The organism is Gordonia sp. UCD-TK1 (genome assembly GCF_001691435.1).
Classification (GTDB): Bacteria; Actinomycetota; Actinomycetes; order Mycobacteriales; family Mycobacteriaceae; genus Gordonia; species Gordonia hongkongensis.
Map to the genome: position 1 here is coordinate 1 of NZ_LZMP01000090.1, position 115343 is coordinate 115343.

Sequence of the window (115343 nt, forward strand, 5' to 3'; positions counted from 1 at the left end):
ACAATTCGGTCGAAGGGCGCTGACCACGCAGCACCTCTTCGGCCCGCGCGGCCCGCCAGGGCTTGTGCGCGACACCGCCGAACGCGATCCGCGCCGCGCCGATCACGTCGCCGTCCATGCTCACCTCGGCCCCGACGGACACGAGCGCGAAGGCGTACGACGCACGGTCCCGCACCTTGCGGTAGGTCGACGACGAGTCGGGCAGGGGCGGTGGCACGTCGATGGCCACGATGACATCGTGCGGCTCGAGCACCGTGTCGCGTTCGGGATGTTCACCCGGGAGCCGGTAGAAGTCACCGATGTCCACCACGCGCTCGCCGTCGGGGCCCTGCACGACGATGCGCGCGTCGAGGGCCGTGAGGGCCACCGCCATGTCGGAGGGGTGGGTCGCGACGCAGGTGTCGGATGCACCCAGGATGGCGTGATACCGCGTGTATCCGCCGACGGCCGAGCAGCCCGAACCCGGTGTCCGCTTGTTGCACGGGGTCGTGACGTCCTGGAAGTAGACGCATCTGGTGCGCTGCAACAGGTTTCCCGCATTGGTCGCGAGGTTGCGCAACTGCGGCGAGGCGCCCGAGAGCAGGGCGCGGGCCAGGACGGGGTAGCGGCGCCGGACGAGGGGATGGGCGGCGGTGTCGGCGTTGCGGGCGGTGGCGCCGAGCCGGAGCGAGCCGTCGGGGCGTTCGGTGATGTCGTCGAGCGGCAGGCGGGAGATGTCGAGCAGCGCCGGCGGGTCGGCGACGCCCAGCTTCATGTGGTCGACCAGGTTGGTGCCGCCGGCGATCAGCTTCGCGCCGTCGTGATCCCGCAGGAAGTCCACGGCGGCGGGGACGTCGGTCGCACGCTCGTAGGTGAACGGGATCATCGATCGGCCGCCTGTCGGATCGCCGCGAGGATGTTCGGGTACGCCGCGCATCGGCAGAGGTTGCCGCTCATCCGTTCCCGGATCTCGTCGTCGGCCAACGGACTCGCGTCGCCGCTCGACGACGGGTCGAGGTCCTCGGTGACGTGGCTGGGATACCCCTGTTTCGCCTCGTCGAGCATCCCGATGGCCGAGCACAGCTGGCCGGGTGTGCAGTAGCCGCATTGGAAGGCGTCCTCGTCGATGAACGCCTGCTGCATCTCGTGCAGCTCGTCACCGTCGCCCAGGCCCTCGGCGGTGACGATGTCGCTGCCCTCGTAGGAGACGGCGAACGACAGGCAACTGACGATGCGCCTGCCGTCGGCCAGCACGGTGCACGAACCGCACTGACCGTGATCGCAGCCCTTCTTGGGCGAGAAGATGCCCAGCCGGTCACGCAGACCGTCGAGCAGTGTTGTTCGCGTGTCCACGACGACGTCGTGTTCGGCACCGTTCACGGTCAAGGTGACTTTGGCTTCCACGTCGCGAGGCATACCCGTCCATAGAGGCGGTAAACACCCGCCGAGAACCGCGAAATGTCTGGAACAATCGGTCGAATGGCCCCCTCGAGACCCAGAGTTGTTGTGATCGGTGCCGGATTCGCGGGTATGCACTGCGCCCGCAGGCTCAAGAACGAGCCGGTCGACGTCACCATCGTCGACCGCGGGACCAGCCATCTGTTCCAGCCGCTGCTGTACCAGTGCGCCACCGGTCTGCTGTCCGAGGGCGCGATCTCCAGCCCGGTTCGGCATCTGACCCGTCGGCACAAGAACCTCGACGTCGTCCTCGGCGAGGCGTCGGGCATCGACGTCGAGGGTCACGAGGTGACGGTCGACCGCATCGACGGGTCGTCGTTCCGTCTCGGCTACGACTACCTCGTGGTCGGCGCCGGCATGCGCACCGCCTACCGCGGCAACGAGGCGTTCGCGGAGTTCGCGCCCGGGATGAAGACGCTCGATGACGCGCTGTCGATCCGCCGCAAGATCATGGCCGCGTTCGAGATGGCCGAGACGATCACCGACCCGGAGGAGCAGCGGTCCTGGCTCACCTTCGCGGTGGCGGGCGGCGGCCCGACCGGCGTCGAGCTCGCCGGACAGATCCGGGAGGTCGCGACCCTGGCGCTCGAGCGCGAGTTCGACGCGATCGATCCGGCGCAGGCGCGGGTGCTGCTGCTCCACGGCGGCGACCGCGTGCTGCCGTCGTTCTCGACGCGGCTCTCGGCCAGCGCCCAGCGCACGCTCGACAACCTCGGCGTCGAGACCCACCTCGGCGTGCACGTCACCGGGGTCGGAGAGGACCACGTCGAGACGACCCGCAAGGCCGACGGGACCAAGAACGTCTATCCGGCGCGCACGACGCTGTGGACGACGGGCGTCGAGGCCGTCCCCTTCGCCACCACACTTGCCCGGTCGCTGGGTGTCGAACAGGACCGCGGCGGGCGGATACCGGTCGAGGACGATCTCTCGGTCCCGGGCCATCCCGACATCTTCGTCTGCGGCGACATGAGTTCCTACCGAGACCTGCCCGGGGTCGCCGAGGTGGCGATGCAGGGCGGCCGGCACGCCGGGGCGGTGATCGCGAAAACTGTTGCCGGTCAACGGGAAAGAACTCCGTTCAGATACCGCGATCTGGGCACCGCGGCCTACATCGCCCGCCGCCACGCGATCGTCCAGTCCGGCCCGCTCCAGCTGTCGGGGTTCCTCGGCTGGGTGGCCTGGGGCGTCATCCACATCGCCTTCCTGGCGGGTGTCCGCAACCGGATGGGAACCGTCATGACATGGGGCGCAACACTGCTCACCGACACCCGGCGGGAGCGAGCGATCACCTACGGCAGCCCGGAGACGGCGAGGCAGCCCTACGGGCAGTGAGCGGGTAGATTCGGCCCGCTCGCTTGTCCGTGACCGGCTCGCCTGGTATCCAGAGTAGAACACGTTCTAATTCTGGTCGTTCTTCCGACGGGCGAGGAGTCCTCCATGCACACCCCGATCTGCGACGAGCTCGGTATCGAGTTCCCGATCTTCGCGTTCACCCACTGCCGGGACGTGGTGGTCGCGGTGAGCAAGGCGGGCGGTTTCGGAGTGCTCGGCGCGGTCGGCTTCACCCCCGAAGAGCTCGAGATCGAGCTCAAGTGGATCGACGAGCACATCGGCGACCGTCCCTACGGCGTCGACATCGTCATCCCGAACAAGTACGAGGGCATGGACTCGAACATGTCGGGCGAGGAACTCACCAAGATGTTGCAGTCGATGGTGCCGGCGGAGACCCTCGACTTCGGGCGCAAGCTCCTGCGTGACCACGGCGTGCCGCTCAACGAGGACAGTGACAACTCCCTGCAGCTTCTCGGTTGGACCGAGGCCACTGCCACGCCGCAGGTCGAGATCGCGCTCCAGCACCCCAAGGTCACCCTGATCGCGAACGCCCTCGGGACGCCACCCGCCGACATGATCGAGAAGATCCAGTCCGCCGGCCGCAAGGTCGCCGCGCTGTGCGGATCGCCGAAGCAGGCCCGCAAGCACGCCGATGCGGGTGTCGACATCATCATCGCCCAGGGCGGCGAGGGCGGCGGTCACTGCGGCGAGGTCGGCTCCATCGTGCTCTGGCCGCAGGTCGTCAAAGAGGTTGCGCCGGTTCCGGTTCTGGCCGCCGGTGGCATCGGCAGCGGTGAGCAGATCGCGGCGGCGCTGGCCCTCGGGGCGCAGGGCGCGTGGACCGGATCGCAGTGGCTGATGGTCGAGGAGGCTGAGAACACCCCGGTCCAGCAGCAGACCTACATCGACGCCTCCAGCCGGGACACCGTACGGAGCCGATCGTTCACCGGCAAGCCGTGCCGCATGCTGCGCAACGACTGGACCGAGGCCTGGGAGGATCCGAAGAATCCCGATCCGCTGGGGATGCCGTTGCAGTACATGGTCTCCGGGATGGCGGTGGCCGCGACGCACAAGTACCCCGACGAGAGCATCGACGTCGCCTTCAACCCGGTCGGGCAGGTGGTCGGGCAGTTCCGCAAGGTCGAGAAGACCTCTGCGGTGATCGAGCGGTGGGTGACCGAGTACATCGACGCCACGAGCAGCCTGGACTCGTTCGCCAACGCGAACGCCTAGCCGGGGCTAATTCGCGCGGCCTCGTTTCCGTCCCGCTGATTGGATTCAATCAGCGGGACGGAAACGGCGACGCGGGAGCCGGGGAGTGGCCGGCGCCGTCCTCGGCGATCGTCGCGAGGGGGAGAGTCACCTGGACGGTGGTGCCCGACGGTTCGTTCGGCAGGTACCGGATCGTCCCGCCGTGGCGCTCGACGATGTGCTCGGAGATGATGAGCCCGATTCCGGAACCGTCCTGCTTGGACGAGAACGCGCCGGAGGCGAGGCGATCGGTGGGCACGCCCGTCATGCCGCGTCCCTGGTCACGGATCCACACCGAGGCCAGTCCGTCGGACTCGCCGGTCTGGATCGTCAGTTCCTTCACCTCGGTTGTCGGACGGACGATCTCGTCGAGTGCGTTGACGCACAGGTTGATGATGACCTGTCCGATGAGCACGTTCTCGCCCTGGATCGGCAGGTCGCGGTCGGGGATCTCGGCGTACACGCGTACGCCCTGCTCGGCCGCGCGTAGTCGCACGAAGTACAGGCTCTCCTCGACGGTCTCGTTGAGATCCATGAGCGTCGAGGTGCTCTCGATGCGTCGTACGTAGCGGCGGACGGAGGCCACGATGTCGGCGGCGCGGTGGAGTTGCTTCTCGATCTGGTCGATGCCGTAGGCGAGGCTGCGGGCGTCGACGGTCTCGGCGGAGACACGGGCCTTGAGTCCGCTCAGGTAGTTCGTCGACGCCGCGAGCGGCTGCCCGAGCTCGTGGGCCAGGATCATCGCCATGTCACCCATCGCGTGGTAACGGCTCAGATACTGGAGATTGGCCTCCTGGTAGGCGTTGCGGCGTTCCCATTCGACGCGGTCGGTCACGTCGCGCACGGTCAGGACCCGCGAGGAGATGCCGTCATGGGCGACGATCTCGAGTTCGCCGGCCAGCCACACGGTGCTGCCGTCGTCCTTGATGATCTCCTGCTGGATCTCGACCGAACCCGCACCGTCCGTCAGCCGCTCGACGACGGGGTCACTGGTCAGCCGGGGCTCACACCGGCCGAGGTCTTCCAGATGGACGCCCGACAGCTCCGCGGGGGTGCGGCCGAACAGCTTGGCGGCCAGTGGGGAGATGTCGTCGATGCAGTTGTCGTCGTCGAGCACGACGATCCCGGCCGACGTGTGGGTCATGATGCGCTGCAACGACTCCGACACCCAGGTCAGTTCTTCCTGCAACTCGACCTCGTCGGAGATGTTGCGGAACTCGACCATCACGACCGGCCCGTCCTCGCAGCGCACCAGGGTCGCGCGGGCATCGGTGAGGAACTCGGTGCCGTCCTTGGCGCGGTACTTCCACTGTTTGCGGCTCGACCCGTGCACCACCGCGGACTGGAGCCATGCCACGCCGACCTCGCGGCGGTACTGACGCTCCTGGGCGCTCATGTGGTGTGCCTTGAGGGGCTTGAGTTCCTCCAGGGTGAACCCGAAGATCCGGCACGCGGCCGGGTTGGCCCACAGGATGTTCTTCGAACTCGCCTCGTGGATGAGGATGCCGGTGCCGGTGTGCAGGATCATCTGCTCGAAGTCCCGACGGGCGGGGAACATCGCCATCACCTCACCTTCGCCGAGTTCTCGTCTTCGCCCCCGCCACGATGCCATGCGGGTGAGGACACGCAAGTAAGGAATTGCTTACCCGCGGCGCGGGAAATCCCGATACCGCGTCGGGTCCCGCGTCCATAGTGTCGGACTCGAGATCGAGAGTCGATTCCGAACGGAGACAGTGATGACCGCGGAGAGCCTGACCGAACGGGTGTGTGCGGAACCGGCGGGGGCGGCGCGCGACGCCGCGTTCGACCACGCGCTCGACGTGCTCCGGGATCGTCGGGACGAGTTCAACTCGCAGCGCTACGTGCCCGCCGACTTCATCGCGTTGCTGAAGCGTGCCGGAATGTACCGGGCCTCGACGCCGGCGGCGTTCGGTGGCGAGCCGATGGCACCGTCGGATTTCATGTCGCTGGTCGAACGCATCTCCGCCGTCGACCCTGCCACCGGGTGGGTGTCCAGTTTCGGATCGTCGCTGGTCTACTTCGCCGCGCTGCCGGCCGAGACCCAGCAGAAGATCTACGCGCACGGTCCCGATGTCGCCTACGCGGGCGGGCTGTTCCCCATGCAGGAGGCACAGCGGGTCGACGGCGGCTACCTGTGCTCGGGGGTCTGGCAGTTCGCCAGCGGATGTCGCGGCGCCGACCTCCTCGGGATCGGTCTGGCCGGCGGACCCGAGACCGGCGGCAAACCGCTGACCGCGCTGGTCGATCCGGCCGAGGTCGAGATCGTCGACAACTGGGATGTCGCCGGGATGAAGGCGACCGGCTCCCATGCCATCCGCGCCGACCGCGTGTTCGTGCCCGAGGAGATGACCTTCGTGCGCGGCGGCGCTCCGCAGATCGACGAACCCCTGACCCGGTACCCCGCGCTGGCCTACGCCGCGCAGGTGCTGGCGGTGGTGACCCTCGGCGCGGCCCGGGGCGCCCTCGACTACGCGATCGAGGTCGGCGCGGCGCGGACCTCGATCACCGGAGGTGCCAGCAAGGGCAACCGGCCGGCGTACAAGAGCGGCCTGGCGGTCGCCGAGGCCGAATTGCGTTCGGCGCGAGCGTTCTTCTACGACAGCACCGACCGGGTGTGGGCCAAGGCCGTCGCGGGACAGCACATCTCGACCGACGATCAGGCCCTGTTGCGGTTGAGTGCCACCCACGCCGCGCACGTCGGGCGCAGCGTCGTGCTGCAGGTGTTCGACCTCGCCGGCACCGGGGCCATCTACGAGACCCATCCGCTGCAGCGGTTCCTGCAGGACGCGTTGGTGCCCGCGCAGCACGCGATGCTGCAGACCAACACCTACGAGGCCGCCGGTGCACTGCTTCTCGGCCTCGAGGCCGGAATCCCCAGCTTTCCCTGACCCACCCGTCATCCAGCCCAGACGTCACGACCGCGAGGAGACCATCACCCATGTCCGACGAACCGTTGCGCACGCTGTTCTGTGTCGGGAACAACCAGAACTTCTTCGACCTGCCCAAGGCCGACATCGGTCCGGTGTGGGAGGCCACGATGGAGTTCCTCACGAGTCTGAAGAACCTCGACGGTGTCGAGATCATCGGGACCTTCGACGACGACGCCCACATGGTCGGCCCGTCCGACGGCTGGCCGTGGACGTTCTACGTCCTCGCCGACGTGCGCGACCAGCCGACCGTCCGGGCGGCCTGCAACCTGTTGCGCACCATCATGGTCGGTGAACATGCGCTCTGGAAGTACTTCAAGGTCGAGGCGCGGATGGGACGAGCCCTCACCATCCGCGACGACGTCCCCTCATGAGCACCGCCTCCTGATCTCTCGCGCACCGACAGCCCCTCTCCGCGCCCCGGCGCGGTCGACACACGAAGGAACATCGATGACCACCATCGAGCGGCCGACCCGCGGCTTCGCGGACCTCGCCGAGAAGGACCGCGTCGCCGGTCAGCTGTACACCGATCCCGAGATCTTCGCCGAGGAGATGCGCAAGATCTTCTACCGCACCTGGGTGTGGGTCGCGCACGAGAGCGAGGTCCCCGAGGCGGGCTCGTTCAAGACCACCCAGGTCGGGGATCAACCGGTCATCGTGACCCGGGATCGCAAGGGCAACTTCAACACCCTGCTCAACCGGTGCCGGCATCGCGGGGCGACGGTGTGCGACCAGCGCAGCGGCAAGGCCAACGGCTTCACCTGCCCGTACCACAACTGGTCGTACACCCTCGACGGTCGACTGCGCGGCATCCCGTACCCGGACGGTTACGAGGGCGTCGTCGAGAAGAACGACTTCCCCCTGCAGAAGCTGCGCACCGAGAGCTATCTCGGCATGATCTTCGCGACGTTCAACACCGAGATCGAACCGCTCGAAGACCACCTGGGTGATGCGAAGATCTGGATGGAGCGATTCCTGAAGCAGTCCAACGGATTCCCCACCAAGGTCCTCGGCAGTCACAAGTTCCGGTTCAAGGGCAACTGGAAGATCCAGCTCGAGAACACCACCGACGGTTACCACTTCCCGATGGTGCACAAGTCGTGGATGGCCTCTGTCGACGCCGAGACCGCGAACATGATGTCGTTCATGGACGATCCGGCCGCCGAGACGCACGCGCTCGGCAACGGTCACAGCGTCGCGATCATGGCGGCCGCGCACGCGGACCTCGACATCGACGACGGTTCCGAGGAGGTGCAGCCGCGGTTCCAGCATCTCGTCGACGAACTCGCCGAGGCGGGGGAGAGTCCCGAACGCATCCGTCGCTACATGCGCTCGATGCACGGCTGCGGGTTCAACCTCAACATGTTCCCGAACATCGCCATGTCGTCGTCGTTCTTCCGGGTTCTCATCCCGATCAGCGTGGACGTGACCGAGGTGTGGCACATGGCGATCGGCATGGACGGCGGGCCGGAGAGCATCAACCGCGAGCGCCTCCGGATCCACGAGCACTTCCAGGGCCCCTTCGGCTTCGGCAGCCCCGACGACGCCGAAGGATGGGATCGCGTCCAGATCGGCGCCGGTGGCAACCCGAACATGCCGATCCTGGTCAACCGCGGGGAGAACCGCGAGTACACGACCGAAGAGGGTTGGCCCACATCGCATGTCACCGACGAGACGGGGATGCGCGAGTCCTACGCCATGTGGAAGAAGATGATGAGCGATGACTGAACTGCACAGTTTCAACGACCCGCGCGTCCTGCGCGCGATCGCGCTCGTGTGGAAGGAAGCCGAACTCCTCGACGCCAAGGACTACCCGGCGTGGGAGGCTCTCTACACCGATGACGCGCACTACGTCATCCCGATCGATCCCGACACCGACGATTTCGACTCGTCGCTGAACATGGTGTACGACGACCAGCGGATGCGGCGCCTGCGCGTCGAACGGATGATGCAGGGTTACGCACCGTCGGCGGTCGCCGCTGCCCGCACGGTCCGGGTCATCTCGCGGTTCACCGTGTCGGACGTCAGCGACGACACCGTCATCCTGCGGTCCGCGCAGATCCTCAACGCGTTCAAGCGCGATGCCTTCTCGACGATCGGCGCCGAGCTCACCCACACCATCAGCCTCGGTTCCGACGGTAACGACCGGATCAGTCTGAAGGTGGCCCGTCTCATCGACAGCGAGGACGCGGTCAGCGCCTCCGGTTACCTGGTGTGAGGACGGACCTGGAGATGAGTTCGACGAACAAGGGGATCGCGGTCGTCACCGGTGCCGCCGGCGGCATGGGTTCGCACATCGCCCGCCGGCTGCACCGGGACGGTCATCGCGTCCTGCTCACCGACATCGCCCTCGATCCGGCCCAGCGCATCGCCGAAGAACTCTCGCCCGACGGGTCGACCGCACGGGCGGCCGTCCTCGACGTGGCGCACCGGCAGGGTTTCGTCGACGCGCTGGCGCATGTGCAATCCGTCTGGGGCACACCGACGATCGTCGTGAACAACGCTGCATTGACCCAGGCGGCCGATCTCATGACGCTCGACGAGCCGGACTTCACCCGCGTGCTGAACACGAACGTCAACAGCATCTTCTTCGGCTGCCAGGTCTTCGGGGCCGCGATGGTCGACGAGGGGTACGGCCGCATCGTCAACATGGCGTCGCTGGCCGGTCAGAACGGCGGCACCGCCACCGGCGCGCACTATGCCACGTCCAAGGGCGCGATCCTGACGGTCACCAAGATCTTCGCCAAAGAGCTTGCGGCCAAGGGTGTCACGGTCAACGCGATCGCGCCCGGGCCGCACGACCTGCCCGTCGTGAAGGCGACCGTGCCGCCGGAGAAACTCGGCGCCGTGATCGCCGGCATCCCCGTCGGGAAGCTGGGCAGCCCCGACTTCATCGGGGACATGGTCGGCCTGCTGACCGCCGAGAACGCCTTCTTCGTCACCGGCGCGTGCTGGGACGTCAACGGCGGGCTCTTCGTCCGCTGACCGCACCGCCGAACCCACTGTCACCACCAGGAGCACTCCCATGGCCCTCACCGACGTCGTCGTCTCCGCCATCGTCCAGGAGACCCCGAGCATCAAGACGTTCTACCTGTCGAAGCCGGACGGCTCGACGATGGGGGAGTACACGCCGGGTGCGCACATCGACGTCGTCGGTCCGACCGCCATCACCCGCCAGTACTCGCTCTGCAGCCGTCCCGACGGCCGGGAGTCGTTCGCCGTGGCCGTCAAGCGCGAGGATCAGTCCCGAGGTGGTTCGGCCGCACTGCACGAACTGCGCGTCGGCGACCGGCTGCAGATCAGCGAGCCACGGAACCTGCTCGGGATCGATTCCACGGCAACGCATCACGTCCTGGTCGCCGCCGGCATCGGCATCACCCCGATGTTGAGCATGGCCCGGTACATGGATGTGCACGACATCAGCTTCGAGCTGCACTACTTCGCCCGTACGGCGGAGGACGCCGCCTTCCTGCCGCTGCTGCAGGAGCGCTGCCCGGAGAAGCTCCACGCTCACGTCGGCGTCGGCCGGGACGCCCAGGGAGCGATCCTGACAGCCGCTCTGGAATCGGCGCCGCCGCAGTCGCACGTCTACGTCTGCGGCCCCGACGGTTTCATGACCAAGGTCCGTGACCTGGCCGAACGGTTCGTCCCGGCCGACGCGGTCCACTTCGAGAACTTCCACGCCACCGATCAGCCGGATGCGTCGGAGAACACGTCTTTCGACGTCGAACTCGACGGCGAGACCTACCATGTCCCGGCCGACCGGAGCATCGTCGAGGTCCTCGAGGAGAACGGCTGCGACGTCGACACCTCGTGTCAGGAGGGCATCTGCGGCACCTGCATCATGCAGGTCCTCTCCGGCGAGCCCGAGCATCGCGACAACGTGTTGACCAAGGCCGAGCGAGAGTCCGGAGAGGTCATGGCGGTCTGTGTCTCGCGGACGACCGGCGAGAAGATCGTGCTCGACTACTACTGACCCGATCAGGGGTTGGTCGGCACCTCGACGTCGAACCGCAGGATGTCCCGGACCAGCGTGCTGATGCTGTCGGCGTCGGTCTTGCTCTTGATCCGGGCACGGTGCACGTCCACCGTCTTGACGCTCATGTCGAGGCGGCGGGCGATGTTCTGGCTGGGTAGACCTTCGACGACCAGCGCGAGGATCTCGCGTTCCCGCGGGGTCAACAGCGCGACCTTCGATTCCACCCACCGCTTCTGCGCGTGGGTGCGGAAGCGTTCGACCGCCTTCTCCATCCCCGCCTGGACGGCGTCGAGCAGCCGCTGCGGGTCGTAGGGCTTCTCGAGGAAGTCCATCGCGCCGGCCTGCAGGGTGGACACCGACATCCGGATGTCACCGTGCGCGGAGACGAAGATGATGGCGACGTGCGGTGCGAACTCGTTGAGCTTCTCCTGGAGCCGCGGGCCGCTCATCGTCGGCATGCGGACGTCGAGCACGATGCACGCGGGGGTGTCCCCGGAGTACTGCGCGAGGAAGTCGTCGGCACTGTGGCAGATCCGCGGCGAGATCCCGATGCTGCCGAGCAGCCAGTCGACCGATTCGCAGAGTTCCGGGTCGTCGTCGACGACGTACACCGTCGCGGTCGCATCCGATGCGGTCACGTCCACGCCGCGTCGGCCGTCCAGTAGTTCATCCCGACGGCACTCACCTGGTGGCGCCACTCCGAGGTCCGGTTGAGCCAGGGTTCCTCGCGCCGGACCGACTCGTCGGCCGCCTCCGGGCCGTCGGCCTCGACGGTCCAGTGCACCCAGTTGACCTCCCGGCCGTACTCGTCGTGGACGAACAGGTCGACATGGTGCCAGCCGTAGTTGAAGGTGTCCTCGTAGCACGTGAGGAACATCCGGTGGTGCGTCTCGGGACGGGGTTTGACTGTCATGCAGATCTTCTCTCTCGCAACCGGATTCAGGCCGGGACGACCGGATGGGACCGGAGCTCGTTCTCGAGCACCGCGGCGACCTCGAACAGGGCCGACTCCCGCCCCGGCAAGCCGATCACCTGTAGTCCGAGGGGCATCCCGGAGTCCGTGGTCGCCCCCGGGACGACGACAACCGGGCAGCCGAGCAGCTGCCACGGTCGGCTCAGGACCGGCGACCCGGTCGCGGCGAGGCCGCTCGGTGCGGGGCCGGGTGCGGCGGGACCGACGATCACCGTGTGATCGCCGAGCGTCTCGGCCAGCAGATCCCGGGAGCGGTCGCGGCGGATGAGGGCGGCCGCGTGGTCCGCGGGCCGGACCGCGCGGCCGGCGTCGACGAGGTCGAGCAGCGCGGGGCTGAGCGCGGCCGCATGGTCCCGGACGACATCGTCCAGCGTCTCGGCCGCCTCATGGGACATGACGGTCACGTGGTCGTCGGCCAGGGTGCGGACATGATCGTCGTATTCGAGTGCGCGGGTCTCGACGTCGGCTCGCTCGAGCAGGTCCGGCAGCCGGCCGACCAGGTCCGCCATCGCCTGGTCGATCGGGTGCAGGTCGCTGCCGCCCCACACCACCACGGTCCGGACGGTGGAGCGACCGGGAACGATCGGCGAGCGGCCGGTGAAGGCGGTGTACACGTACTGCAGGTCGGCGATGTCGCGGGTGAGGATGCCCAGCGAGTCCAGCGACTCCGAGAGTCCGCTGACGCCGGACAGGTCCGTCGAGCCGTGCGCGAGGACCATGCCCGCGGCGCCGCAGTAGGCGGCCGGCCGGGTCAACGAGCCGGCGGTCTGCGTACCCAGCGCCACCGGGATGACGCCCGCGCCGACGGCGGCCGCCGAACCGCTCGACGACCCGCCCGGCGTGTGCCCGGGATGGTGCGGATTGCGCGTCGGCCCGGGCGAGAAGTAGCCGAACTCGGTCGTGACCGTCTTGCCCTGGATCACGGCGCCCAGATCGCGAAAACGACTGACACAGGGCGCATCCGATGCTGCCGGCGACGACAACGTGACGGGTGAACCGGCACGGGTCGGCAGACCCTCGACGTCGATGAGGTCCTTGACCCCGAGCGAGACGCCCCGCAGGGGCCGACGACCCGGTATCCCATCCTGCCGGCGTGCCTCGTCGACGACGGCCGGGGACAGCTCGACCCACGCGCGCAGATCGGTGTCGGTGCCGACGATCTCCTCACGGACCTGTTCCGCGAGAATCTCCGCCGACACCACCTTCTCGTGGACCGCGGTCGCCTGCTCACTGATGGGCTGTTTCCAGTAGGCCGAGCTCACCGTTCCTCCTTCATGTGCTGGGACCAGTCTGCCCTGTCGCGCATCGCGGCGACAGTAAAGATTTCCCTCGTATCCCCGTAGGGACGGGTGGCCATAACGTCGTTGCCAGCCCCCGACAGCCCGGCGTCTTCGCACCCTGCCAGTCCAAGGAAACCCAATGAGCCTCAGAGAACCCGCGGTGACGACGCCGTCGTCGCCGACCGCCCCCGATCGACGAATCGACTTCGGCCGCATGTCGAGACGGGCCTGGATCGTCACCGGCATGCTCGTGCTGTTCCAGATCATCGCCTTCGCCGACAAGGCGGTGCTCGGCCTGGTCTCGGCCGACGCGATGCCCGAACTCGGCTTGACCGCAACCGAATTCGGATTCATCGGCAGTGCCTTCTTCTTCCTGTACGCGATCGTCTCGGTCGTCACCGGGTTCCTGGCGTCGAAGATCTCGGTGAAGTGGATCCTGTTCGCGATGGGCGTCACCTGGGCGGTGCTGCAATTCCCGATGCTGCTCGGCGGCGGCGCCGCCATCCTGCTGGTGACGCGGACCATTCTCGGCGGCGCCGAGGGGCCCGCGACGGCCATGTCGCTCACCTCCGCGCACACCTGGTTCTCGCCCACCCGTCGTGCGCTGCCGTCGAACCTGATCGCAGCCGGCTCCACGCTGGGACCTGTCTTCGCGGCGCCGCTGCTGGCCTGGGTCATCGCCGTGTGGGGTTGGCGCTGGGCGTTCGGTGTTCTCGGCATCATCGGCCTGGTGTGGGTGATCGCCTGGTGGGCGATCGGCGCGGACGGTCCCTACCGTCCCAAGAAGGCCTCGTCGCCGGAAGAGCCGGCACTCGACACCGACGAGACGGTTGCCGATGCGAAGGAGGTCGCGACCTCCGCGGTCGACGAGCAGAAGCCGGTCAAGATCTGGCGTGCGCTGCTGAGCCTGGCGTTCATCTCCGCCGTGATCGGCGGGGCGTCGAACTTCTGGGTGCAGGGCTTCCTGACGACCTGGCTGCCCCAGTACCTGGGCACCGTGGTCGGGCTGTCGCTCGGTGAGGTCGGTGCGGTGACCACCGTGCCGTGGGTGGTCGGCGCGCTCGTCCTGCTCGGACTGGGTGCGCTCGGGCACCGGTTGCTGCACCGGGGGAGTTCGGCACATCGGGCGATCGCCGTCCCGTTCGGCTGCGCCGCGGTCCTGGCCGGGTTGTGCTTCATCGCCATCCAGGCGTCGTCGGGGATCACCGCGGTCGCGCTGCTGTGCCTCGCCGGTGGATGCAGCCTGGCGTTACCGATGACCGCCACCGCGATCGGTTATGCGGTCGGCGCTCGGCAGCGACCGATCCTCATGGCCACCCTCGGAGGCGTGGCGTCGTTCGGCGCGGTCATCTCGCCGATCCTGGTCGGCTGGCTCATGACCGACGCGGGGTATGTGTCGCCGCCGAAGGGTGAGAAGCCCAGCGCGGAGATGGCCGACAACATGGCGGCCGGCGTGCACCAGGCGTTCACGATCACCGGCATCGTCCTGCTGGTCGGCGGCGCACTGTGCATCGCCTTCCTCCGGCCGGAGCGACTCGGTGCCATTCTGCAGAAGCGTTACGTCAAGGAGCCGGTCGAGGCCCGGTCCGCCTGAGTGCCCGACCACCGCGACGATTCGATCCCAGGAGAAGACATGTCCGACAACGTGATCAGTGCTATCGACCCAGGCATCTTCCGAAATGTGATGGGGCACTATCCCACCGGCGTGGTCGTGGTGACGGGACGCGGTGACGACAGCTCCGTGCTGGCCATGGTCGTCGGGACTTTCAGTTCGGTGTCGATGGACCCGCCGTTGGTGTCCTTCATGCCGATGAAGACCTCGCGCACCTTCGAGAAGATGCGGGCCTGCGAGTCGCTGTGCATCAACATCCTCGGCGGTGAACAGGAGGACGTCGTCCTCACCATCGCGCAGCGCTGGGAGGACAAGCTCGCGGGTATCGACTGGTTTCCCTCGCCGTCGGGCGATCCGGTTCTCGCGGATTCGGTGGCCTGGATCGACACCCGCATCAGCAACGTCGTCGAAGCGGGTGATCACTGGATAACGCTCTGTGAGGTGCGGGATCTGGCCGTGACCAACCCGGTGTCGCCGCTGATCTTCTTCCAGGGTGGCTACGGCAGTTTCGTGTCGACGTCCCTGATGGCCCGAATGGACCACGAGATCCTGCCGACGATCCATGCCGCACACGCGGCGCGTCCGCAGGTGGAGGCATTGGCGACGTCCGTCGGCTGCGAGGTGTCGGTCCTCACCTCGGTCAGCCGCGACGAGATGGCCGTCGTGTTGTCGGCCACCGCGCCGGGCGTCGACCGTGAGGAAGGCCTCGCGTACCGCATCCCGATGGTGCCGCCCATCGGGGACACGTACGTGTTCGACCAGGACGACGAGACCCGGGAGCGGTGGCTGGCGAAGCTCCGGCATGCCGATGATGATGTGCGACAGGTACATCGCGACCGTCTCGACTTCGTGCGGCGGCACGGTTACCTGGTGTCCTTCCTGCCCGATGCCTCGTCGACGGCGTACGAGGAGATGCGGGAGGCGACGAAATCCTATGAGCGGGGCCGGTTGACGCCTTCGCAGGAGCGCGAGATCTGCGAGTCCATCGGGAAGTCGGCCGTGGACTATCGCCTTCGCGAGGTGCGACCCGATCAGACCTATGACGTCGGTTCCGTCGTCCTGCCGATCCGGGAGGCACGCGGCGGATACTCGATGACGCTCCGGTTGTCGCAGTTGCCGCTGGGCGTGAACGGCTCTGAGGTCGAGGCCTGGATCTCGGAGGCGCGTGCGGTGGTCGAGGTGCTTGGCCGATGAGCGACGACGATGCCAGGATCTCGGCGCTCGTCGCGCGGGTCGAGACCCTGGAGGCCGAAGCCGAGATCCGGCGAATCCAGGCTCGATACATGTTCCTCTGTGACACCCCGTGTCCCGAACCCGGTCTCGCCGACGACGCCGAGCGCATCGAGCGCATCCTGGACCTCTACACCGACGACGCGGTGTGGGAGGGCGTCGGCGAGTACTACGACGGACAGTTCGGGCGTGCGGAGGGCAAACAGGCCATCCGCGAACACTTCCAGCGCTTCTGGAGTGCGAAGCGACACCCGGCACTGGTGCTCAACGCGCACTACCTGACGTCGGAGCAGATCCACGTCGACGGCGATGACGCCGAGGGACAGTGGATTCACATGCAACCGTGGCTCTTCGGCGACGGGACAGCGCTGTTGCGGTCGAGTCGGCTGAACAACGCCTTTCGCAAGGACGACGGCCGGTGGCGGATCACCCGTACCCGCACCGAGAACGTCTTCATCGCGCCGCTTCCCGACGGATTCGCCGAAAGCTACCCGTCGGGGTCGGTGTTGATGGGCTGAGGCGTTCGACGCCGGTGACGGGTCACGCGCCTGTGGTCAGTCGGATCATGTAGACCGTAGCCGCCACGCCGAGGAGCAGGAAGGCGCCCGGGAACGCGATGTTGTAGCAGACGCGGGCCCGCACATGGGCGATGACCGCGCCGACGAAGAACAGAGTGAGCCCGGTTCCGGCGGCGACGCCGATCCAGGGTTCGATCGTCAACCCGAGGACAAGCCCTGCTGCTCCGGCGGCCTTGAGTGTCGCGAGGTGGGGCAGGAACCGAGGTGGGACGTGGACCTCGGCCGAATTTGCCAGCACGAACTCGGCTCGGGCGAAGTCGGCGATGGCGATACCGGCATTGGCCACGATGCAGATGATCGTGGCGACGAACAGGGCGGTGGTCATCGCCGGGGGCCCTTCGCCGGTCGGGTTCCGCCGCGCGGTGGCCGGGTCGGTACGGTCGACATGTGTCCTCCTCTGAGGTGGGTTGTCGGATGGTCGGATGTGAGTGTGGTGCTCTCACCCGTTCCGACGTCCCGCTCCACGAGAAGGTGACATCCGGTGGTACCGACATCAGAATTCGAAGATCTACGACCGCAGCTGACGGCCATGGCGTTCCGGATGCTCGGCTCTATTCACGACGCCGAGGACGCCGTGCAGAGCACGTGGCTCAACTCGGTGCGTGTCGACGGCACCGAGATCCGCAACCCTGCCGCATGGTTGACGACAACACTCACCCGGGTGTGTCTCGATCAGTTGCGCGCCCGCGGCAGACGTCGGGAAGATCCGCTGTTCGCCGACGCTCTCCCGGCGGAGGCTGTCGCGGCCGACGAGCTCTACCTGCAGCGCGAGAACGTGTCGCGCGCGCTGATGGTGGTCCTCGATCGGTTGACGCCGTCGCAACGCGTGGCCTATGTGCTGCATGACCTCTTTGCGGTGCCGTTCGGCGAGGTCGCAACGGTTCTCGGCACCAGCGTGGACGGTGCGAAGAAGCATGCGAGCCGGGCACGCGGCCGGATCGCGTCTTCGCGGTTGAACTCCGAGCTGGACCCTGAACTGCCGTCGGGTGATGCGTCCCTGGTCGTCGACGCCTTTCTGGCCGCGGCGCGCGGCGGCAGTCTTGATGCGATGGTCGCGCTGTTGGCCGAGAATTGCATCCGTGTCGCCGACCGGTCACTGGTACCGCCGGACACACCGACCGTGGTCCGGGGCGCCCGGGCGGTCGCGGAGGAGACCCGGTTGTTCGTCGATCGCATCCGGGCGAGTACACCGATGTGGCTGGGAGGTCGGATGGTTCATGTGATCGCACCGGGCGGTCACCCGCTCGCCGTCATCGACATCGCCGTGAAGGGTGGGCGAGTCGTGCGGATCGACATTCGTCGCATGACGTCACCCGCCGTGTCCAGGTAGTCCTGACCGGCGATGTGGCCTCTGCGGTGTTCAGAAGGGCGGCGGGTTGGCGTCGTTCCAGCGCTTCTCGGCGCGTTGGTGGCGTCGGAAGTCGTTGTCGCGCTGCTTGGTGAGTCGGTCGCGGGCGGGGTGATCGGGTGACCGTCTGGGGAAGAGCTTGTTGAACAGGTCGCGTCCGCTGAAGGCGTTGCCGACGAACATGTGCCCGGTGGGGGTGGTGAACCAGGCGGTGCGGGACTCGTCTTGGTGGTCCTGCCAGCTGGTGAAGGTCTTGATGCGGTGATGGAACCGGCACAGCGGTTTGAGGTTGCGCGCATCGGTCGGGCCACCGCGACGCGGGTCGGTGTGATCGAAGGGTTCGGTGTGGTCGAGATCGATCTGCCAGACCGGGGCGTTGCAGCCGGGGAAGGTGCAGCACAGTTCGCCGGCGCGCACCAGCGCCTGGAGCTTCTTCGAGGGGGTGTATCGCGTTGTCGAACTGTCCGCGTCGGGAGCCGGTGAACCGTCGGGTGCGTCGGGTGCGGGATGGATGTAGGTGCGGCGGGCTTCGGCGAGGAGTGTTCGGGCGGTGTCGGCGTCGATGATGCCGTGGCGGTCGAGGAAAGCGGGGTCGTTGTCGAGACCGAACAGGGTCGACAGGTTCACCACGATGTGAAAGGTCGCGCGCGGCGCCAGCGATGACGACGGCGACGCGTCCGGACCCGGAGGGTCGGCGACAACCGTGTCGCTGTCCGGGGTGTCGGTGTCATCGTTCCCGGAGTGGCGCGCGGGTGCCTCAGTCGTGTGGTCGGCGGTGTCCACTGTCGCTGCGTCGACGTCCCCGGTGGTGTCGGCTTCAATGTCCATTGCGGCAGGTCGGCAGTCGTCGCATTCGCACGCGATAGAAGCTTCGCCCCGCGCGAGCGCTTTCAGAGCATCGACCCGGCGGTTGGCCAACTTTCGAGGGTCGCCGGCGTGGACCGCGGTGGCCATCGCCGTCAGGCGGGCGTCGAACTCGGCGGCATCAGCATGGGGCAGCGTGCCGGAGATCCGGGACTGCCCGGGTGTGAAGCGGTCGGGGGTGACGGTCACCTTGCGGTCGGATTTCACTCGCTCCTTGCGTCGGCGGATCGCGTCGGGTGCCCACTTGGCGACGATGGAATCGACCATGGCGGTGAACCGGGCCGTGGACATCGGTGCGCGGGCGAAGATCGCCTCGGCGAGATGGGCGTCGACGGTCTGCATCTCTTCGTCGTCGGTGATGAGATCGGTGCGCTTGAGAGCGATGAGGAAGCGCCGCTGGTCGATTCGACCACACGCGAGTGCGTGTCCGGTGAAGGAGAGTCGGTAGCGCAGTGCGTCGCCGGCTTCGATGAGGTTTTTCGCCTCGGCCGGTGTCACGGTGAGGGTGGCACCGACTTCGGCGATGGCCTGTTCGAGACCGTTGGGCCCGAACTGCTCGTAGGGGTTCTCGCCCGCGGCCACTCGCGCGGACAGGTGCTCGAAGGCTTCGATGGAGTCGAGTTCGCCGCTGTGCGTCTCGGCGCGCCGCTGGGCGTAGTCCATCTCGCGTTCATCGTGAATGAGGCTGGCAACGACCATCATTCGATGCGCGGACGCCGCCGCCAGGCCGGCGCAGTGATTCAAGACCTCGATGAGTTCAGAAGCGGAGAGTTCATGGTCGGGACGAAAGCGTGGCTCGACCGACTCCTGTGATGGGTCCACCGATGTGGTGGATCCGGCCCCCGCCCCCGATGACATACCAACATCGTACTCGAACAGGAGTTCGAGTCAAGTGTTGATTTTTAACTCTCTCAGACTCTCGTCGAATGAAATCACGACGCACCGACAGGTCAGAGGGTCCTCACAATGCGTAACGTTGGTGTGCAGACTCCACGGAGCTGCTCACGGTGCCATCATGGTGTGGCTACAATCGACAACTCGTAGTCCAGGGTCAGGCGGGAGGTAGAACGCAGCGTGACCACCATCGGCGATCCTCGCTTTGATGCAGGCATTCTCACTATGAGCGACGCGGCTCGCTATCTGGCCATCAGCCAGCAGACGTTTCACCGGTGGGCGAAAGGCTACGACCGTGGGGAACCGCTTCTACATGTGGTGGACGCGCCACAGCGAAAAGCGAACGTGTCCTTCATCGCCCTGACCGAGGCATACGTACTCGACGCCCTTCGCAGCGCAGGCGTTCACGTTCGCAAGATCCGTCCCGCGCTCGAGCAGCTGCAACGGGACTTCGGCCGTGACTACGTGCTGACAGCGCCGAACCTGGCCACAGACGGTGTTGATGTCCTGTGGGACTTCGCCAAGACCCGAGCCGGTGCCGGGCTCATCGAAGCGCGATCCGGGCAGAATGTCATCCGCGAGATCGTCCAGGACTACATCTCATATGTCAGTTGGGACGGTGAGCATCCGAACCGCCTACAACTACGCGAATGGGAGCCGGAGAAGGTCATCGTCGACCCAGACGTTGCGTTCGGGCAGCCGCGGTTCGGAGCATCAGGACCTCGCCTAGCGGACGTCGCTGCAATGCTGAAAGCCGGAGAGGACGGCGAGGTCGTTGCCGAGGAGTTCGACATCTCGAGATCCCAGGTTCGAACCGCCGCCCGCGTCCTCCTGGGCCGCACCGCCTGAGTTCTATCTGAACGAGAACATCGCCGGCAGGACCTTGCGGCGATCGATCGAAGAGCTCGGCTATATCGTCCATACTCCGGCTGCGGTGTACGGAACTCGCGCGGCAGCCGAGGGGACGCCGGATGAACGCTGGCTCCGTGATGTCGGCCGGAACGGGTGGGCGGCAATAGGTCGGGACACCACAATTCTCGTCACGCCTTCGGAATTGCAGGCCTACAAGCGCGCTCGCATCCACCTGTTCCTGTTTCACGGTCAGGCAACCAGGCAGTAGCTGATTGATGCCCTCCACGCGAACCTGCGCGACATGTGTACGCACTGCATGAGCGGCACCCCGTCCGTGTGGCGCGTCTTCGGAGGCCCGCGCCCGCGTCTCGAGCAGCTGATGTAGCGAGTTGTGCCTGGGTCGTGCGAACTCGCTGTCAGCGGTGTCCGTGTGGAAGGCCGATGCGGATCAGTCGTGGGTCTTGCGTGATCTCGCGTACCTCGAACGACGGGTCGATCTCCTCGGTGAAACGGTCGACGACCAGAGAACCGTTGCTGTCGAAACCGATTCGGTGGTGGGTCAGCCTGGTTGTGAACTTCCAGACGGCCATCTCCTCGATGTCGGTGGTGACCGAGTCTTCACACCGGACGCATTCGAGTGCTGTGTCGCTGTCCGGGTCGTCGGTGTGTTCGTCGCACGGCTCTCGGTCTGWGGTGACGAGATATCCGGGGGTCCACAGTGAGCCATCGGTCGGAGGCCATTCGACCGAGTACCACTCGCCAGGGGCGATGCCGTACGTGCTGGCGGCTTCGTCGAGGGCGATCTTGCGGTCGGCTTCGGTCCATACGACCCGGGGCGGAATCGCCACGTCTTCGATGGGATCGATTCCGGCGTAGTCGGCGGGATCGCCGAGCAGTTCGGTATCGGTGGCATCCTGCTGACTTGCCGGACCACCTGAGCGGTGCGAGTCGAGCGTCGCTGCTTCGGCTGTCGCCGCGTCGATCTCGGCTGCGAGATACGCAGCGGAGTTCATCCGCTCATGAACCGATTTCGCTGGGATCCGCGAGACGAGCTCGTCGATCACTGCCTGGTCGGCGGCGTACAGCACTTCGGAAACCTGGCGCAGAGCGGTTTTTCCATCCTGCACCGGGATTTCGGACGCCTTGGAGTCCCACGTTTTGATGGCGATCTGATCGCGCCGATCAAGCATGTCCGACACGAGCGAACTGATGTCGTCTGCGGACGTCGTGTCAGGGAGGAGCGACAGCTCCCTCAGATCGGAGATGACACGCGTGAATCGATCGCGTGCATCAGAGGACCAATCGATCCAGTGCTCAGTCATCGTCGTCTCCCGGGGCGTTCTCTGCTGCGAACCTAGGTGCCATCATCTCCATCTGCTCGAACACCGTGGTGATGGCGGCCGGCTGCTTGTCCGGCGGGTATTTGTACTTGACCAGCAAGCGTTTGATGGAGGACCGCAGTTTCGCGCGCACGTCGTCGCGGACGGTCCAGTCGAATTTGGTGTCGCGCTGCATGATCCGGACCAACTCGCGCGCAATCTGGGCGAGGACTTCGTCGCCCTGGAACTCGACCGCCGACTCGTTCTTCGCAACGGCGTCGTAGAAGGCGAGTTCGTCCTCGCTCAGAGCGGGTGAGAAGCGTTCACCGCGGCTTCCCTCCGCCGCCACTTCTTTGGCCATCGCGATGAGCTCGGCGATGACTTCGGCGGAGGTGATCTGTTGGTTGGTGTAGCGCTTCATCAGATCGGTGATCCGCTCGGAGAAGTCACGCTGCCGAACGACGTTGTTCCGCGTTGCACGCGCAGATTCCTCGGTCAGGGTCGCGCGAAGCGCTTCGATCGCCAGATGCGGGTTGGTGGCGGCCTTGGCCTTGGTCTCGAAGTCGGGCCCGAGGTCGGACAACGGCGGCTTGGGAAGTCCTGCCGCGTCGTAGATGTCGACGATCTCACCGCTCGCGGTGGAGCGCGCCACCAACGACGACAGCAGGCGTTTGATCTCCTCCGGAACCGGGCGACCTTCGGCCTGCCGGTCGGCGGCGTCGAACTTGCCCATCCAGACGCGGACTTCTTCGTAGAACTGGACCGTCGGCCGCAACTCGCCGAGCGACTTCTCTCCACCGGCTAGTGCCCAGGCTCTTGCGAGATGGGCGGAGAGGGAGCGGTAGCGTCCGCCGAGAGTCTCCTCGTCTTCGGACCCTGCGTTGCCCGGGGTTTCGGGCGAGCGCAGGTACTCGGTCAAGCCGATGGCCGCTTTCATCCACCCGCGGTCGGGGTCCTTGGCCTTGCTTCGCCAGTCGTATCCGGAGCACACGTCATCGAGTTGTGCGAGCAGCTGCTGGGTGAGTGCGACCGCCTCGTCGATGTTCCGGCCGACCGGTTGCTGTGCCTGGTCGGTCTCGGTGTACTCGGCGAGTGCCTTGTGCAGGTTGTCGGCCAGGGGAGCGTACGCGACGAGCAGGCCGGACGGCTTTCCTCGAAAGGTCCGGTTCACTCGTGCCAAGGTCTGCATGAGCAGGGCGCCCTTGAGTGGGCGGTCGAGATACAGCGTGTGCAATGGCGGGGCGTCGAACCCGGTGAGCATCATGTCCTTGACGATGACGATCTGCAGTTCGTCGTCGGGGTCCTTCAGGCGCTTCTGGATGATCTTGTTCTGTGCATCTCGCCGAACGTGTTTAGCGACTAGGCCCTGGTCCTTGGCGCTGCCGGAGTAGACGACCTTGATGACTCCTCGGTCGACGGCGTCGTCGTGCCACTCCGGGCGGAGTGTGACGATCTCCTCGTAGAGCCGGGCGGCGATGTCGCGGGTTGCGGTGACGATGAACGCCTTACCGGGCGTCGAGATGAAGGTCTCCATGGACGCCGACCGACCGCCCCAGTGGTCGACGATGTTGGCAGCGAGCGCCTTCACACGTTCAGGGGCGCCGTACACCGCGTTGATGACGGCCACGGACTTCTCGATCTGGGCGCGTTCGGCGTCGTCGAGGCCGCGGGTCGCCTCGTCGGCGGCGCGGTCGAGATCGTCCTCGGTCACGTCCTCGGTGAGGCCGACCCGGATCAGTCGCGGCTCGAAGTAGACCGGCACGGTGGCGCCGTCGTCGACCGCCCGGGTGAGGTCGTAGATGTCGATGTAGGGGCCGAAGACTTCTCGAGTGTTGCGTTCGGCGAACGAGATCGGTGTACCGGTGAACGCGATCAGGGTCGCGTGCGGCACCGCATCGGCGAGATGTCGGGCATAACCGTCGAGGTCGTCGTAGTGACTGCGGTGCGCCTCGTCGACGACGACGATCACGTTGCGACGATCGGTCAACAGCGGGTGGTCGGCGCCGGCCTCGCGCTCGGCCTGTGTGCGACTGAACTTCTGCAGGGTGGTGAAGTAGATGCCGCCGGTTGTCCGGTTGGTCAGCTCGTCGCGGAGTTGCTCTCGCGACGTGACTTTCACTGGCGATTCGTCGAGGAGTTCGGACCGGTTGAAGGTCTCGAACAACTGGCCGTCGAGTTCGCGTCGGTCGGTGACCACGATGATCGTCGGGTTCTTGAGCTTCGGCTGACGTGCCACGAGGTGGGCGTAGAGCTCCATCTCCATGGACTTGCCCGATCCCTGGGTGTGCCACACGACGCCGGCCTTGCCGTTGCTCTCCGCAGCAGCGACGGTATTACCAACAGCCTTGGTGACCGCGAAGTATTGATGCGGCTTCGCGATTCGCTTCAGGTAGCCGTCGGCGCCGGCGTCGAAGGCCGTGAAGTTCCGCTGGATCTGCAGGAATCGTTCGGGATTGAAGACACCGTCGATCAGGTACTCGAGTTCGAGTCCCATCTTCTCGGGGTCGGTCGGGTGGCCCGACGCGATGGGCTTGCCGTCATCGTCGACGTTCCACGGTGCGAAGTGTTCGAGAGGTGTGAACGGCGTGCCGTATCGGGCGGTGATCACATCGCTGATCACCGACACGACCGCGAACCGGAACACCATCGGGAACTCGCGCAAGTAGGTCTGGAGCTGAGCGTGGGCGGACGCCAGGTCCGCCTGCGCCGAACCGGCTTGTTTGAGTTCGAAGAACGCGACCGGCAGGCCGTTGAGGTACAGCACCACATCGAAACGACGCTGATGCTCTGAGTTGCGCACGGTCACCTGCTGGACCGCGAGCATCTCGTTGTCTTCGGGGCGGGCGCCGATCAGGCGGATAGTAGGTGTCTGCTCGAGGCCTTCGTGATCGACGTAGGAGATACCGCGGAATCCCTTGACGAAAATCTCGTGTAGGCGATGGTTCTCGGCGAGCGGGTCTCCTGACTCAGAAGCCAGAATGGCCGCCCTCGCCTGAACGAGATACTCGTAGGGCACATCGGGATTCAGCTCGCGCATCTTGGTGAGAAGCCGTCCGGGTAGGACGATGTCGTCCCACGACGTCCGGCCGTCCTCGGTGCCGGGCGCGATCTCGGAACCGTGCGTGGGCTGCCATTCCTGATCGGCCAGCCACTCGAGTGCCAACGTCTCCCACTCGGATTCGAGAAATACGCTCACTTGGTGATCCTTTGACTGTGTTCTTGGGTGGGTGACACTGGCCTGTATGCGGTCTTGGTGTCAGACTATGTCTTCGATGTTGCCCTCGATGTCCATGACGGTCACCTTGCCGGACATCAGGAGGGGGATCAATTGGTCGCGGGTGTGTGCTAGTCGTCGGGATTGGTCACGTAGAGACCTCGCAAGCTCGAACTGACGCTCAAGTTGTTCCGCGAGCGGTTCGCTCGCCGAGCCAGACGGAACCCTCACCTGCTGGTCATATGCTTCATCGCGATTGAGACCCGGTACCGCCGAGTCGGAGTTGAGCTCATTTAGCCTGGCCTTTCGAAGCGCGTAGTACAAGATATATGGCGACACGCCAGCCTTTGGGACTACGTAGTAGGTGGTATCGATCGGGAAGTGCGACCCATCGGCCCAATGAAGCGCACCGACTGTGCCCTTTCTTCCGATTACTATCCCGGGGCCATCGACCAGGGCAGTGTTGTGGGTTCCCACTACGCCTCCACTGCCGTAGACCAGAACGTTGCCACTCGATCTCTTTGTTGCCGGGAGCGCTTTACCGTACGCAATGCTTGCTACTGAACGGATTCTGTCTGGCGATATAGTCGACGCTCTCTGCTCGACGGCAACCTCGCCGAGGCTGTCAAGGACTTGTAGTGTTCGCGTATTTGCCGCAATCTTCCCATCGAGCGCGCGTAGAACATCGGCGATGGACTTTTGCGTTGGCACGCTTGGTATGTCGATCTCGAATTCGTGAATTCTCTGAGGGCTGGTGTGCCGGACTGTTGTTCCTGTCGCAGTCGACAGGATGAACTGGCGAAAATCCTGCAAACGCAACCGGTAACCGAGATAATCCGTGTTGATGTCAGTGTTCGGCAACTTAACAACCCGGCCGATCCGCTGGTTGTGTAGATAGATCCGGCCGCCAGGTACGAACGCTGGCGCCCCGAGAGTGTCACCTGCCTTGCTGAGGTCGGTCATAGAGAGAATGAGGTCCCCAGGGTCAAGTTCAAATTCTCCGGAGTATATCCCTGCGAAAGTCTTGGCCCTGTTTGCTTCCTTAAAGCCACCGCCGATCTCGAAGTTTCCTGGCGTGACCACCACAGGCAGTTCCGGGTCCTCCGAAAACTCCTTGCCGGAAAACGCGTAGCCGTGCTTGACGCGGATGAGATCACCGAGGTGCGCATGCCTAGCCATCGAGCCGCCCAATCTGCTGACGCACAATCTTGTCCAAGCGCGCCGACTCGGCGAGCGCCGCACACAGTTCGCTCTTGAGTCGCTCAAGTTTGTCGTCGATGGCCTCACCGTCGTCCTCGACTTCAGCGGCTCCCACGTACCGCCCCGGCGCCAGGGCGTAGCCTGCAGTCTTGATCTCCTCGAGCGACGCAGACTTGCAGAACCCCGGGACGTCCTCGTACTCGATGCCCTTCCTCGCGGCCGACGCCGACCCACGCCATGCATGGAACGTGTCGCCGATTTTGACGATCTCTTTATCGGTCAAGGCGCGTTCGGCGCGCTCGACCATGAATCCCTTCTCCCTCGAAGCGTCGATGAACAGTATCTGGCCGCTTCGATCGATGGATCCTTGTTTGCCTTTCGCCTTGTCTTTCGCGAAGAACCACAAACACACCGGGATTGCGGTGCTGCGGAAGAGCTGCGTGGGTAATGCGATCATGCATGACACCAAGTCTGCGTCAACGATCTGGGCGCGAATCTCGCCCTCCCCGTTGCTATTCGACGTCATCGAGCCGTTGGCGAGCACCACGCCCGCCTTACCGCCCGGGGCAAGCTTCGACAAAATATGCTGCAGCCACGCGTAGTTGGCGTTCTTTGCCGGTGGAACGCCATATCTCCAACGAGGGTCCTCCTCATTGCGCGACCAGACTTTGACGTTGAATGGTGGGTTGGCCATTACATAATCCATCTGGAGATCGGCATGCTGATCCCGGGCGAACGTGTCGCCCCACCGGGCCCCGAGACCATTGTTGTCGATCCCGTGGATCGCGAGGTTCATCTTCGCCATCCGCCAGGTCTCCTCGATGGCCTCCTGGCCATAGACCGAGACCTGCTTCGGGTCGCCGTCGTGCTCGTAGATGAACTGTTCGGTCTGCACGAACATGCCACCCGACCCGCAACACGGGTCGTACACGCGTCCCTTCGACGGCTCGAGGACCTCGACGATCACCCGGACGACGCTGCGCGGGGTGAAGAACTCTCCGCCCCTCTTGCCTTCCGCGCGAGCGAAGTTGCCTAGGAAGTACTCGTAGACCTCACCCATCAGGTCGCGGGCCTTGTGCTCGCCCTGGCGGCTGAACCGGGCGCTGTTGAACAGGTCAACGAGCTCGCCCAGGCGACGCTGATCGATGTTGTCGCGGTTGTAGATTCGCGGAAGCGTGCCGGCAAGCGACTTGTTGGCGGCGATGACCGCGTCCATCGCCTCGTCAATCAATTGGCCGATGTTCTTGTCTGGCGAACCGTCGTCGGAGGCGAGACCCTTGGCGTTGTCCGCCAGAAATGACCAGCGTGCGATCGGCGGGACCACGAAGACCCCGGCACCCTGGTACTCGCCGGCGTCGTCGATGACATCGGCTATCTGCGACTCGTCGAAACCGTCATCGGCCAGTTCGCGTCGGATGTCTTCTCGGCGTTCGTCGTACGCATCCGAGACGTACTTGAGGAAGACCAGCCCCAGGATCACGTCCTTGTACTGACTCGCCGACAGCGACCCGCGGAGCTTGTCCGCCGCTTTCCACAGTGTGTCCTTGAGCTCTTTCATCGTCGACGGAGCCGACGGCTCTGCCTTGCGCCTCGCGGCCATTGGTGGTTCCTCTCTATCGAAGCTGCGGTTGGGACAGGGGAGCGGTCATCGACCACTCATCCCCGCCCCGCCGTTGTCCTCACGGCTGTTATGCCCGGTGTGGTTTCGGTGGTGTCAAGGGAGATGTCGCCGGCGGCGACGCCATCGATGAGCGCGACGGTCAGTTCTCTGGCGGCCGCCACCTTTCGCTCGACGGCGCGCTGGTAGTCCGCGACGTCGGCGAGAGCTCGTTCGAGTTGGTCGGACTCGGTAGAGGTGAGCCCGGGTACACGCCAGGTCTGCCACTCGGAGCCGGGTTCGCATCGCGAGTTGATGATCGCCGCGAGCGTGTGGGGACCGAGCGGCGCCCGCGGGTCGATTCGCAGGAGCTTCGCTGGAGCCTTCACCAGCGACCCGCCCACGTTGTCGATGACCGCGTGCGGGACCGGCTTCTCGACGAACACGATGTCGCCCGGATCGGTTCGTCGGGCGCGTGGATAGCGTTGCGCCGCATCGAACGGATCGAAGCGTAGCGTTCCTTCCGGCAAGACAATCACCGTTCCATGTGGGTCGGCATCCGACTCGTCGAAGCGGTTTCCCGAGCGCACCGTGATGAGTTTGCTCTCCTGTAACTCGGCTAGCGACTGATCGTGCGTCCGGAACCGTCCGGACGCTGCCTTGATGAGCACGTCCACCGTGCGTGCGGGAGTCGACGTCTGCAGCGTGGCGTGGTGGACACGGTCAGCGTGGTCGGCGAGCGCGCGGGATCGGAGGCGCGGCGCACTGGTCCCGCGGGGAACGACCGTGCCGCTTCCCCGGATCGCGATCAATTCGCGCGACCGAAAATACCGGTGGGCGCGCCGGGCATCCCGGTCGAGGATCGCGGTGACGTCGCTGGCGAGGTCGCCCAGGTCGTCGACGGAGAACCTGTCCAGGTCGGCAGTGCCGATGAGGTCCGAATCCGTCCCGCCCCGACAGATCCACAAAGCCTGGCTTTGCCGATGTGCCTCGCGCCAGAGACCGCGCGGAAGGCGTAGTGCCGCAACGACACTGCCGATCTTGAGCGTCTCGGATCGGCGGATCTGCAAGTCGCCGGCGAGGTGATCGGTGAGCGCGGCCGCAGGTGCCATGACCACCGCGACGTCGCCGTCCCGCAGATCGAGAAGGAGTGCATCCACAGCTTCCAGCACATCGCACACCTCGGACCCGATGAGCGAGGCGACACCTGCGCCGCGTGCCTGTACGGCGGTGCTCACGTCGACTCTCGCGATCGCCGCTCGCCGCCGGAGATCCCGGGCCTCGCTGTCGGTGCCCCGGACGACCAGCTCCGACGCCAGGTCGGCGCACGCGAGCGCCAGGGTCGGGTCGCCGGCCGGGACGATAGACACATCTGCGTCGAGGTGCACCACTGCGGCGCCGACAACTCCGCGGACGAGACCCAGAGCGTCGGGGGTCAGGTCGCGTACGCCGCGTGCTCTGCCCAACCGTCCTCGCTCCAGACGCGTCAGCGCATCAGGTGTGCCCAGGGAGGCGTCGACGAGCTGCTCGGTGAACCGCACCGAATCCGATGTTGCCGTGAACGCGTCGATTTCGCGTCGGATCAGTTGATCGTCAGGGTCGACTCGCGCGGCCGCAGTGGTCAGTTCGCCGTGTGATGCATCCGCGAAGTCGACTCCTGACAACGCGTACAGAGCCAGTAGGCAAACGACATCGTCGAACCGGACGTGCTCCGGCACTGCCAGAGCGTCGACGTCCAGATGTTGTTCGGCGCGGTTCTTGCCACGACCCGTTCGGTCGAGCCACTCCACGATCTCGGTGCGGTCGAAATGTTCGATGCCACCGATCGTCGAGACCGCAGTAGGGAAGGGGAACGACTCGCCGCGCACGATCGGGCGTTTGCGCCACTGGCTGACTGCCGGCCGCGTTACTCTCGCCAGGTCGGCGATGTCCTGCATCGTCAGTGTGGTCATTGCGGTCACCTCCTCGCCCTTGTCGACTGCTCATCGTTTCTCGGAGAACACTACCCAGCCGGCACTTGTACAAGGTTCGTCTCACTGTTAAGGCGGCTTAACAGTGACATGTTATCGGCAGACTTCGGCCCTGGCGCAGTCTGTGTTCGGCAGCCGATCCCCTTGGTCGGCCAGACCGGGAGGAGCTGAAATGACCGAACCGAAAGCACCCGCACACTTTGATGAACTGGCCGCAGCCGTCGTCATCGAAGGGGTGACACTCCGAGACAAAGACGTTGTCCGCGAAGCGCAGCGATGGACCACCGGCGAACGAGGGCCGATCGTCGAAGACCAGGCGACCCTCGTCGAGGCGGACCTCGAAGATTTCGTTGCCAAGGCGATCACCATTGGTTCTCACGCCCTGTCGGCGACCGGCGACGCCCAGGAATCGCGTGCGCTCGAGCGCATGATCACCGAACTCGGTGAGAGGGCTGCGTCGTCGACGGCAGAGGCCGCTTCGATGACCGACCGCAGCGTGAAAGCCGCGTCGGAGGCCGTCAGCAAGGCTGCCGCGGAAGCGCAGAAGAACCTTCGCGAAGCCGACGAGGCAACTCGCAAGTCACTCTCGGACGCCATTGCACTGATGCGCCGCGAGACCGAAGCCGAACTCAAACGGCTGTTCGGAGGTACCGACCCGGAGGTCGTCGACCGCTTCGCGCCACTGCTCGAACGTTTTGCCGCGAACCTCGACAAACGAGCCGCCGAGAACACCAGCGAACTGCTCGCCAAGGCGGCCAAACAGTTCGATCCTGCCGACCCGACATCTCCCATGGCCAAGCACACCGCAGACCTCGCCAAGCGTCAGGACGCTCTGACTGCCCAACTCGCAGAACAGCACTCGGCGGTGGCCCGTCGGCTCGACGAGGTGGTCACGGCGTTGAAGGTAGCCGAGGCGAAAGCGTCGGTGAGCAAGGTGTCCCCGATCAAGGGGAGCACCTACGAGGCCGAGATCCATCAGGTTCTCCACCAGGTCGCCGCCGGCCTCGGGGATGAGTACCTCGAAACCGGTGCCGTCGTCGGCTCGGTCGTTCGCTGCAAGAAGGGCGACGGCGTGCTGGTCGTCGACGGCGGAGGCGCGCGCGTCGTCGTCGAGGTGACCGACTCGAAGCGGGATCATTGGGGGGCGTACTTCGACGAAGCTGAACGAAACCGGAACGCCACTGCCGCGATCGGCCTGGTCCGGTCCGTGGAACAGAACTGCGGTGAGACGATCCGCGTGCTCGGTCGGCGTCGAATCGTGCTCGCTTTCGACCCGACTGCCGATGACCCCGACCTCATGCGTGCGGTCGTCATGCTCCTGCGGACCGCATCCCTGGCTGCGGCCACCAGGTCGGGCGCGCAGGAGATCAACACCGCGGAGGAGAAGATCACCGCCGCAGTCAAACAACTCGAAAAGATCGACGAGATCAAGAAGTCTGCCGGTGCGATCGCGAACAACGTGCGCAAGATCGAGAGCACCTGCGGGGCTGTCTACTCGGCCATCGACCGACTGCTGGCCGACGCCCTGAACGCGCTGGCGGGCGTGGATTCTGACGACTCGGCAATCGCCACCGAACGCGGCGTCGCGTGATGCCGGAGCCTGTCCGACTTCCCGACGCGATGGCGCCTCCGGCCGTTGACTGTTCCGTCAACACAGGGTGGTATCCGCTTCTGGTCCGTCTCCATCGTCAACTCACCGCCGTCACCGACGATTTCACCTACGTGCAGATCAAGGAGAAGTTCGGGGTCCTGCGCTGCTACGTGAACTACGGAGACTCGGTCGACGAATTCACCCGCGGTGTCTGCGAGCTCCTGATCGACGCCAGCGTGGAGGAGTCCAGCACGATCTGCGAACTGTGTGGCCGGCGCGGACGAATCCGAACGGGCATCGCCCGCGTCCGTACCGCATGCGAGTCGTGCTTCCGAGGAGTCGACATGCAGTAGGCATCCATCGGCTGTCGGGCGACCAGACGATTTCCTGGTCGGCCCTGTCAATCACCCGGGTGAATTCCGTCCGACACGCACACGTGCGCTGTGTCCGCGGCGTCACCTGGAACATCGCTACACAAGGAGAATTGAAATGCGCAAGATCATCCGCACGGCTCTCATCGGCGCCGGAGCCATCATCCCCGCGCTCGCACTCGCGGTCCCTGCCGAGGCCGTGATCACCGACCAGTACGACCGCGTGAAGACCGTATTCTGTTCGTCCGAGCGGTACGGCAACGACGTCGAATACGACAACGGCAACCGCCACTACGATCAGCGGGTCCAGCTCTCGGAGCGGAACAACAGACTCTGGTGCGGATCGTCGAGCTTCACCGAGTACAAGGAGTACGGCCAGTACATCTCGGCAGACATCCAGAACGACAACGCGAGCTACGTGTACTGCGCGATCTGGATCAACGGGCAGATCGCTGAACGCGACGAGGACCGCTCCGAGTACGGCGCTTGGGCCATGTGCTGATCGAAGCCTGCTCGACCGGGGCGCCCTTGTCTGGACGTGTAGTCCGTCCGTACCAATTTGAGCCGCGGGCCATCCGTTGAGCGCGCTGTCCGTATCGAGCCGTGGGACGATGCCGTGTCTGTCGGTACTGAGAAAGGGTCGCACATGCGTCGGATCGTGCTGGGAATCATCGGGATCGCCGCTCTGGGTGTGATCACAGGGTGTGCGGAGGAGCAGGCGCCTGCGCCGGAGACGGTGACCGCAACCGTCACCGCCACTCAGGCCACCAGCTCCACGACCGCGGTCTCCACCGGTGCCGCCGCATACTCGTCGGGGACCAGTGCTGAAGCGAGTGCCGACGTCGATGCGATCCGGTCTGTGAAGCTGGAGTTCTACAGCGGGGACAAAGTGGGAGACAAGATGATCCAGCTCAATCGACGCGGCGGTACGAGCTTCCCGGGAGTGAGCTGGACGTCGCGGTCGGAGGACGGCGACCTCGAGTCGGATGACTGTGCGGTGGTGATCGATGTGACCGGTCCAGGCGATGTCGATGAACGGTACCGGAGCGATGAATGCAGCGGCGGGCGGACGTTCAGCCAGATGCCATCGATCACCGTACCGGGCGACTACCGGATCACGGTGTCGGTGACCCCGCCCATTGGTGGACAGCCGATCGTGGCCACAGAGACGATCAAGGTGATCGGAGTCGGACAGTGAGGTGGGACAATTCACCGGTCCGGAGGACAGACCTGCTTGATCTTGCACCGTAGATTTCGTCCAATGCGTGGAGTCTTCGATCCGCGCACTTCGCGCATCGGAAGGGATGACCAATGAGAAAACGATTGACCGCCACGATGGTTGCGAGCGCTGCGGCACTGACACTCGCGGTGGGCGGAGCAAGTGAAGCATCCGCAGCGCCGACCCAGTGCACCAAGGGTGGGGGCTTCACCTACTCAGATGCGTTGTGCAAGGGCGGAAACGGTTCGTACCAGGCATATGCGGTCTGCTTCAACACAGTCAACCCCAAGCTGTTCGGGAAGAAGTTCGTGCAGAGTTCGTGGCAGAAGGCGAGAAGCGGTAAGACGGCCCGAGTGTGGTGCCCCGCGCCGTATGCCGTCGAGAGCCGTGGCATCGGGTTGCGTAACTGAGTGCACCGCGATCTATAGCCGCTCGGCGCGCACCGGAACCCGATCCCAACGGATCGCGATCCGATCGGGATCGGCCCGGTCCACGACGACCGGGATCGACTGACCAGACCGCGGGCATCGTTTCGCCTGCACGGTGCAGTCGAAGGTGACCAACCTCCCCGTCAGCTGTGGGGCGGTCACGGTGCCGATGATCCGCGCCGAATAGTAGGCGGACTCCACTGCGGTCTCTGGTTGGGCGCACACCTTGACGCGAAGCATCCCCGGCACGGGGTCGGTCATGCGCCGAATGCGCCACCACGTCGCCAGGCCCATGATGCCGCTCTCAGCGAACAACGCGCGAGAGCGGTTGCTCGACAACCAGACCGAGCGCATTCTCGGCAAACCTCGAGACCGGCCCGACGGCGGTGTCGAGCGCCTCGTCGTAGCCGTCGCGGGCCTGGCCCCACAGGCGGCCCGACGAGCCGTTCGGCGTGACCCCGATCAGGGCGATGAGCTCACCGGTGGTGGGGATGCAGATCGCCCAGACGAATCGTGTCTCCGACTCCCAGTCACGCTGCGCCGCAGCGACGAACGCGGCGGGGTCGTCGACCTCGAGATGAGACAACGCCGGGACGTCGGTGATCCGCTCGTCCGCACGAAGCGCACGCAGATACCACGTCCCGGCGTTGATCTCGACTGGTTGCATTGCCTTGTTGTACGCCCGCCCTTCGAGGCTCGTCGCTTGCGCTCCTCGCACCTCAGGGAGCAGGGGCGCTCGCACCTCAGGCAGCGAGGGAGCGGTGTGTCTTACTTCAGCTCGAGCAGCACCGTGCCCTGGGTGACGGCAGCGCCGGCCTCGATGGTGAGGCCGGTGACGACGCCGTCCTTGTGGGCGGTGACCGGGTTCTCCATCTTCATGGCCTCGAGGACGACGACCAGATCGCCGGCGGCGACCTCCTGGCCCTCCTCGACGGCGACCTTGACGACGGTGCCCTGCATCGGAGCGGCCACGGCGTCGCCGGAAACGGCTGCGCCGCCACCCTTTTTGCGCGAACGTGCCTTCGGCTTCTTGCGGACGACGCCGTTGGCCGAGCCACCACCGCCACCGAGGGCGAGATCGCCGGGCAGCGACACCTCGACGCGACGGCCGCCGACCTCGACGACGACGTTCTGCCGCGGGGCGGCCTCGTCGTCTTCGATGGGCTCGCCGCCGGTGTACGGCTCGATCGGGTTGTCCCAATCGGTCTCGATCCACTTGGTGTAGACGTCGAACTTCTCGCCGTCGCCGATGAAGGCGGGATTGGAGACGATGTGCCGGTGGAACGGGATGACCGTCGCCAGGCCCTCGACCTCGAACTCGGCGAGCGCACGACGCGAACGCTCCAGCGCCTGCTCGCGGGTCTCGCCGGTGACGATCAGCTTGGCCAGCATCGAGTCGAACTGGCCGCCGATGACGTCGCCCTCGACGACGCCGGAGTCGACGCGGACGCCGGGGCCGGTCGGCTCCTTGTAGACCGAGATCGGCCCCGGGGCGGGCAGGAAGTTGCGGCCGGCGTCCTCACCGTTGATGCGGAACTCGAAGGCGTGGCCGCGCGGGGTCGGGTCCTCGGTGAACTCCAGCTTCTCGCCGTTGGCGATGCGGAACTGCTGACGCACGAGGTCGATGCCCGCGGTCTCCTCGGTGACCGGGTGCTCCACCTGCAGGCGGGTGTTGACCTCGAGGAACGAGACCAGCCCGTCGCTGCCGACCAGGAACTCGACCGTGCCGGCGCCGTAGTAGCCGGCCTCGCGGCAGATGGCCTTGGCGGACTCGTGGATCTTGGTGCGCTGCTCGTCGGTCAGGAACGGGGCCGGGGCCTCCTCGACCAGCTTCTGGAATCGACGCTGCAGCGAGCAGTCGCGGGTGCCGGCGACGATGACGTTGCCGTGCTGGTCGGCGATGACCTGGGCCTCTACGTGGCGGGCCTTGTCGAGGTAGCGCTCGACGAAGCACTCGCCGCGACCGAACGCCGCGACGGCCTCGCGGGTGGCCGACTCGAAAAGGTGCGGGATCTCCTCGATCGTGTACGCGACCTTCATGCCACGTCCACCGCCGCCGAATGCCGCCTTGATGGCGACCGGCACGCCGTGCTCCTGGGCGAAGGCGACGACCTCGTCGGCGTCCTTCACCGGATCCTTGGTGCCGGGGGCCATCGGTGCGTCGGCCTTGAGCGCGATGTGGCGCGCGGTCACCTTGTCGCCGAGGTCACGGATCGACTGCGGGGACGGACCGATCCAGATCAGCCCGGCGTCGATGACGGCCTGCGCGAAGTCGCCGTTCTCCGACAGGAAGCCGTAACCCGGGTGGATCGCGTCGGCTCCGGACTTCTTGGCCGCGTCGAGGATCTTGTCGAAGACCAGGTACGACTCCGCCGATGTCTGCCCGCCCAGTGCGAAAGCCTCGTCGGCGAGTTTGACGAACAGTGCGTTCGCGTCGGGCTCGGCGTAGACCGCGACGCTCGCGATGCCTGCATCCCGGGCGGCGCGGATCACGCGGACAGCGATTTCGCCACGGTTGGCGATGAGGACCTTGCTGATTGCGGACGGAGTGTTCGCAGAGGTACTGGGCACTTGTTCTCCTGGGCCTTACTCGTACTCAGGTGCACGACGCGGTAGCGCACGCGACACGTTGGGCGGACGTCGGTCAAGTCTGGCGGCCCGCCGTCACCGGCCGGGATGCGGACGGCGAGGGCGATGCGACACCTTCGCGGTGCAGGTGTCGCGACCTTCCGGGCAATACCCTAGCCCACCGAGCAATCGTTCGGTGGAGCCCTGGGTCACAACGCCGGAGAGAATGTGCTCGCATCACCGAGGCGTCGGACCAGTTCGGCGAAAGCACGCAGGTAGGCGTGGACGGGACCACCTGTCGGGTCGATCGCCCAACCGTCTTCGGAACGGGCCTCGGCGGCGGGAAATGTGACGTTTCCCTCATGTTGTGCACCCGGAGTGTTCGCCGAGGCGGCGACGCCGAGCTCACGCAGCGGCGACTCGCGCGGGAACCGGGCGGAGTACCGCAGTCCCGACGGGGTGCGGTTGATCCAGATGTACACCTCGTCGGGCGAATAGCTGTGACTGCGGAGGACCTTCGCACGCCCCGCGTCGGCGGCCCCGGCGCCCGGTGCATAGCGCGTGTCGATGAACGAGATGACGAACCGCGGGCCACCCTCGTGCCCGATCAGGTCGGCCACCCGCAGGAACGGCAGCGAAGCGCCCTGACGCCCGTGCTTGAGCGCGGCGGTGGATCGGACGACGGCCTGGTCGAACGTCGGGGAGTCGGACATGTCGAGACAGAAGGGAGCGACCCCGACGAACCAGCCGAGGGAGGTCAGCCAGCGGGCGTCGTCGCGCGTGTGCCGCGGCAGCACACAACGGAACTGCCGATCGCCGGTCAGTTCGTGGTGCACCACGGCGAAGGCCGCCAGCACTCCGGCGGTCAGCGTGCCGCCGGCCTCCGAGCAGATCGCGGTGAACCGGTTGGCCGTCGCGTCGTCGGCGACCACACCCCACAGCGACTCCTGGGGGAGTGCCGCGTCCGTGTCGACATCGTCGGGGGCGGCATCGTCGGGGGTGCGGTGATCGTTGGCCGGGTCAGCCGTGTGCAGGCCGGGCATGTCACCGTTGCCGGCGGCCAGGAACTCCGACCACAAGCCGACGGCCGGATGATCGCGCCCGGTCTGGTCGGCGAGCCGGCGTTCCGCGGCGCTGAAGTCGACATAACTGCCGACCTCGGGCAGATTCGCGCCGCGATGCTCCCGCGCCGCCCGGTACATCGACACCAACTCCTGCTGGGCCATGATCAGCGAGTACCCGTCGACCAGCGAGTGATCGGCGGCGAAGAGGAGCGTGAACGAGCGTTCGCGTCCGACCGTCGCGAACCGGTAGGCCGGCCAGTGCAGCGGTGCGGTGGCGCGATCGAACGAGCCCGCCAGTTGCTCGACGAGCGGACCCGACTCGGCGTACCAGCCGACCCGGCCCATCTTGAGTTTCACGGTCCCCGGCGCGGTGGTCAGCCGCTGCAGGCCGGAGCCCTTGATGACGACGTGACTACGCAGCACCTCGTGCCGGTCGATCCACTGGGTCAGCACCGACCGGATGGCCGGGATCGACAGCGGCTCGTCGAACTCGATGCTCAACCCGAGCCAGGCCTCACGTCCGCCCTCGCGACGCGTGCGGACCCGGTACTCGAACGCCGCCCGCAGATGCTGCTCGTGATTATGCGAGGTCAGGCGCGAATCGTAGTCCCAATTACCCAGTCCGCCCGGCACATACGGAGTCCACTCGACGAGACCGCCGGGCGCGATGGGTTCGTCGCGGATCTGGATGAACTTCATGCCCCGGGCGTGTCGGGCACCTGGCCGCGAACCTGCGCCTTGATGCGGCCCAGCATGCCCGCCATACCCCGCAGGCGCAGCGGACTCACGGCGCTGCCGAGTCCCAGGTCGTAATAGAAATCCGATGGCACGTCGAGGATTTCGCGCGCCGACGCGGTGTCGAGCCCCTGATGCAGGATGGCGGCGAAACCGCGGGTCGTCGGCGCCTCGCGCGGAGCGCTGAAATACAGCCGCACCGACGACGGGTCCGCGGCGTCGACGGACAGGAAGACCGGCGACTGGCACTCGGGTACCGGTTCCATCGCATCCTGCTCGAGATGCGCCGGTATGTCCGGCAATTCGCCGGCGAACTCGAGCAGGAGCGTGACCTTGTCGGAGTCGCCGAGTGCGCCGAAGTCGTCGACGATCTCGGCCAGGGCTGGAGGCAGACTCATCGTGCGGTCGGGTTCACTCGGTGCCGGGAACGGCGCCCGGCTCCTCGCCGACGGCGATCGGCACGCGCACCGCGTTGCCCCACTCGGTCCACGATCCGTCGTAGTTGCGGACCGCGGTGTGCCCCAGCAGATGTGTCAGCACGAACCAGGTGTGGCTCGACCGCTCACCGATGCGGCAGTAGGCGATCGTGGGCGTCTTCGGGTCGAGCCCGGCGTAGATCTCGTCGAGTTCGGCTCGGCTGCGGAAACGGCCGTCGGGGGCGGCGGACTTCGCCCACGGGATCGAGATGGCGGTCGGGATGTGCCCGCCGCGCAGCGCGCCCTCCTCCGGGTAGTCCGGCATGTGCGTGCGCTCGCCGGTGTACTCCTGCGGAGAACGGACGTCGACGAGGGGCTCGGTGCCCAGGGCCTCCAGGACCTGCGGCGCAAACGCGCGGATCTTGGCGTCGTCGCGCTCGACCACCGGGTAGTCCGACCGCGGGTAATCGGGGACGTCGAAGGAGGTGTCACGGTCCTCGGCCATCCAGGCGTCGCGGCCACCGTCGAGCAGGCGGACGTCCTCGTGGCCGAACAAGGTGAAGACCCACAGCGCGTAGGCGGCCCACCAGTTGCTCTTGTCGCCGTAGATCACGACGGTGTCGTCGCGTTCGATTCCCTTGCTGCGCATCAGTTCCGCGAACTGCTCGCCGTTGATGTAGTCGCGCGTGACCGGGTCGTTGAGATGAAGGTGCCAGTCGATCTTCTGAGCGGTCGGGATGTGGCCGATGTCGTAGAGCAGCACATCCTCGTCGGACTCGATGATCTTGAGTCCTTTGGCGCCGAGATGCGCCGACAGCCACTGGGTCGTCACCAGCCGCTCGGGGTGGGCGTAGTCGGCGAAGGCCGGATTCGGGTCGGTGTCAACGCTCACGGTGCTCTCCAGCTCGCTGTTCGGACGTTCCGCGTGGATCACGCGCGGACCATCTGCGGTCCCGCTGATAAAGCGTAGGGCATCGGCCGGAGCGTGCTTCGATCAGACGACAAACCCCAGGTGAAGCGGGTCCCGCCTGCTACGTTCGCCGAATGATCGATCGACGCGGGCCCCTCGCGATGCGGTGGGCGGTCGCTCTGGCCGCCGTGGTGACACTGTCTGTCGGAAGCGGATGCGCACTCATCCCGTCCGAGGATTCCGGGGAGTCCCGTCCGTCGTCCGCGTCGACAAGCAGCGCACCCAGTCCGACGCCGTCGCGCTCAACGGACCCGACCGGCGACGCCGACGCGGCGCAGTGCCGGCCCGACGACTGCCCGAAGTTGCCGACGCCGACCGCGGAACTCATGACCAGCGGGGTCACCCCGGCCAATGTGGACACCGCGGTGCCCGACTACCTGACCACGCTCCTCGACGACCTCGACCAGACATGGGGTGGGTGGTTCGACGAACTGGGCTGGGGCGACCCGGCACCGGGACGGGTGCTGATCGAGTCCGGCACCTCCTTCGCCACGGAGTGCATTGCCGGCGAAGAGGATTCGAACCCGGTACCGATCCCGTCCGACGAGGCCAACGCGTTCTTCTGTGGAGTGGACACCGAACCGAACGGAGAGGGCACCCCGACCGAGGGCAGCATCGTGCTCCCGGTCGACACCTTCGCGGCCATCTGGGACGGCAACGTCTTCGGGGTGCCGTCGCCGATCGTCGGCGACTTCACCGCGGCGATCGTGGTCGCGCACGAGTACGGCCACAACGTCGTGTTCCGGATGGCCGAGGCGTTCGACATCCCCGACAGCCGTCTCCCGGCCGGCAAGAACAGCGAGCTCATCGCCGACTGCCTGGCCGCGAACTGGGGTGCGACCGCCTACCAGCGTGATGCGCTCGGCGCGCGGGAGATCCTTCAGGTCGCGACGCTGCTGCCGATCATCGGCGACACCGGCGGCGCCTCCGGACACGGCTCGGCGCGCGAACGTGCGGTGGCGTTGACGGTCGGACTGACCGGCCCGCAGTTCAACCGCCAGGGTCAGCCGGTCGACTGCATCGAGCGGTACTGGCCGGAATTCTTCGAGGTGGAGTAGGGCCACCTCAGGGAGCGGGTCGTCGTCAGTGGCGCCAGAAGTCGGTCACCGAGAGCCCGACGTCGGCCAGGAGGGTGCGGACCAGCGGCAGGCCGATACCGATGACCGACGACGGGTCGCCCTCGATACGCTCGACCAGCCAGCCACCCAGACCGTCGAGGGTGAATGCGCCGGCCACCTGTAGAGGTTCACCGCTGGCGACATACCGCTCGATGACGTGGTCGTCGGCGGCGGCGAAATGGATCGTGGTGGAGCTCGTCCCGCCGGCGGTCGCGGGCCGGTCGAGGCGGATCAGGTGATGGCCGGTCAGCAGGTCCGCGCTACGACCGCCCATCTCCGACCACTGCGCGACGGCGCGTTCGGGGGTGTGCGGTTTGCCGAGCAGCCGGCCGCCTAGATGGAGCATCGAGTCGCAGCCGATGACGGCCACGGGGCTGCCGGACCCGGCGAGTTCGGCGATCTCCGGAAGTGCCGCAACGGCTTCCGCCTTCGCGCGGGCGAGTTCGGCGACCACCACACCGGCCGGTGTGGAATCGGGGAGCGCGGCGAGGAGCGCATCCTCGTCGACATCCGACACCCGCACGACCGGCTCGACGCCTGCCGCCCGAAGGATGCGGAGCCGGGCAGGGGAGGCCGAACCGAGTACGAAGATCGGGCCGGGAGTACCCGGCCCGATCTCGGATTCGGATGTCATCGTCAGTAACGCAGGTTGGTGAAGCTTCCCGGACCGCCCCACTGCGGACGCAGCCGGTCGATCGGGTGGCCCCAGTCGTTCCGGGTCTCGGGCTCGGCCGAACCGCCGCCCGAACCGGCGCCGGCGAGGACGGTCACCAGCACGGCGAGGTCCTCGTCGGTCGGATTGCCGCCGACGACCGTCAGGAACGGACGCTCGGACTTCGTGGAGTCTTCGCTCACGGAATTCTCGCTCTCGGAACTGACCGCTGGTGTCACAGGGGGATGTTGCCGTGCTTCTTGGGCGGCAGGTTGACCATCTTGCGCTCGAGCAGCTTGAGCGCGGTGGCGATCTGACCGCGGGTGTGGCTCGGCGGGATCACCGCGTCCACGTATCCGCGGGCGGCCGCGACATACGGGTTGACGAGGGTGTCCTCGTACTCCTCCTGCAGCTGCAGACGCAGTGCGTCGACGTCCTCGCCCTTGGCGGCCGCGTCCTTGAGCTGGCTGCGATACACGAACCCGACCGCACCCGAGGCGCCCATGACGGCGATCTGGGCGGTGGGCCACGCCAGGTTCACGTCGGCACCCATGTGCTTGGAGCCCATGACGTCGTACGCGCCGCCGTAGGCCTTCCGGGTGATGACGGTGATCTTGCCGACCGTCGCCTCGCCGTAGGCGTAGAGCAGCTTCGCGCCGCGACGGATGATGCCGCGGTACTCCTGATCGGTGCCGGGAAGGAAGCCCGGGACGTCGACCAGGGTGACGATGGGGATGTTGAAGGCGTCGCAGGTGCGCACGAACCGGGCGGCCTTCTCCGAGGCGTCGATGTCGAGGCAGCCGGCGAACTGCGTCGGCTGGTTGGCGACGATGCCGACGCTGCGGCCGTCCACCCGGCCGTAGCCGATGATGATGTTCGTCGCGTACTCGGCCTGCACCTCGAGGAACTCGTCGTCGTCGAGGATGCGACGGATGACCTCGTGCATGTCGTAGGGCTGGTTCGGCGAATCCGGGATCAGCGTGTCGAGCTCGAGGTCCTCTTCGGTGAGGGTGTCCTCGATGGAACCGGCGGCCGGCTGCGCGACGGGCAGACGCGGGGCATTGGCGCGGTTGTTGCTCGGCAGGTAGCTCAGAAGTTCCTTGACGTACTCCAGGGCGTCCTCTTCGTCGGAGGCGACGTAGTGCGCGGTGCCCGACTTCGACATGTGCGTGTGGGCGCCGCCGAGCTCCTCCATCGTCACCTCTTCACCGGTGACCGTCTTGATGACGTCCGGACCGGTGATGAACATCTGGCTGGTCTGGTCGACCATGACCACGAAGTCGGTGAGCGCGGGGGAGTACACGTGACCGCCGGCCGCGGCGCCCATGATCAGCGAGATCTGCGGGATGACACCGGAAGCACGCACGTTGCGGTGGAAGATCTCGCCGTAGAGGCCGAGCGAGACCACGCCCTCCTGGATGCGGGCGCCGGCGCCGTCGTTGATGCCGATCAGGGGGCGACCGGTCTTGATCGCGAGGTCCATGACCTTGACGATCTTCTCGCCGTAGACCTCGCCGAGGCTGCCGCCGAAGACCGTCGAATCCTGCGAGAAGACGCAGACCTCGCGACCGTCGATGGTGCCGTAACCCGAGACGACGCCGTCACCGAGCGGGCGGCGCTCGGCGAGTCCGAAGTTGGTGCTGCGGTGCCGGGCGAGGGCGTCGAGTTCGACGAAGGACCCCTCGTCGAGCAGGTGGGTGATCCGTTCCCGCGCGGTGAGCTTGCCCTTGGCGTGGGTCTTCTCGACGGCGGCCTCACCCACCGGATGCTTGGTCTCCTCGAGACGATTGCGCAGATCGGCGAGCTTTCCCGCCGTCGTGTGGATGTCGGGAGCGGCGGCGTCGTCGCGCGAAGCAGTGGTCATGACTGACGATGCTAACTACCCGAGTGTGAGCCACGTCAACCGGATCAACGTGAGATATCCCTCAGGTTTACGAGCGATCGGTCGGTGGGCCGGCGGGTCGACCGTGAAACCGGTGGTATCCGTTCGTGCGGAGGCGGCGGCAAGTAGTTTCGTCAGGTATGAGTCTCGACGCCGATCTGCTCCGCACCCGTCTCACCGGCACCCGCTGGCACCGGATCGAGGTGGTCGAGGCGACCGGTTCGACCAATGCCGACCTCGTGTCGCGCGCCTCCGGCGAATCCGTCGGGGGCGCCGTGCGGATCACCACCGACCAGACCGCCGGACGTGGCCGCCACGCCCGCACCTGGACCGCGCCGGCCGGCACGCAGCTGGCCATGTCGGCCGCGCTCGACGTCGCCGACCACACCGAGGACCTGGGCTGGCTGTCGCTGCTGGCCGGACTCGCCGCCGTGCAGGGTGTCGACGACGCGATGGGGATCCGTCCGACGCTCAAATGGCCGAACGACGTGCTGATCGACGGCAAGAAGGTCGCGGGCATCCTCTCGGAATACACCCGCAGCGAGCATGCCGCAGGTGGCCCGGGAGGCGTGGCGGTGATCGGCACCGGGCTCAACACCACGATGGCGGAGGAGCAGCTGCCGGTCCCGGCCGCCACCTCGCTCCGGCTCGCCACCGGCCGCGACGTCCCGCTGACCGAGCTCGCCGCGTCGTACCTGCGGGCGCTCTCCGAGCTGCTCGACCTGTGGCCGCACGACCTGGACGGGCTCGCGGCGCGGTACCGCGACGACAGCGACACCATCGGCCGCCGCGTACGGCTGGTCCTGCCCGGCAATCGTGAGGTCGTCGGCACCGCGACCGGTGTCGACCCCTCCGGCCGGATCGTCGTCGACGCCGACGGTGAGCAGGTGGTGGCCGCCGCGGGCGATGTCACCCACCTGCGGCCGGAGTGACTACTAGCGCTGGACGCTCTTGCCGGCCATCGCCGGGATAATCGTCAGCGAGGGCAGGCCGATCACCAGATGCACGATCGCGGTCTCGATGCCCACCGAGATCTGGTTGTAGGTCAGGATCGGGATCAGCACGGCCGCCACCAGCAGCAGGCCGACGATCCACCGGTAGAACTGATCGGGTGACGGCGTGACCAGGTGCAGCACGTACCAGAGCGCACCCGCGGCGAGCGCGCACAGGAAGCCGACGACGCCGAACCAGAGCTCGCTGGCGGCGACCGGGTTCCACACGCCGAACTTGCCCGACTCGTTCACCTTCTCCACGAATGCGGAGATGATCCAGGCGACGAGCCATGCCGCGAGACCGGTCACCACGCCGGTCATGACCACACCGCCGGCGAAGGTGACGGGATTGATGTCCGGGCCACGACGGGGCTTGGCGGGCTGGCCCGGCCGGCCGTAGGCGCCCTGGCCCCCGTACGGATCTCCCGCATAGGGATCGGCGGCGTACGGATCGCGCGCATACGGGTCGTTCTGGCTGCTGTAGGCACGCGACTCGGGTGTGTAACCGGACTCGTAGCGCGCGGTCCGCGGGTCGCGGGGATCCTGGTAGCTCATGGCGTTCTCCTCCCCGACCGGTCGTGGGAGCCGATGGTCGGATCTGGTGTCGGTCGGATCTGGTGTCAGGGCCCTGGCATGCTCACGGCACGAGGACGGCGGTCGGCGTGATTGGCAGTCTACTGCGGCACCCGGCCGTTTATGCTGAGCCGCATGGCCTATCCGCGGGAGAACCTGGCGTCGGGGGAACGCGTCGTCCTCCATCGGCACCCGCACTGGAAATGCCTGCTCGGGCCGTTCCTCTTGTTCGGGCTCCTCACCGCCGCCGCCGGCGTACTCCTCGGCGTCATCACCTCGTCGGGGTTGCGGTCGACACCGCAGACCGTGCTGCTCATCGCGGTCGCGGCGGTCTGGGCCATCGGCTTCTGCTGGTACTTCGTCCGCCCGCTGATGTCCTGGAAGACAACGCATTTCGTGCTCACCGACCGGCGGGTGATGTTCCGCAACGGAATCATCACCCGGTCGGGCATCGACATCCCGATCCGCCGGATCAACACCGTCGAGTTCCGGCACGGCCTCGTCGACCGGATGCTGCGCACCGGCACGCTGGTCATCGAGTCGGCCTCCGACGAACCGCTGTCCTTCGACGACATCCCACAGGTGGAGAGGGTGCACGCGCTGCTGTATCACGAGGTGCTCGACGTCCACGACGACGAAGATCATCCGTGGGACGGACACCGGCGCGATTCCCACGACCAGCCCGCCGACGGTCCCGTGCACCCCGGTGACCGGGCGGAGAACCGGGGGGTCCGCGACCGATGACGACCGTGCTGCTCGCCGAGGACGACGCCGCGATCGCCGAACCGCTCGCGCGGGCGCTGTCGCGTGAGGGTTACGGCTGCGAGGTGGTCTCGACCGGGGCGGATGCCCTGGAGAAAGCCCTCGACACCCGCTATGAACTACTCATCCTCGACCTCGGGCTACCGGTGCTCGACGGTCTGGAGGTGTGCCGGCGGGTACGGGCCCAGCGACCCGCGCTCGCGGTGCTGATGCTGACCGCACGCACCGACGAGGTGGATTTCGTGGTCGGCCTCGACGCCGGCGCCGACGACTACGTCGGCAAGCCGTTCCGCCTGGCCGAGCTGCTGGCGCGGGTGCGTGCCCTCCTGCGGCGTCGCCAGCCCGGCGACGTCGTCCTCGAGGGCGGTGCCCTGCGCCTGGACGCGCGGGCGCGCCGCGTCCTGGTGAACGGACACGACCTCACCCTGGCCAACCGCGAGTTCGACCTGCTGCGCTTCCTCATGGAACGCGCGGGCGAGGTGGTGACGCGCGAGGAGATCCTCACCGAGGTGKGGGGTTCGGCCGACCTGCGGTCGTCGAAGACCCTGGACATGCACATCTCGTGGCTGCGCCGGAAGATCGGCGACGACCGCCACGACCGTCCCCGCCACATCGTGACCGTGCGCGGCGTCGGCTTCCGGTTCGACCCCTAGTCGTCTCATGCGCCGTCGCCTGCTCACGACCATGATCGCCGTCCTGCTGGCGGTCGGTGGGCTGCTGGGCATCCCGCTGAGTGTCGTTGCGTGGTGGTGGGTCGCCGACAACGCGCACCAGGACCTCGACAACCGGCTGAAGGTCATCGCAGACCAGCTGATCCGGCAGGAGGGGGCCGACGGCCGGATCCCGCCGGAGTCCCTCGACCGTGAGGCGTTCCAGCTGCTGCTGCCGCCGAACGGCAGCCTGATCGTCACCTTCCCCGACCCCACCGGCACCCTGCAGCGCACGGTGGTCGGGGCGGATATCAGCGAGCCCCGGCTCTCGGAGTCCATCGTGCTCGGCGCAGCCGGGACGCTGACCCTGTCCATCCCGCGCGACGAGGTGCGCAACGACCAGTTCACCGCCGCCTCGATCGTGGCCGTCATCGTCGTCGCGTCCGTCATCGGCGGCACGCTGGTCGCCGCGGTCACCGCGGGTCGGATCGTCGATCCGCTGACCGATCTCGCCGATCGGGCCGCGACCATGGGCCGGGGCGACTTCCGGACCCAGTGGAAGATGTACGGCATCGCCGAACTCGATCGGGTGTCGCGTGCACTGGCCGACGCGAACGCCGAACTCGCGCTGCGCCTCGAGCGCGAGCGAGAGGTCGCCGGTGACGCCTCCCACCAGCTGCGCAGCCGCCTCACCGCGATCCAGCTGCGCCTGGAGGAACTCTCCTTGCACGATGACCCCGCGGTCGTCACCGAGGCCGAGGCCGCCCTCGATCAGATCGAGCGGCTCGCCGCCGAACTCGACGAGCTGGTCGAGGCGTCCCGGGCCGACGAACCCGCGCCCGAGTTCGTCGACGTGTCGGACATGCTGACGACGCTGGTCGGGGATTTCCGGCACGCCTTCGAGGCGAGGGGCCGCGAACTGCTGGCGACCTTCGACGGCGTCCCGCACGCGCTGACCGCGAACCCGGGTCGTCTCCGCGAGGCGGTCAGTGTGCTGGTCGACAATGCCCTGCAGCACGGCCGCGGGACCTGCCGGATCCACGTCGGCACCCTGCCCGCGGGGGACCTGGTGCGCATCACCGTCGCCGACGAGGGTGACGGGGTCGCCGACGAGATCGCCGCACACATCTTCCGTCGGGGATTCTCGGCCGGGCGACGGCCCGGCGCGGGCCGGAGCGGGGTCGGCCTGTCACTCGCGCGGGCATTGATCGAATCCGACGGTGGCCGACTCGAACTGACCGTCCGGCGACCGCCGGTGTTCGCGATCGTCGTGCCCGCGCGGCTGGTCACCGGACGCGATCAGCTCGGCACCGACCGGGGCGACTCCGAACTCGCCGACGAGATCGACGAGAACTCTGGTCGGTCCCCGCGATCGGGCGTCAGGCGTGACCGAGTTCCTCATCGTTGAGCTCGGCGAGCGAGGGGTGCAGGTCGGTCGATCCGGCGTCCCCGCCGCGCAACTGTTCTTCGGGGAAGGCGAACTTGCGCAGTGCCCAGAACCGGAACGCCATCTGCATGAGGTTGCCGATGATGTAGCCGAGCACGAAGTCGATGACCACGATCTCGGACACGCTCAGGTTGGAACGCATGTCGAAGATGTTGTTGGCGACGAACAGTGGAGCGGCCTGGAGGATGACGCCGATACCGCTGATGGCGAAGAACAGCATCGCCTCGTGGTGACGTTCGCGGCCGCCGCGGTTCTTGAACGCCCACTCGCGATTGAGGATGTAGCTCAGGATGGTGGCCAGGACGCCGGCGATGACCTTGGCGATGACCGGCTTGGTCTCCAGGACCGTGAGGCTCAGGCTGTAGAAGATGGCGAGGTCGAAGACGAAGGTGGTCCCGCCGACCATCGCGAACTTGATCAGTTCGTGGTGCCGCATCACGAGCCGACGGACCGGCGCTGGGAGGCGGGCGATCATCTCGTCGATCAATGGCACAAGATCCGAGTGTACGAAACGAAACCGCCGGGACACGTGCCGGGCGGTTGTGCGAATGATGCCGCATACATGCCACGATGGTGCGCGTGAATTCACGCGAGCAGGTCGGCGGTGCCGTGTCCCCGTCGTCGCAGGTGCCGCCGGTCCCTGAGTCGGGGCGCCCGGGCGGCCGGGCGTCGGGGATGCCGACCGTGACGATGATCGGCGGTGGGCAGCTCGCTCGGATGACCCACCAGGCCGCCATCGCGCTGGGTCAGTGCCTGCGGGTACTGGCGGCCTCGGAATCCGATCCGGCCGCCCAGGTCAGCGCCGACGTCGTCCTGGGGTCGCACGACGACCTCGACGATCTGCGCCGCGCCGCGTCCGGGTCGGTCGCGGTGACCTTCGACCACGAGGGTGTCCCGCTGGCGCACCTGCAGGCACTCGAAGCCGACGGTGTCGCGGTGCTGCCGCCGTCGAAGGCGCTGCATTTCGCACAGGACAAGCTCGCCATGCGGGTCCGGCTGGCCGAACTCGGCCTGCCCGTGCCCGACTTCGCCGACCTGTCCGGGGACCGGGTCGCGGCCCGGTCTCGTCTGATCGAGTTCGGCGAGGCCAACGACTGGGCGATCGTCGTCAAGGCGGTCCGCGGCGGTTACGACGGCCGCGGTGTGTGGCTCGTCGACGGCGCGGACGACGCTCTCGCGGTCTTCGACGACTACCCCGAAGACGCACCGGCGCTACTAGCCGAACAGAAGGTGCCGATGCGACGAGAGTTGTCTGCGATGATCGCGCGGTCGCCGTTCGGTCAGGGTGGGGCGTGGCCGGTGGTCGAGACCATCCAGCGCAACGGGCAGTGCGCGGTCGTCCTGGCACCGGCTCCCGGGCTCGACGACGAGGTCGCCGCGCAGGCACAGCAGATGGCGTTGCGGCTGGCCGACGAGCTCGGTGTGGTCGGTGTGATGGCGATGGAACTCTTCGAGACCGTCGACGGCGAGCTGGTCGTCAACGAACTGGCGATGCGTCCGCACAACAGCGGGCACTGGACGATGGACGGCGCGGTGACCTCCCAGTTCGAGCAGCACCTGCGCGCCGTCCTCGACTATCCGCTGGGCAGTACGGCACCGAGTGCGCCGGTGACGGTGATGGCCAACATCCTCGGCGCGGCGGACGCACCGGCGATGTCGATGGACGAGCGGCTGCACCACCTCATGGCCCGGATGCCCGAGGCCAAGGTGCATCTCTACGGCAAGGGCGAGCGACCCGATCGCAAGATCGGGCATGTGAACATCGTCGGGCGCGAAGGGGATTCGCCGGAGTCGGTACGGGAGCGTGCCGAACGCGCGGCCCAGTGGATGTCGCGGGCGACGTGGACCGACGGATGGGATGAACATTCATGAGTGAGACGCAGGGCCCGCGGGTGGGCCTGATCATGGGCAGTGATTCGGACTGGCCGACGATGAAGGCGGCCGCCGAGGCCCTCGCCGAGTTCGACGTGCCGTTCCAGGTGGGTGTCGTCTCGGCTCACCGCACGCCGCAGCGCATGCTCGACTACGCGGCCGGCGCGGCGGGCCACGGCATCGAGGTGATCATCGCGGGCGCCGGTGGCGCCGCGCATCTTCCGGGCATGGTCGCGTCGGCGACCCCGCTGCCGGTGATCGGGGTACCGGTCCCGCTGCGGCATCTCGACGGACTGGATTCGCTGCTGTCGATCGTGCAGATGCCCGCCGGGGTCCCGGTGGCCACGGTGTCGGTCGGCGGCGCCCGCAACGCCGGGCTGCTCGCGGTCAGGATCCTCGCCGCCGCCGACGCCGACCTGCGCGCCCGGATGGTCGAATTCCAGCAGGGGCTCGAGCAGATGGTTCTCGACAAGGACGCGGCGCTCCAGCAGGAACTGTTGGGGGAGTAGGTCTTCCGCCGATCAGATCGTCGGCTGCAGGCCGAGTTTCGCGGTGAAGAAGTCGATGACCCGATCGTAGGCCTCGCGGGTCGGCTGCCCGGGCTCGTCGCGGAGGTCTTCGGTGAGCACCGAATGTGGCCGCGGCAGCATCGAATCCGGGTTCGCGGACTCGTCGGGTAGCTCGATGCCGATGAAGGCGTCGCCGAGGATCTCCCGGAGATACGCGAATCGGGCTCCCGGCACGAGACGGTCGCCCTGGAAACGAAGACCCATCACCTCGAGGCCGCGTGCGCACCGCGCTTGCACCAGAGCGAGATCCGACTCGCTCACGTCGATGGCCCGCGCGCGCCCCGGCAACACCGCGATCGGCAGTGAGGGCTGGGACAGCACCGGGGCGAGCATCCGCTCGTCGGTGGCCATCGCGAGTGCGAACCCGCCGGTGAAACACATCCCGACGGCACCGACCCCGGGGCCGCCGCACCGGTCGTGTTCGCGGGCGGCCAACGCCCGCAGCCACGACGCGACCGGTGACGTCTTGCCGGTGGCCAGGATCGTGAACTCGCGGGTGATGCAGGCCCGGGCGATGGTGCCGAGCATGTTCGTCGCCGAGCCGACCGCGCCGAGGTTGTCCGGGCGAGGATCACGGCCGTCGACGCCGAACAGCGACGGCAGCACCGCGGTGGCGCCCGCCCCGGCCACCCGGCGCGCGACGTCGGCGACCTTGGGGCTGATCCCCGGCATCTCGCCCGATGACGATGACGGCGGGACCGCTGCCGAGGCGATGCACCCGGCGGGTGGTCCCGTACAGGGTCACGTCCTCGGCGTCGAAGTCGTCGAGCGGGTCGTCGGCCATCAGATCACGCCGCGTGCAGTGTGCCGAGGAGTGCGGAGTCAAAAAGTCGCGCCGGGATGCGGGCACCCCGGGCGATGTCCGGCGAGTCCGACGGCACCACCCGCGGACCGGTCACCCGGTAGTGCCGGTTCTTGCGGATCAGGCCGAAGGTCCCGGCGGCCCGCACATTGCGGACCCAGTCGGTGTGCCGCCCGTACGTGAGGATGATGGTGAGCCGATCGCCGTCGACCCACGCCATCACCGGGATGGAGTAGTGCCTGCCGGACTTGCGTCCGACGTGCTCGACCATCGCGTACGGGGCCAGGCGGGGCGCCCATTGTCGCTGGATGGGATTGGTCACTCGCTTGTTCAGCCGGGCCACCGCGCGGGGGATTCGCATGTCCCCACTGTGCCCGATCGACGGCGTGCCCGCGGGGTTCACGACAGGATCAGGGTGGCCTTTTCCATCTCGGCGATCGCCGCGAGCCGTTCCGGTGAGGCCGCGGAGACGTGGACGAGGCTGCCGCCCGCCAGCAGAGGTGCCAGGAGGTGGGCGATCACCCGGTCGCCGGAGTACCACGGCCGGGTGGACACCACGCGGGCGCCCGGTCCGATTCCCTCGCGCTCGGCCGTCGCCCGGGCGTCGTCGAGCGCCTCGCCGATGGCGGCGCCCKCGAGGGTGGCCGACGCCGGATAGCGGGAGACGAACTGATCGCCGTGGACGCGGACGACGCTGCCGTAGTCGCCGACGCCGGGCGGCAGGTCGCGCAGCGGCAGCGCGAACGGATCGAGCGAGGCGACCACGATCTCGTCGACGTCGGGATGGCTGTCCAGGCGATCACGGCTGGTGAACACGACCATCGGGTCTTCGGTGGAGTCGAAGTGCACCTCGGCGCCCGCCCAGAGCGCGCCCAGCAGGATGCCGGCCGTCTGCCAGTGCTCCGGGAGATCGACCGCGACGACATCGCCTTCGGCGACCCCGATCTCGTCGCGTAGGTAGTTCGCGGTCTTGGCCGCCCAGTTGCCTAGGGTCGCCGCCGAGAGCTCGGTGCGCTCGCCGGTCGCGTCGTCGTAGTAGGTCAGCAGCGGACGCGAATGATCGGCGACCGCGGCGAAGATCGCGTCGGTGAGAGTGTTCGGAGTCAGTTCACGCACATGGGCCCCTCGTTGCCCGCGGTGATCGGCGGGCGCTTGTTGCCGACGCGCTCGCTCGCCGGGGTGTTGTCGGTCTGGTCGCCGGTGTCGCTGATCGAGCCCGGACCGGCGTAGGTGTTGGTCAGCACCACCTTCAGCTGGTCGTCGGCGAGAGCGGGATCGGCGACGACCTGGGCGCCGCCGAGATCCTTGGCGAGGAGCCGAGCGGCGTCGCTCTCCTCCTTGGCGTACACGATCGAGTCCTTCGTGTCGGCCTTGCCGCTGGAGGTGGCTCCGACCCGGAAACCCTTGTTGGTCAGGATGTTCGCGACATTCGAGGCGAGCCCGTCGATGGTTCCTGCGTTGACCACGTTGACCGTGTAGTCGCCGCGCTGGATGCCCTGCGTCTGCTTCGGTGCCAGCAGGTCACCGGTGAAGGCCTGGACCTCGCGCGGGTCCACCTGGACGACGCTCTGCTGACCGTCCTCGCTCCAGCCCTGCTCGGTCACGATCGGGATGGTCGCGAACTTCACCCGGCCGCCGCTGAGGTCCTTGAGCTGTTCGGCGAACCGGATGATGTCCCAGTCGTCGTCGATGACCACCGACCGCGACACCGCGTTCTGCAGCTCCGACAACTTGCCCGGGTCGGTCAGGGTGTTCGCCGAGATGATCTTCTGCGTCAGCGACGCCATGAACGCCTGCTGGCGGGTGATGCGGTCGAGATCGCCGCGGGGGAGGCCGTGGCGCTGACGCACGAAGCTGAGCGCCTTGGGCCCGTCGAGAGTCTGACGGCCGGCGCGGAACCGCGCGCCCGTGAAGGGATCCCGGACCGCCTCGTTCAGGCAGACGTCGATGCCGCCGGCCGCGTTCGTCAGCAGCACGAAACCAAGCAGGCCCACCTCCGCGTAGTGGTCGACCTGCACGCCGGTCAGGTTGGCGACGGTGTCCACCAACGCCTTCCGGCCCGCCAGGGTGCCCTCGGACTCGGCCTCGCCCTCCGACTTGCCGTCGGTGACCGCTTGCGCGCGAACGGTTTCGCGCGTCGTGCCGTAGGCGGCGTTGATCTTGCTCATCCCGACACCGGGTACGTCGACATACGAGTCGCGGGGGATCGAGATCGCGGTCGCCGACGAGCCGTCGTCGGGGATGCGGATCAGCAGGATGGTGTCGGTGTTGGTCGCCACCTCGTCGCCCGACCGCAGGAGTCGGAGTTCCTCCGGCGACAGCGGATTGCCCTTGGCGTCGGTCCGCGAATCGGTGCCCACGAGGAGGATGTCGACGGCCCCGTCTTCGGCGCCACCGCCGAGATCGAGTCCGCCGAGCTGGGTGATGCGGGTCTGCAGGTCCGACATGGTGTTCCAGGCGTATCCGGTGCACAACAGCACCGCCACCGAGGCGACCGCGATGAGCGCACGACCCCAGCCGGCCCCCGGGGTGCGGGCACCTTTGCGTCGGCTGTCGGCCGGCGGCTTCGAGGGTGGTTCCGGTGTCGACGACGTCGCCGCCGTGCGCCGGTCGCCGGACTTCGGTCCGGTCTGCTTCGGTCCGGCCGATTTTGGTTCGGTCTGTTTCGGTCCGGTCGGCTTCGGGTCGGTGGACTGACGTGCGGTCGGCTTCCGCGGGCTCGCCTTGGGGTCGCCCGGCTTCCGCTCGGACGTCCGCTTCGCGGCCGGGGCCGGTCGGGTGTGGATCTCGCCGGAGGTGCGTCGGACGGGCCGCGGCTCGCCGGGGCGGCGCTGCCGGGTCGGGGTGGGTTCCACGGCTTCTGGCGTGGCCCGTCGACCGCCGGGGGCGCGACGTTCGGAGTTGCGGGGGTCGGCGGCCGGCCGACGCCGGGGGTCGCGGGGTTCGCGTGGATCGGCAGCGCGACGTCGCGGGTCCGGCGGGGGCTGGCGTCGCGCTCGGGGTGGGGGATTGCCCGGTTCACCGGGGAGCGGAGCGGCGCGGCGCGGGGATTCGCGTCCATCTGGTCCACCGTCGTACGGGGGCCGGGCCGGGCGCCTGCGCGCACCGGGCTCCGGGGCGCGCCGATCGCCGGGCATCGGCTGACGCCCGTCCGGACCCGGCCGTGCCGGACGGCGCGGCTGCGCGCGCCGACGCGGGCCGTCGGATGGTGAATCCACTGGTGAGCGGTCCCTTTCGAGGTCGGCACATCGGGTCCGGGGTCGACGCGGCGCGCGTTACGCCTGAGGATGTCGATACTGATGTGCAAGGCGGGTCGGCTGTTGTGTGCTGTCGCCAGGCTACTGAAGTGATTCGCGAATTCGAGAACGCAACGCCGGTCGTGTGAGTAGCCGTCGTCACGTGTGCCGGCGAGCGCGTCGCCGCGTGGGTACCGCCGGACTCCGGCACGATGGTGCTCATGCGTGTGACGCCGAGCAACCCCACCGTGTACATCGTCGGCGCCGGCGGGCAGCTGGGGACTGCCCTGCAAGCACGGTCGAGCGAGGTTCCCGACGTCGTCGTGCGGCCGCTCACCTCAGCCGACGTCGACATCGCCGACCCGACCTCGGTGGCCGCCGCGCTGGGCGACCTCGGCCCCGACGACATCGTGGTGAACTGCGCGGCCTACACCGACGTCGACGGAGCCGAGGCCGACGCGGAAGGCTCGCGGCGGGTCAACACCACCGGGCCCGAGGTGCTCGCGCGCCGGACCGCCGGCGCCGGCGCGTGGTTGGTGCACGTGTCGACCGACTACGTGTTCCCCGGTGCCGCCGCGGAGGGTTCCCGGCCGGTCGAGCGGAACGGATACGAACCCGACGACGTGAGCGGAACGCCCGCGACCGTGTACGGCCGAACCAAACTCGACGGCGAACGCGCCGCGCTGTCGGCGGATCCGCGGGCCACCGTCGTGCGGACGGCATGGGTCTACACCGGCGGGCCCGACAGCCGCGACTTCGTCGGCACGATGCGGCGGCTCGAACAGTCGCGGGAGACGGTGTCGGTCGTCGACGACCAGCTCGGGTCCCCGACCTACTCGTACGACCTCGCCGACGGGCTCTGGGAACTCGTCGTCGCGGGCCCCCGCGACGAGGTCTGTGGCGCGGTCCTGCATGCGACGAACTCGGGCACGGCCACCTGGTTCGACGTCGCCCGCGGGGTCTTCGAAGAGGTCGGGGCGCAGCCCGACCGGGTCCTGCCCACGACGACCGCCGAGTTCCCGCGCCCGGCCCCGCGGCCGGCGTTCTCGGTGCTCTCCGGCCACTCCTGGGAGGCCGCCGGCCTCACCCCGCTCCGGCCGTGGCGACCCGCGCTGCACGCGGCGATCGCCGCGTCGGACGCCGACCCCGGTTCGTTACCCTGAGCGGCGTGCCAGTTCAGCCAGCCGTGGTGACGGTGACCTATTTCTCGGGCGATCACCTCGTGACCTTCCTGCGCAGCCTCGACGCCGTCACCGACGTCATGCCGCAGGTCATCATCGCCGACAACGGGTCCGACGACGGCGCGCCCGAACGGGCCGAGCAGGAGTACGACACGGTCACGCTGGTCCGCACCGGCGGCAACATCGGCTACGGCGGTGCGATGAACCGCGGTGTCGCCGAACTCGACCCGGATGTCGAATTCGTGCTCATCTCCAATCCGGATGTCGAGTGGAAGCCCGGTGCCATCGACGAGCTGATGGCCGCCGCGCAGCGCTGGCCGCGAGCGGGTTCGCTCGGCCCGCTGATCCGCGAACCGGACGGCTCGATCTACCCCTCGGCGCGGCGCGTTCCCGACCTCGTGTCGGGCACCGGACACGCGATCCTCGGCACGGTGTGGAAGTCCAATCCGTGGACCGCGGCCTACCGCGCGGACGACGAGACACCGTCGGAACGCCCGGTGGGGTGGCTGTCGGGCTCGTGCCTGCTCGTGCGGCGCGAGGCCTTCGACGCCATCGGCGGCTTCGACGCCCGCTACTTCATGTACATGGAGGATGTCGATCTCGGCGACCGCCTCGGCAAGGCCGGGTGGCAGAACGTCTATGTGCCGAGCGCGGAGGTCGTGCACACCAAGGGGCACAGCGCCGGCCGGCATCCGGAGAAGATGCTGCCCGCCCACCACCGCAGTGCCTACCGGTTCCAGGCCGACCGCAATCCGGGACCGTGGCGGGCGCCGCTGCGCCTGGCGTTGCGCATCGGCCTGGAGGTCCGATCCCGGCTCGCCGTGCGCGCGGCGCGACGCGCGTCGGCGAGCGAGAGCTCCCGATGAATGCTGAAGTGAACACCAGTCACCTCGAGGAAGGACCCGATCCAGTGGACAACTACACCGTGCGTGAGTCGGTGGAAAGACCGTCCGTGGGGGGATCGGACAACATCAGGGAGGACGTCGAGGCCGTCGTCCTCGTCGGCGGGAAGGGAACCCGCCTGCGCCCACTCACCCTGTCGGCGCCGAAACCGATGCTGCCCACCGCCGGGCTGCCGTTCCTGACCCATCTGCTGTCCCGTATCCGGGCGGCCGGTATCCGCGACATCGTGCTCAGCACCTCATTCAAGGCCGAGGTCTTCAGCGAGTACTACGGCGACGGTTCGAAGCTGGGCCTGCGCATGCGCTATGTCACCGAGGACGAGCCGCTGGGCACCGGCGGCGGTATCCGCAACGTCCTCGACGAACTGACCGCGAACACGATCGTGGTCTTCAACGGCGACGTGCTCGGCGGCACCGATGTCGGCGACGTCATCGACAGTCACCGCGCCGCCGACGCCGACGTCACCATCCACCTCGTGCGGGTCAGCGACCCCCGCGCGTTCGGCTGCGTCCCGACCGACGCCGACGGCCGGGTCACCGCGTTCCTGGAGAAGACCCAGGACCCGCCGACCGACCAGATCAATGCCGGCACCTATGTGTTCAAGCGCGAGGTCATCGAATCCATCCCGGCCGGCCTGCCGGTGTCGGTCGAGCGCGAGGTGTTCCCCCGGCTGCTCGCCGAGGGCAGTCACGTCCATGCACACGTCGATCACGCGTACTGGCGGGACATGGGTACGCCCGAGGACTTCGTCCGCGGCTCGGCCGACCTCGTCCGCGGGATCGCGCCGTCGCCCGCCCTGGGGGACCGTCGCGGCGAATCCCTCGTGCACGAAGGCGCGGGAGTGGGCCCGGGTGCCCTCCTGATCGGCGGCACGGTGGTCGGCCGTGGCGCCGAGGTCGGCCCGCGCGCCCGCCTCGACGGCGCGGTCGTCTTCGACGGCGCCGTGATCGAGGCCGGCGCGGTCGTGGAACGGTCGATCATCGGCTTCGGTGCCCGCATCGGGCCGCGTGCGCTGGTCCGGGACACGGTCATCGGCGACGGTGCTGACATCGGCGCCCGCTGCGAGCTGCTGCGCGGCGCCCGGGTGTGGCCGGGAATCGAGATCCCCGACAACGGGATTCGATTCTCGACGGACGTCTAGTCCAGCAGGAGCGCGGCCGACTAGCGGATCTTCGCGGCGGCGAGCACGCCGGGCCCGAGCGGGATGACCACGGGAAGCAGCTGCTCGTCGTCGGCGATCAGCAGGGCCGCCTCGCGGGCCGCCGCCGTCGGCGGTTCGGTGCGGGCCGGGTCGCCGACCGTTCCGTGCGCGGTCGCGTTGTGGACGACCACGACACCTCCCGGTCGCAACATCCGGACGGCCTCGCGCACGAACCGCGGCAGGTCCAGCAGTGGTCCGTCCACGAAGACCAGGTCATAGGACGCGTCGGACAACCGCGGCAGCACCTCGACCGGCGTGCCGTTGATCAGCCGGGTGCGGCCCGGGGCGATGTCGGCGCCGGCGAACGACGCCCGCGCGGCCCGGTGATGTTCGGGCTCGGGATCGATCGTGGTCAGCACGCCGTCGGCCGACATGCCGTTGAGCAGCCAGAGGCCGCTCACCCCGGTGCCGGTCCCGATCTCCACGACGGCGCGCGCATCGGCCGCGCGGGCCAGCAGAGCCAGTAGCGCGCCGACCGCCGGGCTGACCGGTGTCGCGCCGAGCTCCTCGGCGCGAGCGCGGGCGGCGATGACGGCGTCGTCCTCGACGATGGCCGACTCGGCGTAGGCGATCAGGTCGGGGCGTGTGGACGGCGTTGACTCGGTCACGCGTCGAGGTTAGTCCGGCCCCGCGACGGAACCCGATCCGGCACGCCAGACCTGGGCGAATCCGCTCGCGGCGAGACCGCCGATGCATCCTCAGGCAACACTCAGGCGCCTCATACGGCGGCCACACTCCGATAGGAGAGGGTGAGAGCTGTTCCGGTTGGGACAGGTCCCGGGAGGTCGGTGTGAACTCCCTGGCAACTCGGGAATATCCAGCCGGAATCATCCGTTCGTCTTCGGTGAGTGCTTGGGTCACCGGGTGCGTGTTTCACGAGAGAGGAACCGACCACCGACCATGACCGATCCCCGCGATCCCGCCGACGCCGTGCCCGCCGTTCCGGCGGGCACCGCAGCTTTCGACGCCACCGGCGACGAACTGCTCATGCCGTCCTGGGACGACCTGGTCCGCGAACACGCCGACCGCGTCTACCGTCTGGCCTACCGTCTGTCGGGGAATCAGCACGACGCCGAGGACCTCACGCAGGAGACCTTCATCCGGGTCTTCCGCTCGCTGTCGAACTACCGTCCCGGCACCTTCGAGGGCTGGTTGCACCGCATCACCACCAACCTGTTCCTCGACATGGTCCGTCGCCGCAGCAAGATCCGGATGGAAGCCCTGCCCGAGGAGTACGACCGGGTGCCGGCCGACACCCCGGATCCGCAGCAGGTCTTCGACGCGACGAACCTCGACCCCGACCTGCAGCGCGCCCTGGACTCGCTGGCTCCCGACTTCCGCGCGGCCGTGGTGCTGTGTGACATCGAGGGCCTGTCCTACGAGGAGATCTCCGCCACCCTCGGTGTCAAGCTGGGTACCGTCCGCAGCCGCATCCATCGCGGTCGGCAGAGCATCCGCGACGCCCTCGCGGCCCAGGGACACACCAGCAGCCGTTCGGTCGCGCTCGGCTCGCACGCCTGAGGTCGCTGCCGGGAACCCTGCTCCGCCGAGCATCGTTGAGAGTCTCGGATACGCTGAGACGTTGCCTGTGTCACGGGACACGATGCGATCGGAGTCCGCAGCCCGCGGACGCCGCGCGTTCGGGGGACGGCATCGGATGCCGCCGGTCGGTACCGTGGCAGACAGCAGCAGAGCCCAGTGGCAACACAGGATTCATCGTGCGGCGGTTTCGTCGTGGAGAGGGGTGAACGACGATGATGGACGGCGATCGCGGGCGTCCGACCGGAAGTGGCGGTGTCGAACCGCCGACTCCCAACCTTCGTCGCCGGCGGTCCTCCTGGACCCCAGCCAGGTGGAATACGAACACCTGGAGTCCGGCTCCCTCCTCGTTCCTGCCCAACCGCGGCTACCGCGCGCCGGGTACGGCCGGCGGACGCGGCTTCGCACCCACCGAGCACCTGGCCCCCGAGGCGGTTGCCGCCTTCGTCGACGGCGAGCTCGGGATGTCCGCGCATGCGCGGGCCGCTCATCATCTGGCGCTCTGCCCCGAGTGCGTCACCGCGGTCGAGGCGCAGTCGTTGGCCCGCACCCGACTCCGCGAGTCCGGCCGCGTGTCGATCCCGGACTCCCTCCTCGGTCAGCTCTCCCAGATCCCCACGCGTGAGATCGATCTGAGCTCCGAGCCGCCCCGCCCGGCAGGGTTCGGGCCGACCGTGTCGCCCGATGCGCCGACCGACGGCATCCCCGCGGCCCGCGGCCGCGCCTTCCGTCGCCGGGGCCGGTGACCGTGGCCCCCGACGCCGATTCTCCCGATACCGGTGACGCACAGTTCGCGCGGCGCGCCGAACCGCCCGAGTCACAACGTCTGACGCCGTCGCGGACCCGACACTCGCCCGTGTCGCCGTCCACCGCGCAGGTGTTCGGCCGCCCGTCGGGTGTGCGCGGCTCGTTCGCCACCTCGGATGGCGACAAGCGGCCGCCCGAGCCACAGATCGCACCCCCGGACCCGGTGCTCGCCGAGGCCTTCGGCCGGCCGGCCGGATCGAGCGACACCCTGCAGCGGGATCCGCTCGCGACCTACGGCCAGACCGAGCAGCCGCAGGCGCCGGAGGACCCGTGGCGCGACCCGGAGAGCCCGGCGCGGCTCGACGCACCCGCGCTGGCATCCGCATCGTCGGACATCCCGACCGAGACCGGCCCCAAGCTCGGTGTCCGCGACATCCTGCTCGGCAATCGCCTGAGCTGGGTCTCCCTGGCCACGCTCGCGGTGATCGCGTTGCTGATCGGGCTCGTCGGCGGGCTGATGGGCCGGTACACCGCGGAGGTGGCCGCGCCGCTCACCAGTGACACGGTCGAGTTGTCCACCGAGGACACCGGCGGCGACGCCGGACCGCGGTCGTCCGTGGCCGAGGTGGCCCGGGCGGTGGAGAAGTCGGTCGTCGCCATCGACGTCCGCGCGGCGGGCGCCTACGCCACCGGGTCGGGATTCGTCATCGACAAAGAGGGTTACATCCTCACCAACAACCACGTCATCTCGATGGCCGCGAACGACAAGAGCGCCAAACTCGAGGTCGTGTTCTTCGACCGTCAGCGGGTTCCGGCGCGCATCGTCGGTCGCGATCCCAAGACCGATCTCGCCGTGCTGAAGGTCGACAATGTCGAGAACCCGACGGTCTCGGTGCTCGGTAGCTCGGGCGACCTGCAGATCGGCGAAGAGGTGGTCGCCTTCGGATCTCCATTGGGGCTCAACCGAACCGTGACCAGCGGCATCGTCAGCGCGACCGACCGTGCCGTGGCGCTGACGCCCGACGCGGAGTCCGACACCGACGCGGTGATCGACGCGATCCAGACCGATGCCGCGATCAACCCGGGCAACTCGGGCGGTCCGCTGGTCAACGGCGAAGCCCAGGTGGTCGGCATCAACACCGCCGGGCGCCTCGGCGCCGGGGGCGGCAACATCGGTCTCGGATTCGCGATTCCCATCGACGAGGCCAAGCCCATCGCGGAGGCGCTGATCCGCGACGGCCGCGTGAACCACCCGCAGATCGGCGTCAACGCCAGTTCGGTGCGCAACGAGCGCGTGCTGGGCGCACAGGTCCGCAACGTCGTCGCCGGCAGCCCCGCCGAACGCGCGGGCGTACGCGAGAACGACGTGATCACCTCGTTCAACAATCGCCCGATCGAGAGCGCCGACGAGCTGAACGTCGCGATCCGAACCGCCAGCATCGGCGAGTCGGTCCCGTTCCAGTACTGGCGGGCGGGTCGCACGTTCAGCGGTACCATCACTCCGGCGAGCGACTAACCACACCACCGCACAGGTCAGGACGAGGCACATGTTCAGCAGCATCGGATGGGGCGAGATAGCGATCCTGGTGGTCGCGGCACTCGTCATCCTCGGCCCCGAACGTCTCCCCGGTGCCGTCTCCTGGACGATGCAGTCGGCCAAGAAGGTCCGTGATTACGCGACCGGTGCGAGCAATCAGCTGAAGGACGAGCTGGGTCCCGAATTCGACGACCTGCGCAAGCCGCTCGCCGACCTCAACGAACTGCGGGGTATGACGCCGCGGTCGATCGTCACGAAACACCTTCTCGACGGCGATGATTCACTGTTCCGGCTGAACGAGAGCGCCACCACGGTCGACCGGAAGACCACCCCGGCGGCGCCGGAGATCAAGCCCGTGTCGGCGCCCCTGTCGTTCGAGAAGCAGGAGAGCGGGAATCAGGACTCCGCCGGCCCGGCGGGATCCGCGGCGTCGGACCGCCGGTCGCGGTCGGGGTCGCGTCCCGCCGCGGCCGACTGGGACGCGACCTGACCGGTCAGGAATTCCGGATGGTGTCGAGTCCCAGACTCATACCCGCCAGGCCGCGCTTACGCGCCGCGAGCTTGCCCGCGATGGCGCGCAGGGCGGAACCGGACGCCGATTCGGGTGCCGACAGCACCACCGGGACACCGGCGTCGCCGCCTTCGCGTAAGGCCGTCTCGAGCGGTACCTGACCCAGCAGGTCGACCTGGGCGCCCACCGCGCGCGTGAGGCGTTGCGCCACCTGCTCGCCGCCGCCGGACCCGAACGGTTCCATGCGGCTGCCGTCGGGCAGTTCCAGCCACGACATGTTCTCGACGACGCCGAGGATCTTCTGCCGCGTCTGCAGCGCGATGGCCCCGGCGCGCTCGGCGACCTCGGCCGCGGCCTGCTGGGGTGTCGTCACCACCAGGATCTCCGCGCCCGGGATGAGCTGCGCGATCGAGATCGCGACGTCACCGGTGCCCGGCGGCAGGTCGAGGAGCAAGACGTCGAGATCGCCCCAGTAGACGTCCGCGAGGAACTGCTGCAGGGCTCGGTGCAGCATGGGACCGCGCCAGGTCACCGGCGTGTTGCCGTCGGTGAACTGTCCGATCGAGATGAAGCGGACGCCGTGGTTGCTCGGCGGCATGATCATGCGTTCGACCTGCGTGGGTTTGGCGTCGCTCCCGAGCATGCGGGGGACCGAGTGGCCGTAGATGTCGGCGTCGAGAACGCCGACGGTGAGCCCGCGTTCGGCGAGCGCCGTGGCGAGGTTGACGGTCACGCTCGACTTGCCGACGCCGCCCTTACCCGACGCGACGGCGTAGACGCGGGTCAGTGAGCCGGGCTGGGCGAACGGGATGACCGGCTCGGCCTTGTCCCCGCGGAGCTTCTTGCGCAGCTCGGTGCGCTGCTCGTCGTCCATGACGTCGAGTTCGACGCGGATCGCGCCGACGCCCGGGACGTCGGCGACGGCCGTTTCCACGCGCTGCGAGATCTCGGTGCGCATCGGGCACCCCGATGTCGTGAGGTACACCCCGACGTCGACGCTCGCGTCGTCGTTGATCGTGACCGACTTGACCATCCCGATGTCGGTGATGGGCTTGCCGATCTCGGGATCCTTGACCTTGCCCAGAGCGGCGCGAACTGCCGATTCCGTGGGCGCGACTCCTGTTGTCATCTGGCCCAGACTACCGGCGGCGCCGACGGTTCCGGGCGCAGGTCCTCCGGTGGCGCCGTCAGCGGACGGGAACCGGGGTGCTCGCCCCTCCCGGCTTGTTCGGGCCGGCGTTCCCCGCCGGTGCCTGTTGTACCGCCGGGGCCTCCCTCTTGGTGGGCGGGGGAGCGGGCTGGCCCGGGAACAGCGGCGGGATCGACGGCAGGCAGACGATGATGCACGGCGGCGGCGGAGGGCTCGGCCGGCGCTTGGTGGAGGAGGACGACGACGAGGACGACCCGGACTCCGGCCGGCTGGGCTTTTTGGACGAGCTCGAGCTGCTCGACGGCTTGCGCTTCATCTCCGGGATGGGGTCGGTCGGCATCACGCCCGTCGCGTAGGCCCCGGCCCAGCCGAGGACGTTGGCGACATACTCCATCGAGCGGTTGTACCGCAGCACCGCCGACACGCGAGTGCGCTCGTTCATGATGTCGGTGACGCCGGCGCAGAGGTACCGGCCGGCCGAGTACGTGGCGTCGAAGATGTTGTTGGGGTCGGGTTTCCCGTCGCCGTTGGCGTCGGAGCCCCACGCTGCCCACGTGCTCGGGATGAACTGCATCGGGCCCATCGCCCGGTCGTGTCCGGCGTCGCCGTCGATGCGTCCGCCGTCGGTGTCCTTGATGACCGCGTTGCCGGCCAGCGAGCCGTCGAGGACCGGCCCGGCGATCGGGTTGATCGTCGTGCCGTACTGATCGACCGAGCCGTTGCTCGCATGATTGGACTCGATGCGTCCGATGCCGGCCAGCAGGAACCACGGCAGCTTGCAGGCCGCGCTCTCGGCGGCGACGCGATTGGCGGCCAGCTTGTAGGCCTGGAGTACGACGCCCGGGATCCCCAGTGGGCCCGAGGGGAGGTCGCTCGCGAGCCGGAACTGCGGCGCCGGCAGCGCGGTCGCGGGCTTCTCCGGCGGCGGCGCGAAGCCGAGGAGTGTGCCCGGCGAACCCGCGACGAGTTCGGCCACCATCACGGGGGCATCGGGCTCGACGACGGCCGACGCGACGTTGCCGCCGGAGGCGCTCGACGTCGCGGTCCCCAGGACCAGCGCACCGACCAGACCGCCGCCGACGACCAGCGTCGCGGCGCGTCGTGGGAACGAGGACGGACGGCGCGGACCACGGCGACGGCGGACGAGGTCGAGGGGCCTCACCGGAGGCCTCCTGCACATCGTGCGGCCCCGGGCCGCTGCCCGGTCCTGTTCACTCCGTTGTCAACACACACTTCTGCCCCCGAGAACGCGGCGATGCCCACCCGCGGCCCAGGTCCAGAGCCGCTCTCATGGATGTGTCGGAGGATCTCGTCGCGTCGTGACAGACGCCGAAATCCGGTCCGAACTGTGACCCACCATACATATGGGTCTGACGTCCCAGACACGAACCCGGCTTTTGGTGTCAGTGATCCTTGGAACCGCGGCGGCCGGATTCGTCGCCGGCGGGGGCGCCAAGCCGTTCGGTGAGTTCGTCGAGCAGGTCGTCGAGTTCTTTGCGCAGGTAGTCGCGCGTGACGGTGTCGCCCACCGCGAGACGGACCGCGGCGAGCTCCCGGGCCAGGAACTCGGTGTCGGCCTTCGTCTGGGCGGACCGCATCCGGTCCTCTTCCAGCGACACCCGGTCGCGGTTCTCCTGCCGGTTCTGGGCCAGCAGGATCAGCGGCGCCGCGTACGCCGCCTGCGTGGAGAACGCGAGGTTCAGCAGGATGAACGGGTACGGGTCCCACTGGATCGACACCGCGACCAGGTTCAGCACGATCCACACGATGACGATGACCGTCTGGATCGCCAGATATCGTCCGGTGCCCAGGAACCGGGCGATCCGCTCGCTGTACATCCCGACGACGTCGGAGTCGAGATTGAACGAGATCGTGCGGCGGGTGCTGGGGGTGTCGAGCTTGCGTCCCGGTTCGCTCATCGGATCCGCACCTGGGGGCCGCCCGATGCCGGTTCCGGGCCGCCCCCGACGCCGTACCCGTCGGCCTCGACGACGTCCTCGGGTTCGGTCTCACGCCAGTCGCGCGGCAGGATCTCGTCGAGCAGATCGTCGACGCTCACCGCGCCGAGCAGGTGGCCGGCCTCGTCCACGACGGGGCCGCAGACCAGGTTGTAGGTCGCGAAATATCTCGTCATCGTCTCCAGGGAGTCCTCGGGATGGAGTTGGGCGAGGTCGGTGTCCAGGATGCCGCCGACCAGGTGCGCGGGCGGTTCCCGGAGCAGGGCCTGCAGATGCACGCATCCGAGATACTTGCCGGTCGGCGTCGAGGTGGGCGGGCGGACGACGAACACCAGACTCGCCGCGGCCGGCGTCAGGTCGGGGTTGCGGACCCGGGCGAGGGCCTCGGCGATGGTGGTCGATGCGGTGACCACGATCGGCTCCGAGGTCATCACGCCGCCCGCGGTGTCGGGGGAGTGCAGCAGGAGTCGGCGGAGGGGCTCGGACTCCACGGGGTCCATCTCCTCGAGGAAGGCCTCGGCCTCGGTGTCGGGCAGTTCGCCGAGGAGGTCGGCGGCGTCGTCGGGGTCCATCGCCTCGAGGATGTCGACGGCGCGGTCGCGTCCGAGCGCGGCCAGCACCTCTTTCTGGTCGTCGGGCGGCAACTCCTGCAGCACGTCGGCGAGCCGTTCGTCGTCGAGGGCCGCTGCGATCTCGTCGCGACGTTTCGCGGGCAGTTCGCGCAGGGCGTTGGCCACGTCGGCCGGGCGCATGCCCTCGAACTGCAGAAGGGCCTGTGCGACTCCTTGTCCGGGCAGGTTCAGCGAGCTCTGGGTGATGCCCTGCACGCTGGACCACTCCACGACCTGTGTCTCGTGGCGCCGGCGCAGGCCGCGACGTCCCGCCCGGATCGCGACGCGAGAGACGACCCAATCGCGGGTCCGGGTCTTCTCGATCCCGAGGTCGATCACCGTCACGTCGGCGTCGGCGAGCTCGGGGAGATCCGGATCGACGACCCGGACGTGGGTGTCGAGGACCTGTCCGATGGCGAGTGCCTCGCCGGGGCGCAGGTGGAGTCGGCGGAGGCTCACGGTGCCGGTGTTGAGGGCCACGGCCTGGGGCTCGATCGCGGTCACCCGCAGCATCGGCACGAAAATCCTACGCCGAGTGGTCAATTCGACCGCGAGGCCGAGGACGCGCGGTTGCTGCCCGGACATGCGGATCGAGATCACCACGTCGCGGACGCGTCCGATGGACTCGCCGTCGGGACCAAGGACGGCCAACCCGACTAATCTGGCCACGAACACCTTGCTCACCGACGACATGGGAGTAAGGGTAGTGCCATCGGTGCAGCGGAGGCCGACGGCAGACACGAACGCCCACCGGTGGGAGACCAGTCCCACTGTCGGGTCTCACCGCGACGTTCAGCACTGGAGTCTGACAACAGGGAAGGCCCCGATATGACCAATCCCATGCGCCCGAGCCGCGAGACGCCGGGACTCCCCACCCCGCCCAAGGGCTGGCCGATCGGTTCGTACGGAACCTACGCCGAGGCCCAGCGCGCGGTGGACTTCCTCTCCGACGAGAACTTCACCGTCCAGGACGTCACCATCGTGGGCGTCGATCTGATGCAGGTCGAGCGGGTCATCGGCCGGCTGACGTGGGGCAAGGTGATCGGCGGCGGGTTGGTCTCGGGTGCCTGGCTCGGCTTCTTCTTCGGATGTCTGGTGGCGCTCGTCTTCGCCGGCTCGCCCATTGCGCCCATCCTGGTGGGCATCGTCGGCGGCATGGTCTTCGGTGTGATCTCCGCGACCATTCCGTACGCGGCGACCCGGGGCCAGCGGGATTTCGCGTCGACCATGCAGCTGGTCGCCGGCCGCTATGACGTGCTGTGCGACCCGAAAAGCGCAGAGAAGGCGCGCGACATGCTCGCCCGTCTCACCTTCTGACGTCGCCTCCCGCAGTCGGACACGGAGCGATCACAATCGCCCGCGGAATGGCACGCCCATGCCGAATGTGTTGCATGTCACGAATCCTCACGTATAGCGTTGCTCTTCGGACGCTCACGGCGGAGCACCGCTGCGGCGCCGCGTACGACATCGAGGAGGCTGCGTGCGGAGCAGGGTCAGCACGGACGGATCCATCAGCACCGACGGATCTACCAGGCGCGTGAGACGAAAGGTCCTCGCCGCGGCGGTGGCAGCGGTGGCCATGCTGCCCGTGCTGTCCGCATGTGGCTCGGGATATGAAGCGGGCGTACTCAATTTCTATCCGCCGGCCGACGGCGCGGACACCTTCGCCGAGATCGGCGACAAGTGCTCGGCCGATTCCGGTGGTGCGTACAAGGTCGTGACCACCCCGTTGCCCAAGGGCGCCGACGATCAGCGCTTGCAGCTCGCACGGCGCCTCGCGGGCAACGACAGCGGGCTGGACCTGATGGGCATGGACGTGGTGTGGACGGCCGAATTCGCCGACGCGGGTTGGATGGTGCCGGTCCCCGACGCCATGGCCGCCGAGGTGTCGGCACGCACCCTGGGTGGTCCGCTCGACACCGCGGTCTGGAAGACCGACGACGACGAGCGGGAACGGCTCTACGCCATCCCGTTCTCCACGAACACCCAATTGCTCTGGTACCGACCGGATGTGCTCGTCGAGGACGTCGACCGCCGGCGCCCGGCGTCGACGTGGAACGGCATGCTCGAGGACGCGCTCGTCAGCGGTCGCAACGGCGGGCCGACCTACATCATGGTGCAGGGCAGGCAGTACGAAGGCCTGATGGTGTGGTTCAACTCGGTACTCGCCAGCGCCGGTGGGCAGATCGTCGACCCGGATAACCCCGACCAGGTCACCCTCAACGACACCCCCGAACACCGCGCCGCGACGGTCCGCGCACTGGAGACGCTGAAGCGGGTCGCCACCGCCCCCGGTGCCGATCCGTCGCTGACCAACTCCGACGAGGGCGCCGCGCGGCTCGGCATGGAGAGCGGTGAGGCCCTGTACCAGGTGAACTGGCCGTTCGTCTTCGCCGGGATGCGCGAGAACGCCGTGGCGGGCAGCGTCGCCTTCCTCGACCTCACCGAATACGCGAACCTGTACGCGGACACCGCGAATCCGCCGACCCCGGCGCAGGTGGTCCCGCTCAACCGCGAGATGCGGCGGGTCTTCGACTTCGCGCCCTATCCGGGCTTCGAGGGACTTCCCACCAAGACGACCCTGGGCGGCATCAACATCGCCGTCGCGAGCACCTCGCAACAGCAGGACCTCGCCTACCAGGCCGCCGAGTGCATCACCAGTGAGGCATCGCAGAAGGCGTTCTCGTTCAGTGCGGGTCCGCCGCCGGTCATCGAGTCCATCTACGACGACGCCGATTTCCGCCTCGCGTACCCGATGGCCGACGAGATCAAGCGGCAGCTCGAACCCGAGCACGCTGCTCTGCGGCCGAAATCGCCCGACTATCAAGCAATCTCGACGCTGCTGCAGGCCAAGTTGAGCCCGGTCGGCGCCTGGGAGCCGGAGGCCCTGGTCGACGAGCTCGCCGAAGCGGTCCAGAAGGCCATCGACGGGGAAGGGCTGGTCCCGTGAGCGACAACGACACTCCGCGCAACGACGCCGAGAACGCGGGCGGCAACCCCGACGACGTGGGGTTCCGTGCCGGGCGACACGCCCTCCCGGATGATGCGCCACCGCAAACCGGTCCGATCCCGATCGTCGGTGACACACCTCCGGTGCAGTCCGATCAGGTGTGGACCGCTCCGCCGGGAGGTCGGCACGAGGTGACCGCGGCGTCGTCGCACACCGACCGGCCCACCCCGGATCCCGCGCCCGCCTCGCTGTCGAAGCCGGCGACCGGGACGGGCGGGGGTACCGCGGTGATCGATCGGCCCCGGGCCGACACGCCGCCGGCCGCCCCGCGCAAGCGCAGCGAGGGCAAAACCGCCGAGCGCCGGCTGGCCTTCTGGCTCGTGGCGCCGGCCGCACTGATGATGCTCTTGGTCACCGGATACCCGATCGTGTACGCGGTCTGGCTCTCGCTGAACAAGATGAGCCTCTCGGCGCCGGGGGAACGCGAGTTCGTCTGGTTCGCCAACTACGCCACCGTCCTCACCGACAACTACTGGTGGACGGCTTTTGCCGTCACGGTCGGCATCACGGTCGTCTCGGTACTCATCGAACTCGTGCTGGGCATGGCGATCGCGCTCGTCATGCACCGGACGATCTTCGGGCGGGGCACCATCCGCACCGTCGTCCTGATCCCGTACGGGATCGTGACCGTGGCGGCGGCGTTCTCCTGGTACTACGCGTGGACGCCGGGCACCGGATATCTCGCCAACCTGCTACCCGACGGCTCCGCACCGCTCACCGAGCAATGGCCGTCGCTGGCGATCATCGTCCTCGCCGAGGTCTGGAAGACGACGCCGTTCATGGCCCTGCTCCTGCTGGCCGGCCTCGCGCTCGTCCCGGACGATCTGCTCAAGGCGGCCCAGGTCGACGGTGCCGGGGCGTGGACGAGATTGTGGCGCATCATCCTTCCGCTGATGAAGCCGGCGATCCTGGTGGCGCTGCTGTTCCGCACACTCGACGCGTTCCGCGTGTTCGACAACATCTACGTCCTCACCAGCGGGTCCAACAACACCTATTCGGTGTCGATGCTGGGTTACGACAATCTGTTCGGCGCCTTCAATCTCGGCGTCGGCTCGGCGATCTCGATCCTGATCTTCATCTGTGTCGCGATCATCGCGTTCGTGTTCATCAAGGGGTTCGGCACCGCCGCACCGGGTTCCGACGACGAGGGGAGGTAAGCCGTTGAATGCGAGCGGAAAGTCCAAGGCCTGGTGGTCGATCGCCAACATCCTGGTGATCCTGTATGCACTCATCCCGCTGCTGTGGATCATCAGCCTGTCCTTCAAGCCGGCGAGCAGCGTGACCGACGGGAAGTTCTGGCCGAGTGAGTTCACCCTCGACAACTACAAGAGCATCTTCGAGACCAGCGCCTTCACCTCGGCGCTGATCAACTCGATCGGCGTGGGTCTGATCACCACGGTGATCGCGGTGCTGCTGGGGACGATGGCGGCCTATGCGGTGGCCCGCCTGGACTTCCCGGGAAAGAAGCTCCTGATCGGTGCCGCGCTGCTGATCGCGATGTTCCCCCAGATCTCGCTGGTGACACCGCTGTTCAACATCGAGCGGGCCATCGGGTTGTTCGACACCTGGCCCGGCCTGATCCTGCCCTACATCACCTTCGCGCTGCCGCTGGCGATCTACACCTTGTCCGCATTCTTCCGCGAGATCCCATGGGAGCTGGAGAAGGCCGCCAAGATGGACGGCGCCACCCCGTGGCAGGCCTTCCGCAAGGTCATCGCACCGCTCGCCGCCCCGGGCGTCGTGACGGCGGCGATCCTGGTGTTCATCTTCGCCTGGAACGACCTGCTCCTGGCCCTGTCGCTGACGTCGACCGAACGGGCGATCACCGCGCCGGTGGCGATCGCGAACTTCACCGGCAGTTCGCAGTTCGAGGAACCGACCGGGTCGATCTCGGCCGCCGCGGTGGTCATCACCATCCCCATCATCATCTTCGTGCTCTTCTTCCAACGTCGAATCGTGGCCGGCCTGACCTCCGGCGCCGTGAAGGGATAACCCATGGCAGACATCGTTCTGGACAACGTCTCCAAGCAGTATCCCGACGGCTCGACCGCCGTACACGGGGTCGACATCGAGATCGCCGACGGCGAGTTCGTGATCCTGGTGGGCCCGTCGGGATGCGGGAAGTCGACGACGCTCAACATGATCGCCGGACTCGAGGACATCTCCGGCGGCGAGCTGCGGATCGGCGGGGAGCGGGTCAACGAGCGCGCACCCAAGGACCGCGACATCGCGATGGTGTTCCAGAGTTACGCGCTCTACCCGCACATGTCGGTGCGCGAGAACATCGCCTTCCCACTGACTCTCGCGAAGATGCCGAAGGATCAGGTGGCCGCGAAGGTCGACGAGGCCGCGCGCATCCTCGACCTCGGGCAGTACCTCGACCGCAAGCCGGCCAATCTCTCCGGCGGCCAGCGGCAGCGCGTGGCGATGGGCCGGGCGATCGTGCGCTCGCCGAAGGCGTTCCTGATGGACGAGCCGCTGTCGAACCTCGATGCGAAGCTGCGCGTGCAGATGCGTACGGAGATCTCACAGCTGCAGCAGCGCCTGGGGACCACCACGGTCTACGTGACCCACGACCAGACCGAGGCGATGACCCTCGGTGACCGGGTCGTCGTGCTGCGCAACGGGTATGTGCAGCAGATCGGTACGCCGCAGGAGCTGTACAACAATCCGACCAACGTGTTCGTGGCCGGTTTCATCGGCTCCCCGGCGATGAACTTCCTATCCGGTCGCCTCGGCAGCGAGGGCATCGAGACCGCGATCGGCACGATCGTGCTCGACGACCACCGTGCGGTGGTCTCCCGCGCCGGCGACGTCGGCAGTGGCGGCGATGTGCTCATCGGCATCCGGCCCGAGCACCTCGAAGACGCTTCGCTCGTCGACTCGACGACCCGTGGGCACGGCGGGACCTTCACCGCGAACATCGACGTGCTCGAGTCGATGGGGTCCGACATCTACGCCTACTTCGGCGTCGGGTCGAGCCGGGCGTCGAGCGACGCCCTCGCGGAGTTGTCCGCCGATTCCGGAACCGATCTCGGCGGCAACCAGTTCATCGCGCGACTGTCCCCGGACTCGAAGGTGAGCCGCGGCGGTTCGGCGGAGCTGTTCTACGACGCGTCGAAGATCGCGGTGTTCGACCAGAGCTCGGGGCAGTCCCYGCGCGTCCGCTAGTGTCCCGCCTGTTCCTGCAGGCGTCGGCTCAGCGCCGGCGCCTGCGGGAGTGGTCGAGTAGTTCGTCGAAGACGTGTTCGTCCCAGATGTGCCTGCGCACAAGCCGATACCGTTCGCAGGCCACCCACATGTACAGCTCGGCGTCGCTGTCGAGGTCGGGCCGGATGCCCGCCCGGCGCGCCATCCGCACGACCGGCAGGAACTCCTCACCGAACCAGCGCCGGGCGGTCTCGGTGCGGTTGAGGAACTCGCCGATCTCCTGGCTCAGGCGAAAGCCCCACGCCTCGACGTTCTCGGCGAGTYCGGCGTAGTCGAACGGGAAGCTGAGTCGGATGGCCTCGGCCTGGGAGCCCTCGAGCGGCACGCGCGACAGGAAGATCCGACGATGGTCCTTGAGGACCAGGTCGGAGGTCGCGGTGATGCCCTCGGGGGAGATGCGCGTGTGGATCAGGGTGACGTAGGCGTCGATCGTGACCCAGTTCCGCGCGATCGCGATGGACACGCGGTGATGGCCGTCGATGACGAAGTGCATCGATCCGATCCGGTACAGCTGTACCGGAGGGACGGATTCGCCGCGGCGTTGCGCGGCCGCCAGCCGCTGCCAGCGCTCCCGGCCGCGCGACGAGGTGGGCCGGAAATAGCGGTCGAAATCCTTGGTGCGGTCGACACTTCCGACGATCGAGGACACCTCGACGACCTGCAGTCCGAGTGAGGTCTCCCCGGTCCGTCCGAGCGCGGCGACGACCTCGTCGAACGGGAGGATGGTGTTCACGTCGGCGGGCTGGCGCATGAACCACTGCGCGAGCCGCGCGCGTTCGGCCTGGCGTCGCATCCGGGCGAAATCGTTCTCCGCGTCGGCGTCGGGAAATCCGGTGTCACGCGCCATGTCTGCGCCTCACGATCTCGACCTCCCGGGTGGCGGGATCGAAGTCGAACTGGCAATAGCCGACGACGTTCATCGACGTCGTCGAGGAGCCGATGGGCAGGTCAGCCGGTCGTTCGCCGTACGGATGGACGTGGCCATGGACCAGCAGCGCCGGTTGCAGCGACCGGACCAGCGGGTGGAAGCAGTCGAAACCCCGGTGGGGCAGATCGTCGCGGTCGCCGACGCCGCGGGCCGGGCTGTGCGTGAGCAGGATGTCGGCGCCGCGGGGAGGTGACAGGGCGGCGGTGCATCGCAACCGGAGGGACCGCAACCGCTGTTGGGTGTCGGTGTACTGGTTGGTGCCGTTGTTGTAGCGGCGACTGCCGCCGAGGCCGCTGATACGGAGTCCGGCGACCGTCACGGTCCGGCCGTCGGCGTTGACCGCACCGCACGGTCCGGGGTCCTCGACGGGGAGTCCGGCGCGCGTCCAGCCGGTGCGGCCGCGGCGGTACCCGCGCAGGTCCCGGTCGTGATTGCCGGGCACGAACACGCACGGCGCGTCGCACAGCGACGACAGGATCTCGAGGTACTCGAACGGGAGGTCACCCGCACCGAGGATGAGGTCGGGCCGGGACTCGATCCCCACCCCGAAGGTGAGGGAGTCCACCACCTCGTCGGCGACCGCCAGAACCCGGACCATTTCTCCAGGCTAGAGGAGCCCCCCGGGCCCGTGCGCCGGAGTCGGTAGCCTGTCGGATGTGAGCGAAGCCGTGACTGAGGTCGTCGGACGATTTCTCGAAGACCGGCTGGGGGCGACCCCACAACGTGCGTCGGTGACGTTCCTCGGTGTCGAACCGATCGACGTCCTGCGGTTCGTGCCCGACGAAGCCGGCGATCGGGACGAGGTGGTCTACGTGACGTCGGGGTGCGCGCGGCACCCGATGTCCGATCCCACCGACCTGCACGCCGATCCGGTCCGCGGACCCCGTGCCGAACTCGTCGTGCGCGTGTCGTCGGGAACGCCGCTGCCGGGTCTGCACAAGCGCATGGCGACCCTCGCGGCCGCGCCGGCGGTCGAGGGCCTCGTCATCGCCGCCGATGCGCTGGTCGACCTCGGCGAACCCCTGTGGGACGGTTCGCCGTTCACCGCGGTCCTGCTCGAGGCGGACGAACTCGGGATGGTCGAGCTGCCCACGCCCATGGACCCGGTCAGCATGCTCCGGGCGGTGCCGATCACCGCCAACGAGGCCGCGTGGGTCCGACTGAAGGGTGCCGACGCACTCCGCGAGGCCTGGCGTGAGGCGGGTATCGATGTGCGGCGGCCGGATCGGGCCTCGGCAACCCCGGCCTGACCAGCCGCCGGATTCCCGGCGGACTCATCCGCGTCGAGGTTTCGGAACGTATGACAGAGGGAACATCTGACCAACTGAGTACGGTCCGTCTGAGAAGTGAGGGTGCATGGAGTCACGGGGAGCAGGGACCATCGGCACGACGGACGGGCGGTGCCCGGCGTGACCATCACCTCATCGTCGCTTCCCACAGCGACCGCAGCGCGACCCGAGCTCGATGTCTACCTGCCACAGCAGGACACCCAGTTGCTGATCGACACCCTTCGTTCCCGCGGCGTCTCGGGGGCCCGCGTGCTCGATCTCTGCACCGGCAGCGGGGCCATCGCGATAGCGGCCGCCCGGGCGGCCGCGTCGCACGTGACCGCGGTGGACGCATCGGCGGACGCGGTCGCCTATGCCCGGCGCGCGGCAGCCGACGCCGGCGTCCGGATCGAGGTGGCGCACGGTGATCTCCGGCGCCATCAGGGTCGCTACGACGTCGTCACCTGCAACCCCCCGTATGTTCCGACCCCGCCGGAGTCCGAGTCGGAACTGCATCCGGCCGGCCCGTCGCACGCCTGGGACGCCGGACTCGACGGCCGGGCCGTCCTCGACCCGCTGTGCGCACGCGTTCCCGAATTGCTGGTACCCGGCGGCGCTTTCGTGTTGGTCCACTCGGAATTCGCGGACGAGGAAGCCTCGCTGCGCGCCCTGCGCGCCGGGGGACTGACCGCAGAGGTGGTGGCCGAGCGGGTCATCCCGTTCGGTCCGGTCCTCACCGCACGCGCGGGCTGGATGGAAGAGTGCGGCATGCTCGAACGGAATCGTCGCATCGAGCGTCTCGTCGCGATTGTCGCCGTCGCCCCGGGTGGTCCCGCCCCGGCCGGAGCGTCGCGGTGAGCGGGGACAAGAAACCCAATGCGGTGCGGGTGATCCGAGGCGGACCCGTCCTGGTGTCCGGTCCCGTCGACATCGAACTCCCCGACGGCGCCCGGGTGCAGTCCGACCGGTTCATGGTCGCGGTGTGTGCGTGCGGTCGGAGCAAGAACTACCCCCTGTGCGACACCAGCCATCGCAAGAAGCGCCGCCGCGCGACCTGACGGCTCACGAGCGCCGCCCGAACGAGCGCCTTGCCCGGATCAGATACCCGGGAAGGCGCTCTTTCCGTCGTCCCACGCGGACAGCACATGCCGGTCGAGGGCGTCCTCGACGAACAGGAAGGCGCGGATCCCGAAGATCACATCGGCTTCGGTGTCCGGCTCGGTGCGGATGAGATCGCCGACGACATCGGTACGCAGGATCTGCTCGTGCACGGCATCGGCCTCGACGTGTTCGCGATAGAACCGCCGGCACGCCTCCGGTGCGTCGAGCTGCTCCAAACCGGCCAGCAGGCGCTGCGAACCGGGCGGCGAGGTGATCTCGGTGGCGGCCAGATGCCCGACCGCCGCGCCCCGGTAGCGCCGGTGTAGTCCGAACAGCGACATCAGATTGACCGGCGTGAGGGCGACGCCGGGCACGGTGTCGAGGTAGCCGAGGTAGTCGGCGCCGAGATCGGCGGCGCGGAGCAGATCGGCGAACAGCTCCTGATGCACGGCGTCGCCGCGCCCGCCGCCGAACTCGTCGAACTCGACGGCGACGTAGGCGGCCTTGGCGTGCCCGCGCAGACGTGGGATGGCGAAGGCGTGCGGGTCGGCCTCCTTGAGGTGGTACAGCGAGCGCAGGGCGAAGAGCTGCCGGTACTGCTCCCACGTCCCGGCGTCGCGGAGCCGGTAGGAGGCGCCGTCACCGTCGGGGTTCTCGATGCACAGTTCGTCCATCTCGTGCTCGGCGGAATCGTCGGCGGTCATCGCCGGTACGTCGCGATGCAGGGCGGCGAGGAATCGCTGCTCGAGGGTGGCCCGGACCGTGAGCAGGGCCGGACTCCATTCCCATCCGGCGTCGGCGTCGACGAACCCGACGTAGTGCATCTCGTAGCAGAGGTACAGCGCGAGCTGCAGATCGTCGCCGTAGGGGTCGGCGTCGACGACCCTCGGGTCGTCGGCCGGCAGGTCGAGGACCGATGCGGACGCAGGGTCACCGCGGAGGAGATCGATCACGAGGGCCGAGAGCGGTCCGCGCGCACCCGGCAACAGGGGGCGTCGGAAGGCCGTGTCGTGCGCCGTCGGATCGTCGACCATCGGGTCAGCTGACACCTGGGAGTCCTCCTGTCGGGTACGGGCGTCGGGCACCGCGGTGCGCGGCGGACGCCGGCTCTCCTGGGTAACCGGATCGGGGACGGCACAAACCATCACCGGCTGGTTGTGACCGTCGTCCCAGCCTAGGCCCGGTTGTCGGATCCGGCGATCTCCGCGCGCAACTGCTTGTCGAGCGAGACACGCACCAGCGCCGCTGCCAGCACCTCGGGCCGGCCGTCGGCGAGATCGGCGAGCCGTGCCGGGTCCTCGGGTAGTCCGAGGTCGCGGGCGGCGGCGAGCGCGCGTTTGTCGAAACGCGGCGCGACCCACTCCCACACCGACTGCACCTCACGCAGGAAGATATCGGCCCCGACCGGACCGATGCCGGTGAAATCCTGGAGCAGTTCTGCCGCCCGGGTGGGGTCGGAGTCGGCGTCGTCGGCGAGCCGACGGAGATCGCCGTGGTAGTCGTCGAGGACCTTCTGCGCCGCCTCGCCGAGGCGGGTGGCGGTGCTCTCGTCGTAGCGGACGTAGTGGCCGCGGCCGAGCGCGTCGACCAGCTTCTGCCAGTCGGCGCGGGCCATCTTCTCCGGGGTCCGGTAACCGGCGGTGAACAGTTCGCGCGCGGCGGCCACCGCGATGTCCGCGGAGATCCGCGTACTGAGGAGCAGGGCGAGCACCAACAGTTCGAAGAGCGGTGACGGCGTGTTCTTCAGCGTGATGCCGGCGTCCTGCGCGTAGGTGCGGCCGGCGCGGTCGATCAGTTGTCGCGCCGTGTCCTCGGCGTGGTCCGTGCGGGTCATCGAAGCCGGTTACCCACGCCGGTGCGTGGGCAATCCCAGCCGCGGGTCACAACCAGTGACTGCGCCGGAACACGACGAACAGCGTCGCGCAGAGGGCCACGAGACAGCCCAGCACGACGGGATAACCCCACTCCTGGTGCAGTTCGGGCATGTGGTCGAAGTTCATGCCGTAGATCCCGGCGACCATGGTCGGCACCGCGGCGATCGCGACCCATGCCGAGATCTTGCGCATGTCGGTCGACTGCTGGATGCCGACCTTCGCCGCCGCGGCCTGCAGGAGGGAGGTGAGCAGTTCGTCGTACTCGAGGACCCGGTCGATGACGGTGGTGAGATGGTCGGCGACGTCGCGGAACTGGCGTCGGATCTCCTTGGGCACCAGTGGATTACCGCTTGCCGTGAGACTCTGCAGCGGGGCCGCCAGCGGTGTCACCGCACGACGGAGTTCGAGCACCTCGCGCCGTAGGAGATAGACGGGATCGATGTCGAGTGCGTGACCCTGCCGACCGAACACGACCTCCTCGATCGCCGCGACATCGGCGTCCATCCGGTCGGTGACGGCGAGGTAGCTGTCGACGACCTTGTCGGCGACGGCGTGCAGCACCGCGGTCGGGCCGAGGGCCAGACGCTCGGGGTGCGTCTCCAGGCGACGGCGCAGTTCCGACAGTTCGGTGTGCTCGCCGTGGCGCACGGTCAGCACGAAGTCCGGCCCCGCGAAGACCATGATCTCGCCGGTCTCGACGACCTCACTCGCCTTGGCCATCGTCTCGTGCTCGATGTACTGCACGGTGCGCAGGACGAGGAACTGGGTGTCGTCGTAGACCTCGAGCTTCGGCCGCTGGTGCGCGTGTACCGCGTCTTCGACGACGAGTTCGTGAAGGCCGAACGTGGCGCCGACGTCGGCCATCTGAGCGTCGTCGGGGGCGTGGAGTCCGACCCAGACGAAGCCCTCGCCGGCGGCCCGCACCCGGGCGAGACCCTCGGTGTAGCTCACCCGTCCCGGTTGCCGGTGGCCGTCGACGTAGACCGCGCAATCGACGATCGCCCGCGCCACGGGGACGCGGATCTCGGGGAGCGGGCGGCGCTCGCGACGCGGTGACAACCCGCGCGGACCAGGCCGGGGGATCGAGGGCACGAGTGCCGATGCTACCCGGCGGGCCCCGTACACTCTCCGAACGTGTCCTTCGACGTCACGGTGTACACGACGACGTTGATCACGCTGCTCGTCATCATGGACCCGCCTGGCCAGATCCCGCTGTTCCTCAGCCTGGTCGGTCAACGCTCGCCGGAGTACCGGCGGCGCGCGGCCTGGCAGGCGCCGCTCGTCAGCCTCCTGGTGATCAGTGTGTTCGCCGTCGCCGGCAAAGCCATCCTGAACTATCTCCACATCGGGATCCCGGCGCTGCAGGGTGCCGGCGGTTTGCTGTTGCTGCTCGTGGCGCTGCAATTGCTCACCGGCCTCGGCAACGCCGGCAAGCCCACGGCCGCCGACGACGTCAACGTCGCGCTCGTCCCGCTCGGCACCCCGCTGCTCGCCGGCCCGGGTGCCATCGCCGCGGTCATCGTCGGTGTGAGCGGCGTCGACGCCGAATCGGGTGGTTATCTGGCCATCGCGGCAGCCATCGTCAGCGTTCACCTGGTGGTGATGCTGGTCCTGCGCTATTCGACGGCGCTGATCCGCCTCCTCGGCATCGGCGGCATCACGCTGCTCGCCAAGATCGCGGGCCTGCTCCTCGCCGCGATCGCCGTGCAGCTCATCGCCGACTCCGTCATGGGATTCATTGCCGAGGGAGCGTGAGCCGACCCGGGGACCCGCCTCGTTCGGACGTGGGACGTGCTGCGGATACGGTGGCGGGGTGACTGAACGTCGTGTCCGCAAACGTCTCATCACGGTGGCCGGTCTGATCGTCGTCCTGGCGGTGGTCATCGCCGGGTGCGCCGACGACTCGTCGTCTCCACCACGCGGGGTGGTGATCGGCTCGTCGGAGGATCCGGCGATGCGCGTGATGGCCGAGGTGTACGCGGGTGCGTTGCGCAATTCCGGATCGGTGGTGTCCGGTGACCAGCTCCGCGGCGACGCGCCGGCGCTGCTGGACGAGATGGACCGCGCTGCGCTCGATCTCTTCCCGGCTTTCACCGGGGAACTGCTGACGTTGTTGTCCCCGTCGTCTACCGCGATCGGCGCCGAGGACGTCTACAACGACCTGAACCGCTCACTCCCGCAGGGGGTTTCGGTCGGCGATGAGACGCCGGTATCGGCGGCGCCGCAGATCTTCGTGTCGACGGCCCTCGCCGGGGACGTCGGCGCCACCGGACTCGAGGACTGCGGCCGACTGCCGGCGGGCCTGCCGGTCGTGGCCGTCGCCGAACCCGATGACTCGACGATGCGTGCCTTCGCCGACGCCGGTTGTGCCTTCGGGCCGGTCGAGGTCGCCGCCACCGGAGAGGAGGTGCTCCGACGTGCCGCCGACGGCAGCGCGGTCGGACTGCTGACCCCCCTCGAGATCGCCGGCGAGGACGCCGACGGGGCGTCGTCGGAGGTCCAGGCGCTCCGCACATCACCGGGTGGCGGCGACACCGCGGACGGTGCCGCGGCTGCCGAACCTGCGGACGAGACGGGTCCGCGGGCGGAGGTGCTGGTCCCGGTGTTCCGTTCCGCGGCGCTGAACCGCGATCAGGTGAAGGCCATGAACAAGGTGGCGGGCGAGATCACGACCGCCGATCTCGCCACCATGGCGGCCGAGGTCGACGGCGGTGCGGACCCGCGTGAGGTCGCGCTGGCCTGGCTGGGCGAACACGGGCTGTAGGGAAGACACGACAACGCCGTGCTCATTCGGCCCGCTCGCTTCGCTCCCGGCGCCGTGCTCATTCGGCCCGCTCGCTTCGCTCCCGGCGCCGTGCTCATTCGGCCCGCTCGCTTCGCTCCCGGCGCCGTGCTCATTCGGCCCGCTCGCTTCGCTCCCGGCGCCGTGACACCGACACGCCCCGACCGCGTGTCGGTGTCACGACCCGTGTGTGACCCCGGCGCCTAGCGCGCCTTCGACAGCGCCCAGCCGGTGAGCTTCGCCGACACCCACTGGTACTTCGAGGCGACGAGGCGCACCGAGAGGTCCAGGATCTTGGCGTCGGTGCCGACCAGGATGCGTGCCTTGTTCTTTCGAACGCCCTCGATGATCACCTCGGCCGCATCCTCACTCGTCATCCGGGCAAGGTAGCGGTCGAAGAATTCGGCCGTGGCCTTCTGGTCATGGTCCCCGGACGTGGTGGCGTTGCGGGCGATCGCGGTCTTGATCCCGCCGGGATGCACGCACGACACCTCCACCGGGTGCTTGGCGATGATCATCTCCTGCCGCAGCGCCTCGGTGAATCCGCGCACCGCGAACTTGGCGGAGTTGTAGGCGGCCTGGCCCGGTTCGGCCAGCAAGCCGAACAACGACGACGTGTTCACGATGTGCCCGTCCCCGGAGGCGATCACGTGCGGCAGAAACGCCTTGGTGCCGTTGACGACTCCCCAGTAGTCGACGTCCATCACCCGTTCGATGTCCTTGAACTCGGTGCGCTCGATCTCACCGTGGTGGGCGATGCCGGCGTTGTTGAACACGACATTGACCACGCCGAAGTGCTCGGCGACGGTGTCGGCGTAGGTGAGTACCGCTTCGCGCTCGGCGACGTTCAGCAGCTGCGAATGCACCTCGGCGCCGGCCTCTGTCACCAGCTTCTCGGTGACGGCCAGGCCGTCGGGGGTGACGTCGGAGATGGCCAGCCGCGCACCGCGGCGCGCGAGCTTGACGGCGATGTCACGGCCCATTCCCGAACCGGCGCCGGTGATCACGACGACCTTGCCGCGAAAGTCCTTCATGTCTTGTCTCCTGTGGGTGGGTTCGGTCAGGCGTTGGCGGTGGCGGGCGACGCGATGTCGTCGCCGGTGGCGGAAGCGGCCGGCACCGCGGGTGCGGCGGGTCTCCGGGCACCGCGGGTCACATCGTAGGCGGCGACGTCGAAGGAACGGGTCGTCTGCCGGAACGCGAAGGTGAAGCCCGGCCACAGCGTGGTGATGTTGCCGTTGGCGTCCTTGTACCAGGAGGCACACCCGCCGTTCACCCACACGCTGTTGCGCAGCTTGTGCTGGATTCCGGCGTTGAACTCCTGCTGGGCGGAGAGCTTCACCTCGGTCCGGGTGATCCCCAGCGCGCGAGAGGTTTTCAGATAGTCGACGAGGTAGTTGAGCTGCGACTCGATCATGTACACCATCGAGGTGTGGCCCAGCCCGGTCGACGGGCCCACCATCAGCATCATGTTCGGGAAGCCGTGGACGAACGAGCCCTTGTAGCCCTGCATGCCGATCTCGTTCCACACCTGCGCGAGGCTGCGGCCGTCCTTGCCGATGATCTTCTCGAACACGGGGGAGTCGGTGACGTGGAATCCGGTGGCGACGACGATCACGTCCACCTCGCGGACGGTGCCGTCCTTCGACACGATCCCGGTCGGGGTGATGCGGTCGATGCCGTCGGTCACGAGATCGACGTTCGGACGGGCGAGGGCCGGGTACCAGTCATTGGACCGCAGGATGCGCTTGCAGCCCACCTGGAAGGTCGGGGTGGCCTTGCGCCGCAGCTCGGCGTCGCGACCGATGCCGCGCAGGATGTTGGCGCGGCAGAGCAACTCGACCGGCTTGAGGGCCTTGGGGGAGTAGGTCAGACCGAACGCGACGACCTCGTTGGCGGCGTAGATGCCACCGCGGACCGCGGACTGGTACCCGGGGACGTTCTTGTAGGCCCAGTGCTCGACGGAGCTGTAGGCGCGCTCGGTGCGGGGGACGATCCACGGTGCGGTCCGCTGGTACACGTCGAGGCGCCCGGCGACCTTCGCGACCTCGGGAACCAGCTGGATCGCCGACGCACCGGTCCCGATCACCGCGACGCGCTGCCCGCCGAAGTCGTGGTCGTTGTCCCAGCGCGCGGAGTGCACGATCTTGCCCTCGAAGGACTCGATGCCCTCGATGTCGGGGAGGTTGGGCTCGCAGAGCGGGCCGACACCGCCGACCAGGACTCGTGCCCGCACTTGATCGGTCTTGCCGTCCTGCAGGGTGTCGATGATCCAACGGCCCTCGTCCTCGTTCCATGCGGTCCGCGTCACCTCGGTGCCGAAGCGCGCCTTCGCGCCGATTCCGAACCGGTCGGCGACCCCGTTGATGTAGTCGTGGATCTCGGGCTGGTGAGAGTAGGACCGCGACCAGGTGGGGTTCTTCGCGAACGAGAAGGAGTAGAGCTGCGAGGGCACGTCGCACGCTGCGCCCGGGTAGGTGTTGTCGCGCCAGGTCCCGCCGAAGTCGCTACCGCGATCGAGGAGCACGAAGTCGTCGAAGCCGTTCTGCTTGAGACGGACCGCGGCGCCCAGACCCGAGAAGCCGGCACCGATGACGGCGATCTCTACATCGTTCGTTGTCATGGTGTCACCATAAGGTGGTACTGAACACGTGTCAATAGTTATTGAACAACACTCAATAGAGGGTAGGCTGGCGGCGTGCCCAGTAGACGAGGACGTGCGCGGTGTCGGTGACCAACGGCAAGACGACCGGCGACGAGTCGATCGGCGACGACGGCGGTGACCGGCGCGTGCCGCACAAACGCACGCGCATGAGTCCCGAGGCACGTCGTGACCAGCTCATCGACTACGGGCTCGCGATGGTCAGGGAACGACCGCTGGAGGAGATCACGATCGACGCGATCGCCGAGGCCGCCGGGGTGTCGCGCGCCCTGCTGTTCCACTACTTCGCGTCGAAGCAGGAGTTCCACGTCGCGATCGCACAGGCCCAGGCCGACCGGATGCTCGCCCGCACCGAGCCGGACGAGTCCCTCGGCGACCCGATCGCGATCCTGACCGCGTCGATGGCGGCCTTCGTCGACTACGTGAGCGAGAACCGGACCGCCTACACCGCGCTGATCCGCGGCGCGTCGAGTTCGGACGCGGCGATGCGGGAGGTCGTCGACCGCACCCGCGAGGTGATGGTCGGCCGGGTGCTCGACCACGCGCCCGTGTTCGGGGTCGAGGTGACGCCGATCGTCGAGATGAGCGTGCACGGCTGGATCGCGTTCGTCGAGGAGACCACGATCCGCTGGCTCACCGCCGAACCGATCGACGCCGAAGCGCTCACCCGAGACGAACTGCTCGCCCTCATCACCGCCGCGCTGCCCGCCCTCGCGGCGGCGACGATCCAGTAGAGGCCGGCGACCGGGTTCAGATCCGCTGACCGCCGACCGGTCCCGTGCGGCGGGTGCCGGTTGGGACCGAACGACCGCGCAGGAGCAGGCCGAGACCGACCATCCCGACGCCGAGTACGAAGTGCAGCCAGTTGTCGGCGGTGTTCACCGGGACGAAGTTGGCGGCGCTGTGGTGGTCGATCAGGAGTCCGTACACCCAGAGCACCAGGTACACCGCGCCGCCGGCCACGAGGTAGAGGAACGACGAGGACGCCGTCCGCGCCATCAGGATGCCCGCCACGCCGAAGAGCAGGTGGACGATGTTGTGCAGAACCGACACCTGGAAGATCCCCAAGAGGGCGGCCTCGGAATGATGGCCGGCGAAGGTGAGGGTGTCGTAGCCGGTGGTGATGCCCGGGATGAAACCCAGGATGCCGACGAGAAGGAACACCGCACCGACCGCCAGTGCCGCGATCTGGATGGGTGACCGGGCGGTTCGCGCGTTCGCAGATGTCATGAGAGCCGACCTCCGGAAGAGACCTGGATCGTCGCGGCGGGTTCTGCACCACGGCAGGGGACGACTGGGGAGTATCCCCCTCGCGACCTCCTAAACCTGGTGGTCAGAGACCGACCACGTGCGCGGTGTCCGCGCCTCCGTCCAGCTCCTGGATGTCGTTGTCGTCGGCCCCCGCCAGTTCGACGCCCGCCCGCAGGGTACGGATCAGCTCGTCGGTGAACCGGCGGATGGTGCGGTGCGCGGTCAGCGTGTCGGGGTGCCGGGCACGCAACGCGAGTCCGTCGTCGGTGCGCGAGATCCAGAACTGCGCGTCGTCGGCGGTGGTCGCGTTCGAGATGTGGTGGGCGTCGATGGTCCGGTGCCGGTCGGCGCCGGGGAGCAGCCGGTAGTCGACGTAGGACACCATGAAGATGTCCGGGCGGGTGCGACGGAGTCCGCCCATCGCCTCGATCACCTGTGGGACGGGAACCTCGCCGAGCGTGACCGCGCGGCGGAGTTCGGGCCCGGTACGCCGGATCGTCTCCAGCAGATCGCCGGTGCCCACGACCCGCAGCGGGGCATTGGTGGTGAACCATCCGACTGCGTTGCGCCACCTCTCTTCCCGTCGCGTGTGCATCGGGAACAGAAGTGGCAGTTCGGGTCCGCCGCCGCAGCGGCGCACGGCGTCGGCCATCGCGGCCAGCGTCCCGCCGAACACGCTCGCGCCGCTGCGCCGGCACAACTCGGCGAACTGCTCCGTCTCCCGCCGGCCGAGGAGTACGCGCACTTCGGTGGCCTGTGGCGCGGTGGCGCCGGGTTCGACCCCGAGATCCAGCGGGAAGGTGGGCAGTGTGCCGTCCCGGTCGTCGAAGAACCGGAGCCATCGGCGCATCCGCGGGTCGGACAGTGCGACCGGGGGCGCTTGTGACTCCGCGGCGCAGAAGTCGACGAAACTCCCGCTCATCGCGAGGGCGGTGGGATCGAAAAGCTGGCCGTGCCAACGGTATCCGTCGTACAACCGGTGCAGGTCGTCGATGACGATGGAGATCGAGTAGGCATCCACATGGGAGTGGTCGAATCCGCAGATGATCGTCGACGCGTCGTCGCGGTCGATTGCCGCGAACAGGAACGCGGGGTAACCGAAGGGGTGACACGCGCGATCGAGGGTGTCGCGAAGCCGGTCGCGTAGGACGGTGTCGGCGGTCGTGTCGACCACGCTGCCGAGGTGCAGGACCAGGTCGTCCGGATCGTATGCGTGTCGCCGGATTCCCGCGGGCCCCGCCGAGAACGACGACCGCAGGGTGCCGTGCCGGGCGATGAGCGCCCGGTAGGCGGACCCGAGCGCCGCACGGTCCACGCGCCCGCGGACGGTGAACGCGGCGGCCAGCCACGTACTCGAGTCACCGGCCGTGGCCAGGTGCACGGTCTGGTTGAACGACGGTGGTACGTCGGACATCTCGGGCCGGGCGGCCGAGACGTCCACGGTCCAGGTCAACAGCTCGCCGGCGGGTGGGTGGTAGCGATCGATGGTGGTGACGTGCACGCCCACTCACGCTCCTCTGCGTAGCGCCGTGTCGGTGGCCGGGGCAGCTCGCCCGGAACCGGCCGCCGGTGCCTGGATTCGCCGATCGCCGGTCGCGGCGATGTCGGTCATGATGTCGCGTAGCCGCTCGTAGTAGGGCCGGGCCACCGACTCGGCGAAGGGCGTGCCCGGGATCTGGCTACCCAGGTAGAGCTCGTCGTGATCGCGATTGATCCACGCCGACGCATTGGCCGTGCGCCCCTCCCCGGTGAACAGCGCACCGCGCCGGAAGGCCTCGCGCGAGGTGCCGGGGAACCAGCGGAAGTCTATGTACGACAACAGGTTCGGTGCGGTGATGATCGCGTCCGGGGTGGCCCCGGCGGCGGCGATGGCGGCCAGTGCGGCGGCGACCGGGACGCCGGCCAGGTCACGAGCGCGGCGACGGGCCGCATGGGCCGCCGGGATGAGTTCGGAGAACGTCGACGCGCCGGCGAGGGAGAACTCGACCGGGGCGAAGTTGCAGAACCATCCCTGCGACGTCGCGTACCCGTCGAGCGCGGCACGCGTGTTGAACACCGTCATGCCGTAGTAGTCGTCCGCGCCGGCCAGTTCGCGGTCGGCGACGGCGATGGCGGCGTAGATGCCGTCGACGAACCGACCCCCCGCCGCCCGGCAGGCGGCGTCGAAGGCGACGATGCCGGCGCGATCGAGCAGTGAGACCTCGACCCCGGCCACCTGCGCTGTCTCTCCCGGACTCAAGCCGAGGTCCAGTGGGAAGCGCGGCATCTGCAGGTCGTGGCGTCGGAAGATGTCCTGCCATGCCCTGGTCTCGGGCGACCCGGCCAGATGCTCGGCGGTCACCTCGGCTTCCGCGGCCGCATAGGTGAAGTAACTCCCGGCGGCCGGCGTCGCGGGGTCCGGCTCGGGGTGGCCGTGCCCGTCCGGCCGGATCAGTTCGGCGTAGATCTGCGCGATCTCGTCGAGGGCGAGGGCCTGTGAGGCGCCGTCGGAGAGCGCGTGATCGCACGCCAGGAAGATGGCGAAGCCGCCCGGGCGGCGGACGGCTCCGAAGGAGAAGCCGGGGAAGGAGTCGCTCGGGGTCTCGCGGTCGAATCGGTCGACGAGATAGGGGTGGATGTCCTCGGTGCTCGCCAGTTCGCCGTCGATGTGTGCCTCGAACTCGATGTCGGACGGGTCGACGACATGGGCGGTGACCTCTCCGTCGCGGCATTCGAACCAGGTGCGCAGCACCTCGTGTCGCCGGACGAAGAGCGTCAGGGCGGTCCCGAGTGCCGCGGTGTCGAGGTCGCCGTCGATCTCCGTGCCCGATCCCAGGTATCCGCGATGGGTACGGCCCGCGGCCCGGGCCACCGCAGCACCGCGGACGTGGTTCTGGGCCAGGAAGGTCACCGGTGCGGTGTGGACGGGAGTGGCCGCCGCGGCCGCGCGGCACGCCTCGGTCGGATCGAATCGCACGGCGGTTCCCGGTTGTGGGCGCCAGTTGCCCATGGCCGTGATTCTCATCGGGTCCTCTCGTCGGTCATGCGGGGCGGGCGCCGTCGATCGCGGTGGCGCCGGCGAAGTTCGCGTGGGTGTAGGAGGACAGGGGCAGTCCGGTGCCGGTGGTGGCGAGTGCTCGCAGCACTGTCGCGTAGGTCGTGAGGAGGTCGCGGATGCTCGCGTCGGCGGGGTCATGGCCGGGATGCCGGGCGGACAGGGTGATCCCGCCGGGTACACGCGCGATCCAGAGGTAGACCTCGCGGTCCGACCGTGAGCCGCCCCGCAGGATCTGCGCGCGGGCCGCCTCCCATTCGGCCGCCCCGGGGACGTGGCGGATGTCGAGATACGACACCACGAACTCGGGTTCGCCGCCGGTACCGAGCAGTTCGACGATGCGCTGGTAGGGGAAGGACGGCAGATGGCGCACGGCGTCGATGGCGGCCGCGGTCGCGTCGAGGGCGTCGTCGAACGTGTGGGCGGCGGTGAGGTCGACCTCGAGCGGCGCCAGACCGACATACCAGCCGACCGACCCGGCATACCGTGCCTCGGATCGGGTGTGCATCGGCATGGTGAGCCGCAGCGTGTCCCGGCCGGTGAGTGCGCGGAGGGTGACCGCGAGGGCGGCGAACACCGCGGTCTGGGTACCGTGTCCGCGCGCACGCGCCGCCGAGGTCATGAAGGTCGCCTGGTTGTCGGTGGCGACATACTCGGAGATGCCGCGCTGGCGCGGGGTGCGCGCACGGTCCCGGGTCTGCAGGTGCGGACGGACCAGCGGGAGGTCGAAGCCCGGGGTCTCGGCGGAGCTGTCCAGGAAGGCGCGCCATTGTGCGACGACGGGGTGATCGACGGTGAGTCCGAGTCCCACCGCCCGATCGTGGACGCTGAAGTCGAGGTGGCTGCCGACCTCCGCCATCTCGGTGGACGAGCCGTGCCGTGGGGAGAGGTAGAGCCGGCGGATCTCGCTCATGCTCAACAGGATCGAGTACGCATCCATCACCACGTGGTCGGCGGCGAAGGCGACGGTGAAGCCGCGCTCGGACTCGATCGTGGCCACGATGCAGTGCGGCCACCGCGTCGGCGCGAGCCTGGTGTCGAAGATCGCGGTGAGCAGCTCGCGGACGTCGTCCCCCGAGTCGAATCCGCCGACGGCCTCGGCGTCGACTCCGAGATGCGCTCCGCGGTAGGTACGCCGGCCGCGGTGCGGGTCGTCGGCCGTCGGGTCCGAGGTCGAGCGGAGGGCTTCGTGCCGGGTGATCCACCCGCGCAGGCAGGCATCGAAGTGCTCGTCGTCGAGATCGTCGTCGATCTCGAAAACCGCCCCGAGCCAGGAGGCCTCGTCGGAGTCGCAGGCGGTCGACCGTCGTATCGAGGCGGACTGGTCGTAGGTGAACGGTCGCGGATCGGTGTGCCAGCCCGCGGAATCCGCGCGTGTGGTCGGTGTCCAGATCGTCACCGTCCCGGGCGGGACGGGATAGTCGGACAGTTCGGTGAACTTCATTCGCGGTCGTCCATGCGTCGGTCATCCGTTCTCGGGCCGCGACGCCATGCCATGCCTTCGCCGGCATGGCCCCCCGGCCCATGAGTTCTGATCTGAGACAACAGGAATCGCCCGTACCCCGATGCACGCGCACGACCTTGTCCGACGACGTCCCGGAGGTCTCTCCGGTCGAACGGACCGCATCACGGCCGCCTGTGTCTGAACCGAGCCTAAGCGGTCACATCGGACATGTGCTGCGGCAGGAGTCCGTGAGCTTGATCACGGGGACGGTGTCCAGGTGTGCACGGACGCACCGTCGGTGTCGGAATCGCGCTGCGAGACAGAGGTTTTTGATCCGAATTGGGTGTTCGGCCTTGCGGTCAAGGGCGTTTCGTAGCGTTCATGTAAAGAACTCATGACGAGCGGCTGCCGCACAGGGGTGGCATCGGAGGGAATGCGCGGTCAGGCCGCGTTGCGCCGAAATGCATTGGCGGGCAGCACGGTATGCCGGGACAGGTCACGTTGCGGCGTCCGGAGAGCTCACCTACCGTGGGCCGAGAAGGGTGCCGGCAGCGGAGCGAGCGGCCCACTCGAAGTCGAATACACGCATCGGGGGTGCCATGTCCACGACCGTCCCGGCCATCGAGGCCCACGGTCTGACCAAGCAGTACGGCGGGACGCGTGCTGTCGACGCCGTCGACCTCCACGTACCCGCGGGCGGGGTGTTCGCCCTGCTCGGAACCAACGGTGCGGGCAAGACCACCACCGTGCGCATGCTCGCGACCTTGCTGCGCCCGGATGCCGGGGGCGCCCGGATCTTCGGGCACGACGTCGTCGCGGAGGCGACGGCGGTTCGATCGCTGATCGGGGTCACGGGGCAGTATGCCTCGGTCGACGAGGATCTCACCGCCCGCGAGAACCTGATGATCTTCGGTCGTCTGATCGGTTCGTCGCGCCGCCGCGCCCGGGTCCGTGCCGACGAACTGCTCGAGGAATTCGGGCTGGGTGCGGTCGCCACCCGCCGGGTGGGGCACTTCTCCGGCGGGATGCGCCGGCGCCTCGATCTCGCGGCTTCGCTGATCACCCGGCCTCGCTTGCTGTTCCTCGACGAGCCGACCACCGGACTCGACCCGCGGACGCGGGCGCAGATGTGGCAGACGGTTCGTGAGATGGTGTCGCGCGGTTCGACCGTATTGCTGACCACCCAATATCTCGACGAGGCCGATGAACTCGCCGATCACATCGCGGTCATGGATCGCGGCCGAGTGGTCGCCGACGGGACCGCCGACGAATTGAAAGCCGGAGTCGGCGACATGAGTGTGAAACTCGAATTGGCCGATGCGGACGATCTGATCGCCGCGGCAGAGGTGTGCGCGCCGTTCACCGCGAACGGCGAGGCAACGATCGCGCGCGGCGAGGGCATCCTCGTACTGCCCATGTCCGACATCGACCCCCTCGCCGACATCCTCGGTGCGCTCCGCGCGCGCGGGCTCGGGCTGACCTCGGTCAACGTCGTGCGCCCGACCCTCGACGAGGTGTTCTTCGCGCTGACCGACGGGGGCGACCCCACGCGATCGGCACCGATGGCGGCACAGGCGGATTCGGCGGGAGCCCGCGCATGACCACCGGTTCCCTGCAGCCGAGCGCACTCGCCGCCGGCGACGCCCCGGCCGAATCCCACGACCGGGTTCGGCCGACCGCCGCGGTGATGCAGTCACTCACCATGACCCATCGTGGCCTGCTGAAGATCAAACACAACCCGCAGCAGCTGTTCGACGTCATCGTGCTTCCCATCGTGTTCACGGTCATGTTCTCCTCGATCTTCGGCGGCGCGATCGCCGGGAACGTGGTGGGCTACCTGCCGCTGCTCATTCCCGGCGTACTGGTCCAGGTGTGTGTCGCGGCGTCGGTGGTCACCGGCGTCCAGCTGCGCGAGGACCTCGATCGCGGGGTGTTCGACCGGTTCAAGTCGCTGCCGATCGCGCGCATCGCGCCGCTGGCCGGCGCACTGGTGGCCAACACGTTGCGGTATGTGGTGGCCTCGGCCATCACGGTCTGCGTCGGGGTGATCATGGGGTACCGGCCGGCGAGCCCCGTGGGGGTCGCGGTCGCCTGCGTCCTGATCGTGGTGGTGGCATTCTCGCTGAGCTGGATCTTCGCGCTGCTCGGCGTCCTGCTCGACAAGGCGTCGACCGTCCAGGGCGTCTCGATGCTCGTGCTGATGCCGATCACCTTCGTGTCGAACGCCCTCGTCCCGATCGACACCATGCCCGGGTGGATGCAGGCCTGTGCGTCGGCGAATCCGGTCTCCCATCTCGTCACGGCGGCGCGCGGACTGGCCGCGGGCGAGGACGTGGGAACCGACATCGCCTACACGCTCGTGGGCGCGGCGGCGGTCCTCGCCGTCGTGGTGCCGGTGACCCTGCGGACCTACATGCGGCGGACCTGAGTGTCCGCACCGAACCGATCAGCGCAAGGAGTAGCCATCATGGGCACGCCGCTCACCTTCTCGGTGGTCGTCCCGGTCTTCGACGAGGAGGACACGATCGGCGACTGCCTGACCCGCCTGGCCGCACAGTTCGACCAGATCACCGAGATCGTGGTGGTGGACAACAACTCGACCGACGGCGGCCGGGCGGTGATCGATGCCTGGTGTTCGGCTGATCCCCGTGTCCGGGTGATCGACGAAGTACGACAGGGGTTGGTCTACGCGCGCAACACCGGACTCGACGCCGCGACCGGTGATCTCATCGCCCGCATCGACGCCGACACCCGGGTGCCGCCGGACTGGGCGCGGACGATCGTGGAGTTCTTCACCGCGGATGTCCGCGGTGACTGGGCGGCCCTGTGCGGGCGAGGGGAGGCCTACGACGTGCCGCTCGCCGGCAGGTTGGACCGGTGGAAGACCCGGCTGCACCCGCTGAACAGGTTGCGGGGCGAGCAGTCCGTGTCCGAGGTGCCTGTCCTGTACGGCTCGAACATGGTGCTGCGCCGTGCGACCTGGGTGCGGATCCGGGACCGTGTCAGCATGCGCCGCAACATCTTCGAAGACGTCGACATGGGACTGTGTGTCGGTGACGCCGGGGGTCGGAACGCGTTTCTCCGCTCGCTGACCGTCGGGGTGTCACCGCGCCGGATGGAGACCGGCATGGTGCCGTTCGTCCGCTACATGAGTTTCCTGCCGCGCACGTTCCTGCTGCACCGTCGCTTCGGGTTGGCAGCGGGTTCGGCGGCGGTGTACGTGCCCGCAATCACGGTCGCGCATGCGCTACGACTCGTCGTGTTGCGGTCCTACGACTCCCGGACCGGGCGTGTCGACCCGCGAAACCTGTTGCGGGGCGGTGGTTCCGATCGAGTCCTCCCATAGGGTCGGGCGGTCGGTCGGCGTTCCGGGATCAGCCGGCGCCGCGCACCGTCGTGACAAGCATCGTGTCCTCGACGATGTCGGCCGCCGCGTGTACGGCCTCGTCGGGGGCGATGAGCCGACTGCGGAGCTCGGCGGACCGTCCCCGGACCTCGGTGTCCAGGATCGTGTCGAGGGCGCCGATCAGCGACTCCGCTGTCACCCGCGCCATCGGCAGCGTGGCCCCGACAGCGGCCTTGCTCACCGCCCGGCCCCAGATCGGCTGATCGGCGCCGACCCACGTGATCAGCGTCGGCAGGCCGGCACGCAACCCGGCGGCCACCGAACCCGCGCCGCCGTGGTGGACCGCGGCCCGACACCGCGGCAGCACGGTGTCGTGATCGACGTGTCCGACGACGCGGATCGCATCCGTGAGTCCCGATGCTTCGGATTCGGATGTGGCAGAGCCGGATTCGGTCGACATGAAACCGCTCCAGCCGCCCGACACCAGCAGGCGGATCCCGAGTCGCCGCGCTGCGGTCCGGAATGCATCGGCCAGACCGTCGGGGTCGGCGGGCAGCATGCTGCCGAAGCCGACGTACACCGGGGCGTCGCCGGCGTCGAGCCAGTCGGCCAGCGTCCCCGCTCCCGAGGCCCCGTCGAGTCCGGCGTCGCCCACCCCGGCGCGTTGCGCGGCCGCAAGGGTGAAGAACCCGACCAGCGGCCGGCGCCGGCCCCACTGGGTCGCGAGTCCGTCGAAGAGAGCCGGATCGTAGGCCTGGATCTCGGGAACGCCGGTACGGCCGATGAGTTCGGAATACGGGTGGTTCAGCGGCGACAGTCCGAGATCGGCCCGCAGCGTGGTCTCCGCCGAGCGGGTGGCGAGCCACAGGGCGCGTTCGGCGACGCGCCAGCTCAGGTCGTTGACGATCGCCGGGGCGTCGATGCCCAGGTGCGCGAGCAACGACACCGAGCTGTTGCGCCGGATGGGGCAGTAGTGCAACGGGATGTGGGGGATGCCGAGGACCGCCGAGACATTGTGGGCGCGTTCCTGACCGGCGCTGCTCGCGATGATCGCATCCGCGCCGTCGGCGAGTTCGAGCAACCGCTGCTGCATCGCCCGGCCGTCCCGCACCGACATCGCCGACACCGCACGCAACCGGGTCCGGGGGTTCTTCGACCGCATGTCCTCCCGGACCATCTCCGAGTCGAGCAGGGCACGGGTGCTCGACCCGTACGACTCGGTGGGAACCCCTGCGCCGCTGCCGAAGTCGACCAGGTCGGGTGGCAGCGCGAGAGTCGCCGTATGGCCCCGGCCCACGAGCTCGGCGGCCAGGGCGACGGCCGGCTGGGCATCGCCGCGACTGCCGTTGACTGCGATCACGAACCTCAACGTCGAACCCCTCACGTCTGGGTGCGGTCGGATGGGCGACCCGTGCCCGGCGGTGGCGGATCGGGACCGATTCTAAACACGGTCGGCCACCGCGGCGCGCGGCCGGAGACCGGGATCACCACCCGGCCGGGGGCCGGGATCACCGGGCGGTCGGCATGAGGATCTCGTTCGTGATCAACGGAACCCGCGGGGACGTCCAACCGGCGACGGTGCTGGCCTGCGCGCTCGCGCGGCGCGGACACGACGTCCGTCTCGGGGTGCCGCCCAACATGATCGGGCCGGCTCTGGATTGGGCAGACGGCATCACCGGGCTCGAGGTCGTGCGTCTCGGCGTGGACACCCGGGCCCACCTCGAGTCGGTGGCGCGAGCCCGGAAGCAGGCCGGCCGTCATCCGCTGCGACGGCTGCGCGTGCTGCTGTCGCTCCGGAACGCCGGGTGGGACCAGCTCGTCTCCGACATGGCCGAGGTCGTCGACGCTGCCGATGTCATCGTCACGGGATTGATCACCGAACAGCCCGCTCTCGCCTTCGCCGAGTCCGCCGGCGTCCCCCTGATCTCCCTTCATCACGCGCCGGTGCGGCGTAACAGTCGGGTCGCACCGGTGCCCGGTCACCTCCCGGGCGGACCGCGTGCCGTCCGGACGCAATGGGCCGCCTACGACGCCGCGTTCGCCGTCCTCACCCGACGGCGTGAGCGCCGGCTGCGCATGCACCTCGGGTCGCCCGGGTCGTCGGCTTCCTACGCCGCCCGACTGCGGGCAGCGCCCGGCCTCGAATTGCAGGCCTACGACCCGATGTTCGGCGTAGAGCACGAACGCAGATGGACCGCCGACTCCGCGGTTCGTCGTCGTCCGACGGTCGGTTTCCTCGGATCGCCGGCAGACCAGCCCGTCGCCGGGTCCGACGCGCTCACGTCCTGGCTCGACGCCGGGGACGCCCCGATCTATGTCGGATTCGGGAGCATGCCGCTGCGGGGAGAGGCGGCCACCTTACGCGTCGTCACCGAACTCGGTCGGCGGCTCGGTCGACGAGTCCTGGTGTGCGCCGGCTGGACCGAACTGGACGCCGAGGTCCGGGCCGAGATCGCATCCGAGGCGGTGCGGATCGAGTCCCAGGTCGATCACCGCACGGTCTTCGGCCGATGCGCGGTGGTGGTCCACCACGGCGGCGCCGGAACCACGGCGGCCGTTCTGCGCGCGGGCCGGCCGTCGGTCGTCTGCTGGTACGGCGCGGATCAGCCGTTCTGGGGCGCCGAACTCGAACGCCTGGGGGTCGGCGTGGCGATGCCGATGGCCCGCGCGGGACGGGACCTGGACGTGGACCGGTTGACCGACGCCGTCGCGTCGATGCTCGATCCCGCAGCCGCCGAGCGGTCCGGACGGCTCCGCGACGCCCTGGTGGCCGAGGATGTGGCGCTCGGGGACGCCGTGCGCGAGATCGAGCGTTCGGTGACAAGCTCGAGCACGGGGCCACGGCTCCCACAGGGACCACACAGTCACAGCGCAACGAAGGTGGACGTATGACGACGACGAAGTCGCCCATGGCCGAACAACCCGACGCCGGGCGGGCACCGGGTCTGCGTGGCCTCGCAGCCCGGCTCCGCGACGAGCGGGCGGCGATCCGAGGCGAGCGCCTGACCTCCGAGGACGCCCCGTTCTGGTTCGTCACGCCGGCACTCGGCTGGTCGGTGGTGCTCCAGCTCGTGTGGGTGTTCGACGAGGAGGTCTCGATCGAGACGCTGACCGCGATGAACGCCGCGTTCGCGCGAGGGCGCCTCAACCGCATGCTCGTCGTACCGGATGTCGTCGGAGCCCGCCCGCGGTGGATTGCCGCGCCCGACGCACCCGGGCTGGCCGCCGACAGCCGACCGGTGCCGGAGGCGAAGATCGACGACTGGGCGACCGCCGAGATGTCCTCGGTTCCCCTCGACGCCGAGGGCGGGCGGTGCTGGCGCCTGCGGTCGGCGCCCACCGCGTCGGGTGGAACGGTGGTGTCCCTCTGTGCCCTGCACGTCGTCACCGACGGTCGCGGCATGCTCGCGGCGGCCGCCGAGGCCGCCTCGGCGTCGGAGGTGCCACTGGCTCGCGACGCGGACCGGGCGTCCGGGGCCGATCTTGCGGCGACGACGCGTCCGCCGGTCTCGTGGCGGCGGCAGCGGATCGGCGACCTCGCCGACGCCGGGTCGCAGGCCGGCGCGGTCCTCGCCGGGCTCGTGCGGGCGGCACTCGAGCAGCGCAAGGCCGGTGGCCCCGAACCCGACCCGCGTCCGGTCCGCGCGCCGATAGCCGAACGGTCGCCGGCCGCCGACTTCACCTGGGCGACCGCGACGGTCCCCGCGACGGACTTCGACCGGGTCGCCGCCGACCACGACGGCACCGCGAACACGCTGTTCATCGCGGTGGTCAGCGGCCTGCTGCGTTCCAGTGGCCATGCGCCGCTGCCGAATCCGATCAAGGTCGGGGTCCCCGTCGACCGTCGTGAGAGCGAGGCGGACACCCGGTCCAACCCGATCGCCGGTGTGTCGGTGTRCCTCACCGACGAGCCGGTCGCCGGTGGCGATCTCGGCGGCATCCGGGCGGCGTGCARGGCGGCTTTCGTCCGACTGTCGGAGGGTCGCCGGGCACCGCACATCCACCTGCGGCCGTTGGCCTGGTTCCTGCCGCCCGCGGTCATCGTGAAACTGGTCAGCGCGGGCAACGGGATCCCCGACGCGGTGATCTCCAACCTCGGCGACATCCCCCCGGAGGCGACGGTGCTCGGCGGGCGGTCGGCGCGGAAGGTCGCATTCCGCGGCATGGCTCAGGGCGTCGACGCCTCGGTCGGCCAACGCTTCGGTGACGGCGTCCAGTCGTGGCTGGTCCGCACCCGTGATCAGGTGACCTTCACCGTGCTCGGTTGCGACGAGACGAGTTTTCCCTCCGATGCCGTGGTCGCGGACCTGCTCGACCGGGAACTGACGGCCTGGGGTCTGCCCCATGAGATCTGGTGATCATGACACCTCGTGAAGCTGAGGAGCACACGTGACGGCAACGGCAACCGACACCCGTCCCGCCGAGGTACTCCGCGTGACCGGCCCCGACGAGTCGTACCTGCTCGTCGCGGAACTGTTCGGGATGGGTGCGCCCATCCAGATCACCTGGGTCTTCGACGACGACCCGGGGGACGCGGCGATCGAGTCGTTGTGCGCCGGACTCGCGGCCGGGCCGCTGCATCGTGCGGTGTCGCGCCGTCGGGTCCCGTTCGCCCGGCACCGCTGGGTGCGATCGACGATGCCGGTCCGACCCGGGCCGGTGGCGGTCGTCGAGGCCGACGCCGTCGGGGAGTGGGCCGACGCCGTCCTCCGCGCGAGCCGTCTCGATCCCGTGCGGGGAACCGGTTGGCAGCTCGACTCGGCCCGGATCCGCGGCGGCGGGCGCGCGGTGTCCCTGCTCGCCTCCCACATGATCACCGACGGTCACGGCCTCTACCGGCTGGTGGCCGACGCCGCGGCGGGCCGCACCGCCGGTCTGCCCGCTCCCGTCAGCGGACACTCTTGGGAGGCGGTCCGCGCCGACGCCGCCGACGCCGCCGAGTCGGTGCGCGCAGCCGCCCGATCAGCGCGAATCCTGATCCGCGAGGCCCGGGCGGCGCGAGGCACCGACACCGGGTCCGCCGACACCCGATCCGCGCCGGGATCGTCGCGTACCACGCGTCCGGCGAGACCACGGTCCGCGCCCGAGCCGGACACGACGCTGGCGACGGTCGACGTCTCGGCAACCGAATGGGCCGCGCGCGCCACCGAGCACGGCGGTACCGGCAACTCCCTGTTCACCGCTTTGCTCGCCGGTGTCGTGCACCGTTCGGGTCGCCCGCTCGACGGTCCGATGAAGGTGTGCATCGCGGTCAGCAAGCGGGACGGCGACGACGACAACCGCGCCAATGCGTCGGGCGGGGTGTGGATCCGCCTTGCCGACCCCGTCGAACCGGACACCGACCTCACCGCCATCCGGTCATCGAGCAAACGGGCCTTCGTCGACTACGCCGAGTCCGGGGCCGATCAGGCCGCCGACAACCTGCAGCCGATCGTGCGCATTCTGCCGAGACGACTCATCGGTCGGTTGATGCGCGGAATCCCCGGACCCGACACCACCGTGTCGAATCTCGGGGCCACGCCCGACTCGGCGATGCGGATCGGCGGTCACACCGCGTCCCGGTTCGCCATCCGCGCGGTGATGCAGGGGATGCCCGCCCAGGAGCGGCGCGAACGCGGCCCGGCGGTCGCCGCCTGGGCGGTCACCTACGGCGACACCGTCACGCTCACCTTCTTCGGCATCGACCCCGACGATTTCGGCGATCCCGTCCGGCTGCGCACACTGATCGCCGACGAGTTGACCGCCTGGCGGATCGGACATCGATTCTGGTGACGTCGGCACACATCGCGATCGTTCTGTACGGCAGCCGGGGCGACATCCAGCCCGGTATCTGCCTCGCCCTCGAACTCCAGGTGCGCGGCCACCGCGTGAGCGCCCTCGTCCCGCCGAACCTGGCCGGCCTCGCGCGGGCCACCGGCGTCCGCGACGTCCACGAGATCGGTCTGGACTCCGACACCGCGTGGTCGTCGGAGGACGCGCGGTCGGCGCGCAACAGTCGTAACCCATTGGCGCGGATGGCGTTTGCGCTGCGGACGGTCCGCGGCGGATTCGACGCCCTGGACGCCGCCCTCGAGCGACTCTTCATCGCGGGTACGGCGCCGCTGCGCGACACCGACCTCCTCGTCGTCGCGCCGCTGTGCCAGGACCGCGGGCTGGCGGTCGCCGAACATCTGGGCATCCCGCTGACCGTGCTGAGATACGGCCCGATGTCGGAGAATGGACTCCTCGGCGCCGTACCGGGACTCACCGACAGCTGGTCGCCGGACTCGAAGCGGCGCTCCTGGCGCCTCGCCGACCGGTTGACCTGGGCCGCGACGGGGTGGAACGAGAATCGGTTCCGGCGCCGGCTCGGGCTCGACCGGGCTCGGCGACCGCTGCCGGTGCGGCTGAACGCCTCCGGGATCCCCCAGATCCAGGCCTACGATGCGGAGATGGTTCCGGGCCTCGCCGCGGAGTGGGACGATCGCAAACCCGTCGTCGGATTCTTCGACCTGCCCGCGGGAAGCCGGGCGGGTATCTCCGAGATCGACGCCGGGGCAACCGATCTCGGCCGATGGCTGGCCGCCGGCGAAGCTCCGCTGTTCGTGACGTTCGGCAGCATGCCGATCCTCGACCCGGAGGCTCTGATCGCCCGCTGGCGGACAGCCGCCCGTGCCCAGGGGGTGCGCTGCCTCATCGCCATGGGAGATCCGACCGGAGTCGATCCCGACGACCCGGACGTGTTCTACGTCGCGGGTGTCGACCACGCGTCGGTCCTGCCGCGATGCGCGGCCGCAGTCCATCACGGCGGCGCCGGCACCACCGCGGCGAGTCTGCGGGCCGGCCTCCCCACCCTGGTTTGCGCGGTCACCGCCGATCAGCCGTTCTGGGGTGAACGGGTCCGTGCCCTGGGCGTCGGGGCGGCCGTCCGGCTGTCGAGTTTCACCGACGACGACGCGCGCGCGGGTCTCGCGGTCCTGTTCGACGACGGAACCCGTTCGGCCGCTGCTGCTCTCGCCCGCCGGATGACGCCCGCCGACAAGGCCGTCGCGGCGGCCGCCGACATCTGCGAAGCCCGGCTGACCTAGAACCGGCACCCACGACCGCTCAGACGACTGCGGCCACCGACCCTCTCGGGTCGGTGGCCGCAGTCGTCGTCTGGCAGGTTACTCGCCGAAGGCCTCGTCGAGGATCTCCTGCTGCTCCACCGCGTGGACCTTACTCGATCCCGACGACGGCGCGGACATCGCGCGGCGCGAGACCCGGCGCAGTCCGCCGAGCACATCCGGCAGCACCTCGGGCAGCCAGAGGCCGAGGAACGGCCACGGACCCTGATTCGCGGGCTCTTCCTGGACCCACCGGAACTCACTCGCGTTGCCGTACTGCTCGAGCGTCTTGCGCAGGCGGCGGTGCGGCACCGGGTAGAGCTGCTCGATGCGCACGACCGCGATGTCGTCGCGCCTCTCCTTGTCGCGTCGCGCGGCGAGTTCGTAGTAGAGCTTGCCGCTCACCAACAGGACGCGCTTCACCTTGCTGCGGTCCGCGCCGTCCTTGAGGAAGTGCGGGTCGTCGATCACCGAACGGAACTTGTCCTCGGTGAAGTCCTCGACCGGGCTCACCGCGGCCTTGTTGCGCAGCATCGACTTCGGGGTGAAGACGATGAGCGGACGGCTGATGCCGTCGAGCACGTGGCGGCGCAGCAGGTGGAAGTAGCTCGCCGGCGTCGACGGCAGGGCCACCGTCATCGAACCCTCGGCGCACAGCTGCAGGAACCGTTCGATGCGGCCCGAGGTGTGGTCGGGTCCCTGTCCCTCGTGGCCGTGCGGCAGCAGCAGCACGACGTCGGAGAGCTGGCCCCACTTGGCCTCACCCGACGAGATGAACTCGTCGATGATGGACTGCGCGCCGTTGACGAAGTCGCCGAACTGCGCTTCCCACACCACGAGGGCGTCCGGGTTGCCGACCGAGTAGCCGTACTCGAACCCGACGACCGCGAACTCCGAGAGCGGGGAGTCGTAGACCATGAACCGGCCGCCGTTGCTCTCCTCGTCTGCGGGCTGCAGGTGGTTGAGGGGGGTGTACTCCGAGCCGGTGCTGCGGTCGATGAGCACCGAGTGGCGCTGGGTGAAGGTGCCACGGCGCGAATCCTGGCCGGACAGACGCACGGTGCGCCCCTCCATGACCAGCGAACCGAACGCCAGCAGCTCGGCGAACGCCCAGTCGATGTTGCCCTTGCGGGCGGCCTCGGCGCGACGCTCCAGGACCGGCTTCACACGCGGGTGCGGGGTGAATCCGTCGGGCACGTTGACGAACGCGTCGCCGATGAGCTCGAGCGTCTTGCTGTCGACCGCGGTCACCAGCTTCGTCGGCAGCGTCTGGTCGGCCTCGACCGAGGGCGACGGCTCGACACTGAACTTCTCGAGTTCCTTGACCTCGTTGAAGACGCGCTCGAGCTGTCCCTGGTAGTCGCGCAGAGCGTCCTCGGCCTCCTTGGTCGAGATGTCACCGCGGCCGATGAGGGCTTCGGTGTAGCTCTTGCGGACGCCGCGCTTGGTGTCGATCACCTCGTACATCGCCGGCTGCGTCATCGACGGGTCATCGCCCTCGTTGTGTCCGCGGCGGCGGAAGCACACGAGGTCGATGACGACGTCCTTGTGGAACGCCTGGCGGTAGTCGACGGCGAGCTTCGCGGCCCAGACGCAGGCCTCGGGGTCGTCGCTGTTGACGTGGAAGATCGGTGCGCCGATCATCTTCGCCACGTCGGTGCAGTACTCGGTCGAGCGCGAGTGTTCCGGTGCGGTGGTGAAGCCGACCTGGTTGTTCACCACGATGTGTACGGTGCCGCCGGTGCGGTAACCGGGCAGCATCGCCATGTTGAGCGTCTCGGCGACCACACCCTGACCGGCGAACGCCGCGTCGCCGTGCAGCATAAGCGGGAGGATCGGGAAGCGATCGTCCTCGTCCATGAGGTCCTGCTTGGCGCGGACCAGACCCTCCAGCACCGGGTCGACTGCCTCGAGGTGGCTGGGGTTGGCGGTCAGCGACACGTTGATCTCGTTGTCGCCGAACATCTGGTAGTACTTGCCCTCGGCGCCGAGGTGGTACTTCACGTCGCCCGATCCGTGCGCCTGCGACGGGTTCAGGTTGCCCTCGAACTCGGTGAAGATCTTCGAGTACGGCTTGCCGACGATGTTGGCGAGCACGTTCAGACGGCCGCGGTGCGGCATGCCGATGACCACCTCGGAGAGGCTGTGCTCGGCGCTCTGGTCGATCACCGCGTCCATCATCGGGATGACCGACTCGGCGCCCTCGAGCGAGAAGCGCTTCTGCCCGACGTACTTGGTCTGCAGGAACGTCTCGAACGCCTCGGCGGCGTTGAGCTTGCTCAGGATGTACTTCTGCTCACCGACCGGCGGCTTGACGTGCTTGATCTCGACGCGCTCCTGCAGCCACTTCTGCTGCTCGGGCTCGAGGATGTGGGTGTACTCGACACCGACGTGCCGGCAGTACGCGTCGCGCAGGATCGACAGAACGTCCCGCAGCTTCATCTTCTCCTGGCCGTGGAACCCGCCGACCTTGAAGCTGCGGTCGAGATCCCACAGCGTCAGCCCGTAGTTCTGGATGTCCAGATCCGGATGGCTGCTGCGCGCATCGCTGTCCATCATGAGGGGATCGATGTCGGCCATCAGGTGGCCGCGGCTGCGGTAGGCCGCGATCAGCTCGAGGACGCGGGTGCTCTTGTCGACGAGGCCGGCGGGCAGGTCGCGACGCCAGCGGATCGGCTCGTAGGGGACGTGGAACGCGGTGAAGATCTCGTCGTAGAAGGCGTCGTCGATCAGCAGCTCGTGGATCGTGCGGAGGAAATCGCCCGACTCCGCGCCCTGGATGATCCGGTGATCGTAGGTCGACGTCAGCGTCATGAGCTTGCCGACGCCGAGTTCGGCGATCTGCTCGTCGCTCGCGCCCTGGAACTCCGCCGGGTACTCCATCGCGCCGGCGCCGATGATGGCGCCCTGGCCCTTCATCAGGCGCGGCACCGAGTGCACGGTGCCGATGGTGCCCGGGTTGGTGAGCGAGATGGTCACACCGGAGAAGTCGGCCGCGCCGAGCTTGCCGTCGCGGGCGCGACGGACGATGTCCTGGTACGCCGTGTAGAACTCGGCGAAGCCCATCGTCTCGCATTCCTTGATCGCGGCGACGACCAAGGTGCGGTTGCCATCCTTGCCGACCAGGTCGATGGCCAGGCCGAGGTTGGTGTGCGCGGGTGTGACGACGTTCGGCTTGCCGTCGATCTCGGCGAAGTGCCGGTTCATGTTCGGGAACGCCTTGATGGCCTGCACGATCGCGTAACCCAGGATGTGGGTGAAGCTGATCTTGCCGCCTCGGGTCCGCGCGAGGTGGTTGTTGACGACGATCCGGTTGTCGATCATCGCCTTGGCGGGCACCGCACGGACGCTGGTGGCCGTCGGGATCTCCAACGACAGCGCCATGTTCTTCGCGATGGCCGCGGCGGGACCGCGCAGGACCTTGTTGCCGTCGGCGCTCTCGGACTTCTGTGCGTCCGACTTCGCGGACCCGGACTTCTGGGCCTCGGGCGCGGCGGCCTTGCCCGCCTCGGGCTTGGGCTGCGAGCGGGCCGACCCGTCACGGCTGGCGACGCTGTGCCCCGACGCCGCCTTCGTGGCGGTCGACTCCTTGGCGGGGGTGGGTTTGCGCGGTGCCGTGCGCGCCGGGGTCTGATCCAGGGTGACCTGCTTGCGCGGCGTGGTCTCGGTGGCCGGCGCGGAGGTGTTGCGTGCCGACCCGTTGGTCGACGCACTCGTGGTCGAGGAGGAGGACGAGGTGGCCGCTGTGGTGGCCGAAGTCTTTGCGGCAGTGGGCTTTGCGGAATTCGAGGGCGGAGCGGCGGCCGGGGCGGAGCCACCGTTGTCGCCGGGTTCGTAGTTCTTCAGTAGTTCGTGCCAACTCGGGTCGACCGAGTTCGGGTCTTCTTGGTATTGCTGGTACATTTCCTCGACCAGCCACGTGTTCTGTCCGAAGTCTGAAATCGAACTGCTGCTCACAGCGGTATCTCGCCTCAATTCCCTGAAGGTGCCGGGTTCTCTGCCACGCGTCGTCTCTTGTGGAGACTATCGGTGAACCACCTGACGATGCTACGCGTCGTCGACTCGCTCACACCTACCGACCTGTTACTACGGAGTCAGTTCCGAGGTGGCCCGCGTGACCGTCGTGGCGGCCCTCCGTGCGCTGGTCGGAGCGGGTGAGTCGGGGCGGGGCACCGCCGGCTCGTCGGGATCGACACCGGCATCCCAGAAGCCGCGGTACCTCTGTCCCAACGCGAGCAGCTCCTCGTGTGTTCCGAGTTCGACGATCCGTCCGCCGTCCACCACCGCGATGGTGTCGGCGCGGGCGGCCGTGGCCAGTCGGTGGGCGACGATCACCGACGTGCGGTGCCGGGTCACCGCGCGCCCGGCAGCGAGGACCTGCGCCTCGGTGGCCTGGTCGAGGGTCGCGGTCGCCTCGTCGAGCAGCAGCAGATCGGGCTCGACGAGTTCGGCCCGGGCCAGTGCGATGAGTTGGCGCTGGCCCGAGCTCAGCCCCTGGCCGCGTTCCCCGATGGGATGGTTCATCCGGCCGGGCAGGGCGGTGATCATGCGCAGTGCGCCGACCGCGGCGGCGGCGTCGACGATCGCGGCCCGATCGGCGTCGGGCCGGCCGTAGGCGATGTTCTCGGCGACGGTGCCGGTGAACAGGTGCGGCTCCTGCGGGACGAGGCCGAGCCGCCGCCGATATCCGGCGAGTTCGTAGTCACCGATGTCGGTGCCGTCGACCAGGACCCGTCCGGTGGTCGGATCGTAGAAGCGCGCCAGCAGCTTGACGATCGTCGACTTGCCGGCGCCCGTCCGGCCGACCAGGGCGAGCGACGACCCGGCCGGGATGTGCAGGTCGACGGCGGACAGCGCATCCGTCGTCGAACCTTGGTAGCGGAATCCGACCCGGTCGAAGTCGACGACGCCGTCGAACCCGCCGTGTGGCGGGGACTCGGCTCTCGTCGAGGTGCGCAGCGAACTCGGCGTGCGCAGCAGGTCGCCGATCCGGCGGAGCCCCACGGCCGCCTGCTGGTAGCCGTCGAAGACCTGCGAGAGCTGTTGCACCGGACCGAACAGCATCGTCAGGTAGAGGACGAAGGCGACGAGTGTGCCCGCCGAGAGCGAACCCGACGCCACCTGCCCGGCGCCGACGCCGAGCGCGATCGCGGTCGCGATGTCGGACATGAGCTGGATGAGCGGGAAGTACGAGGCGATCGCCCGCTGCGAGACCATCCGGGCCTCGACCCATTCTCCGGAACGACGCGCGAACCGGGCCTGGGCGTCGTCGGTGCGCAGGTAGGTCTGCGTGGTCTTGATGCCGGCGATGTTCTCCTGGAAGTCCGCATTGACGACGCTGATCAGCTCGCGCGAGCGCGTGTAGGCGCGGCTCGCGACGCGGCGGAAGACGATCGTCGCGGCGATCAGGAGGGGGAAGACGGGCAGCACCAGGAGTCCGAGCAGGGGGCCGGTGATCAGGAGCGCGACACCGACGCCGACGAGCGTCAGCACCGCCACGATCGCCGAGGTCAGTCCGGTCTGCAGGAACGTCGACAAGGCATCGATGTCGGTCGTCATCCGGGTCATGATCCGGCCCGACAGCTCGCGCTCGTAGTAGTCGAGTCCGAGGCGCTGGATGTGGGCATAACTGCGGATCCGCAGTCCGAACAGCACCCGTTCGCCGGCCCTGGTCGAGGTGATCGCCATCGACGACGCGGCGACCCAGCCGACCCCGACCAGTACGACACCGCCGACCGCGGCCCATAGAAGGGTCGACCCCTCGGTGTGTCCGGTCGAGTCGATGACCGCCCGGGCGATGCTCGGGAAGGCCAGGCCGACGAGCGTGTCGACGGCGATGGCGAGCAGTGCGGCGGCGAGCAGCCACCGGACCGGCGCGAGGAGTCCGCGCAGGGTGAAGACCGGGTTCTCGCGTCGGGCGGCGGCGACGTCGACCTCCGGCCGCTCGACCGCCGGGGAGAGCGCGTCTACCGAGGCCTGGAGCTGGGGGGTGGCCGGCATCGAACCGAGCGCGCTGGCCACGCCGCCGCCGCGACCGGTCCGTGAGCCCGCCCCCATCGCCGGAGAGGTCCGGGCCGCGACGTCGATCGAGTCGGAAGCTACTTCGGGCCACAGGCTCTCGATCTCGGTCGGGCCCGGTCCGCGCAGCGGTGGCGCGGTGTYGGCGACCGGGGCCGCGCCGGGGATGTCGTCGTGGACGCCGTCGGGTGCCGGTTGCGTGGTGCTCGACATCAGCCCGCGGAAGCGCGGTGAGGTCGCCTCGAGTTCGGCGAGCGTCCCCAGCGCGGTGATCCGGCCGTTGTCGAGCACCGCGACGCGATCGGCGAGGACGAGCGTCGAACGTCGATGGGCGAGGACCAGCATCGTGGCGCGGCGGTCGCGGAGCCCGCCCAGGATGCGCGCCTCGGTGGTCGCGTCCACCGCGGACGTCGCGTCGTCGAGCACGAGGATGCGGGGGTCGGCGAACAGGGCGCGTGCCAGGGCGATGCGCTGACGTTGCCCGCCCGACAGGGTGAGTCCGCGTTCGCCGATGACGGTGTCGTATCGGTCGGGGAGCGCCTCGACGAATTCGGCGGCGTCGGCCGCGGCGGCTGCTGCCCGAACCCGGTCGGCGGTGTCGGCCCCGGCGGCTGCCGGGCCCATCGCGATGTTCGCGGTGATGGTGTCGGAGAACAGGAACGGCTCGTCGAACACGACGGCGACGGCACGGTGGAGTGCCTCGGGCGCGAGGTCGTCGATCCGGTACCGGGACGGCTCGTCACCGGCGCTCTCGCCGAGCAGCGAGATCGTCCCGGAGTCGGGTCGTTCGAACCGGCTGACCAGGTCGGCGATGGTCGACTTGCCGGAACCGGGCGGACCCACGATCGCCACACATTCGCCCGGCTCGATCCGCAGGTCGATACCGGACAGCACGGCGGGCGGGTCGTCGGCGTCGTGGGTGTGGTGGGCGAACCCCACACCGTCCAGTTCGACGCCCAGGGGGCCGTCGGGCAGCGTGCCGGTCGCGGTGTCGCCCGGATCGTGGGGATGGTCGATGACGTCGTAGACGCGTTCGACGGCCGCCCGCGCCAGCTGGGCGTTGACGATCAGGTTCGTCAGCAGTCGGGCGATGCCGGTCATGGTGGCGACGTACGTGCTGAACGCGACGAAGGTGCCGGCCGTGATCGCGCCGGTCATCGTGAGGTAGCCGCCCACGACGATCACCCCGACCATGCCCAGCTGCGGGATGGCGGCCAGGGTCGGGGCGAATCGAGCATTGATCCGGGCGGCGCGGAGTCGGCGAGCGAACACCGTCCGGCACCGGGTGATGAGGTCGTCGACCGCGCGTTCCTCCTGGCCGAAACCCTTCACGACCCGCACGCCGGTGACGGTCTCCTCCACGTGCTGGGCGACGTCGGCGGCGGCCTGCTGCGCCGACCACGTCGCCGCGAACAGCCGACGCCGGGTACGCCACACCTCGAGGGCGATGAGCGGGGCGATCAGCAACGCCACCCCGGTCAGGAGCGGCGACAGGTACGCCATGATGGCCAGGGCCACGACCATCTGCACCGCGGCGCCCAACGACAGTGGCGCCATGGCCAGCAGACTCTGGACGACCTGGATGTCGGAGATCGAGCGAGACACGATMTGTCCGGTGCGGATCTGGTGCTGGCTGCGGCCGTCGAGGTGCAACAGGGTGTCGAGGAGTCGGAGTCGCAGCGTGTTCTGCACGTTCACCGCGAGCCGTCCCGCGAACACCCGCCGGCCGAGATGGCAGGCGTAACGGACGACGGCGAAGACGACCAGCGCGATGATCACGGTGCGTAGCGAGAGGCCGTCGTCGACGACGCCGGTGGCGTGGTCGATCGCGGCCTTGGTCAGCAGCGGCATCAGGACGTCCACCCCAACGGCGACCAGGGTGAAGATCATCGTGACGACGACGACGCGTCGGTATCGCCATGACTCACCGAGGAGTCGGCGGATCCAGCCGGGCGCGGCTGCCGACGACTGCGGGTGCGGTGCGGCCGCCGCGGTCACCACGAACCGGGTGGGAGCGGATCCGGGGTGGGTGCTTCACTGAAGTCGACGTCGATGACCCACGTCCGGGGTGCCGGCCCGAACGCCTCGCGCGCGTTGTGGACGACCTTGCGGCCGAGGGCGCGACTCCCCACACCACCGATGACCGCACCGATACCGGCGGGCATGAGCTTGCCGAAGATAAGCGGCGCCCGGCGGATCGCGTACTTCTTGACGAGTTTGTTCACCAGGGTCTTGTTCAGTTTGGTGATCGCACCGGATGGCAGGGCGGCTCCACCGAGCCGGCGCAGCGCACCGCCTCCGGTGCCGACCACGCGACCGAGGGCCAGCACACCCTCTTCGCCCAGCGCGACGGTCATGACCAGGGCCTTGCGACGCTCGGACTCGTGCACCGGGATGCCGTGCACCTCGGCGATCGACAGCGCGAGCAGGGCCGACGCCTCGAGGAAGAACGCCGTGTCCCCGGTCATCGCCCCGAACGCGGTCATCGTGCCGACACCGGGCACCGCGGCCGCCGCGCCGACGGCGCCGCCGGAACCGGTGACCGCGTTCAGATAACGCTTCTCGAGCCGCTCGATGATCTGCGCGGGTGAGTCGTCGGGGTACTTCCGCCGCAGTGAATCGACGTACTTCTTCACCGCGGGTGCCTGCAGTCGCTGTGCCCGGTCCAGGATGCCGCCGGTCACCTCGACGGCCTTGCCGGGGGGCGTACGGCCGTGGTCTGCCGAAAGTCCCTGTGACGCCTTGTCTTTCATTCCGCCGCCGCTCGTTCCGTCGGTACCCAGTCCGCTGCGGGCACGACCTCGGCYGGTGGTGGGGGACCGGGGGGTGTRCCGTCACCGAACGGGCGACCGCCCAGGTCGTCGCGATGGTGTGCGGTGAGCCAGCCGCGGAGGTCCGGGCCCTTCGGCACGATCTGCGTGGGATTCACGTCGGTGTGGACGATGTAGTAGTGCTGTTTGATCTGGGTGAAGTCGGTGGTGTCGCCGAAGCCGGGCGTCTGGAACAGGTCCCGGGCGTAGGCCCACAGCACCGGCATCTCGCTCAACTTGCTCCGATTGCACTTGAAGTGGCCGTGATACACCGCGTCGAATCGCGCCAGGGTGGTGAAGAGCCGGACGTCGGCCTCGGTGATGGTGTCGCCGACCAGGTAGCGCTGCGTCGACAACCGCTCGGACAACTCGCCGAGTTTGGTGAACAACCGGTCGTACGCCGCGTCGTAGGCTTCTTGGCTGCCGGCGAATCCGCAGCGGTAGACGCCGTTGTTGACCTCCGTGTAGATGCCGTGGCTGACCTCGTCGATCTCGTCGCGCAGACGCTCCGGGTAGAGCTCCGGCGCGCCGTCGCGATGGAAGGCGGTCCATTCCAGCGAGAAGTCGATGGTGATCTGCGGGAAGTCGTTGGTGACGACCTCGCCGGTCGGCACGTCGACCATCGCCGGCACGGTGATCCCCTTCGGGTAGCCGGGGATCCGCTTCTCGTAGGCGTCCTTGAGTCGCGGGATCTGCAGGACCGGGTCCACTCCGCCGGGGTCGAGGTCGAAGGTCCACGAGTTCTTGTCGTGCGTGGGACCGCACAGCCCGAGCGAGATGGCGTCCTCGAGGCCGAGTAGCCGCCGCACGATGAGGGTCCGGTTGGCCCACGGGCAGGCCCTGGCTGCGACGAGCCGGTACCGACCGGCCTCCACCGGATAGCCGTCCCGGCCGTCGGCGGTGATGCGGGTCTCGATGTACTTCGTGTCCCGGACGAACTCCTCGCCGGTCATCACGTACGAACCCTGTTCGCCCTCGGACGCGGTGCTCTGCTCGGACTCTGTGCTCATGGCTCCACAGTAATGATCCGGAGCGACATCCCGCCCCGAGCTGCCGCGAATCCCGTGATCGCGCGGGCCGTTCACGAATCGGACAGGGTGAGTGGTGTGTCTCGGAAACAGGCGACTGGTCTCCGGCGTTCGATCGGCGCCTGGCTGCGTTGTCGTCGGTCGAGATAGCTCCGCTATCGCTCCCTCCTCCGCCTTGCCAGCTCACCGATCGCTCCACCGGATACCGGCCACCTCTTTCCGAGACACACCACTAGCATCGGGAAATGCAGTCGAGCGACGCCGCCCGCGGCCAGAACGCGGGCATCGACGAGATGGTCACCGGCCGCCCGTGGGCCGCGATGCTGGCGCTCTGCGTGGGCTTCTTCATGATCCTCGTCGACATGACGATCGTGGCCGTGGCCCAGCCGCGTATCCAGGCCGACCTCGACACGAACGTCAACGGCGTCGTCTGGGTCACCAGTGCGTACCTGCTCACCTACGCGGTGCCGCTGCTGATCACCGGTCGCCTGGGTGACAAGTTCGGCCCCAAGACGATGTACCAGCTCGGTCTGGCGGTCTTCACCGCGGCCAGCCTCTGGTGCGGCCTGTCGTCGTCGATCGGTGAGCTGATCGCGGCCCGCGGTCTGCAGGGTGTCGGCGCCGCCCTCATCACCCCGCAGACGATGGCGCTGATCACCCGCATCTTCCCGGCCGAGAAGCGCGGCGCCGCAATGGGGGTGTGGGGCACGGTCGCCGGCGTGGCGACCCTCGTCGGTCCGTTGCTCGGCGGCGTGCTGACCGACGCGTTCGGCTGGGAGTGGATCTTCTTCATCAACCTGCCCGTCGGCCTCGCCGGTCTCGTCCTCGCGGCCGTTCTCGTCCCGCGGGTGAGCACGAACGACCACCAGTTCGACTGGATCGGGGTCGGCCTGTCCGCGGTGGGGCTGTCCGCGTTGGTGTTCGGCATCCAGGAGGGGGAGACCTTCGACTGGGATACCTGGATCTGGCTGCTCATCGTCGGCGGAGTCGTGGTCCTGGGGGTCTTCGTCTACTGGCAGTCCCGCATCCGCACCGAGCCCCTGGTCCCGTTGTCGCTGTTCCGCGACCGTAACTTCTCGCTGTCGACCATCGGCATCGCGTCGATGGGCTTCGCCGTGTCGGCGATGATGATCCCCCTGACGTTCTTCCTCCAGCTCGTCGGCGGGATGTCGCCGACGGAGTCGGCGGTCGTCCTGGTGCCGATGGCGGTGCTGACCGGTGTCCTGGCTCCGATCGTGGGCCGGGTGGTCGATCGCGTCCACCCGCGCACGATCGTGTCCTCGGCACTGCTGCTGAACGCGATCGCCATCGCGTGGTTGGGCTTCGTCGCCCGCCCGGAGACCCCGGTCTGGTTGATCGTGATTCCGTTGTGCCTGATGGGTGTGGCCTCGGCCGGTATCTGGGCGCCGCTGGCCGCGACCGCCACCCGCAATCTGCCGTGGCATCAGGCCGGGGCCGGGGCCGGCGTCTACAACACCCTGCGGGTCATCGGTTCGGTTCTCGGCTCCGCCATGATCGGAGCGCTTCTGCAGACCCGGCTGGCGGCCGAGCTGCCCGGCGTCGACGCCGAGAACGCCCAGGACGGTGCGGCCGGGCAACTGCCGGAGTTCCTGCGCGAGGGGTTCGCGACCGCCATGGGGCAGTCGCTCTACCTGCCCGCGGCCGCGCTGCTGATCGGCGTCGTGGCGACCTTCTTCTTCGTCCGGCCCGCGCATCAGACGGTCCCACCGCAGGTCGTCGACCCGTACGCGGTGGGCGCCGACGCCGGTCGGTCCGAGTCGGTGCCGGGGTCGACGGCGTAGGCGAGCGCGCGTCCCACGATCTGTCGGCACCCGACCGTAAGGTTGCGCCCATGCGGATCGTGCACACCTCCGACTGGCACCTGGGCCGGACGTTCCACGGGGTCGAGCTGCTCGCCGACCAGCGTCGCGCACTGTCGCATCTGGCCGCACTGGTCGCCGCGGAGTCGGCCGCCGCCGTCATCGTCGCCGGTGACGTGTACGACCGGTCCGTCCCGTCCGCCGACGCGGTCCGCGTGTACGACGAGGGCCTGGCCGAGATCGCCGCTGCGGGAGCGCAGATCGTCGTCACCTCGGGCAATCACGACTCGCCCACCCGCCTCGGTGCGGGGTCGGGATTCGCCGCCGCCGGTGGCCTGCATCTGCGGACCTCGATCGCCGACATCGACCGTCCGGTCATCCTGTCGGACGCCCACGGAGACGTCGCGTTCTACGGCATCCCCTATCTCGAACCCGACACCGCGCGACGCCACCTCGGCGTCGAGTCGATCGGCGGGCACACCGCTGTCCTCGACGCCGCCATGACTCGCGTCCGCACCGATCTGGCTGCGCGCCGGGTTCGGTCCGTGGTCGTCGCCCACGCCTTCGTCAGCGGGGCCGCGGCCTCCGGTTCGGAGCGCTCGATCAGTGTCGGCGGGGTGGAAACGGTTCCCGCCGAGACGTTCTCGGGCGCCGACTACGTCGCCCTCGGGCATCTGCACTCGCCGCAACGTGTCACCGACACGGTCCGGTACAGCGGTTCGCTGCTGCCGTACTCCTTCGGTGAGCGAACCCACCGGAAGGCGGCCCTGGTGGTGGATCTCGACGCCGACGGCGTCGCCGAGGTCCGCGCACACGAGCTGCCCGTCGTCCGCGAACTGAGCTCTCTCACCGGCGTTCTCGGCGACCTGCTGACCGACGAACGGTACGCCGCGGCGCAGGACCACTACGTCGAGGTGACGCTGACCGACCCGGTCCGCCCGACCGACGCGATGCGTCGGCTGCGCGAGCGGTTCCCGTTCGCGGTCCATGTGCAGTGGGAGCGGCCGCATTCCGGCTCCGGCGTCGACTACCGTTCCCGCGTGCGCGGCCGGACCGACGCCGAGATCGTTGCATCGTTCATCGAGGACGTACGCGACGAGCCGACGAAGGGGGAGCGGGTGCTCCTCGAACGCGCACTCCGCGCCGTGGTCGGCGAACCCGAATCGGATGCGGCCGAACTGACCCTGTTCGACATCGAGGCGATCGTCGCGGAGTCCGCATGAGGCTGCACCGTCTGCGCGTCCGGGCCTTCGGTCCGTTCGCCGACGAGATCACGGTCGACTTCGACGACCTCGGCGGTGACGGACTGTTCCTGCTGCACGGCCAGACCGGCGCCGGCAAGACCACGGTCCTCGACGCGGTCGCCTTCGCACTGTTCGGTCGGGTACCGGGCGTGCGCGACACCAACCGGCGCCTGCACTCGGATCACGCTGCGGCCGAGGACATCCCGGAGGTCGAACTCGAGGCGACGATCGCGTCCCGCCGACTCCGGATCACGCGGTCGCCCGAACACGAACGACCCAAGAAGCGCGGCGACGGCACCCGCAAGGTGAACGCTCGGGCGACGCTCGTGTGGGTCGACGGATCCGGACCCGACCTGACCCGCATCCCCGAGATCGGCGACGCCGTGGTCCGGCTGCTGGGGATGAGTGCCGATCAGTTCTTCCAGGTGGTCCTGCTGCCGCAGGGCGACTTCGCCCGATTCCTGCGCGCGCACTCCGATGAGCGGGAAGCGCTGCTGGAGCGGTTGTTCGACACCGAGCGGTTCGGTGACCTCGAGGAGTGGTTGCGTGACCGCGCGCGGGAGAGCGCGGCGAAGCTGACCGAACAGACCGCCGTGCTCGACCGGGTCGCCGGTCAGATCGTGGCGGTGGGCGGGGTCGAACCGACCGCCGAACCCGACTTCGACTGGGCGCAGGAATGTCTCGAGCGTGCGCGCACCGCCGCGGAGCGCATGCGCCTCGAGTCAGGTGCGGCGCAGGCCGCGGCCGACCAGACGCAGGCCGCGTACGAGAGCGGGAGCCGGCTCGCCGAGCTGCGTCGCCGGGGGCGTGCGGCCACCGAGCGACTCGCACGGCTCGCGGACGGCGAAGCCGCTCTGAGCGCGGCGGCACAGGCTCGTCGGCAGGCCCTGCAGGCGGCGCCCATCGTGCCGCTCGCCGACGACGCCGACCGTGTCACTCGCGAACTCACGGTCGCCGAGCAGGCCGTCACGCGTGCGCACGCAGAGCTGTGCGCGCTGCCGGAGGGTGAGTCTCTGTGCGCCGGCGGGTCAGACGAGGATCTCGACGCACGCCTGGATGCGGCGATCGACCGCTGGACCGAGGAGTCGGGGCGGTGGGAGCCCCTCGCCGAACGCGTCGCGCAGCGGCCGGCTCTGGTCGCCGAGATCCAGACCCTGAACTCGGCGATCGTCGAGGCGGACCGCCGCACTGCCCAGACCCGGACCCTGCTCGACGCCGCGCCGGGCCGTCGCGCCGAGGCCGTCGCCGCACTGGCGGAAGCGGGGGAGTTGCGGATGCAGGCTCCGAAACTCCGGGCCGAGCGCGACGCACTCCGCCGCGTACGCGACGCACTCACCGACCGGGACGCGGTGCTGGTCCGGCTCGCGACCGCCGAGAAGGAGTTGCTCGACGCCCGCGACGCCCATGCCGCTGCGCGGGAGCGCGTGCTCGACGCCCGCGAGCGTCGCCTCGCCGGGATGGCAGTGGAACTGGCGGGCGGGCTCGTCGAGGGTGAACCCTGCGTCGTGTGTGGTTCAGTGACGCACCCTCGACCGGCCACCGACGACGGCGACGCCCCGGCGTCCGAGGTCACAGCCAACGAAGACGCGGCAGCGGCCGCCGAGGAGCGGGCGAGCGCGATCAAGGCCATCGCGCAATCCGCGGTGGCGGCTCTCGTCGAACGCCGTACGCATCTCGACGCCGTGATCGGTGGTGCTCGTTCCGACGCCGTCGACGCCGACCTCGCCCGGGTGGGCGCCGAACTGGCTGCCGCGGAACGTGCCGCGTCGCGACTCCCAGCGCTGCAGACGGCGGTCGATCGGATCGACGCCGAGGTCGATGGGTGGCGCACCACCCTCGCCGACGACGAGTCGGCCCAGTCCGCCCGTCGCGAGCGGGTGACCGCGTTGCGGCAGAACCTCACCGAGCTCGATGAGGCCGTCCGGGAGGCAACCGGCGGCCGCGGCGGGGTCGCCGAGCGGCGCCGTGAACTCGCCGAGCTGGTCCGTCGCACCCGTCGTCACCGGAACGCCCGGCAAGAAGCCGCGCGAGCGCGGGACCGGGTCGCCGAGGCGACCGATCGATTGTCCGCGGCGTGTGCCGACGCCGGGTTCGACGATGTCGCCGCCGTCCGAGCGGCATCCGTCCCGGACAAGCAGATCGCGGCGTGGGACACGTTGCTGCAGGAGGCCGCCAGTCTGCGCGCCGCTGCCGAGGAGACCCTCGCCGACGAGGATGTGCGCGCCGCGATGTCGACTCCGGAGCCGGATGTCGAACAGCTCACCGCAGACCGTGACGCCGCCCGCCGCCGCCTCGACACCGCCGCGAAGGAACACGCCGTGGCCGGCCGGCAGGCGGCCGACCTCCAGGAGTACGTCACCCACTTCTGGGAGGCCCTCGACTCCCTGGCGCCTCTGCAGGAACGTCACGCCGAACTCCAGGGACTCGCCGAATTGGTCAGCGGGCGCGGACAGAACGCACGCCGGATGTCGCTGCGGTCCTACGTGCTGGCCGCGCGTCTCGACGAGGTCCTCGTCGCCGCGTCGGGTCGTCTCCGCGAGATGTCCTCCGGGCGTTACGAATTCGTGCACACCGACGCCGCGGGTGTCCGGGGCCGGCGTGGCGGCCTCGGTATCGAGGTCCGCGACGAGTACACCGGCGCGCTCCGCCCGACGACGACGCTGTCCGGCGGCGAGACCTTCTTCGCATCGCTGGCCCTCGCACTCGGACTCGCCGACGTCGTCTCCGCGGAGTCGGGCGGGCGGGTGCTCGACACCATCTTCATCGATGAGGGTTTCGGCACCCTCGATCCCGAGGCGCTCGACCTCGTCATGGGGGTCCTGGATGACCTGCGGGCCGGCGGGCGTGTCGTCGGCGTGGTGAGTCACGTCGACGAACTCCGCGCACGAATTCCGGCCCAGCTGCACGTCCTCCGCGGCGAGCACGGGTCGTCGGTCCGAGTGCAGAGCCCGCTCGGCGTGTCCTGAGCTGCCGATTGGGATGTCGACGGATCGGTGCGCTAGGCTGAGTCCCGCCCGATGAGCCCCCGTAGCTCAGGGGATAGAGCGTCTGCCTCCGGAGCAGAAGGCCATAGGTTCGAATCCTATCGGGGGCACCAGTAGCACTGACCGGCGTAGCCGTTCTTCCCGGGAGTCTCCGGGGCCCGATCCCATAATCCCTGGCCTCCGCGCTGAACAGGTGGGCTTGGCGGGGTTGTGCCATTGTCAGGCGGCTTCTGCCGCGTTCAGCAATAGGTATCGGATACCGATACCTATTGCTGAACCGAGCAGCCCGGAGGATGTTCCCTCACACGTACGGCTCTCCCGGCGCCTCCATGCCTGATGCGGTCCGCCACCGGCACGCGGCGCTGGGCAGCAGCGTGCCACAGCCCCGGCGTGATCGCCACAGTTCCACGCGCACGCGGTGCTGATCTGCCTCAACTCGCCGGCAACTCGATGCGCCGCAACGGATCACCGCCGTCGACAAGCAGCACTCCGCCCGGACGCAGCGCCCGGGCCACGGCCCCCACGGCCGCGTCGTAGAGATCGGGGTGTCGCCCGTCTAGTGCGCCGACGCGCAGTGCGAACGCCACGTCGAACGGGATGCGCGCGCCGAGGTCGAAGTCCTCGATGGCGCTGCAGTCGAAGTCGAGTCGGTCCGGACCGAAGCCGCCGGCGATCGCGGCCCGGCGGGCGGCGTTCACGGCTTGAGGCGACCGATCGATGCCGAGTACGAAGCCGTCGGGTCCCACCCGGCGCGCCACCTCGCGTGCTGCCGGCCCGGGCCCGCAGCCGATCTCGAGGACTCGCAGACCAGGGGCCAGTGGCAACGCGTCGACCGCGGCCGCGAGGCGTGGTGAGAGCATGCCGCCATCATCGCCGTTCGGAGAGCCGCGTGGCCCGACCGAACTTGCTCACCTCACCGGCGTGCCCGCCGTGCGGGGCGCTCAGTTCAGCGGAAGTGGTTGTGCGCCACGCAGGGCCAGCATCTGGGTGATGATGGCGATCTCCTTGTCCTGGGTCCGTTTCATGCTCGACGCCAGGTCGCGGACGTAGGCCTGCTCGACGTTGGCCGGGTCGGCGGCGTATTCCATCATGTGCAGACCGCCCTCGTGGTGACGCAGCATCAGCTGGAGGAACCGGATGTCGACCTCGGGACCCCGCATCGCGCGGAACTGTTGCATCTCCGCCGACGTCGCCATCCCGGGCATCGGCGGCTGTTCTGCGTCGGAGTCCGCGGCACCTGAGGCGGGTGCGGACATGTCCCCGTGATCCATGTCCCCGTGGTCCATGTACCCGTGGTCCGAACTGCCGTCG

At 68.4% G+C, this 115343-nt stretch carries 104 protein-coding genes, 1 tRNA gene and 1 pseudogene (1 of these 106 running past the window's edge); 55 read left to right on the top strand and 51 right to left on the bottom strand.

The genetic code is table 11. The annotated features are described in order from the left end of the window. Nucleotides 1-865: xanthine dehydrogenase family protein subunit M (locus tag A9310_RS24195; protein WP_065632760.1), on the bottom strand; the 865-nt coding region annotated here is incomplete at its 3' end. Then, a complete protein-coding gene (locus tag A9310_RS24200) occupies nucleotides 862-1383 on the bottom strand; it encodes a 2Fe-2S iron-sulfur cluster-binding protein (protein WP_065632854.1) in 522 nt (173 codons plus the stop codon). The genes A9310_RS24195 and A9310_RS24200, both read right to left, overlap by 4 nt. Nucleotides 1384-1458: 75 nt before the next feature. Between A9310_RS24200 and A9310_RS24205 the strand changes: the two genes are divergently transcribed. Together A9310_RS24205 and A9310_RS24210 are read left to right on the top strand one after the other, a co-directional pair. Further along, on the top strand, nucleotides 1459-2769 hold the full coding sequence (locus tag A9310_RS24205) for an NAD(P)/FAD-dependent oxidoreductase (RefSeq protein ID WP_065632761.1): 1311 nt from the start codon (nucleotides 1459-1461) through the stop codon (nucleotides 2767-2769). Nucleotides 2770-2874: 105 nt separating this feature from the next. Then, a complete protein-coding gene (locus A9310_RS24210; protein WP_065632762.1) occupies nucleotides 2875-4002 on the top strand; it encodes a nitronate monooxygenase in 1128 nt (375 codons plus the stop codon). A 49-nt stretch (nucleotides 4003-4051) separates the two neighbouring features. Here A9310_RS24210 and A9310_RS24215 read toward each other — a convergent pair whose 3' ends face one another. After that, the gene (locus A9310_RS24215; RefSeq protein WP_137809927.1) at nucleotides 4052-5578 is read right to left on the bottom strand and encodes a PAS domain S-box protein; all 1527 of its coding nucleotides are present in this window, start codon (nucleotides 5576-5578) and stop codon (nucleotides 4052-4054) included. A 178-nt stretch (nucleotides 5579-5756) separates the two neighbouring features. Between A9310_RS24215 and A9310_RS24220 the strand changes: the two genes are divergently transcribed. From A9310_RS24220 to A9310_RS24245, 6 genes are all read left to right on the top strand, one after another. After that, nucleotides 5757-6929: an acyl-CoA dehydrogenase family protein gene (locus A9310_RS24220; RefSeq protein ID WP_065632763.1), complete on the top strand. Its 1173-nt coding sequence runs from the start codon at nucleotides 5757-5759 to the stop codon at nucleotides 6927-6929. A 50-nt stretch (nucleotides 6930-6979) separates the two neighbouring features. Then, nucleotides 6980-7342, top strand: coding sequence for a hypothetical protein (locus tag A9310_RS24225; RefSeq protein WP_055475083.1), 363 nt, complete (start codon nucleotides 6980-6982; stop codon nucleotides 7340-7342). Nucleotides 7343-7418: 76 nt separating this feature from the next. After that, nucleotides 7419-8696 carry a Rieske 2Fe-2S domain-containing protein gene (locus A9310_RS24230; RefSeq protein WP_055475082.1) on the top strand — a complete coding sequence of 426 codons (1278 nt, stop codon included), beginning with the start codon at nucleotides 7419-7421 and terminating at the stop codon, nucleotides 8694-8696. Then, nucleotides 8689-9186 (top strand): aromatic-ring-hydroxylating dioxygenase subunit beta, encoded by a 498-nt coding sequence (locus A9310_RS24235; RefSeq protein ID WP_055475081.1) that lies wholly within the window; start codon nucleotides 8689-8691, stop codon nucleotides 9184-9186. Before A9310_RS24230 ends, A9310_RS24235 begins: the two co-directional genes overlap by 8 nt. 14 nt (nucleotides 9187-9200) lie before the next feature. Continuing rightward, a complete protein-coding gene (locus A9310_RS24240) occupies nucleotides 9201-9953 on the top strand; it encodes an SDR family NAD(P)-dependent oxidoreductase (RefSeq protein ID WP_065632764.1) in 753 nt (250 codons plus the stop codon). A 40-nt stretch (nucleotides 9954-9993) separates the two neighbouring features. Beyond that, nucleotides 9994-10944 carry a PDR/VanB family oxidoreductase gene (locus tag A9310_RS24245; RefSeq protein WP_065632765.1) on the top strand — a complete coding sequence of 317 codons (951 nt, stop codon included), beginning with the start codon at nucleotides 9994-9996 and terminating at the stop codon, nucleotides 10942-10944. Between the two features lie 5 nt (nucleotides 10945-10949). Here the strand turns inward: A9310_RS24245 and A9310_RS24250 are convergent, their stop codons facing one another. From A9310_RS24250 to A9310_RS24260, 3 genes are read right to left on the bottom strand one after another with little or no spacing between them, the layout of a single operon-like run. Beyond that, nucleotides 10950-11591 carry a response regulator transcription factor gene (locus A9310_RS24250; RefSeq protein ID WP_139104742.1) on the bottom strand — a complete coding sequence of 214 codons (642 nt, stop codon included), beginning with the start codon at nucleotides 11589-11591 and terminating at the stop codon, nucleotides 10950-10952. Continuing rightward, nucleotides 11582-11860 (bottom strand): hypothetical protein, encoded by a 279-nt coding sequence (locus A9310_RS24255; RefSeq protein ID WP_058250617.1) that lies wholly within the window; start codon nucleotides 11858-11860, stop codon nucleotides 11582-11584. Before A9310_RS24255 ends, A9310_RS24250 begins: the two co-directional genes overlap by 10 nt. A gap of 26 nt (nucleotides 11861-11886) precedes the next feature. Continuing rightward, complete coding sequence (locus A9310_RS24260; RefSeq protein ID WP_065632766.1) at nucleotides 11887-13182, bottom strand: amidase; 1296 nt, start codon at nucleotides 13180-13182, stop codon at nucleotides 11887-11889. Between the two features lie 157 nt (nucleotides 13183-13339). Here A9310_RS24260 and A9310_RS24265 point away from each other — a divergent pair, with 157 nt between their 5' ends. Genes A9310_RS24265 through A9310_RS24275 form a run of 3 tightly spaced genes read left to right on the top strand, consistent with a single transcriptional unit; the run spans nucleotide 13340 to nucleotide 16560 of the window. Beyond that, entirely contained in the window at nucleotides 13340-14794 is a 1455-nt protein-coding gene (locus A9310_RS24265; RefSeq protein WP_065632767.1) for an MFS transporter, read from the top strand. Nucleotides 14795-14833: 39 nt separating this feature from the next. Next, entirely contained in the window at nucleotides 14834-16006 is a 1173-nt protein-coding gene (locus A9310_RS24270) for a flavin reductase family protein (RefSeq protein WP_065632857.1), read from the top strand. Then, on the top strand, nucleotides 16003-16560 hold the full coding sequence (locus A9310_RS24275) for a nuclear transport factor 2 family protein (protein ID WP_065632768.1): 558 nt from the start codon (nucleotides 16003-16005) through the stop codon (nucleotides 16558-16560). The genes A9310_RS24270 and A9310_RS24275 overlap by 4 nt, the downstream gene beginning before the upstream one ends. Before the next feature lie 22 nt (nucleotides 16561-16582). Here the strand turns inward: A9310_RS24275 and A9310_RS24280 are convergent, their stop codons facing one another. Further along, nucleotides 16583-16945 carry a DoxX family protein gene (locus A9310_RS24280; protein ID WP_065632769.1) on the bottom strand — a complete coding sequence of 121 codons (363 nt, stop codon included), beginning with the start codon at nucleotides 16943-16945 and terminating at the stop codon, nucleotides 16583-16585. Nucleotides 16946-17101: 156 nt separating this feature from the next. Here A9310_RS24280 and A9310_RS24285 point away from each other — a divergent pair, with 156 nt between their 5' ends. After that, nucleotides 17102-17950 (top strand): sigma-70 family RNA polymerase sigma factor, encoded by an 849-nt coding sequence (locus A9310_RS24285; RefSeq protein WP_065632770.1) that lies wholly within the window; start codon nucleotides 17102-17104, stop codon nucleotides 17948-17950. Nucleotides 17951-17980: 30 nt separating this feature from the next. Here A9310_RS24285 and A9310_RS24290 read toward each other — a convergent pair whose 3' ends face one another. Further along, complete coding sequence (locus A9310_RS24290) at nucleotides 17981-19495, bottom strand: HNH endonuclease signature motif containing protein (protein WP_254661328.1); 1515 nt, start codon at nucleotides 19493-19495, stop codon at nucleotides 17981-17983. 411 nt (nucleotides 19496-19906) lie between these two features. Between A9310_RS24290 and A9310_RS24295 the strand changes: the two genes are divergently transcribed. Together A9310_RS24295 and A9310_RS26685 are read left to right on the top strand one after the other, a co-directional pair. Further along, the gene (locus A9310_RS24295; protein ID WP_254661329.1) at nucleotides 19907-20575 is read left to right on the top strand and encodes a DUF433 domain-containing protein; all 669 of its coding nucleotides are present in this window, start codon (nucleotides 19907-19909) and stop codon (nucleotides 20573-20575) included. A gap of 34 nt (nucleotides 20576-20609) precedes the next feature. After that, a complete protein-coding gene (locus A9310_RS26685) occupies nucleotides 20610-20846 on the top strand; it encodes a hypothetical protein (RefSeq protein ID WP_159370525.1) in 237 nt (78 codons plus the stop codon). 148 nt (nucleotides 20847-20994) lie between these two features. On the opposite strand, the gene A9310_RS24300 is transcribed toward A9310_RS26685, so the two are convergent. Genes A9310_RS24300 through A9310_RS24320 form a run of 5 tightly spaced genes read right to left on the bottom strand, consistent with a single transcriptional unit; the run spans nucleotide 20995 to nucleotide 29860 of the window. Further along, nucleotides 20995-21900, bottom strand: coding sequence for a hypothetical protein (locus tag A9310_RS24300; protein ID WP_065632773.1), 906 nt, complete (start codon nucleotides 21898-21900; stop codon nucleotides 20995-20997). Further along, nucleotides 21893-25093: a type I restriction endonuclease subunit R gene (locus A9310_RS24305; protein WP_065632774.1), complete on the bottom strand. Its 3201-nt coding sequence runs from the start codon at nucleotides 25091-25093 to the stop codon at nucleotides 21893-21895. Before A9310_RS24305 ends, A9310_RS24300 begins: the two co-directional genes overlap by 8 nt. A 60-nt stretch (nucleotides 25094-25153) precedes the next feature. Next, nucleotides 25154-26290, bottom strand: a complete 1137-nt coding sequence (locus A9310_RS24310) for a restriction endonuclease subunit S (protein WP_065632775.1) — start codon at nucleotides 26288-26290, stop codon at nucleotides 25154-25156. After that, a complete protein-coding gene (locus A9310_RS24315) occupies nucleotides 26283-27911 on the bottom strand; it encodes a class I SAM-dependent DNA methyltransferase (RefSeq protein ID WP_065632776.1) in 1629 nt (542 codons plus the stop codon). The genes A9310_RS24310 and A9310_RS24315 overlap by 8 nt, the downstream gene beginning before the upstream one ends. 56 nt (nucleotides 27912-27967) lie before the next feature. Next, on the bottom strand, nucleotides 27968-29860 hold the full coding sequence (locus A9310_RS24320) for a hypothetical protein (RefSeq protein WP_065632777.1): 1893 nt from the start codon (nucleotides 29858-29860) through the stop codon (nucleotides 27968-27970). 190 nt (nucleotides 29861-30050) lie between these two features. Between A9310_RS24320 and A9310_RS24325 the strand changes: the two genes are divergently transcribed. From A9310_RS24325 to A9310_RS25450, 5 genes are all read left to right on the top strand, one after another. Further along, nucleotides 30051-31469, top strand: a complete 1419-nt coding sequence (locus tag A9310_RS24325; protein WP_065632778.1) for a Fis family transcriptional regulator — start codon at nucleotides 30051-30053, stop codon at nucleotides 31467-31469. After that, on the top strand, nucleotides 31469-31822 hold the full coding sequence (locus tag A9310_RS24330) for a hypothetical protein (RefSeq protein ID WP_065632779.1): 354 nt from the start codon (nucleotides 31469-31471) through the stop codon (nucleotides 31820-31822). Before A9310_RS24325 ends, A9310_RS24330 begins: the two co-directional genes overlap by 1 nt. A gap of 136 nt (nucleotides 31823-31958) precedes the next feature. Next, the gene (locus tag A9310_RS24335; protein ID WP_065632780.1) at nucleotides 31959-32342 is read left to right on the top strand and encodes a hypothetical protein; all 384 of its coding nucleotides are present in this window, start codon (nucleotides 31959-31961) and stop codon (nucleotides 32340-32342) included. A gap of 144 nt (nucleotides 32343-32486) precedes the next feature. Then, on the top strand, nucleotides 32487-33038 hold the full coding sequence (locus tag A9310_RS24340) for a hypothetical protein (protein ID WP_065632781.1): 552 nt from the start codon (nucleotides 32487-32489) through the stop codon (nucleotides 33036-33038). A gap of 113 nt (nucleotides 33039-33151) precedes the next feature. Next, on the top strand, nucleotides 33152-33469 hold the full coding sequence (locus A9310_RS25450; RefSeq protein ID WP_083207517.1) for a hypothetical protein: 318 nt from the start codon (nucleotides 33152-33154) through the stop codon (nucleotides 33467-33469). Nucleotides 33470-33481: 12 nt separating this feature from the next. Here A9310_RS25450 and A9310_RS24345 read toward each other — a convergent pair whose 3' ends face one another. From A9310_RS24345 to A9310_RS24370, 6 genes are all read right to left on the bottom strand, one after another. Continuing rightward, the gene (locus tag A9310_RS24345) at nucleotides 33482-33748 is read right to left on the bottom strand and encodes a hypothetical protein (RefSeq protein WP_065632782.1); all 267 of its coding nucleotides are present in this window, start codon (nucleotides 33746-33748) and stop codon (nucleotides 33482-33484) included. Between the two features lie 43 nt (nucleotides 33749-33791). Further along, nucleotides 33792-34154, bottom strand: a complete 363-nt coding sequence (locus A9310_RS24350; RefSeq protein ID WP_065632783.1) for a GNAT family N-acetyltransferase — start codon at nucleotides 34152-34154, stop codon at nucleotides 33792-33794. Nucleotides 34155-34255: 101 nt separating this feature from the next. Beyond that, nucleotides 34256-36058, bottom strand: coding sequence for an acetyl/propionyl/methylcrotonyl-CoA carboxylase subunit alpha (locus A9310_RS24355; protein ID WP_065632784.1), 1803 nt, complete (start codon nucleotides 36056-36058; stop codon nucleotides 34256-34258). A gap of 206 nt (nucleotides 36059-36264) precedes the next feature. Then, on the bottom strand, nucleotides 36265-37818 hold the full coding sequence (locus tag A9310_RS24360) for a condensation domain-containing protein (protein WP_065632785.1): 1554 nt from the start codon (nucleotides 37816-37818) through the stop codon (nucleotides 36265-36267). Beyond that, a complete protein-coding gene (locus A9310_RS24365; protein WP_065632786.1) occupies nucleotides 37815-38252 on the bottom strand; it encodes a SufE family protein in 438 nt (145 codons plus the stop codon). The genes A9310_RS24360 and A9310_RS24365 overlap by 4 nt, the downstream gene beginning before the upstream one ends. 13 nt (nucleotides 38253-38265) lie before the next feature. Continuing rightward, complete coding sequence (locus tag A9310_RS24370) at nucleotides 38266-39162, bottom strand: sulfurtransferase (RefSeq protein ID WP_055475116.1); 897 nt, start codon at nucleotides 39160-39162, stop codon at nucleotides 38266-38268. Nucleotides 39163-39314: 152 nt separating this feature from the next. Between A9310_RS24370 and A9310_RS24375 the strand changes: the two genes are divergently transcribed. Continuing rightward, nucleotides 39315-40298 (top strand): metalloprotease, encoded by a 984-nt coding sequence (locus tag A9310_RS24375; RefSeq protein ID WP_226512967.1) that lies wholly within the window; start codon nucleotides 39315-39317, stop codon nucleotides 40296-40298. A 25-nt stretch (nucleotides 40299-40323) separates the two neighbouring features. On the opposite strand, the gene A9310_RS24380 is transcribed toward A9310_RS24375, so the two are convergent. The 3 genes from A9310_RS24380 to A9310_RS24390 are packed head-to-tail and all read right to left on the bottom strand — an operon-like array spanning nucleotide 40324 to nucleotide 42874. Then, a complete protein-coding gene (locus A9310_RS24380; RefSeq protein ID WP_065632787.1) occupies nucleotides 40324-40992 on the bottom strand; it encodes a nucleoside triphosphate pyrophosphatase in 669 nt (222 codons plus the stop codon). Between the two features lie 2 nt (nucleotides 40993-40994). Then, nucleotides 40995-41213, bottom strand: a complete 219-nt coding sequence (locus A9310_RS24385; RefSeq protein ID WP_171011626.1) for an acyl-CoA carboxylase subunit epsilon — start codon at nucleotides 41211-41213, stop codon at nucleotides 40995-40997. A gap of 32 nt (nucleotides 41214-41245) precedes the next feature. Continuing rightward, entirely contained in the window at nucleotides 41246-42874 is a 1629-nt protein-coding gene (locus A9310_RS24390; RefSeq protein ID WP_065632788.1) for an acyl-CoA carboxylase subunit beta, read from the bottom strand. A 158-nt stretch (nucleotides 42875-43032) separates the two neighbouring features. Here A9310_RS24390 and A9310_RS24395 point away from each other — a divergent pair, with 158 nt between their 5' ends. Beyond that, nucleotides 43033-43824 (top strand): biotin--[acetyl-CoA-carboxylase] ligase, encoded by a 792-nt coding sequence (locus A9310_RS24395; RefSeq protein WP_065632789.1) that lies wholly within the window; start codon nucleotides 43033-43035, stop codon nucleotides 43822-43824. A 3-nt stretch (nucleotides 43825-43827) separates the two neighbouring features. Here A9310_RS24395 and A9310_RS24400 read toward each other — a convergent pair whose 3' ends face one another. Next, a complete protein-coding gene (locus tag A9310_RS24400) occupies nucleotides 43828-44439 on the bottom strand; it encodes a hypothetical protein (RefSeq protein WP_065632790.1) in 612 nt (203 codons plus the stop codon). A 141-nt stretch (nucleotides 44440-44580) separates the two neighbouring features. Here A9310_RS24400 and A9310_RS24405 point away from each other — a divergent pair, with 141 nt between their 5' ends. The 3 genes from A9310_RS24405 to A9310_RS24415 are packed head-to-tail and all read left to right on the top strand — an operon-like array spanning nucleotide 44581 to nucleotide 47277. Further along, the gene (locus tag A9310_RS24405; RefSeq protein WP_055475046.1) at nucleotides 44581-45201 is read left to right on the top strand and encodes a PH domain-containing protein; all 621 of its coding nucleotides are present in this window, start codon (nucleotides 44581-44583) and stop codon (nucleotides 45199-45201) included. Next, complete coding sequence (locus A9310_RS24410; protein ID WP_065632791.1) at nucleotides 45198-45872, top strand: response regulator transcription factor; 675 nt, start codon at nucleotides 45198-45200, stop codon at nucleotides 45870-45872. Before A9310_RS24405 ends, A9310_RS24410 begins: the two co-directional genes overlap by 4 nt. A gap of 7 nt (nucleotides 45873-45879) precedes the next feature. Then, nucleotides 45880-47277 (top strand): HAMP domain-containing sensor histidine kinase, encoded by a 1398-nt coding sequence (locus tag A9310_RS24415; RefSeq protein WP_065632792.1) that lies wholly within the window; start codon nucleotides 45880-45882, stop codon nucleotides 47275-47277. Here A9310_RS24415 and A9310_RS24420 read toward each other — a convergent pair. After that, entirely contained in the window at nucleotides 47249-47809 is a 561-nt protein-coding gene (locus A9310_RS24420) for a GtrA family protein (RefSeq protein ID WP_197282748.1), read from the bottom strand. The two genes, A9310_RS24415 and A9310_RS24420, sit on opposite strands and share 29 nt — an antisense overlap. 77 nt (nucleotides 47810-47886) lie before the next feature. Here A9310_RS24420 and A9310_RS24425 point away from each other — a divergent pair, with 77 nt between their 5' ends. Beyond that, nucleotides 47887-49188, top strand: a complete 1302-nt coding sequence (locus tag A9310_RS24425; protein WP_065632793.1) for a 5-(carboxyamino)imidazole ribonucleotide synthase — start codon at nucleotides 47887-47889, stop codon at nucleotides 49186-49188. Beyond that, on the top strand, nucleotides 49185-49697 hold the full coding sequence (gene purE, locus A9310_RS24430; protein ID WP_065632794.1) for a 5-(carboxyamino)imidazole ribonucleotide mutase: 513 nt from the start codon (nucleotides 49185-49187) through the stop codon (nucleotides 49695-49697). Before A9310_RS24425 ends, purE begins: the two co-directional genes overlap by 4 nt. Before the next feature lie 12 nt (nucleotides 49698-49709). Here purE and A9310_RS24435 read toward each other — a convergent pair. From A9310_RS24435 to A9310_RS24450, 4 genes and pseudogenes are all read right to left on the bottom strand, one after another. Beyond that, nucleotides 49710-50541, bottom strand: a pseudogene (locus A9310_RS24435) (dienelactone hydrolase family protein). A gap of 4 nt (nucleotides 50542-50545) precedes the next feature. After that, nucleotides 50546-50920, bottom strand: coding sequence for a nitroreductase family deazaflavin-dependent oxidoreductase (locus tag A9310_RS24440; RefSeq protein WP_065632795.1), 375 nt, complete (start codon nucleotides 50918-50920; stop codon nucleotides 50546-50548). Between the two features lie 38 nt (nucleotides 50921-50958). Further along, nucleotides 50959-51675, bottom strand: a complete 717-nt coding sequence (locus tag A9310_RS24445) for a TIGR03089 family protein (protein ID WP_065632796.1) — start codon at nucleotides 51673-51675, stop codon at nucleotides 50959-50961. Continuing rightward, nucleotides 51663-53777, bottom strand: a complete 2115-nt coding sequence (locus A9310_RS24450; RefSeq protein ID WP_065632797.1) for an LCP family protein — start codon at nucleotides 53775-53777, stop codon at nucleotides 51663-51665. Before A9310_RS24450 ends, A9310_RS24445 begins: the two co-directional genes overlap by 13 nt. A gap of 230 nt (nucleotides 53778-54007) precedes the next feature. Here A9310_RS24450 and rfbD point away from each other — a divergent pair, with 230 nt between their 5' ends. Genes rfbD through A9310_RS24465 form a run of 3 tightly spaced genes read left to right on the top strand, consistent with a single transcriptional unit; the run spans nucleotide 54008 to nucleotide 57020 of the window. Beyond that, entirely contained in the window at nucleotides 54008-54958 is a 951-nt protein-coding gene (rfbD, locus tag A9310_RS24455) for a dTDP-4-dehydrorhamnose reductase (RefSeq protein WP_065632798.1), read from the top strand. A 5-nt stretch (nucleotides 54959-54963) separates the two neighbouring features. Further along, on the top strand, nucleotides 54964-55842 hold the full coding sequence (locus A9310_RS24460; protein ID WP_175401211.1) for a glycosyltransferase family 2 protein: 879 nt from the start codon (nucleotides 54964-54966) through the stop codon (nucleotides 55840-55842). 44 nt (nucleotides 55843-55886) lie between these two features. After that, nucleotides 55887-57020: a sugar phosphate nucleotidyltransferase gene (locus tag A9310_RS24465; protein ID WP_065632800.1), complete on the top strand. Its 1134-nt coding sequence runs from the start codon at nucleotides 55887-55889 to the stop codon at nucleotides 57018-57020. 20 nt (nucleotides 57021-57040) lie between these two features. Here the strand turns inward: A9310_RS24465 and A9310_RS24470 are convergent, their stop codons facing one another. Next, on the bottom strand, nucleotides 57041-57688 hold the full coding sequence (locus tag A9310_RS24470; protein ID WP_055475035.1) for an O-methyltransferase: 648 nt from the start codon (nucleotides 57686-57688) through the stop codon (nucleotides 57041-57043). 292 nt (nucleotides 57689-57980) lie between these two features. Here A9310_RS24470 and sigE point away from each other — a divergent pair, with 292 nt between their 5' ends. The 4 genes from sigE to tatB all read left to right on the top strand — a co-directional run bounded on the left by sigE (nucleotide 57981) and on the right by tatB (nucleotide 61393). Beyond that, nucleotides 57981-58601, top strand: a complete 621-nt coding sequence (gene sigE, locus A9310_RS24475; protein WP_065632801.1) for an RNA polymerase sigma factor SigE — start codon at nucleotides 57981-57983, stop codon at nucleotides 58599-58601. 233 nt (nucleotides 58602-58834) lie between these two features. Next, nucleotides 58835-59365: a hypothetical protein gene (locus A9310_RS24480; RefSeq protein WP_055475033.1), complete on the top strand. Its 531-nt coding sequence runs from the start codon at nucleotides 58835-58837 to the stop codon at nucleotides 59363-59365. Next, nucleotides 59362-60882 carry a S1C family serine protease gene (locus A9310_RS24485; RefSeq protein WP_065632802.1) on the top strand — a complete coding sequence of 507 codons (1521 nt, stop codon included), beginning with the start codon at nucleotides 59362-59364 and terminating at the stop codon, nucleotides 60880-60882. The genes A9310_RS24480 and A9310_RS24485 overlap by 4 nt, the downstream gene beginning before the upstream one ends. Before the next feature lie 31 nt (nucleotides 60883-60913). Next, nucleotides 60914-61393 carry a Sec-independent protein translocase protein TatB gene (gene tatB / locus A9310_RS24490; RefSeq protein WP_058252709.1) on the top strand — a complete coding sequence of 160 codons (480 nt, stop codon included), beginning with the start codon at nucleotides 60914-60916 and terminating at the stop codon, nucleotides 61391-61393. 4 nt (nucleotides 61394-61397) lie between these two features. Here the strand turns inward: tatB and A9310_RS24495 are convergent, their stop codons facing one another. The 4 genes from A9310_RS24495 to A9310_RS24510 all read right to left on the bottom strand — a co-directional run bounded on the left by A9310_RS24495 (nucleotide 61398) and on the right by A9310_RS24510 (nucleotide 65826). Then, nucleotides 61398-62543: an Mrp/NBP35 family ATP-binding protein gene (locus A9310_RS24495; protein ID WP_055475030.1), complete on the bottom strand. Its 1146-nt coding sequence runs from the start codon at nucleotides 62541-62543 to the stop codon at nucleotides 61398-61400. A 58-nt stretch (nucleotides 62544-62601) separates the two neighbouring features. Next, complete coding sequence (locus tag A9310_RS24500) at nucleotides 62602-63726, bottom strand: lytic transglycosylase domain-containing protein (protein ID WP_065632803.1); 1125 nt, start codon at nucleotides 63724-63726, stop codon at nucleotides 62602-62604. Nucleotides 63727-63967: 241 nt separating this feature from the next. After that, complete coding sequence (locus A9310_RS24505) at nucleotides 63968-64483, bottom strand: DUF1003 domain-containing protein (RefSeq protein ID WP_055475028.1); 516 nt, start codon at nucleotides 64481-64483, stop codon at nucleotides 63968-63970. Beyond that, nucleotides 64480-65826, bottom strand: coding sequence for a CBS domain-containing protein (locus A9310_RS24510; RefSeq protein WP_065632804.1), 1347 nt, complete (start codon nucleotides 65824-65826; stop codon nucleotides 64480-64482). Before A9310_RS24510 ends, A9310_RS24505 begins: the two co-directional genes overlap by 4 nt. Before the next feature lie 135 nt (nucleotides 65827-65961). Between A9310_RS24510 and A9310_RS24515 the strand changes: the two genes are divergently transcribed. The 5 genes from A9310_RS24515 to A9310_RS24535 all read left to right on the top strand — a co-directional run bounded on the left by A9310_RS24515 (nucleotide 65962) and on the right by A9310_RS24535 (nucleotide 71314). Then, nucleotides 65962-66450, top strand: a complete 489-nt coding sequence (locus A9310_RS24515; protein ID WP_055475026.1) for a general stress protein — start codon at nucleotides 65962-65964, stop codon at nucleotides 66448-66450. A 220-nt stretch (nucleotides 66451-66670) separates the two neighbouring features. Further along, complete coding sequence (locus A9310_RS24520; protein ID WP_175401212.1) at nucleotides 66671-68083, top strand: extracellular solute-binding protein; 1413 nt, start codon at nucleotides 66671-66673, stop codon at nucleotides 68081-68083. Then, a complete protein-coding gene (locus A9310_RS24525; protein WP_083207519.1) occupies nucleotides 68080-69300 on the top strand; it encodes a sugar ABC transporter permease in 1221 nt (406 codons plus the stop codon). The genes A9310_RS24520 and A9310_RS24525 overlap by 4 nt, the downstream gene beginning before the upstream one ends. A gap of 4 nt (nucleotides 69301-69304) precedes the next feature. Further along, a complete protein-coding gene (locus A9310_RS24530; protein WP_055475025.1) occupies nucleotides 69305-70135 on the top strand; it encodes a carbohydrate ABC transporter permease in 831 nt (276 codons plus the stop codon). Between the two features lie 3 nt (nucleotides 70136-70138). Beyond that, nucleotides 70139-71314, top strand: a complete 1176-nt coding sequence (locus A9310_RS24535) for an ABC transporter ATP-binding protein (protein WP_065632805.1) — start codon at nucleotides 70139-70141, stop codon at nucleotides 71312-71314. Between the two features lie 28 nt (nucleotides 71315-71342). Here A9310_RS24535 and A9310_RS24540 read toward each other — a convergent pair whose 3' ends face one another. Next, nucleotides 71343-72200, bottom strand: coding sequence for a chromosome partitioning protein ParB (locus A9310_RS24540; protein WP_065632806.1), 858 nt, complete (start codon nucleotides 72198-72200; stop codon nucleotides 71343-71345). Beyond that, nucleotides 72190-72879, bottom strand: coding sequence for a metallophosphoesterase (locus A9310_RS24545; protein ID WP_065632807.1), 690 nt, complete (start codon nucleotides 72877-72879; stop codon nucleotides 72190-72192). Before A9310_RS24545 ends, A9310_RS24540 begins: the two co-directional genes overlap by 11 nt. Nucleotides 72880-72937: 58 nt before the next feature. Here A9310_RS24545 and A9310_RS24550 point away from each other — a divergent pair, with 58 nt between their 5' ends. The 3 genes from A9310_RS24550 to A9310_RS24560 all read left to right on the top strand — a co-directional run bounded on the left by A9310_RS24550 (nucleotide 72938) and on the right by A9310_RS24560 (nucleotide 74607). Next, the gene (locus A9310_RS24550) at nucleotides 72938-73531 is read left to right on the top strand and encodes a suppressor of fused domain protein (protein WP_065632808.1); all 594 of its coding nucleotides are present in this window, start codon (nucleotides 72938-72940) and stop codon (nucleotides 73529-73531) included. A gap of 159 nt (nucleotides 73532-73690) precedes the next feature. Beyond that, complete coding sequence (locus A9310_RS24555; RefSeq protein ID WP_065632861.1) at nucleotides 73691-74407, top strand: HemK2/MTQ2 family protein methyltransferase; 717 nt, start codon at nucleotides 73691-73693, stop codon at nucleotides 74405-74407. Next, nucleotides 74404-74607, top strand: coding sequence for a CDGSH iron-sulfur domain-containing protein (locus tag A9310_RS24560; protein ID WP_058252716.1), 204 nt, complete (start codon nucleotides 74404-74406; stop codon nucleotides 74605-74607). The genes A9310_RS24555 and A9310_RS24560 overlap by 4 nt, the downstream gene beginning before the upstream one ends. Nucleotides 74608-74646: 39 nt before the next feature. Here A9310_RS24560 and A9310_RS24565 read toward each other — a convergent pair whose 3' ends face one another. The 3 genes from A9310_RS24565 to A9310_RS24575 form a co-directional block, all read right to left on the bottom strand. After that, nucleotides 74647-75684 carry an iron-containing redox enzyme family protein gene (locus A9310_RS24565; RefSeq protein WP_065632809.1) on the bottom strand — a complete coding sequence of 346 codons (1038 nt, stop codon included), beginning with the start codon at nucleotides 75682-75684 and terminating at the stop codon, nucleotides 74647-74649. A gap of 140 nt (nucleotides 75685-75824) precedes the next feature. Continuing rightward, a complete protein-coding gene (locus A9310_RS24570; RefSeq protein WP_065632810.1) occupies nucleotides 75825-76484 on the bottom strand; it encodes an endonuclease in 660 nt (219 codons plus the stop codon). Between the two features lie 46 nt (nucleotides 76485-76530). Continuing rightward, nucleotides 76531-77616: a magnesium and cobalt transport protein CorA gene (locus A9310_RS24575; RefSeq protein WP_058252770.1), complete on the bottom strand. Its 1086-nt coding sequence runs from the start codon at nucleotides 77614-77616 to the stop codon at nucleotides 76531-76533. Nucleotides 77617-77658: 42 nt separating this feature from the next. On the opposite strand from A9310_RS24575, the gene A9310_RS24580 reads away from it, so the two are divergent. Continuing rightward, nucleotides 77659-78279 (top strand): MarC family protein, encoded by a 621-nt coding sequence (locus A9310_RS24580; protein ID WP_065632811.1) that lies wholly within the window; start codon nucleotides 77659-77661, stop codon nucleotides 78277-78279. Between the two features lie 58 nt (nucleotides 78280-78337). Continuing rightward, complete coding sequence (locus A9310_RS24585; protein WP_065632812.1) at nucleotides 78338-79288, top strand: glycine betaine ABC transporter substrate-binding protein; 951 nt, start codon at nucleotides 78338-78340, stop codon at nucleotides 79286-79288. Between the two features lie 221 nt (nucleotides 79289-79509). Here the strand turns inward: A9310_RS24585 and A9310_RS24590 are convergent, their stop codons facing one another. Next, on the bottom strand, nucleotides 79510-80340 hold the full coding sequence (locus tag A9310_RS24590) for an SDR family oxidoreductase (RefSeq protein WP_065632813.1): 831 nt from the start codon (nucleotides 80338-80340) through the stop codon (nucleotides 79510-79512). Nucleotides 80341-80366: 26 nt separating this feature from the next. Beyond that, nucleotides 80367-81929, bottom strand: a complete 1563-nt coding sequence (locus tag A9310_RS24595; protein WP_065632814.1) for an NAD(P)/FAD-dependent oxidoreductase — start codon at nucleotides 81927-81929, stop codon at nucleotides 80367-80369. Nucleotides 81930-82117: 188 nt separating this feature from the next. Here A9310_RS24595 and A9310_RS24600 point away from each other — a divergent pair, with 188 nt between their 5' ends. Then, a complete protein-coding gene (locus A9310_RS24600; RefSeq protein ID WP_226514402.1) occupies nucleotides 82118-82702 on the top strand; it encodes a TetR/AcrR family transcriptional regulator in 585 nt (194 codons plus the stop codon). Between the two features lie 16 nt (nucleotides 82703-82718). Here the strand turns inward: A9310_RS24600 and A9310_RS24605 are convergent, their stop codons facing one another. The 4 genes from A9310_RS24605 to A9310_RS24620 all read right to left on the bottom strand — a co-directional run bounded on the left by A9310_RS24605 (nucleotide 82719) and on the right by A9310_RS24620 (nucleotide 87697). Next, nucleotides 82719-83198 (bottom strand): DUF4383 domain-containing protein, encoded by a 480-nt coding sequence (locus A9310_RS24605; RefSeq protein ID WP_065632816.1) that lies wholly within the window; start codon nucleotides 83196-83198, stop codon nucleotides 82719-82721. A gap of 103 nt (nucleotides 83199-83301) precedes the next feature. Next, a complete protein-coding gene (locus A9310_RS24610; RefSeq protein ID WP_254661330.1) occupies nucleotides 83302-84726 on the bottom strand; it encodes a condensation domain-containing protein in 1425 nt (474 codons plus the stop codon). Beyond that, nucleotides 84727-86223: a condensation domain-containing protein gene (locus A9310_RS24615; RefSeq protein WP_065632817.1), complete on the bottom strand. Its 1497-nt coding sequence runs from the start codon at nucleotides 86221-86223 to the stop codon at nucleotides 84727-84729. A 16-nt stretch (nucleotides 86224-86239) separates the two neighbouring features. Further along, nucleotides 86240-87697, bottom strand: a complete 1458-nt coding sequence (locus A9310_RS24620; RefSeq protein ID WP_065632818.1) for a condensation domain-containing protein — start codon at nucleotides 87695-87697, stop codon at nucleotides 86240-86242. Between the two features lie 599 nt (nucleotides 87698-88296). Here A9310_RS24620 and A9310_RS24625 point away from each other — a divergent pair. The 3 genes from A9310_RS24625 to A9310_RS24635 are packed head-to-tail and all read left to right on the top strand — an operon-like array spanning nucleotide 88297 to nucleotide 91043. Next, the gene (locus tag A9310_RS24625) at nucleotides 88297-89298 is read left to right on the top strand and encodes an ATP-binding cassette domain-containing protein (RefSeq protein ID WP_065632819.1); all 1002 of its coding nucleotides are present in this window, start codon (nucleotides 88297-88299) and stop codon (nucleotides 89296-89298) included. Further along, on the top strand, nucleotides 89295-90125 hold the full coding sequence (locus tag A9310_RS24630; RefSeq protein WP_065632820.1) for an ABC transporter permease: 831 nt from the start codon (nucleotides 89295-89297) through the stop codon (nucleotides 90123-90125). The genes A9310_RS24625 and A9310_RS24630 overlap by 4 nt, the downstream gene beginning before the upstream one ends. 39 nt (nucleotides 90126-90164) lie before the next feature. Then, nucleotides 90165-91043, top strand: a complete 879-nt coding sequence (locus A9310_RS24635) for a glycosyltransferase family 2 protein (RefSeq protein ID WP_065632821.1) — start codon at nucleotides 90165-90167, stop codon at nucleotides 91041-91043. A gap of 28 nt (nucleotides 91044-91071) precedes the next feature. Here the strand turns inward: A9310_RS24635 and A9310_RS24640 are convergent, their stop codons facing one another. Next, nucleotides 91072-92403: a glycosyltransferase gene (locus A9310_RS24640; RefSeq protein ID WP_223258810.1), complete on the bottom strand. Its 1332-nt coding sequence runs from the start codon at nucleotides 92401-92403 to the stop codon at nucleotides 91072-91074. 179 nt (nucleotides 92404-92582) lie between these two features. On the opposite strand from A9310_RS24640, the gene A9310_RS24645 reads away from it, so the two are divergent. The 4 genes from A9310_RS24645 to A9310_RS24660 are packed head-to-tail and all read left to right on the top strand — an operon-like array spanning nucleotide 92583 to nucleotide 98110. Next, nucleotides 92583-93935 carry a glycosyltransferase gene (locus tag A9310_RS24645; RefSeq protein WP_254661331.1) on the top strand — a complete coding sequence of 451 codons (1353 nt, stop codon included), beginning with the start codon at nucleotides 92583-92585 and terminating at the stop codon, nucleotides 93933-93935. Continuing rightward, nucleotides 93932-95401 carry a hypothetical protein gene (locus A9310_RS24650; RefSeq protein WP_065632824.1) on the top strand — a complete coding sequence of 490 codons (1470 nt, stop codon included), beginning with the start codon at nucleotides 93932-93934 and terminating at the stop codon, nucleotides 95399-95401. Before A9310_RS24645 ends, A9310_RS24650 begins: the two co-directional genes overlap by 4 nt. Before the next feature lie 31 nt (nucleotides 95402-95432). Continuing rightward, nucleotides 95433-96815, top strand: a complete 1383-nt coding sequence (locus A9310_RS24655) for a hypothetical protein (protein ID WP_065632825.1) — start codon at nucleotides 95433-95435, stop codon at nucleotides 96813-96815. Beyond that, nucleotides 96812-98110, top strand: coding sequence for a glycosyltransferase (locus tag A9310_RS24660; protein ID WP_065632826.1), 1299 nt, complete (start codon nucleotides 96812-96814; stop codon nucleotides 98108-98110). Before A9310_RS24655 ends, A9310_RS24660 begins: the two co-directional genes overlap by 4 nt. Nucleotides 98111-98188: 78 nt before the next feature. On the opposite strand, the gene A9310_RS24665 is transcribed toward A9310_RS24660, so the two are convergent. The 4 genes from A9310_RS24665 to A9310_RS24680 all read right to left on the bottom strand — a co-directional run bounded on the left by A9310_RS24665 (nucleotide 98189) and on the right by A9310_RS24680 (nucleotide 107966). Continuing rightward, complete coding sequence (locus tag A9310_RS24665; RefSeq protein WP_083207520.1) at nucleotides 98189-102085, bottom strand: multifunctional oxoglutarate decarboxylase/oxoglutarate dehydrogenase thiamine pyrophosphate-binding subunit/dihydrolipoyllysine-residue succinyltransferase subunit; 3897 nt, start codon at nucleotides 102083-102085, stop codon at nucleotides 98189-98191. Nucleotides 102086-102214: 129 nt separating this feature from the next. Next, complete coding sequence (locus A9310_RS24670; protein WP_083207521.1) at nucleotides 102215-106144, bottom strand: ABC transporter ATP-binding protein; 3930 nt, start codon at nucleotides 106142-106144, stop codon at nucleotides 102215-102217. Then, nucleotides 106141-106899, bottom strand: coding sequence for a hypothetical protein (locus A9310_RS24675; protein ID WP_058252736.1), 759 nt, complete (start codon nucleotides 106897-106899; stop codon nucleotides 106141-106143). Before A9310_RS24675 ends, A9310_RS24670 begins: the two co-directional genes overlap by 4 nt. Beyond that, the gene (locus A9310_RS24680; RefSeq protein ID WP_065632829.1) at nucleotides 106896-107966 is read right to left on the bottom strand and encodes a glutathione S-transferase family protein; all 1071 of its coding nucleotides are present in this window, start codon (nucleotides 107964-107966) and stop codon (nucleotides 106896-106898) included. Before A9310_RS24680 ends, A9310_RS24675 begins: the two co-directional genes overlap by 4 nt. 263 nt (nucleotides 107967-108229) lie before the next feature. Between A9310_RS24680 and A9310_RS24685 the strand changes: the two genes are divergently transcribed. The 4 genes from A9310_RS24685 to A9310_RS24700 all read left to right on the top strand — a co-directional run bounded on the left by A9310_RS24685 (nucleotide 108230) and on the right by A9310_RS24700 (nucleotide 114145). Next, nucleotides 108230-109786 (top strand): MFS transporter, encoded by a 1557-nt coding sequence (locus A9310_RS24685; protein WP_065632830.1) that lies wholly within the window; start codon nucleotides 108230-108232, stop codon nucleotides 109784-109786. Between the two features lie 50 nt (nucleotides 109787-109836). After that, complete coding sequence (locus tag A9310_RS24690; RefSeq protein ID WP_065632831.1) at nucleotides 109837-111027, top strand: exonuclease SbcCD subunit D; 1191 nt, start codon at nucleotides 109837-109839, stop codon at nucleotides 111025-111027. After that, nucleotides 111024-114014 carry an AAA family ATPase gene (locus tag A9310_RS24695; RefSeq protein WP_065632832.1) on the top strand — a complete coding sequence of 997 codons (2991 nt, stop codon included), beginning with the start codon at nucleotides 111024-111026 and terminating at the stop codon, nucleotides 114012-114014. Before A9310_RS24690 ends, A9310_RS24695 begins: the two co-directional genes overlap by 4 nt. A 55-nt stretch (nucleotides 114015-114069) precedes the next feature. Continuing rightward, nucleotides 114070-114145, top strand: a tRNA-Arg gene (locus tag A9310_RS24700). A gap of 318 nt (nucleotides 114146-114463) precedes the next feature. On the opposite strand, the gene A9310_RS24705 is transcribed toward A9310_RS24700, so the two are convergent. Together A9310_RS24705 and A9310_RS24710 are read right to left on the bottom strand one after the other, a co-directional pair. Beyond that, a complete protein-coding gene (locus tag A9310_RS24705; protein ID WP_065632833.1) occupies nucleotides 114464-114892 on the bottom strand; it encodes a cyclopropane-fatty-acyl-phospholipid synthase family protein in 429 nt (142 codons plus the stop codon). A gap of 81 nt (nucleotides 114893-114973) precedes the next feature. Then, nucleotides 114974-115343 carry the 3' end of a DUF305 domain-containing protein gene (locus A9310_RS24710; RefSeq protein ID WP_065632834.1) on the bottom strand. The gene runs 509 nt beyond the window's last position, so only the last 370 of its 879 coding nucleotides appear in the window; its start codon lies off the right edge, out of view; the stop codon is at nucleotides 114974-114976.

Excerpts from the sequence above, each read along its gene's own strand:
- A9310_RS24205 (WP_065632761.1), top strand. The coding sequence starts at position 1,459 with ATGGCCCCCTCGAGACCCAGAGTTGTTGTGATCGGTGCCGGATTCGCG.
- A9310_RS24210 (WP_065632762.1), top strand. The coding sequence starts at position 2,875 with ATGCACACCCCGATCTGCGACGAGCTCGGTATCGAGTTCCCGATCTTC.
- A9310_RS24215 (WP_137809927.1), bottom strand. The coding sequence starts at position 5,578 with ATGTTCCCCGCCCGTCGGGACTTCGAGCAGATGATCCTGCACACCGGC.
- A9310_RS24220 (WP_065632763.1), top strand. The coding sequence starts at position 5,757 with ATGACCGCGGAGAGCCTGACCGAACGGGTGTGTGCGGAACCGGCGGGG.
- A9310_RS24225 (WP_055475083.1), top strand. The coding sequence starts at position 6,980 with ATGTCCGACGAACCGTTGCGCACGCTGTTCTGTGTCGGGAACAACCAG.
- A9310_RS24230 (WP_055475082.1), top strand. The coding sequence starts at position 7,419 with ATGACCACCATCGAGCGGCCGACCCGCGGCTTCGCGGACCTCGCCGAG.
- A9310_RS24235 (WP_055475081.1), top strand. The coding sequence starts at position 8,689 with ATGACTGAACTGCACAGTTTCAACGACCCGCGCGTCCTGCGCGCGATC.
- A9310_RS24240 (WP_065632764.1), top strand. The coding sequence starts at position 9,201 with ATGAGTTCGACGAACAAGGGGATCGCGGTCGTCACCGGTGCCGCCGGC.
- A9310_RS24245 (WP_065632765.1), top strand. The coding sequence starts at position 9,994 with ATGGCCCTCACCGACGTCGTCGTCTCCGCCATCGTCCAGGAGACCCCG.
- A9310_RS24255 (WP_058250617.1), bottom strand. The coding sequence starts at position 11,860 with ATGACAGTCAAACCCCGTCCCGAGACGCACCACCGGATGTTCCTCACG.
- A9310_RS24265 (WP_065632767.1), top strand. The coding sequence starts at position 13,340 with ATGAGCCTCAGAGAACCCGCGGTGACGACGCCGTCGTCGCCGACCGCC.
- A9310_RS24270 (WP_065632857.1), top strand. The coding sequence starts at position 14,834 with ATGTCCGACAACGTGATCAGTGCTATCGACCCAGGCATCTTCCGAAAT.
- A9310_RS24275 (WP_065632768.1), top strand. The coding sequence starts at position 16,003 with ATGAGCGACGACGATGCCAGGATCTCGGCGCTCGTCGCGCGGGTCGAG.
- A9310_RS24280 (WP_065632769.1), bottom strand. The coding sequence starts at position 16,945 with ATGACCACCGCCCTGTTCGTCGCCACGATCATCTGCATCGTGGCCAAT.
- A9310_RS24290 (WP_254661328.1), bottom strand. The coding sequence starts at position 19,495 with ATGGACTACGCCCAGCGGCGCGCCGAGACGCACAGCGGCGAACTCGAC.
- A9310_RS24310 (WP_065632775.1), bottom strand. The coding sequence starts at position 26,290 with ATGGCTAGGCATGCGCACCTCGGTGATCTCATCCGCGTCAAGCACGGC.
- A9310_RS24315 (WP_065632776.1), bottom strand. The coding sequence starts at position 27,911 with ATGGCCGCGAGGCGCAAGGCAGAGCCGTCGGCTCCGTCGACGATGAAA.
- A9310_RS24320 (WP_065632777.1), bottom strand. The coding sequence starts at position 29,860 with ATGACCACACTGACGATGCAGGACATCGCCGACCTGGCGAGAGTAACG.
- A9310_RS24325 (WP_065632778.1), top strand. The coding sequence starts at position 30,051 with ATGACCGAACCGAAAGCACCCGCACACTTTGATGAACTGGCCGCAGCC.
- A9310_RS24330 (WP_065632779.1), top strand. The coding sequence starts at position 31,469 with ATGCCGGAGCCTGTCCGACTTCCCGACGCGATGGCGCCTCCGGCCGTT.
- A9310_RS24335 (WP_065632780.1), top strand. The coding sequence starts at position 31,959 with ATGCGCAAGATCATCCGCACGGCTCTCATCGGCGCCGGAGCCATCATC.
- A9310_RS24340 (WP_065632781.1), top strand. The coding sequence starts at position 32,487 with ATGCGTCGGATCGTGCTGGGAATCATCGGGATCGCCGCTCTGGGTGTG.
- A9310_RS25450 (WP_083207517.1), top strand. The coding sequence starts at position 33,152 with ATGAGAAAACGATTGACCGCCACGATGGTTGCGAGCGCTGCGGCACTG.
- A9310_RS24345 (WP_065632782.1), bottom strand. The coding sequence starts at position 33,748 with ATGACCGACCCCGTGCCGGGGATGCTTCGCGTCAAGGTGTGCGCCCAA.
- A9310_RS24350 (WP_065632783.1), bottom strand. The coding sequence starts at position 34,154 with ATGCAACCAGTCGAGATCAACGCCGGGACGTGGTATCTGCGTGCGCTT.
- A9310_RS24360 (WP_065632785.1), bottom strand. The coding sequence starts at position 37,818 with ATGAAGTTCATCCAGATCCGCGACGAACCCATCGCGCCCGGCGGTCTC.
- A9310_RS24365 (WP_065632786.1), bottom strand. The coding sequence starts at position 38,252 with ATGAGTCTGCCTCCAGCCCTGGCCGAGATCGTCGACGACTTCGGCGCA.
- A9310_RS24375 (WP_226512967.1), top strand. The coding sequence starts at position 39,315 with ATGATCGATCGACGCGGGCCCCTCGCGATGCGGTGGGCGGTCGCTCTG.
- A9310_RS24380 (WP_065632787.1), bottom strand. The coding sequence starts at position 40,992 with ATGACATCCGAATCCGAGATCGGGCCGGGTACTCCCGGCCCGATCTTC.
- A9310_RS24390 (WP_065632788.1), bottom strand. The coding sequence starts at position 42,874 with ATGACCACTGCTTCGCGCGACGACGCCGCCGCTCCCGACATCCACACG.
- A9310_RS24395 (WP_065632789.1), top strand. The coding sequence starts at position 43,033 with ATGAGTCTCGACGCCGATCTGCTCCGCACCCGTCTCACCGGCACCCGC.
- A9310_RS24400 (WP_065632790.1), bottom strand. The coding sequence starts at position 44,439 with ATGAGCTACCAGGATCCCCGCGACCCGCGGACCGCGCGCTACGAGTCC.
- A9310_RS24405 (WP_055475046.1), top strand. The coding sequence starts at position 44,581 with ATGCTGAGCCGCATGGCCTATCCGCGGGAGAACCTGGCGTCGGGGGAA.
- A9310_RS24415 (WP_065632792.1), top strand. The coding sequence starts at position 45,880 with ATGCGCCGTCGCCTGCTCACGACCATGATCGCCGTCCTGCTGGCGGTC.
- A9310_RS24425 (WP_065632793.1), top strand. The coding sequence starts at position 47,887 with ATGGTGCGCGTGAATTCACGCGAGCAGGTCGGCGGTGCCGTGTCCCCG.
- purE (WP_065632794.1), top strand. The coding sequence starts at position 49,185 with ATGAGTGAGACGCAGGGCCCGCGGGTGGGCCTGATCATGGGCAGTGAT.
- A9310_RS24440 (WP_065632795.1), bottom strand. The coding sequence starts at position 50,920 with ATGCGAATCCCCCGCGCGGTGGCCCGGCTGAACAAGCGAGTGACCAAT.
- rfbD (WP_065632798.1), top strand. The coding sequence starts at position 54,008 with ATGGTGCTCATGCGTGTGACGCCGAGCAACCCCACCGTGTACATCGTC.
- sigE (WP_065632801.1), top strand. The coding sequence starts at position 57,981 with ATGACCGATCCCCGCGATCCCGCCGACGCCGTGCCCGCCGTTCCGGCG.
- A9310_RS24480 (WP_055475033.1), top strand. The coding sequence starts at position 58,835 with ATGATGGACGGCGATCGCGGGCGTCCGACCGGAAGTGGCGGTGTCGAA.
- tatB (WP_058252709.1), top strand. The coding sequence starts at position 60,914 with ATGTTCAGCAGCATCGGATGGGGCGAGATAGCGATCCTGGTGGTCGCG.
- A9310_RS24495 (WP_055475030.1), bottom strand. The coding sequence starts at position 62,543 with ATGACAACAGGAGTCGCGCCCACGGAATCGGCAGTTCGCGCCGCTCTG.
- A9310_RS24505 (WP_055475028.1), bottom strand. The coding sequence starts at position 64,483 with ATGAGCGAACCGGGACGCAAGCTCGACACCCCCAGCACCCGCCGCACG.
- A9310_RS24510 (WP_065632804.1), bottom strand. The coding sequence starts at position 65,826 with ATGTCGTCGGTGAGCAAGGTGTTCGTGGCCAGATTAGTCGGGTTGGCC.
- A9310_RS24515 (WP_055475026.1), top strand. The coding sequence starts at position 65,962 with ATGACCAATCCCATGCGCCCGAGCCGCGAGACGCCGGGACTCCCCACC.
- A9310_RS24545 (WP_065632807.1), bottom strand. The coding sequence starts at position 72,879 with ATGGTCCGGGTTCTGGCGGTCGCCGACGAGGTGGTGGACTCCCTCACC.
- A9310_RS24565 (WP_065632809.1), bottom strand. The coding sequence starts at position 75,684 with ATGGTCGACGATCCGACGGCGCACGACACGGCCTTCCGACGCCCCCTG.
- A9310_RS24570 (WP_065632810.1), bottom strand. The coding sequence starts at position 76,484 with ATGACCCGCACGGACCACGCCGAGGACACGGCGCGACAACTGATCGAC.
- A9310_RS24590 (WP_065632813.1), bottom strand. The coding sequence starts at position 80,340 with ATGAAGGACTTTCGCGGCAAGGTCGTCGTGATCACCGGCGCCGGTTCG.
- A9310_RS24595 (WP_065632814.1), bottom strand. The coding sequence starts at position 81,929 with ATGACAACGAACGATGTAGAGATCGCCGTCATCGGTGCCGGCTTCTCG.
- A9310_RS24600 (WP_226514402.1), top strand. The coding sequence starts at position 82,118 with ATGAGTCCCGAGGCACGTCGTGACCAGCTCATCGACTACGGGCTCGCG.
- A9310_RS24605 (WP_065632816.1), bottom strand. The coding sequence starts at position 83,198 with ATGACATCTGCGAACGCGCGAACCGCCCGGTCACCCATCCAGATCGCG.
- A9310_RS24615 (WP_065632817.1), bottom strand. The coding sequence starts at position 86,223 with ATGAGAATCACGGCCATGGGCAACTGGCGCCCACAACCGGGAACCGCC.
- A9310_RS24620 (WP_065632818.1), bottom strand. The coding sequence starts at position 87,697 with ATGAAGTTCACCGAACTGTCCGACTATCCCGTCCCGCCCGGGACGGTG.
- A9310_RS24625 (WP_065632819.1), top strand. The coding sequence starts at position 88,297 with ATGTCCACGACCGTCCCGGCCATCGAGGCCCACGGTCTGACCAAGCAG.
- A9310_RS24630 (WP_065632820.1), top strand. The coding sequence starts at position 89,295 with ATGACCACCGGTTCCCTGCAGCCGAGCGCACTCGCCGCCGGCGACGCC.
- A9310_RS24635 (WP_065632821.1), top strand. The coding sequence starts at position 90,165 with ATGGGCACGCCGCTCACCTTCTCGGTGGTCGTCCCGGTCTTCGACGAG.
- A9310_RS24675 (WP_058252736.1), bottom strand. The coding sequence starts at position 106,899 with ATGAAAGACAAGGCGTCACAGGGACTTTCGGCAGACCACGGCCGTACG.
- A9310_RS24685 (WP_065632830.1), top strand. The coding sequence starts at position 108,230 with ATGCAGTCGAGCGACGCCGCCCGCGGCCAGAACGCGGGCATCGACGAG.
- A9310_RS24690 (WP_065632831.1), top strand. The coding sequence starts at position 109,837 with ATGCGGATCGTGCACACCTCCGACTGGCACCTGGGCCGGACGTTCCAC.
- A9310_RS24695 (WP_065632832.1), top strand. The coding sequence starts at position 111,024 with ATGAGGCTGCACCGTCTGCGCGTCCGGGCCTTCGGTCCGTTCGCCGAC.
- A9310_RS24705 (WP_065632833.1), bottom strand. The coding sequence starts at position 114,892 with ATGCTCTCACCACGCCTCGCGGCCGCGGTCGACGCGTTGCCACTGGCC.